Genomic DNA, 115343 nt, shown 5'->3' on the forward strand with positions numbered 1-115343 from the left:
GCGAAGCGCGTTATACATGCCCGCGGTGGTGGCAGGCCAATACAATGTAGTGGTTAAGGACTTGATAGAAAGGCTGAAGTTACGCGGAAAGACGGGCAAAGAGAGAGTCTGTGCAGCGATGCGCAAATTACTGCAACTGGCTTATGGCGTGGTGAAATCAGGAAAGACATTTAATGCGGAAATACCGCTTGCCGGATAACCGACAAGACGGTATCTCTCCCACAGGGAGAGGGGACCGATCGAGTTCGTTGATCGCTTGACGTAATACCTTACCTTTCTTGTTCTTACACCCTACTTTCCGAAGTCGCACAAGCTAATCAAGACCTCCGGACAGCTCCCTCTCCCTGTGGGAAAGCGGACCGATCGAGTTCGTTGATCGCTTGACGTAATACCTTACCGTTCTTGTTCTTACCCCCTACTTTCCGAAGTCGTACAAGCAAATCAAGACCTCCGGACAGCCCCCTCTCCCTGTGGGAAAGCGGACCGATCGAGTTCGTTGATCGCTTGACGTAATACCTTACCGTCCTTGTTCTTACACCCTTCTTTCCGAAGTCGTACAAGCAAATCAAGACCTCCGGACAGCTCCCTCTCCCTGTGGGAAAGAGGACCGATCGAGTTCGTTGATCGCTTGAGGTAATACCTTACCGTTTTTGTTCTTACCCCCTACTTTCCGAAGTCGTACAAGCTAATCAAGACCTCCGGACAGCTCCCTCTCCCTGTGGGAGAGGGTTGGGGTGAGGGAAAACATCGATCATCGAAACGCCAGAAAATTTATCCCACACTCGCCTCATTCGACGAAAAATTAGATATTATTCAATTTTTACCGCTTAAAATTGAACATCCACTAATTTTAACACCCCACCCCAAGACTATTTTTCAGCGTAACGCTAAATCGCTTGCATACACCTCAGCTTTTGACGCATTTTCATTATCAGAAGGCAGCAAAGCCGCACCGTTGACTTTACATGCAGGCGCGCTGTACATCACATCACCGCCATAAAATGTCGTTAGGAGAGTTTGTATGTGTTCTATTTTCGGTGTGCTCGATCTGAAGTCCGATCCGGTTGAACTGCGTAAAAGAGCGTTGGAACTGTCGCGCCTGATGCGCCATCGCGGCCCAGACTGGTCCGGCGTTTACGCCAGCGATAAAGCCATTCTGGTTCACGAGCGCCTGTCGATTGTTGACGTGAATAACGGTGCCCAACCGCTGTACAACGCTGCGCACACCCACGTATTGGCGGTTAACGGTGAAATTTATAACCATCAGGCCCTGCGTCAGCAGTTGGGTGAGCATTATCAATTCCAGACCGGCTCCGACTGCGAAGTGATCCTGGCGCTGTATCAGGAAAAAGGCCCGAACTTCCTGGACGATCTGCAAGGTATGTTCGCCTTTGCCCTATACGACACGGAAAAAGACGCTCACCTGATTGGCCGCGACCACCTCGGCATCATCCCGCTGTATATGGGGCACGATGAGCACGGCAACCTGTATGTCGCTTCTGAGATGAAGGCACTGGTGCCGGTCTGCCGCAGCATTAAAGAGTTCCCGGCGGGCAGCTACCTGTGGAGCCAGGACGGTGAAATCCGCGAATACTACCAGCGTGACTGGTTCGACTATGACAACGTCAAAGACAACGTCACCGATGCCAACGCCCTGCGCAACGCACTGGAAGAATCGGTCAAAAGCCACCTGATGTCGGACGTGCCTTACGGCGTGTTGCTCTCGGGCGGGCTGGATTCCTCGGTGATCTCTGCCATCACCAAAAAATATGCCGCACGCCGGGTAGAAGATGATGAGCGCAGTGAAGCCTGGTGGCCACAGCTGCACTCCTTCGCCGTCGGGCTGGAAGGTTCCCCGGATCTGCGTGCGGCTCAAGAGGTCGCTAACCACCTTGGCACCGTCCACCATGAAATCCACTTCACGGTGCAGGAAGGCCTGGATGCCATCCGCGATGTGATCTACCACATCGAAACTTACGATGTCACCACCATACGCGCCTCCACGCCGATGTATCTGATGTCACGCAAGATTAAAGCGATGGGCATCAAGATGGTGCTGTCTGGCGAAGGAGCGGATGAAGTGTTCGGCGGCTACCTGTACTTCCATAAGGCGCCAAATGCCAAAGAATTCCACGAGGAAACCGTGCGTAAACTGCTGGCGCTGCATATGTACGACTGTGCTCGTGCCAACAAAGCAATGTCTGCCTGGGGTGTAGAAGCCCGCGTACCGTTCCTGGATAAAAACTTCCTGGACGTGGCGATGCGTATCAACCCGCAGGATAAAATGTGCGGCAACGGCAAGATGGAGAAGCACATTATTCGCCAATGCTTCGAGTCTTATCTGCCCGCTAGCGTGGCCTGGCGCCAGAAAGAGCAGTTCTCCGACGGTGTCGGTTACAGCTGGATCGATACGCTAAAAGAAGTCGCTGCCAAGCAGATTAGCGATCAACAGCTTGAAACGGCACGTTTCCGCTTCCCGTACAACACGCCAAACAGCAAAGAAGGCTACCTGTACCGCGAGATTTTCGAAGAGCTGTTCCCGTTGCCGAGCGCAGCGGAATGTGTCCCTGGCGGCCCTTCCGTAGCCTGCTCGTCGGCAAAAGCCATTGAATGGGACGAATCCTTCAAAAAGATGGACGACCCATCAGGCCGTGCCGTAGGCGTACACCAGTCAGCCTATAAGTAAACCGTCACCGTTTTACCTTCGGCGGGCCTGATGGCCCGCTTTTTTGTGGATGTTTTCAACCGTTAACCCTCCGAACTGCCGTTTTTATCACCATACTGTTCACAACCCAGACAAACAACCCGCCCAGTCGCTTTTTCGGGAAAAAACTAGTTGACGCAAATCGGCCATATACGCATAATGCGCCCCGCAACGCCGATGAAGGTTGAGCGAAAAAGATGGCTACGTAGCTCAGTTGGTTAGAGCACATCACTCATAATGATGGGGTCACAGGTTCGAATCCCGTCGTAGCCACCAATCTTTTTTGCGGGAGTGGCGAAATTGGTAGACGCACTAGATTTAGGTTCTAGCGCCGCAAGGTGTGCGAGTTCAAGTCTCGCCTCCCGCACCATTTTCTTTCATCGTCGCGCATACAGCAGGTGGGGTATCGCCAAGCGGTAAGGCACTGGTTTTTGATACCAGCATTCCCTGGTTCGAATCCAGGTACCCCAGCCATCTTCCCAGATGGAGCGCTGTAAAAAAGTTAATTTGCTATTGGGGTATCGCCAAGCGGTAAGGCACTGGTTTTTGATACCAGCATTCCCTGGTTCGAATCCAGGTACCCCAGCCATCTTTTCAGGATGGGGCGCGGTAAAAAAAGTTAATTGTGTTATTGGGGTATCGCCAAGCGGTAAGGCACTGGTTTTTGATACCAGCATTCCCTGGTTCGAATCCAGGTACCCCAGCCATACAACATAGTTGACAAGCAACAAAAAGTAGTAAAAATGGCTACGTAGCTCAGCTGGTTAGAGCACATCACTCATAATGATGGGGTCACAGGTTCAAATCCCGTCGTAGCCACCATGCTATCTGCTTTACAATTGGGGTGTCGCCAAGCGGTAAGGCTCTGGTTTCTGATACCAGCATACCCAGGTTCGAATCCTGGCACCCCAGCCAAATTTAGAAAAGCTCGCTTCGGCGAGCTTTTTGCTTTTCTGAGTTTGGATAAAATGGGCGCAACATGCGGCGCCCCATGTCATCACAAACCTAATGCATACTTCAGCGCCCGCTCTTTCAGCTTGCCCGCCCTTTCCGCTACCATCAGTGCCAGATTGCGCGCCACGCCCAGCGGAGCCAGGTTATTGCTGAAGGCGGTATAGAACAGATCCATGCCGCTTTGCATCAGCAGGTTATCGGTGCGACGACGGCGCTGATAGCGCATCAGCACCTCTTCACTCGCCCAATCCTCTCCCTGCTCACGGGCGTCGCTCACGATCTCCAGTAATGCATCCACATCACGATAGCCAAGGTTCACCCCCTGCCCGGCCAGCGGATTGATGGTATGTGCAGCATCGCCAAGCAACACCAGCCCTGATTGCACATAGCGTTGTGCGTGGCGGCGCACCAGTGGGAAAGATCCGGCGGCATGAGCCTTCACCGTGCCCAAGCGGGATGGGAAAGCCACCGCTATCTCTTGTTCGAGCTGTGCCATAGGTAACGCCTGCAACTGGCGAATACGCTGCGGGCTGTCATACCACACCAGCGTTGCCCACTGGTCGTACAGCGGCAGGAACGCGCGTGGGCCAGAGGGGAGGAATTGCTGCCAGGTCACATCCTGCTGCGGTTGGTCGGTTTCCACGGTGATCAACATGCAAGACTGGCGATACTGCCAACCGCTGGTGCCAATCGCCGCCAACTTGCGTACCTGTGAGTGAGCACCGTCGGCACCCACCACCAAACGCGCCTGTAGGGTCTCTGACGAGCTTAACGTCACCTGCCATTGGTCATCAGCTCGATGCATCGCCTGCAGCCTGGTGGGGCAGTACAGCGTTAAATTCTCGCATTGTGACAACTGCTGCCATAGGGCGAGCTGCAATATACGGTTCTCGACCATAAAACCCAGCTCTGGCAGCCCAAGCGTTGCGGCATCAAATGCCACCCGTGAGGACTCCCATTCCCAGGTTTCCAGCCTGCGGTAGGGTGCCGATCTCATCTGCAACACCGCAGGCCAGGCATCAAGCTGCTTCAACAAGCCAACGGAGGTGCAGCCAATAGCGGAGATCCGCAGGTCCGGCGGGCTTTGGGGATCGAACGTATCGGGAGCCTCGTGCTCTAACAAAGCGACCGACAATCCGGCGCGAGCCAGCCCCAGCGCGGCGGCGGCTCCCACCATCCCACCGCCAACCACCACGGCATCAAAGCGTTTTTGATAAGTATTCATTTTGGCTATACTTTTGGTTAATTAGGCATCTTGGCTCAGTGTACCGGATTTTTAATCTGGCTTCAGGTCGCATGCTACTGCCACGTCGCTGGTCACCAGCGCGCCAAATGATTACAATACCCTTCCTGCATGGCGCGTAACGCAACTTTCTCTCCGCACTGAGTAATGGCAAGTCAATGACGAAAAAACTACATATCAAAACCTGGGGCTGCCAGATGAATGAGTACGACTCATCGAAAATGGCAGATTTGCTGGGAAGCACACACGGCTTCGAGTGGACTGAAAACGCTGAAGAAGCGGATGTGTTGCTGCTCAATACCTGCTCGATCCGCGAGAAGGCGCAGGAAAAGGTTTTCGCGTTGTTGGGCCGTTGGAAGCAACTGAAAAAGAACAACCCCGACCTGATTATTGGCGTCGGCGGTTGCGTTGCTTCGCAGGAAGGGGAACATCTGCGCCAGCGCGCGCCCTGCGTTGACATCGTTTTTGGCCCACAGACATTGCATCGCCTGCCGGAGATGATCAACCACGTGCGCGGTTCGCATAGCCCGATCGTGGACATCAGCTTCCCGGAAATCGAAAAGTTCGACCGCCTGCCGGAACCCCGTGCCGATGGGCCAACCGCCTTCGTCTCGATCATGGAAGGCTGCAACAAATACTGCACGTTCTGCGTGGTGCCTTACACCCGCGGTGAAGAAGTCAGCCGCCCAAGCGATGATGTCCTGTTTGAAGTCGCTCAGTTGGCCGCCCAGGGCGTACGTGAAGTGAACCTGCTGGGCCAGAACGTCAACGCCTATCGTGGCGCAACCTTTGATGGTGGCATCTGCTCATTTGCCGAACTGTTGCGCCTGGTGGCCTCCATCGACGGCATCGATCGCATCCGCTTTACCACCAGCCACCCGATTGAGTTCAGCGACGATATTATTGCGGTGTATGAAGATACGCCCGAGTTGGTCAGCTTCCTGCATCTGCCGGTACAAAGCGGTTCAGACCGCATTCTGACCATGATGAAACGCGCCCACACGGCGCTGGAATACAAAGCGATTATCCGCAAGCTGCGTCAGGCACGGCCCAATATCCAGTTCAGCTCTGATTTCATTATCGGTTTCCCAGGGGAAACCCAGGCCGACTTTGAACAGACCATGAACCTGATTGCCCAGGTGAACTTCGACACCAGCTTCAGCTTTATCTACTCTTCGCGCCCAGGCACTCCAGCGGCAGACATGGTTGACGACGTCAGCGAAGAAGAGAAAAAACAACGTCTGTATCTGCTGCAAGAACGGATCAACCAGCAGGTGATGCAGTTCAGCCGCCGTATGCTTGGCACCGTGCAGCGTATTCTGGTCGAGGGCACCTCACGCAAGAGCTTGATGGAACTCTCTGGCCGCACCGAATGCAACCGGACGGTCAACTTTGAGGGCACCCCAGATTTGATCGGCCAGTTCGTCGACGTCGAGATTACTGAAGTGTTAACCAATTCTCTGCGCGGTACCCTGGTCCGCACCGAACAGCAGATGGAACTGCGCGTGCACCAATCCCCTCAAGCGGTGATTGCACGTACCCGTAAGGAAGATGAGCTGGGCGTCGGTAGCTACCAACCCTGATCGCCCCGCCACCTTGGCATTTTCCTTTTTCTCTGCCGGGCAGTCATTGTCCGGTAATTTTGTTTTTTTATTTTGATTATGAGGCGACACAATAATGCAACTCCCACACTGCCCGAAGTGCAATTCCGAATACACCTACCAGGATAACGCCCTGTTCATCTGCCCTGAGTGCGCCCATGAGTGGAGCGACAGCGCGGCCGTTGAAGATGCCGATACCCTGATTGTCAAAGATGCCAACGGTAACCTGCTGGCCGATGGCGATGCGGTGACCGTGGTCAAGGATCTGAAGGTCAAAGGCAGCTCTTCCATGTTGAAGATCGGCACCAAGGTGAAGAACATCCGCCTGGTCGAAGGCGATCACAACATCGATTGCAAAATCGACGGCTTTGGCCCGATGAAGCTGAAATCCGAATTTGTGAAGAAGAGCTGATTTCCGCTGTTAACCTGCTGTTGGGCCAAACTATTTGGCCCAATTCTGCCCCCTCCCCCCTTGAATTCCCTTCGCTGCGCACAGATAGATCAGAGGTAAACTTGCGCCAGTGCGGTACACCATGAATAATTCAGGGTAGAGCTGTTCGGGGGTTGCCCTGAATGCCCGCGCTGAAATCGCGTTACGTGACATCAACCAGGCCCTGTTGAGCCTTGAGGAATCGTTTGAACGTCGCAACACAAGAAATCCTGTTGGAGCCCGCAGACAACCAACGCCTGTTGAGCCTGTGCGGCCCGTTTGATGACAACATCAAACAACTCGAACGTCGGCTGGGGATTGAAATCAACCGCCGTGACAACCGTTTCAAGCTGGTCGGTAAAAACCTGTGCGTGGTTGCCGCCGCCGATATTTTGCGCCATCTGTATGTGGATACCGCGCCGATCCGTGGCGTGACCCCAGATATCGATCCGGAACAGATCCACCTGGCCATCAAAGAGAGCCGGGTGCTGGAGCAGGTGGCAGACAGCGTGCCGGATTACGGCAAATCGGTCACCATCAAGACCAAGCGCGGCATGGTGAAGCCCCGCACGCCTAACCAGGCGCAATACATCGCCAATATTTTCGCCCATGACATCACCTTTGGCGTTGGCCCGGCGGGTACCGGTAAAACCTATCTGGCGGTTGCGGCTGCGGTAGATGCTCTGGAGCGCCAGGAAATCCGGCGTATCCTGCTGACCCGCCCGGCGGTTGAAGCGGGTGAGAAGCTGGGCTTCCTGCCGGGAGATCTGAGCCAGAAAGTCGACCCGTATCTGCGCCCGCTGTATGACGCCCTGTTTGAAATGCTGGGCTTTGAACGCGTGGAAAAGCTGATCGAGCGTAACGTGATAGAAGTTGCGCCGCTGGCCTACATGCGTGGCCGTACGCTGAATGATGCCTTTATCATTCTCGATGAAAGCCAGAACACCACCATCGAACAGATGAAGATGTTCCTGACGCGTATCGGTTTCAACTCGAAAGCGGTGATCACCGGCGACGTGACCCAGATCGACCTGCCACGCAATCAGAAATCCGGCCTGCGCCATGCGGTGGAAGTGCTGTCTGAGGTGGAAGAGATCAGCTTTAACTTCTTCCACAGCGAAGACGTGGTGCGCCATCCGGTAGTCGCCCGTGTGGTGGTCGCCTATGAAGCCTGGGAAGCCGCCGAACAAAAACGCAAAGATGCCATCGCCGAACAACGTAGACGTGAGGCACCGGTTGCCTCCGAACAGGAAACACCATGAGCCAGGTTATTCTGGATTTACAAATTGCCTGCGCCAGCAGTGAAGGATTACCGGATGAAGCCACCTTCCAGCGCTGGCTGGAAGGAGTATTGCCACAGTTTCAGGAAGAAGCCGAAGTCACCATCCGCTTAGTGGATGAGGCGGAAAGCAATGAGCTGAATCTGACTTATCGTGGTAAAGACAAGCCCACCAACGTGTTATCATTCCCGTTCGAGGCACCGCCGGAAATCGAACTGCCGCTGTTGGGTGATTTGATTATTTGCCGTCAAGTGGTTGAACAGGAAGCGGTTGAACAACAGAAAGCGCTGGAAGCACACTGGGCGCATATGGTTGTTCACGGTAGCCTTCATCTGCTAGGGTATGACCACATCGAAGACGATGAAGCCGAAGAAATGGAATCTTTGGAAACCGAGATAATGCAGGAGATGGGTTACCCAGACCCTTACCTCGCGGAAAAAGATCCCACCTGATGTTAGCTGAGCACCCCGCAGCCCCGATTGGGGCTGTCGCTAATTTTGATAACTCAATAGAGTGATATTAACTAAAACGCCATGAGCGACGACCATTCACAAAGCAATGACAGCCCCAGTCCCAAGAAGGGGTTCTTTACTCTTATCCTTAACCAGCTGTTCCACGGTGAACCTAAAAACCGTGGCGATCTGGTAGAGCTGATCCGTGATTCCGAGCAAAACGACCTGATCGATCCCGATACCCGTGACATGCTGGAAGGCGTGATGGATATCGCCGAGCAGCGCGTGCGCGACATCATGATCCCGCGCTCCCAGATGGTGACGCTCAAGCGTAACCAAACGCTGGAAGAGTGCCTGGACGTGATTATCGAATCCGCCCACTCGCGCTTCCCGGTGATCAGCGAAGATAAAGATCACATCGAAGGCATTCTGATGGCCAAGGACCTGCTGCCGTTTATGCGCGCAGACTCCGAGCCGTTCAGCATCGACAAGGTGCTGCGTACCGCCGTGGTGGTACCGGAAAGCAAGCGGGTTGACCGGATGCTGAAGGAGTTCCGCTCCCAGCGTTATCACATGGCGATTGTCATTGATGAATTCGGCGGTGTCTCTGGCCTGGTAACCATCGAAGATATTCTGGAGCTGATTGTCGGGGAGATTGAGGACGAATATGACGATGAGGAAGATCGTGACGTTCGCCAACTTAGCCGCCACATGTTCACCGTGCGGGCGCTGGCGCCGATCGAAGACTTCAACGACATCTTCGGCACCCATTTCAGCGACGATGAGGTGGACACCATCGGCGGCCTGGTGATGCAAGCCTTCGGCCACCTGCCAGCGCGCGGGGAAACCATTGAAATCGAAGGTTACCTATTTAAAGTTGCGATGGCCGACAGTCGACGTATCATCCAGGTTCATGTCAAAATTCCGGACGATGCCCCGCAACCGAAACTGGAAGAATAACTTACACATGGCTAAAGCCTCATTACTTGATCGCCAGTGGGTTCGCGCCCTACTGGCGCTTTTGACCGGTGCCTGTGGCACGCTGGCCTTCTCCCCTTACGATATCTGGCCTGCGGCCATTGTCTCGCTGTTCGGCCTGCTGGCCGTGACCCTCAACCGCACCACCAAACAATCCGCCCTGCTCGGTTTCTGCTGGGGTATGGGTCTGTTCGGTAGCGGCGTGAACTGGGTTTACGTCAGCATTGCCGATTTCGGCGGTATGCCGTTTGCCATCAATATTTTCCTGGTCGTGCTGCTGGCCGCCTATCTTTCGCTGTATACCGGGCTGTTCGCCGGTTTGCTGACGCGGATCTGGCCACGTACCACCTGGTGGCGGCTGGCCATTGCCGCGCCGGCCCTATGGCAACTGACCGAGTTCCTGCGCGGTTGGGTGCTGACCGGTTTCCCCTGGCTGCAATTTGGTTATACCCAGATCGACGGTCCGCTGAAAGGCATTGCGCCATTGCTCGGCGTGGATGCGATCACGCTGCTCTTGATGTCCCTCAGCGGCCTACTGGTATTTGCCCTCAATCAACGGCGCATCACCCCGGCGGTCATTGCTATCGCCATGCTGTTGCTGCCGTGGCCGCTGCGCCAGATCCACTGGTTTACGCCGCAGCCGGATAAAGCGGTGAACGTTGCCATGGTTCAGGGCAATATCGAGCAGTCGATGAAGTGGGATCCGAAGGCGTTGCTCAGCACGCTGCAAACCTATCTGGATGAGAGCCGTCCGTTGATGGGCAAAGCACCGATCATCATCTGGCCGGAGTCCGCCATTCCCGATGTGGAGAGCAATCAGAACGGTTTCCTGACCATGATGGACGATCTGATGCGCGCCAAGAACAGCAGCCTGATCACCGGCATTGTAGACGCTCGCGCCACCCCACAAGGCAATCAGTTCTTCAACAGCGTGATCGTGCTTGGGGAGGAAAAGCCTTACAGCTACCCGGCAGCCAATCGCTATGACAAACATCACCTGGTGCCCTTTGGTGAGTTTGTGCCGTTGGAAACGCTGCTGCGCCCGTTGGCTCCGTTCTTCGACCTGCCAATGTCTTCGTTCAGCCGTGGTGACTATGTGCAGCCCCAGCTCAGCGTGCGCGGTTACAACCTGACGGCTGCCATCTGCTATGAAATCGTGCTGGGCCAGCAGGTACGCGACAATTTCCGTCCGGATACCAACTTCCTGTTGACCGTGTCCAACGATGCCTGGTTCGGCCACTCCATCGGCCCATGGCAGCACTTCCAGATGGCGCGTATGCGTTCATTGGAACTGGGCAGGCCATTGCTGCGTAGCACCAATAACGGCATCACCGCCGCCGTTGGCCCAACCGGCGAAGTGTTGGCATCCATCCCACAGTTCACCCGTAAAGTGCTGGAAGTGAAGGTGACCCCAACCACCGGCGTCACGCCGTATGCCCGCTTTGGCTCTGCGCCAGTGTGGATCATCACCGTGCTGCTGGGCGCCATCGCGCTGCTCATTAGCTGGCGCCGCAGATAAGTTCTCTTTGGGCACGGTGCCTTACCGTGCCCGCTTCATTTCATGTTGCCCCTTCCCTTTTAATGTTTCTGGCATGCTCCTTGCTTTAATTACCCTGTAGAACGTTGCTGATTTACTTTAACTGACATCTTGACGCATCCGTGCACAACTCCAGCGCAAGACTCGCACCCAAGTGGTGCACCAGGGGTTTATTGCATTCATTTGGTGCGCGTGATGTCGCAAAAAATGAAACATCTTGGTTTCATCTTGTTCACAATCGGTTATTTTCTATCGTAAATCGGCATTAGGACTATCTTTATAGCTCAGCCGTATTAACTCGCCCTCCCTGAGTGCGGGCAATCACAACAGCATAGGAGTTGGACCATGCAAATGCGCAAATTGGCGTTATCGTTACTGCTGATCGGGATGGCGAGTAGCGTAGCCCATGCGGAAGAACTGACCGGTACGCTGAAGAAAATCAAAGATAACGGCGTGATTGTTGTTGGCCACCGTGAATCCTCAGTTCCGTTCTCCTACTACGATAATCAGCAGAAAGTTGTGGGTTACTCCCAGGACTATTCCAACCAAATCGTTGATGCCATCAAGAAGAAATTGAACGAGCCTAATCTGCAGGTGAAAATGCTGCCGATCACCTCGCAAAACCGTATTCCACTGTTGCAAAACGGCACCTTCGATTTTGAGTGTGGCTCCACCACCAACAACCTCGAGCGCCAGAAACAGGCGGCATTCTCTAATACCATTTTCGTCGTCGGTACCCGTCTGCTGGTCAAGAAAGGCTCCGACATCAAAGACTTTAAAGATCTGGCCGGTAAGGCCGTGGTCGTCACTTCAGGCACCACTTCCGAAGTGTTGCTCAACAAGCTGAACGACAAAGATCAGATGAAAATGCGCATCATCAGTGCCAAAGACCACGGTGATTCCTTCCGCACTCTGGAAAGTGGCCGTGCGGTGGCGTTTATGATGGATGATGCCCTGCTGGCAGGCGAACGCGCCAAGGCCAAACAGCCGGATCAGTGGGAAATCATTGCCACTCCGCAGTCTAAAGAAGCCTACGGCTGCATGATGCGTAAAGACGATCCACAGTTCAAAAAGCTGGTGGATGAAACTATCGCTCAAGCTCAAACCTCTGGCCAGGCTGCCAAATGGTTTGAGGTCTGGTTCAAACAGCCAATCCCACCAAAAAACCTCAACATGAACTTCGATCTGTCTGACGACATGAAGCAGTTGTTTAAAGAGCCGAACGACAAAGCACTGAACTAATCTAAAAAGATCAAGCCAGCCCAGCTGGCTGTTGTAGATGACCGTAACAGGACAGACAGGTATGCGGGGGGCCGTTCCCCTCCCGCATTCTTTCCTAAACACGACTCGGGGCACACCCAAAAGCCAGCATGACTGGCGTGCGCCACGACTGCACGGTCATCAAGTTGTAAGGTGTTCTGCACCTGTTAAACGGAGTTCGTTATGTCAATAGATTGGAACTGGGGTATCTTTCTGCAGCAGGCCCCGTTTGGGAATACCACCTACCTGGGCTGGATCTGGTCCGGCTTTCAGGTTACGGTCGCCCTCTCCGTCTGTGCATGGATTATTGCCTTCTTTGTCGGTTCACTGTTCGGTATTTTGCGTACCGTACCCAACCGTTTTCTCTCCTCACTAGGTACCTGTTACGTCGAACTGTTCCGTAACGTGCCGCTAATCGTGCAATTTTTTACCTGGTATCTGGTGATGCCGGAGCTGCTGCCAGCCGATATCGGCATGTGGTTCAAGAGCGAGCTCGATCCCAACGTACAATTCTTTGTTTCTTCCATGCTGTGCCTTGGGTTGTTTACCGCCGCACGCGTTTGTGAACAGGTACGTGCTGCAATCCAATCCCTGCCACGCGGCCAACAGGCGGCCGGGCTGGCAATGGGCCTGACGCTGCCACAAACCTATCGCTATGTGCTGCTGCCCAACGCCTATCGGGTGATCGTTCCGCCGATGACCTCGGAAATGCTCAACCTGGTAAAAAACTCCGCCATCGCCTCAACCATCGGGCTGGTGGATATGGCCGCTCAGGCCGGGAAGCTGCTGGATTACTCCGCACACGCCTATGAATCCTTTACTGCCATCACCCTCGCCTATGTCGCTATCAACGCCGTCATCATGCTGTTTATGCGTATTGTCGAGAAGAAAGTGCAGTTACCTGGCCATATGGGGAGTAAATAATGTACCAATTTGATTGGGGATCGATTGTCCCAAGCTTCCCGTATCTGCTGCAAGGGCTGGTCGTCACGCTGAAAATCACCGTGACGGCTATTGTGTTCGGTATCCTCTGGGGCACCGTTTTGGCGGTGATGCGCCTGTCGCCGATCAAGCCGATCAGCTGGTTTGCGGCGCTGTACGTCAACCTGTTCCGCTCCGTACCGCTGGTGATGGTGCTGCTATGGTTCTATCTGGTGGTTCCAAGCTTATTACAACAAGTTCTTGGGCTCTCACCGAAAACCGATATTCGCCTTATCTCGGCTATGGTAGCCTTTTCGCTGTTTGAAGCCGCCTACTACTCGGAAATTATCCGGGCAGGCATTGAAAGCGTCTCGCGCGGTCAGTCCTCTGCCTCGCTGGCGTTGGGCATGACCCAGTGGCAATCGATGCGGCTGGTGATCCTGCCGCAGGCGTTCCGCGCCATGGTGCCGCTGCTGCTGACCCAGGGGATCGTGTTGTTCCAGGATACCTCGCTGGTGTACGTACTTAGCCTGGCCGACTTCTTCCGCACCGCTTCAACCATTGGTGAGCGTGACGGTACGCAGGTGGAAATGATCCTGTTCGCCGGTTTGGTCTATTTTGTTATCAGTCTCGCCGCCTCGGCGCTGGTAAGCTATTTGAAGAAAAGGACGGTTTGATGATATCCCTGAAAAATGTTTCTAAGTGGTACGGTCACTTTCAGGTTCTGACCGACTGCACCACCGAAGTCAAAAAAGGCGAAGTGGTGGTGGTCTGCGGTCCTTCCGGTTCAGGCAAATCGACCCTGATTAAAACCGTCAACGGGCTCGAGCCGATCCAGAAAGGCGATATCGAGGTTAACGGTATTCAGGTCAACAACAAGAGCACCAACCTGGCGCAACTGCGCTCCAAAGTGGGGATGGTGTTCCAGCATTTTGAACTGTTCCCTCACCTGTCGATCATTGAAAACCTGACTCTGGCGCAGGTTAAAGTCCTCAAGCGCGACAAGGCTGCCTCACGCGATAAAGCCCTGAAACTGCTGGAGCGCGTGGGCCTGTCGGCACATGCCGAAAAGTTCCCTGGGCAGCTCTCTGGTGGCCAGCAGCAGCGCGTGGCGATTGCTCGTGCGCTGTGTATGGATCCGATCGCCATGCTGTTTGATGAACCCACCTCGGCGCTCGATCCGGAAATGATCAACGAAGTGCTGGACGTCATGGTCAAATTGGCACAGGAAGGGATGACCATGATGGTAGTGACCCACGAAATGGGCTTTGCCCGTAAGGTGGCCCATCGGGTGATCTTTATGGATGAAGGGAAGATTGTGGAAGACACCAATAAAGATGACTTCTTCAACAACCCACAGTCAGAGCGTGCCAAAGACTTCCTGGCCAAAATCCTGCATTGATGTGTCAGATGCGCCCTGGCCCCGGGGCGCATCAATAGTGCTTGTTTCTGCCATCATTTCCCCCGATCCTCAGAGTCCCCACCATGAACTGTAAGTTGCGGCTTGCAAGACTGTGGGTAAAACAATAACGCTGAAGGAGAAAGTGATGTCCCGCCCTATTATTATCGATTGTGATCCAGGTCTTGATGACGCTATTGCCCTTGCCATGGCACTACGCGCCCCTACGTTAGATGTTAAAGCCGTCACCACTTCCGCCGGTAACCAAACACCGCAAAAAACCCTGCATAACGCCCTTGGACTGCTGACGCTGATGCAACGGCAAGATGTTATGGTCGCAGGCGGTGCCGCCAAGCCCTTGATGCGCGATCTGGTCATTGCCGATTACGTGCACGGTGACACCGGTATGGGCAACACCCATCTGCCAGTACCGGATTTTCAGCCAGTAAAGCAAACTGCGGTCGAGTTGATTGCCGATCTGCTGCGTACCAGCCCAGAGCCGATTACGCTGGTGGTAACCGGCCCGATGACCAATATTGCCTTGCTGCTGTCACAGCACGCAGAGCTGAAAAGCAAGATTGAACGCATCGTGTTTATGGGCGGTGGGCTGAATGCAGGCAACACCACGCCGGTGGCCGAATTCAATATCTACGTCGATCCGGAAGCGGCCGAAATCGTGCTGCAATCCGGCGTGCCGCTGACCATGGCCGGGTTGAACGTCACCCATCAGGCATTGGTGTTACCGCAGGATATCGAACGCATCCGCAGCATTAATAACCCGGTGGCTGCAGCGGTAGCCAGCATGCTCGATTTTTACCTGCCGTTGTACCTCAGCCACCCGCGTGGCCTGCCTGGTGCTGCCATGCATGATCCTTGTACCATCGCCTGGCTGCTGGCCCCGGAGCTGTTTGAAAGCCGTGAGCTGTGGGTGGGTGTGGAGACCCAGGGTCAATACACCGTGGGCATGACGGTGGTGGATGAGTTTGGCCAAAACGGTAAACCGGCCAACGTCGAGGTGTTGACCCATATCAACCGCCAGGGCTTTATCGATCTGATGGTTGAGTGCGTTTCACGTTATTAAATTTCCCCTCACCCTAACCCTCTCCCACAGGGAGAGGGAACCGATCGAGCGGGCCTGAAAATACGGTGATGGACCTTGGATGAGAGGACTTATTGATTTTTCTGCGTAATTCCTTTACTCCCTACTTCCCGAAGCAGCACGAACCAAGCGCTCCAGACAGCTCCCTCGCCCTTTGGGAGAGGGTTGGGATGAGGGAACCGAATGTGCCACAACTCTACGACATTCTCTGCATCAGCCCCGTGACAGATCCCCCCAGCACCTGAACACAACTCCGAACCCGCTTTTTACCGCTACGCCGAAGCCTCTGATAGGTGGGGATTATGCAGGTTAGCCGACCGTTGAGCGCAAGGATGCACGATTGCGAGCCCCCATGGACGGGTTTACGGCGTGTCGGCGTTCTGCATAATCCCCAGCTGTAGCGCCATCACAATCAGCTAATTAGCCTTTTCCTACCGATATATCAAGGCTCAAACGGCCGGCGTTGGAACTGATCGTGGCCGCACTTCGGGCACAAAGGCAGCACTTCCGGGGTATAGAAAGCCAGATGGTGATGGCATTTCTCACACACCAGATTGCCCAGCCCGACCACCTCACCGCTGTGGTAGACGCCATGATGGCTGACATCTTTAAACACCTCACGCCACTCCAGCTGGGTTTTATCGGTGATATCCGCCAGTTCCTGCCACAGGCTTTCCTTAATTACGCGCATAAACACGCTGTCGGTGAATTCCTCCCGGCTCTCCTCATAACTGCGGGCGAACTCTTCCAGATCGCGGCGCACCGCCCGGGTCAACTGCTCCACTTCCGTACGGCTGAGTTCCTCCACCTCGTTCAAACGTTTCTCAGCGCTGGCGACCAATTGGTCAATGTCTCGCTCACCGTTCTTTAAACGTTCCGTCAGCGATGTCACCAACTCGCGGTAATACTGAGCAACCTTGTTCATAGCTTCTCCTCGATGAACTACTGCGACAGGACTTCTCCCCTCAAACTACTCGTTATTATTTTAGTCGTAAATCACTGATGTGGCTTGGCTAGGTGAGGTTTTGGCAGATTGTGAGTCACATCATGGCACAGATATTTTTTTAATACGTCGAGTCGGGCCGCTTGGTGTTGTTGCTGGCGGGTCTTATCAGCTATGCTATGCAGATCTATAGATACTCACAGAATGCTACGGATGTAGCTGTTACACACCTACAGGACCATCGGCCGCCATGCAAGAGCAATACCGCCCCGAAGAGATAGAATCGAACGTACAGCTTCACTGGCAAGAGAAGCAAACTTTCAAGGTTACCGAAGACGCCAGCAAGGAAAAGTATTACTGCCTATCCATGCTGCCATACCCTTCTGGTCGTCTGCACATGGGTCATGTTCGGAACTACACCATTGGCGACGTGATCTCCCGCTACCAGCGTATGCTGGGCAAAAACGTGCTGCAGCCAATTGGCTGGGATGCGTTTGGCCTGCCAGCCGAAGGCGCGGCGGTAAAAAACAAAACCGCACCGGCCCCTTGGACCTACGACAACATCGAATATATGAAGAACCAGCTGAAATTGCTGGGCTTCGGCTATGACTGGGACCGCGAGATCGCCACCTGCGATCCTGACTACTACCGTTGGGAACAGTGGTTCTTCACCAAACTGTACGAAAAAGGCATGGTCTACAAGAAGACCTCGGCGGTGAACTGGTGCCCACACGATCTGACCGTGCTGGCCAACGAACAGGTTATCGACGGCTGCTGCTGGCGCTGTGATACCAAGGTTGAGCGTAAAGAGATCCCACAGTGGTTTATTAAAATCACTGATTACGCCGATCAACTGCTCAACGATCTGGACACGCTGGAAAGCTGGCCAGAGCAGGTGAAAACCATGCAGCGCAACTGGATTGGCCGTTCCGAAGGGGTAGAAATCACCTTCGACGTTGCCGACAGCGCTGAGAAAGTCACCGTTTACACCACCCGCCCAGATACCTTTATGGGTGCGACCTATGTCGCCGTTGCCGCAGGTCACCCGCTGGCACAGCAGGGCGCGGTCAATAACCCGGCGCTGACAGACTTCATCGACGAATGCCGCAACACCAAGGTTGCCGAAGCCGAAATGGCCACCATGGAGAAGAAAGGCATGGCCACCGGTCTGTTTGCCATTCATCCGTTGAGCGGAGAGAAGCTGCCAATCTGGGTCGCCAACTTCGTTCTGATGGAATACGGCACCGGCGCGGTAATGGCCGTCCCTGGCCACGATCAGCGTGACTGGGAGTTCGCCACCAAATACGATCTGCAGATCAAACCGGTCATTTTGAACCTGGACGGCAGCAAGCCAGACGTCAGCGCCGAAGCGATGACCGAAAAAGGCACCCTGTTCAACTCCGGCGAATTCGACGGCCTGGATCACCTGGCAGGCTTTAACGCCATCGCCGACAAGCTGGTGGCCAAAGGCGTCGGCCAGCGCAAGGTGAACTACCGTCTGCGCGACTGGGGCGTTTCCCGTCAGCGCTACTGGGGTGCTCCAATCCCAATGGTCACCCTGGAAGATGGCACCGTCATGCCAACGCCAGAAGACCAACTGCCGGTGATCCTGCCGGAAGATGTGGTGATGGACGGCATCACCAGCCCGATCAAAGCCGATCCCGAGTGGGCAAAAACCACCGTTAACGGCCAGCCGGCGCTGCGTGAAACCGACACCTTCGACACCTTTATGGAGTCTTCCTGGTACTACGCTCGCTACACCTGCCCGCAGTACGATAAAGGCATGCTGGATCCGGCTGCAGCCAACTACTGGCTGCCGGTCGATCAATATGTTGGCGGGATCGAACACGCCATCATGCACCTGATGTATTTCCGCTTCTTCCACAAGCTGATGCGCGACGCTGGCCTGGTCGATTCAGACGAGCCTGCCAAACGCCTGCTGTGCCAGGGCATGGTGTTGGCCGATGCCTTCTACTACACCGGCACCAGCGGCGAACGCGTCTGGGTATCCCCGGTTGATGCCACCGTCGAACGTGACGAGAAAGGCCGCATTGTCAAAGCAACCGATCCTGAAGGCCGTGAACTGGTCTATGCTGGCATGAGCAAAATGTCGAAGTCGAAGAACAACGGCATCGACCCTCAGGTGATGGTAGAGAAATACGGCGCGGATACCGTGCGTCTGTTTATGATGTTTGCTTCTCCGGCAGAAATGACGCTGGAATGGCAAGAATCTGGCGTTGAAGGGGCAAACCGCTTCCTCAAGCGCGTCTGGAAACTGGCCTACGACCACGTTGAGCAAGGGGCGGTTCAGCCACTGAACGTCAGCGAGCTCAATGAAGATCAGAAAGCCCTGCGCCGCGACGTGCATAAAACCATCGCCAAAGTGACCGACGATATCGGCCGCCGCCAGACCTTCAACACCGCCATCGCCGCCGTGATGGAGCTGATGAACAAGCTGGGCCGTGCGCCGCAGGAAAGTGAACAGGATCGCGCGCTGCTGCAAGAGGCTTTGCTGGCCGTGGTACGTATGCTGTATCCGTTCACACCACACGTCTGTTTCACCCTTTGGCAGGCATTGAACGCCGAAGGCGACGTAGACACTGCGCCATGGCCGGTGGCTGACGAAGCTGCCATGGTGGAAGACTCCAAACTGGTGGTGGTACAGGTTAACGGCAAGGTACGGGCAAAAGTCACCGTGCCAGCCGATGCCACCGAAGAACAAGTGCGTGAGCGCGCCGCCCAGGAGCATCTGGTGGCCAAATATCTGGAAGGGGTCACGGTACGTAAAGTGATCTATGTTCCAGGCAAATTGCTTAACCTGGTTGTGGGTTAACACAAGGAGGCTTTGTGCGACTTCGTATTCTGACGTTGTTGCTGGGGTTGGCGGTGCTTGTCACCGCCGGCTGCGGTTTTCATCTGCGTGGCACCGCGCAGGTGCCCACAGAATTGCATACGCTGATCCTGGACAGCTACGATCCCTTTGGCCCACTGACCCGTGCCGTGCGCGAGCAATTGCGTCTAAGCGGGGCTACCGTGGTCAAATACGATCCGGCCCACAAGGAAGTCCCGTCACTGCGCATCGTCAATTCGACGCAAAGCCAGGATACGGTTTCGATCTTCCAGGATGGTAAAACCGCGGAGTATCAATTGGTGATGACGGTGCAGGCTCAGGTGCTGATCCCAGGCCATGACATTTACCCAATCAACGTCAAAGTGTTCCGTTCATTCTTTGATAACCCGTTGACTGCGTTGGCCAAAGACTCCGAGCAGGACATCATTATGCAGGAAATGCGTGAGCAGGCTGCCCAGCAAATTCTGCGTAAAATGCTGGCGGTGCACGCGGCGGTGCTGGAAACGCAAGAAAAAGCCGCCATCGCCGGTGAAAAAGCGGCCAGTACCGCAGCACAATGATCCGTCTTTATCCTGAACAACTTGCCGCGCAGCTCCGAGAGGGGCTGCGCGCTTGTTATTTATTGAGCGGAAACGAACCCTTGTTGCTGCAGGAAAGCCAGGATCTGATCCGTCAGGCCGCCCAACAGCAACAGTTCACCGAGCATTACAGCATTTCCCTGGATGTCCATACCGACTGGGATGCCATCTTCAGCATCTGCCAGGCTATGAGCCTGTTTGCCAGCCGGCAAACCCTGTTGCTGATTTTCCCCGAGAACGGCCCAACGGCCCCGATCGGTGAGCAACTGGTCAAGCTGGCCGCTTTGCTGCATGACGATATCCTGTTGGTACTGCGCGGCCCGCGCCTGACCAAAGCCCAGGAGAACAGCGCCTGGTTCAAGGCACTCAGCGCCAATGGCGTCATGGTCAGTTGCCAAACGCCGGAACAGGCACAGCTGCCGCGCTGGGTCGCCCAGCGAGCCAAATCCATGCAGCTGGATCTCGATGACGCAGCCAATCAACTACTGTGTTACTGCTATGAAGGCAACCTGCTGGCACTTTCGCAGGCGTTGGAACGGCTATCGCTGCTGCACCCCGATGGTAAACTGACGCTGCCCCGCGTAGAGCAGGCGGTTAACGATGCTGCCCACTTCAGCCCGTTCCATTGGCTGGATGCCCTGCTGGCAGGCAAGAGCAAACGTGCCTGGCATATCTTGCGGCAGCTCCAGCAAGAGGATGTCGAGCCGGTGATCTTGCTGCGTACCCTGCAACGGGAACTGCTGATGTTGCTGAACCTGCAACGTCGCATGGCGCACACCCCGCTACGTACGCTATTCGATCAACTCAAGGTCTGGCAAAACCGCCGCAGCCTGATCACTCAGGCTCTGCAACGTCTGTCAGGTCAACAATTGCGCCAGGCAGTGCATCTGTTGGCGCAAATTGAGCTCACCCTCAAGAAAGACTACGGCCAGTCGGTTTGGCCAGAGCTGGAAACCCTGTCGATGCTGCTTTGCGGCAAACCTCTGGCCACGAGTATCAGCGATGCCTACTAGCCCGCAACATCCACATACCCTGCACGCCTTTTTCGGTGGCACCTTTGACCCAATCCACTACGGCCATCTGCGCCCGGTGGCAGCCTTGGCTGAAGAAGTCGGCCTTGATAAGGTCACATTGTTGCCCAACCATGTGCCTCCCCATCGGCCACAGCCGGAAGCTAACGCGCAGCAGCGGCTAACCATGGTTGAGCTGGCGATTGCCGGTAACCCGTTGTTTACCGTGGACGATCGTGAATTGCACCGCACCACCGCGTCCTACACCATCGAGACTTTCGAAACGATTCGTAAAGAACGTGGCGCCGCAGCGCCTCTGGCGTTTATTATTGGCCAGGATTCGCTGCTGAGCCTACACAAATGGCATCGCTGGCAAGACCTGTTGCATTTCTGCCACCTGTTGGTGCTGGCGCGCCCGGGTTACAACCAGCAAATGGATACGCCAGAGCTGCAACGCTGGTTGGAACAGCACCAGATCGCCGATGCCACCCTGCTCAGCCGCCAGCCGCACGGGTTTATCTACCTGGCTGATACCCCTTTACTGGAGATATCCGCCACCGAGATACGCCAGCGCCGTCACCAAGGCATCAGCTGTGACGATTTACTGCCGCGCCCGGTGCAGCGTTATATCGAGTTACAGGGTTTATATCGATAGGCCGCATGCTATACTGCGCCGCTATTTTTCAGGTATCCGCTGAAAACCCCAAGGATCTTGGCTAGCTGGGCAAAACCAGCAGGCTTTCAGCGGCATCCTGCCGAAACCATCACGATTCAGGCCAGTGACTTTGGGCAGTTGCCCTCAGCTTCCTGATGAACAGAACAACCCGAGGGGGAACCTTTGCAAGGTAAAGCGCTCCAAGATTTCGTTATCGATAAAATTGATGACATGAAAGGTCAAGATATTGTCGCTCTGGATGTTCAGGGCAAATCCAGCATCACCGACTGCATGATCATCTGTACCGGCACCTCAAGCCGCCATGTGATGTCAATTGCCGAACACGTCGTGCAAGAAGCCCGCGATGCCGGTATGGAACTGTATGGTATGAAAGGCCAGGCCGTTTCCGACTGGGTAGTGGTCGATCTGGGCGAAGTGATTGTGCACGTGATGCAAGAAGAAAGTCGCCAATTGTACGAACTGGAAAAGCTCTGGGGTTAAGCGGTGAAACTGCAATTGGTTGCAGTCGGCACCAAAATGCCCGACTGGGTGCAGACCGGCTTTATGGATTACCTGCATCGCTTTCCAAAAGATATGCCGTTTGAGCTGACCGAGATCCCGGCGGGCAAACGCGGCAAGAATGCGGATATCAAACGCATTCTGGAAAAGGAAGGCGAGCAGATGCTGGCAGCGGTGGGCAAAGGTAACCGCATCGTTACATTGGATATCCCAGGCACTCCGTGGGAAACGCCCCAGTTGGCACAACAGCTCGAGCGCTGGAAACAGGATGGCCGCAACGTCAGCCTGTTGATTGGCGGCCCTGAGGGGCTGGCTCCGGCCTGTAAAGCCGCCGCTGAGCAAAGCTGGTCGCTTTCCCCGTTAACGTTACCGCATCCTTTAGTGCGTGTTTTGGTGGCAGAGAGCCTCTACCGCGCCTGGAGTATTACTACAAATCATCCTTACCACCGGGAGTAACCGGTGGTGACAGTAACAGAGTGAAAAAAAGCAGCGGGATGAAAATAGAACGTAACCCTTTTCGCGACTATACGGCCGAGTCCGCCCTGTTTGTACGCCGCGCCGTGGTGGCGTTTTTTATCATTCTGGTGCTGACAGGCATCCTGATTGCCAATCTGTATAATCTGCAAATCGTGCGTTTTGAAGATTACCGCACCCGCTCCAATGAAAACCGCATCAAGCTGCTGCCTATCGCCCCCAGCCGCGGCATTATTTACGATCGCAACGGCACACCGCTGGCGCTTAACCGCACCATTTACCAGTTGGAACTGATGCCGGAGAAGGTGGACGATCTGAAAGCCACGCTGGAGGCCTTGCGCCCGGTGGTCGATCTCACCGACGACGATATCGCCAACTTTGAAAAAGAGCGCAAGCGCTCGCGCCGTTTCGTCTCGATCCCGGTGAAAACCCCACTGACCGAAGTGCAGGTGGCCCGTTTTGCCGTCAATCAATTCCGCTTCCCCGGCGCGGAAGTCAAAGGCTATCAACGCCGCTATTATCCTTACGGGTCTGCCCTCACCCACGTGATCGGTTACGTGTCGAAAATTAACGACCGCGACCTCGAGCGCCTGGACAAAGACGGCCAGCTACGCAACTATGCCGCTACCCATGATATCGGCAAGCTGGGTATCGAACGCTATTATGAAGATGTCCTGCATGGCAAAACCGGCTATGAAGAGGTTGAAGTCAACAACCGTGGCCGGGTGATCCGCCAATTGCATGAGCAACCACCTTCCGCCGGTAAAGACGTTTATCTGACGCTTGATCTCAACCTGCAACGCTATATCGAGCAGTTGCTGGTGGGCAGCCGTGCCGCCGTGGTGGTCAGCGATCCGCGTACCGGGGGAATTCTGGCGATGGTTTCCAACCCTAGCTACGATCCGAACCTGTTTGTTGATGGCATCTCCAACAAGGATTACCAGGGGCTGCTCAACGATCCGAATCGCCCACTGATCAACCGCGCCACCCAAGGGGTGTACCCACCGGCCTCCACGGTTAAACCCTATATTGCCGTCTCCGCTCTCAGTGCCGGGGTGATCACCAAAAATACCGTCGTGTTCGATCCGGGCTGGTGGCAGTTGCCAGGCTCTGAAAAACGCTTCCGTGACTGGAAAAAATGGGGGCATGGCCGCCTCAACGTCACCAAAGCGCTGGAGGAGTCTGCGGACACCTACTTCTATCAGGTAGCGTACGATATGGGGATCGATCGCCTGTCGACCTGGCTGACCAAATTCGGCTACGGCGAATATACCGGTATCGATCTTTCCGAAGAGCGTTCCGGCCTGATGCCAACACGCGACTGGAAATTCAAACGTTACAAGAAACCGTGGTATCAGGGCGACACCATTCCGGTGGGCATCGGCCAAGGCTACTGGACCGCTACGCCGATCCAGATGTCCAAGGCGCTGAACACCCTGATTAACGACGGCAACGTCAAAGATCCGCATCTGTTGCAAAGCACCAAGATCAACGGCGTACTGGTGCCGTTCAAGCAAAAAGAGAGCAAACAGATCGGCGATATCCATTCAGGCTTCTGGGAAATAGCCAAAGACGGCATGTACGGCGTTGCCAACCGGCCTAACGGCACGGCACGCAAGTTCTTTGAAAAGACACCGTATAAAGCCGCGGCAAAATCGGGTACCGCGCAGGTATTCGGCTATGAAACCTATAACGCCCACAAACTCGCTGAGCACCTGCGGGACCATAAATTGATGACAGCCTTTGCCCCGTTTGATAACCCAACGGTTTCGGTGGCCATCATTCTGGAAAACGGCGGTTCAGGCCCGGCGGTAGGCACCATTACCCGTCAGATCCTCGACCACATCCTGTTGGGCGACAACAATACGCAATTACCGGATGCAGTACCGCTGCCGCCAGGTATAGAAGGTGATTAAGGTAGAACATGACTGAAAGCCAACAAAAGGGCTCTATCTGGACCAAAATCCATATCGACCCCACATTCCTGTTGTTTATTCTGGCCTTGCTGGTCTACAGCGCCTTCGTGATGTGGAGCGCCAGCGGCCAGGATATGGGCATGATGGAACGCAAGATCGGCCAGATCCTGATGGGGTTGATCGTGATGGGCGTGATGGCACAAATCCCGCCACGGGTTTATGAAAGCTGGGCACCCTACCTGTATATTTTCTGCGTAATCTTGCTGATCCTGGTGGACGCTTTTGGCCAAATCAGTAAAGGGGCACAGCGCTGGCTGGATCTGGGCTTTGTGCGCTTCCAGCCTTCGGAAATCGCCAAGATCGCCGTGCCGCTGATGGTCGCACGCTTTATGAATCGTGACGTGTGCCCACCTTCGCTGAAGAATACCGGCATCGCGCTGGTGCTGATCTTCATGCCCACCTTGCTGGTTGCCGCACAGCCCGATCTGGGCACCTCGATCCTGATCGCCGCCTCCGGCCTGTTTGTGCTGTTCCTGTCAGGAATGAGCTGGAAGCTGATCGCCGTGGCTGCCGTGGCGTTGGCCGCCTTTATCCCGGTGTTGTGGTTCTTCCTGATGCACGGCTATCAGCGTGACCGCGTGATGATGCTGCTCGATCCGGAAAGCGATCCGTTAGGGGCTGGCTACCATATTATTCAGTCAAAAATCGCCATCGGTTCTGGCGGCCTGTCGGGCAAGGGCTGGCTGCATGGTACCCAGTCCCAACTGGAATTCCTGCCGGAACGCCACACCGACTTTATCTTCGCGGTGCTGGCGGAAGAGCTTGGTCTGATCGGCGTACTGGTGCTGCTCGCGCTGTATCTGCTGGTGATTATCCGCGGGCTGATGATCGCCGCACGGGCACAGACCACCTTTGGCCGCGTGATGGTCGGTGGGCTGATGCTGATCCTGTTCGTCTATGTGTTTGTTAACATTGGTATGGTCAGTGGTATTTTACCGGTAGTTGGCGTACCTTTGCCTTTGGTCAGCTACGGGGGGTCGGCACTGATCGTACTCATGGCTGGGTTCGGCATCGTGATGTCGATCCACACGCATCGGAAAATGTTGTCTAAAAATCTATAAGAGGTGTGCAATGCGTAAGGAATGGCTTTGGGTCGGCGCGGTTGCTGCTGCGGTATTACTTTCCGCCTGTACCACGACGGAAGAAACACAGGCTCCGGTGCAACAAGCCTACAATGGGCCGGTGACCGAAATCGGCGGCGTGGAGCCTCACTATGAACCCTATAACCCTGGCGCTCTGCAGGATTATAAGGTTAATGGCGACACTTATCGTATCGTGCAAGATCCGCAGAACTTCTCGCAAACCGGCCTGGCGGCCTGGTACGGCGAAGAGGCCAATGGCAATACTACCGCTATTGGTGAGCAGTTCGATCCCAATGCGCTGACCGCTGCGCATCCTACCTTGCCTATCCCAAGCTATGTACGCGTCACCAACCTGGCCAATGGCCGTCAACTGGTGGTACGCGTGAACGATCGCGGCCCTTATACCTCAGGCCGGATTATCGATCTGTCCAAAGCTGCCGCCGATCGCCTCAACCTGTCCAACAATACCAAGGTGAAGGTCGACTTTATCAAGGTAGCTCCAGACGGCACATTGAGCGGCCCAGGCACCGTGGGTACCGTCGTCGCCAAACAGAGCTACGCCCTGCCTCCGCGCCCGGATCTGAGCTCTGGCGGCGGGATGGACACGCAGATGCAGCAATCGGCACCGGTTGCCGCCCCTGCCGCTCAAGCGATTGATAACGGCAACATGAACTACAACGACAGCAGCGCTACTCCTGCGGCCTCCACTGGCCGTAGCGGTGGTTTCCTTGGGGCGCCGCAGCCGTTAGCCCCTGGCGTATTGGAAGGGACAGAACCTCAGCCGGCCATCAGCGCGCCCACTGCGGCCCCAGTTGTGGCCACCGCAGCCGCAGCCAGTGCCAGCGGTAGCTATGTCGTACAGGTAGGTGCCCTGAGTAATGCCGAGCGTGCGCAAAGCTGGCAACAACAGCTGAGCCAGCAGTTCGGCGTTCCCGGTAAGGTCGCCGCCAATGGCGCCGTCTACCGCGTGCAGCTTGGCCCGTTCAGCAACCGTCAACAGGCGGTACAACTGCAGCAGCGCCTGGCCAATGAGGCACAACAACAGTCCTTTATCACTGCCGCACCCTAGTCGTGAAACTCGGTAGGCCGATGCCGCCGACAGCAGGGCATTGACTTATCTGAAACATTTTCTTTCAGGTAAATCTGTGTAAACCCCCTACTGTCGGCCGAATGGCTAATGCCTGCCGGGGCCCCGTCTGCTATAGTGTGACTCGTTTTTTAACTTAACTTTTACGGATGTTGTAGTCCCGATCATGAAACAGGTAACCTCTTTTCGCTTAATCAAAAGCCTCACGCTTGGCACCGCCATCGCGCTCAGCGCAGCGTCCGTTGCCCACGCAGACGACGTTAATATTAAAACCATGATCCCAGGTGTGCCGCAGATTGATGCCGAGGCTTACATCCTGATTGATTACAACTCCGGTAAAGTGTTGGCGGAATCGAACGCCGACGCACGCCGCGACCCTGCCAGCCTGACCAAAATGATGACCAGCTACGTCATCGGCCAGGCGCTGAAATCCGGCAAAATTGGCCAGGACGATTTGGTTACCGTGGGTCAGGACGCCTGGGCTACCGGCAACCCGGTGTTCAAAGGTTCCTCGCTGATGTTCCTCAAACCAGGCGACCGCGTGCCGGTTTCCAAGCTGACTCGTGGTATCAACCTGCAATCCGGTAACGATGCCTGTGTCGCCATGGCGGACTACGTCGCGGGTAGCCAGGACGCGTTCGTTAACCTGATGAATACCTACGTAAAACAGCTCGGCCTGCAAAATACCCACTTCCAAACCGTGCATGGCCTGGATGCGGAAGGCCAGTTCAGCTCGGCGCGTGATATGGCGTTGATCGGCCAGGCGCTGATCCGCGATGTGCCAGACGAATACGCTATCTATAAAGAAAAAGAGTTCACCTTCAACAATATCCGTCAGTTGAACCGTAACGGTCTGCTGTGGGATACCAGCCTGAACGTCGATGGGATTAAAACCGGCCACACCAACTCGGCGGGTTATAACCTGGTGGCATCAGCGACGGAAGGCCAGATGCGTCTGATCTCCGCCGTGCTGGGTGGCCGTACCTACAAAGGCCGTGAAACCGAAAGCAAAAAACTGCTGACCTGGGGCTTCCGCTTCTTTGAAACCGTCGCGCCGCTGAAAGCAGGTAAAGAGTTCGCTTCTGAACCCGTTTGGTTCGGCGATGCCGATCGCGTCGAACTGGGCGTAGATAAAGATGCCTACCTGACCATCCCACGTGGCCGGATGAAAGATTTGAAAGCCAGCTACGTACTGAATACCCCGGAAATTCATGCTCCGCTGGCCAAAAACCAGGTGGTTGGTACCATCAATTTCCAACTGGACGGCAAAACCATCGATCAGCGCCCACTGGTGGTGCTGAACGAAGTGAAAGAAGGTGGCTTCTTTGGCCGCATCGTGGATTATATCCGCCTGATGTTCCATCACTGGTTCGGCTAGCCCTTGAATCGGCTGAGTTCGGCCCCATATAACAATTAACACTAACTCCCGCCCCGGCGGGAGTTATAATTTAGAGATACGCCACAGCTGGAGCGCACCCGCATGCAAAAGACTAAACTGAACGAACTGCTCGAATTCCCTTGTACCTTTACCTACAAGGTAATGGGCCTGGCACACCCCGAGCTGGTAGACCAGGTGGTTGAAGTGGTGCAACGCCATGCTCCAGGGGATTACAACCCGCAGGTCAAACCGAGCAGCAAAGGTAACTACCACTCCGTTTCCATCACCATCACCGCCACCCATATCGATCAGGTGGAAACGTTGTATGAAGAGTTGGGCAATATTGAAATTGTCCGTATGGTGCTGTAATTACAGCATAACTCCCTGCCAGCCAACCTGGTTCAGCGCCACTGCTGTCCGGGTTGCCCTGGTTCGTCAGGGATAAATGCTGGTCGCGGACCAGAGCGCCCGGTATAATGTTTTTTACCACTTCTGTAACCTGACGATGCCCCGCTTGCAACACAATAAGATCATTCTCCGTCAGCTAGGGTTGCAGCCCTATGAGCCTGTATCCCAAGCCATGCACAGCTTCACCAATCACCGTGACGAGTCCACGCTAGATGAATTGTGGCTGGTGCAGCATCAAGCCGTGTTCACCCAAGGCCAGGCCGGTAAGGCAGAGCACCTGCTGATGCCAGGCGATATCCCGGTCATCCAAAGCGATCGCGGTGGCCAGGTCACCTATCATGGCCCTGGCCAGCAGGTGCTGTACGTGATGGTGGATCTGAAACGCAATAAAGTGGGAGTACGCCAACTCGTCACGGCCTTGGAAGAGACCGTTATTAATACCCTCGCCCATTTCAAGATCGAATCACGCGCGCGCCCGGATGCGCCCGGCGTATACGTGGGCGAACAAAAGATTTGTTCATTAGGTTTGCGGATCCGCAAAGGTAGCTCATTTCATGGCCTGGCCCTGAATGTCGCCATGGATCTCACCCCTTTCCAACGCATCAACCCCTGCGGTTATGCCGGAATGCAGATGACACAAGTCAGCGCGCTGGCACCAGGTGTCGGGATCGCCGATGTGCATCCCATTCTGGTACAGGAATTTGTTCATTTACTCGGCTACCAGACGGTCGAGCTTCGTAACTGGAACCTGCACGATTATGAGTAAACCGATTCAGATGGAACGCGGCGTTAAGTACCGCGATGCAGACAAAATGGCGTTGATCCCGGTAAAAACGGTTGTCACCGAACGCCAGGAGTTGTTACGCAAACCCGAGTGGATGAAGATCAAGCTGCCCGCCGACTCTACGCGCATTCAAGGCATCAAGGCCGCAATGCGTAAAAACGGCCTGCATTCGGTGTGCGAAGAGGCGTCATGCCCGAACCTGTCTGAGTGCTTTAACCACGGTACCGCTACCTTCATGATCCTGGGGGCCATCTGTACCCGCCGTTGTCCATTCTGCGACGTGGCCCACGGCCGCCCGGTGGCTCCCGATGCCAATGAGCCGGAAAAGCTGGGGCAAACCATTGCCGACATGGCATTGCGCTATGTGGTGATCACTTCGGTTGACCGTGACGATTTACGTGACGGTGGCGCTCAACATTTTGCCGACTGTATTACTGCCATCCGCGCCAAGAGCCCGAACATCAAGATCGAAACCCTGGTGCCAGACTTCCGTGGCCGTATGGATCGTGCGCTAGAAATCCTTACTGCCACGCCACCAGACGTGTTTAACCACAACCTGGAAAACGTGCCGCGTGTTTATCGCCAGGTACGCCCAGGGGCTAATTACGAGTGGTCATTGAAGTTGCTGGAGCGCTTTAAGGAAGCTCACCCCTCTATCCCGACCAAATCAGGCCTGATGGTGGGGTTGGGGGAAACCAATGCGGAAATCGTGGAAGTGATGCGCGATCTGCGTCGTCATGGTGTAACCATGCTGACGCTGGGGCAGTATCTGCAACCAAGCCGTCACCATCTGCCAGTGCAGCGCTATGTCAGCCCGGCGGAGTTTGACGAAATGAAAGAAGAAGCGATGGCAATGGGCTTTACCCATGCTGCCTGCGGCCCGTTTGTGCGCTCGTCCTATCATGCGGACTTGCAGGCCAAAGGGCTGGAAGTGAAGTAACCACGGTAATCTTTTGTTACGTTTCGTCAATGATTAACGCCAAAAAACGGATGTCCTTACGGGCATCCGTTTTTTTATGGCTCAACAGCAGAGGCGATTAAACGTCTTTCTTTTCGACGCTCTGCTGCGCCGTAGGCGTTTCAGCCGTATTCTGTGCAGGAGGGGTGTCTTCGCCCACCGCTTTTTTGAAGCCTTTCAGCGCCGCCCCCAGATCCGCGCCCAGAGTACGCAGTTTGCTGGTGCCGAACAGCAACACGATCAACACCGCAATTACCAACAGCTTGGTAATACTGATACCTTCCATATTCACCTTCTTTATTCATTTATGGCTGCAGGACGCAGCGCGGGAACAAACTTCGTCTATAGGTATTTAGCGACTTTCTTTCGACTATAACAACAACCAGTTGTAACAAGGTGAGATCTACCCGAGATGTTCTATGCTTAGATTATAGGGCATATTCTTAGCTATTCGCTTTTCCGGCTCCAGACCGGCTGCATAATTCATCACAGGGAAACATGGGATGCCTACAGCTACATCGGCTTTTAACACCCGGCGTGCAGGTCTTAACTTCGCCAGGCGCCTCTACCTGCCACGTATTGTCGGCCTGGGGATTGGTTTCTTGTGCGTACTTACGGCGCTCTATCCAGAGCACCAGCCGACTAGCGTGTGGATCTTGCTGGCCGTGAATGGCTTTATCTGGCCACATATCGCTTATCAATGGTCTATCCGCAGCGAAGCCCCTTACACTACCGAGATCCGCAACCTACTCATCGATGCGCTGTTAGGTGGGATGTGGGTCGCTATCATGGGTTTCAATGCGCTCCCTGCCGTGGTGATCCTGTCAATGATGGGGATGAACAATATCGCCTCCGGCGGGCCGTCTCTGTATTTCAAAGGGCTGATGGCGCAAATTATCGGGGCGCTGGTTACCAGTGCGATACTGGGTTTCACCTTTACACCACAATCCACTCCGCAGCAGGTTTATCTTTGTCTGCCGATGATCTTCATCTACCCAGTCTTCCTTGGCTACGTGACCTACCAAACCGCCAAGCGGCTGGCAGAAAAGCAACAGGAGTTATTGCGTATCAGCACACGTGATGGCTTGACCGGCGTATTTAACCGCCGCCATTGGGAACACCTGCTGCACAATGAGTTTGACAGCTGCCGACGCTATAATCATACGGCTACGCTGATCCTGATGGATATTGACCATTTCAAAGACATCAATGACACCTTTGGCCATGGGCTGGGGGATGAAGCGCTGATCGTTCTGGCGGAAGAGTTGGTGCTAGGGTTGCGGGCGGTGGATATCGTTGGCCGCTACGGCGGTGACGAGTTTGGCGCAGTGTTGCCAAATACCAGTGCCGAACAGGCCAGCCTGGCGCTCAACCGCATTCAGGAGAGCCTGAACGAGGTCGTCTTCCGTGAAGCCCCTGGGTTAAAATTGAATATCAGCGCCGGGATCGCCGATTACCAGCCCGAGATGCCCGGCTACCAGGAGTGGTTGAAGGCCGCCGATATCGCCCTGTATCGAGCAAAAAATAATGGCCGCAACAGGCAGGAGCGGGCCGAACATCAATGCCAACCCACTAGTTTATTAAGCTAATAACTTGATTGGTGGATAAGTTGATAACGTAATCAGGTTTTCGTCTGTTCCGCCGCCTAGCCCTCTCCCAAAGCAGAGGAGGACCGTATGTTCCTGCGCCGGGCTACAACACCGGACTGGCTCCCTGCCCTTTTTGGGGAGGGTTGGGGGGAACAGCGATTGCAGAATTGTTAGCAATACCCATCCAGCTAGCAAAACCACAGCGACAGGGTGTAAAATCTGCCGCGCGCGATTGCTTCGTGCCAACAAACGGAGATGACATTCCTCCATAACCGCCTTTCACAGGCTGATGATGTCTACGTAACCTCTCAGAGAGGTGCGTAGGCGCTTGCCTGAACCTTTCTGAGCATCTTCCATCTTTAGAATAGGGTTTATCACCATGTGGAGTTCTTTACTGGCTGTGTTTATTGGCGGTGGTTTGGGTAGCGTATTGCGCTGGGCTGTAAGCCTTAAGCTCAACCCTCTACATCCGCATATTCCATTGGGCACTTTGACCGTAAACCTGGTGGGGGGGTTTATCATCGGGCTGGCTCTGGCGCTGTTTATCCGCATGACGCACATTGATCCGGTTTGGAAACTGCTGATCACTACCGGCTTTTGCGGCGGGCTGACCACCTTCTCTACCTTTTCACTCGAAGTGGTTTATCTGTTGCAGGACGGGCGCGTTGTCTGGGCTATCGCCAATATGCTGCTCAACCTGGCGGGTTCGCTGACGATGACGTTGTTAGCCTTTGTGCTGGTTAGAACGTTGTACGGCCATTAAAGTCTCGGGGCTTAATGTTTTCTTAATCTGCTATCGGGATAATCCTCGCTCAGTATCTTGGGCTGAGTGAGGAATTGAATGTTTAACCTGCCAAAAACCACTACCGAATGGATTGTCACCCTGACGTGCGTGCTGATCGTCCTGGCCTTCATCAAGGTTTACCTGTTCCCTTAACCACTCCCGGCCTGAAAAAAAAGCATAAAAAACCCGCTCATGGAGCGGGTTTTAACAATTTTGGCTACTGTAGCTTAGATAGCGATAACGTTAGCAGCAGATGGCCCTTTGGCACCGTTCGTGATTTCAAATTCTACACGCTGGCCTTCAGCAAGAGTTTTGAAACCATTGCTAGCGATGGCAGAGAAGTGAACGAAAACGTCCTTGCTACCATCTTCTGGAGTAATGAAACCGAAACCTTTAGATTCATTAAACCACTTAACGCTACCTTTAATCTTAGACATCAAACTTACCTTTAACGTGAATGTAAGACACAAAATGTGTGTCCAGTACAGTACAGCAATTAGACGGGATTTTGTCCACAACACAGATCACATAAAATCGATAAAAAGTGAAAAAGTCGGTTATTTGCCATGTAAATTGATGTCTGCGGTTACCAGTGATGCCCAAGGCAGCCCAATCCGCCAAAAAACCGTTGAGTAACCGATTAACCCTCTCCATGTCCCATTATTGCCCCTCAACCCACCGCTTTTAAGCTTTCGTCATGCTGATGGAACTCCGCCCCCTGTCACTGCACAGCATTACGCGTTATCATTAGCGCTGTTACGAACGACCTGATGAGAATGACCATGAACGGCAAGATAACGACTTTTTTTGAAGACAAAGGCTTCGGTTTTATCACCGACGAGAACGGGGAAAATCGTTATTTTCACGTGATTAAAGTGCAAAACCCAGAGCTGATTAAGAAAAACGCGCTGGTAACCTTTGAGCCAACCAACAATACCAAAGGGCCATCGGCCTATGCGGTAAAGGTACAGGCACCAAGCAAGTACATCACCATCGCCAACGAGAGAATCAAAATCTCCAGCATCAAGTCCTTCGATACCTTCACCAAAGAAGTACCGGTCAAGGTGGAGGTCGATAAAGAGAACACCGTGTTGTCCGTTGGGTTACTGATGAACCGAATCCGTCCGCAAGTAGCCGAAGCGCCACAAACCGCCACGGAAACGCTGCGTATGCTGTCAGTTACCACCTTCCAGAACGCGACTCACGTCTTCTCTGAGCATGAAATCGATATCGATGAAACCGTGCAGGCGTTGAAGACTCTATAGCTCCTGAAAACATTCAAAGCTATTTGATGGCACCTGTGTTAGCGTGGGTTTTCACCTGACACAGGTACGCAACATGTCTGAATCCACCAGCGTTAAAGGTTACAATAACCGCACCACTCAAATTGCCTGCCCGAAGTGTGCTTATGTTACCGAACAGCAATGTTCAAAACTGCGTAAACTCAGCACCCTGATTTGCCCAAACTGCGGCACGCAATTCACGCCAAAGCAGGGCTAAAATGCTATTTGAATATGACATGGTTGAGGCTGCTGCCGCTGACCATGTTAAACGATTCGACGCAGTTGCGGCCTTGAGACTTGGCGCGATAAAGCGCAATATCCGCCATATTCATCAGCTGTTCCAGTGACTTATTCTCATTCATTGCCAAACTCGCCACGCCCACACTAATTGTGATCCGCAATGGCGCCTTGCCATTGGGGTTTAATTCGGCGCTTTCTATCCGCCGGCGCAAATGTTCCCCCAGGGCCACCGCCTGCGTCCCCAGCGCCCGCGGCAGCATAATGGCAAACTCTTCGCCTCCCAGACGGCCAAATAACTGGTCATGGCGTAGCTCACGCCGCAAAATATGGGCGAATGCCGCCAGAACGTGGTCACCAATGGCATGGCCATGGGTATCATTGATCAGTTTGAAGTGATCGATATCGATTAACAACAGCGACACCGCCTCCTTCGTACGCTGCTTCTGTTCCAGCAACTCCCTGCCTTTGCGTGTTAAAGCACTACGCGCCAGTGTACCGGTAAGGAAGTCGTGGTTCGCACTGTGCTCCAGCCGGCGCAGCAGTTTACGGCTAACGGCAATCGAGCTGGATAAAATCAGCGGCCCCATCACCAACATGGCAATCCCCAAACGTGCTGACATCAGGCTATCCATGACCGCCCCTCGCGCTCCTGGCGTTTGATACAGCATCAGATTGGCAGAAATGCTGACAATCTCCGTCACGCCGGTGAGAAACGTCAGCAAGGTGACGGTAAATAAATGATAACGCACGGCGCACCATAGCAGTGCAGGGATGGGGAACGCTATCGCGCCCGGTCCACCGATATACACGCTAAGCACCAACGAGAGCAACAACGCCAGCAAAGGCAGACTGGAACGCCATTGCCAGCCAAACTGCAGGCTCAGCAATTGCTTCAAGCGTGGTGCAGCCAACAAGACCGGCAGGATTAACAGGTTGGTAGAGAACTGTTCGCTAAACCAGGACATCCAGGCAATGATCAGCGTATTGTTGTATTGACTGTCAGTGCGCAACACCGACAGCGTTGCCGACAGCGCGGCCCCAAGCAGACAGGCGGTAAACATATATAAAATTGCCTGGGGCTTGCCCATACGCCGTTGAGACTTGGGCAGCATCGACATCACGGCATAGCCGGTGGCAATCAGCGCCATATTGCAGGCATTTAGCCAAAGTGCCAGTGGCCAGTTTTCGCCGGTGCTCAAATCGGCGGCGATCATGCCAAGGTAGGTTCCAACCCATCCCAACATCGTCGCATAGCCAGGTTTACGCAGCATCAAGCCAAGCAAAATGGCATTCACTGGCCAAAACAGGGAGAGCGATCCTAACGGGCGAGTAAAAATGCCAAACAAGGAAAGCAGGTAGGCCAGTAAAAATACATTGACCAGCAGAACCGTGGCCGGCAAACGCTGTTTTGCCTGTATTTCTACGCTCATGAAACAACCTGCGAGGCAATAATAACAACACTGACTATAAGCATGCTTTCTTTCCCCAAAAAAGTTACAACGAACCACAACGCCCATTAAAATGGTCAATTAAATCAATCAAAAACCTTATCTTGTCTTATTAGCTTAATTCGCCGCTGAAAATTTAAAACCCTGTTCGCCAGACTCATCCCTTTAACGAAAGTAGTTGTTAACAGCTTAGTCTAAATTGTTAATGCTACCGAAATAGCAAACTATGAGAAATTATAAGGGTATTAAATTAAGACTCTTCTTACTTACGGGTTATTTTCCTGCAACGCTAGCAGAAGCGCAATGAAAAAAGCCTGTAAAGAGCTGCGGGTTGGTTGGAGGTCGACAACTAAATTGACAGTGACAGCGCGGGCCCACAGGCCAGCGTGGGCCGTGATGGTAAAGCAACCTTAAGCAAATCTTAGGTGTAAAAAAGCCCGGCTAGGAACCGGGCATAACGTGACGAAATGCAGTGTTAACCCAAGCGGGCTAATAACCGGCCTATCATACCCCTCAATTGTGCAGAAAAAGTGGATCACACCAATCTTCCCCCCCCCCTCTTTAACCGTCAAGTCGCCACGGGGTCTAACCGCTGCCAGACGGGCTAACGCATTGAACGCGACCGACGCGCAAAAAAATCCCGCACAAGGCGGGATAAAATCAAAGGGATGGTAATACACTACAGGACTAACACAACATCATCGGGCTGGAATAACATTACCAGCGCGAGTGTATAGAAATGTCATGCCTGGGTAAGGATGATGTGCCAGATGTAACGCCTGATAGAAGCCACTGACAAACCTGCGATTTTCCCTCTGTTAGGACATTATTTGTAACCAATGGCAACAGGTATTTTTGTGGCGTGTGTAGTTGCCGTTAGCCGCTTGCCTAGTGGATTGCTGGCGTTGCACTACAAATCCCTTCACCGCGCCATAGTGCCAAGGTTTATTAATGAGCGATTCCTGTCGTAATAAAAACCAATTTGTAACAACACCATTTTTCTGCAAGAGCTATCTCATGTCTTATTTTGCAGGTTAGTGCTATATTTTTTAAGCACAAACCAACCCTACTTCATGATGAGAAGTATATGAAAAAAAATCGTTTTGGCGTTGCTGCGGCCGTATTGGCTGCGGGTATGTTGTTAGCGGGATGTTCCTCTAAGGTCGCAGAGACTACGCAGTATTCCGGGTTCCTGCAGGACTATAGCAAACTGCAGAAAACTGAAAGCGCCAGTGGGCATCAGGTTTTGCGCTGGATCGCCCCAGGCTTTAAAGAGTCAAACTATCGTGGCATCTATATTGCACCGTTAGTGTTCTATCCACAGGCCAAACCGAATGCGCGTGTAAGCCAGCAAACGCTGGATCAGATCAGAGAGTACGCCAGCACCTCACTAAGAAATGCCGTTGCACAGCGTACAACCCTGTTGCCTAACCCATCGGGCTCACGCGTACTGGTCGCTAAAGTCGCCATTACTGCGGTAACCGCTGAAAACGAAGGAGTGCAATTCTATGAAGTTGTTCCTGTTGCCGCCGTTATTGCCACCACCATGGCTGCCAGCGGGCACAGAACGCAAGACACCGCGTTATTCATGGAAATCAAGCTGATCGATCAAGATACCGGTAAAACGGTATTGGCTGTAGTCCGTAAAGGCTTGGGTAAAACGGTCAGCAATCAGAATGCCCCAATCACCTTGGCCGACGTGAAGAAAGCCATCGATGATATGGTGACGGATGTTGTGAACTTCCCGAAACAATAAGTTGTGCAGCAAAAGATGGGGAAATGGTTTTCCCCATCTTTACCCCTCTCCCAATTTCTCCGTTTAATATGTGAGTGCCATCACATCACCACCCTGCCGATAAACAAGCTGGGACAAATGTCCCGACCAATATTCTAATATCAGAGCCAGCTTCCAGTTTTACCCCCTTTTTGAGGTTGCCGTCGGACCGGCGTCCTGTCCTTACCTGCCGAGGAACTTTATAGTTAACGCTATGCAGAACGACAAAAAAAACAGTGAATGGTTGAGCGTTGTCGAGTTGGTTACCGGTGATGCCATACTTTACGATCTGCTGAAATATTGCCCGTTGGCTATTTTACGCCGCTGGCAGTTGCAGCAAGTCAGGCCTGGCACGCTGATATGTCAACAGCATGAAATTTGTCATGAATTTCATCTGATAGCGCAGGGGAATGTGGACGTATTTATTCATGCCGACGATGGGCGTAAATATTTACAGGCGCGCTACCATGCCGGAGATATGCTGGGTGAGCTCGAGATCTTTGAGCAACGGCCGTATATCTGCTCGGTAGAAGCGACCAGTGAGGTGACATTATTGACGCTTTCACGCACCGATTTTTGCCACTGGCTGACGGTCGACAATTACTTCAACCAGAAAATCATTCAGTCGTTCAGCAGCCAGTACTATCAGCTATCGAAAAAGGCGGGTGAAGACAGTCTCTATTCATTGCACCAGCGCGTCTGTCATGCGCTGTGGCAAAGCTACCAACACCAGGGAGCCAAAAATGAAGGAGAAATTACCATTAACAAACAACAGCTCAGCGAACAGTTTGCCGTGGCCCCACGCAGTATCAACCGCATCCTGTTTGAACTGCGCGAGCAGCAAATTATTACGGTCAACGGTGAACGGATTGCGGTAATCGACCCAGTCCGGTTACACCAGCAGGCCGGGTTTTAATTTTTGGCCGCAGCGCCAACCAGGATAGCCCTATGACTCAACTACAACCGCATATCCGGCTTAGCCGGCAGATGACACACGCCCATTACGCGCTGTTACCGGGCGATCCGCAACGCGTCGAACACGTTGCTCGCTTTCTGGATCAGGTGGAGGATTTTGGCCAAAATCGCGAATACCGGGCGCTGCGCGGTTGGTTTCGTGGTATGGAAGTGCTGGTGATATCCACCGGCATGGGGGGGCCCTCTACCGCTATAGCTGCCGAAGAGCTACATCAGATCGGTGTAGACTGCCTGGTGCGCATTGGCAGCTGCGGCGCAATGCAAACCGCAATGAAGCTGGGAGATCTGGTGATCGCCAGTGCTGCAGTGCGCGATGAAGGCACCGGCAACGCCTATATTCCCGCTGCCTACCCGGCCAGTGCCGACTGCGGCCTGGTTTATCTGCTACGCCAGCAGGCACAAAAGCTGGGCTACAGAACGCACTGTGGCTATGTGCGTAGCCATGACAGTTTCTACACCGACCGCGAACAGGAGATCACCGATTTTTGGTCGGCCAAAGGTATTCTCGCCGCCGATATGGAAACCGCCCCGCTGATGGTCGTTGGCGCACTGCGTAATATGCGCATTGCCTCTATTTTGAACGTGGTGGTGGAACACCTGGGCTGCCTGGAACAGAGCATCAACGACTATCAACAGCAGGAGCATTCCTGCCAACGTGGCGAGGAACGCGAAATCGTGCTCGCGCTCGAAACGCTGTATCAGGATCATCTTGAGAGGACGCAATAATGGATTTTTTCAGCATCAATAACGTCATGGTCAATATTCCCCTGGGTGAAGGTGGCTATGCGCTGTCATGGATCGAAGCCATAGGTACGGTGTTTGGCCTGCTGTGTATCTGGTTTGCCAGCAAAGAGAAGATTATCAACTACCTGTTTGGTTTGATTAACGTCACGCTGTTTGCCGCTATCTTCTTCCAGATCCAACTGTACGCCAGCCTGCTGTTACAGGTATTTTTCTTCGTCGCCAACCTGTACGGCTGGTATGCCTGGAGCCGTCAGAACGAAAATAATGAAGCCGCACTGAAAATTCGCTGGTTGCCACGGCAAAAGGCCCTCACGCTGCTGGTGGTTTGCGTAGTAGCCATCGGCCTGATGTCGCTGTTTATCGATCCGGTTTTCGCCGTACTGACGCGCGTTGCCATCGGCATTATGCAGGGAATGGGGCTTTCAGTGGTAATGCCAGAACTGCAGCCAGACGCCTTCCCACTGTGGGATTCCACCATGCTGGTACTGTCGATCGCCGCCATGGTGCTGATGACGCGCAAATACGTCGAGAACTGGCTGCTGTGGGTACTGATTGACGTGATCAGCGTAGTGATTTACGCCATCCAGGGGGTTTATGCCATGTCGTTGGAGTATATTTTACTGACGGTGATTGCGCTGATGGGGTCGTTCGCCTGGATCAACAGTGCGCGCCAAAATGGCTCAAAACCGTTGGAACAAGAGACAGCACTCAAGGCAATGCCTTGAAAATGGCGGGTATCCCCCCCATGTAACCTGTGTTGTCTGCCATTTCGGTAGGTCTAGCGAAAGGAAATGAATATGTTAGAGAATTATTTTGGCTCTGGGATCGCTCCAACTGAAGAGCAAAAACGCAGATTACTGGCGGTGCAGGCAGCACTGGAACTGTTGAAGGCAACGCTGTCTGACACCAACGACGGCAACGGTGTCGAATACCAGCTGAAGACGGCAGAAAAACACGTCAGCTCTCTGGCAGATGCCATTCAGGCAGCCGTAGAGAAAAAGTAACGTCCTTGCCTTGCCAACCCCTGCGCAATCCACGTTGTGCGGGGGTTTTTATTGGCTGCTCTCCTCAAAAAAACGGCTTACCTCCCCTCACTGTCTTTATCCGTAATTTATATTTGTGCCAGCACTCACATATTTAACCAGGGAATTTTTGATTCCCATTCACAACACATCCCCTCTTCCTATAGTGTGAAAATCAATCACCAAGAGGGCGAAAACTAAAAAAAATAAAACTTGGATTTGCTTACCAGCATTAAATCATGTGCGGCGTAGGTTGCTCATTGGCACGCTATTTTCTGTTTATTATTAAATAAATTAAATTCATTACCTCAAGCACAAGTCGTTAGAGAGATTAATGCACCCAGCTCAACTCATTATGTTTTTAAGTGAGTCGCTTTAGTTCGCCTCTTATTTATAAAAATTAAAAAATGACTTACCTTACACAGGATCATAATAATGAAAACAATACCTCTGGCATTACTCCTTCCTGCCCTGCTAGCCACCAGCGCCGCCGAGGCGGTGACGGTCTATAACAGTAAAGGAACACAACTCGATATTTATGGTCGTATCGAGGCACAAACCGGCAATGAATGGACAGATGAACATACCAATGCCACCAATCTGACCGGCCGTATTGGCTTTGAAGCCAAGCAAAAACTCGATGAGCAATTCGGCCTGTTTGGCAAGTTGGAATGGCAAGTTAACACTCAGAAGAACGATACCAAGGTCGCCGAAGATAACTGGGATATTCGTTATGGCTATATCGGGATTGACGGTAGGGATCTGGGGAAATTGATGGTTGGGCGTACGCGCAACCCGATGTATCAGTGGATGGGCATTACCGATCGTTACATGAACTACACGGCTAACGTTTACTCCAACTGGGTCAGCTCGCGTATCGACTCCTCCTATCAATGGAACCGTCAGGACGGCACATTACAATATGAATATACGTATGGTGGACTGGACGTTCGCACCGCCTACGTGATGGGTAACGGTGCAAGCGACAGCACCGTTGACGATGGGTATATGGCCAGCCTCGGCTACGCTTTTGAATTCCCGGTGATGGGTACGCCACTAAAAATCAAACCGGTGATTGCCTGGCAGAAAATGACCAAAGACCCCAAAAATACCAGCCTAAGCGGCAACTACACCGATTACACCCAAAAAGGGATTGGCATACGACTCAGCTACGACAAGGCTTATCTTGGTATCAACGTTGGCCGACAAACCTACGAGCAAACCGGCAAGCCAGACAAAGATTATGATGCCTTCGACTCGCTAGCCGAATACTGGTTTACCAGCAAAGTCGCGCTACGTGGCGGCTACTCGCAGTTGATCGAGTCTGAAAATGATTACGCCCACCGCAAACAGTGGATCTCTGAACTGGAATATCGCCTGAAAAAAGATGTACATCTTTCTGCCACCTACATTTACGACGATCGGCAAAGCTACGATTCGGCAGAAAACCTGTGGGTACTAGGGTTACGTTACGAATTTTAATCACTGCGCAAGGATGGAAAACATGAACAATTTTCTCAGTTTATTCGCCGTGTTAGCGTTGAGCGCCGGCGTAAGCCACGCAGCCGCGCTGCCAAAAGAGAGCGGTAGTTTCGATTTCACCGTGCCACAAACAGGCAAGAAGATGGAAGTCTTCAGCTACCAGCCGCCCGGTGCTAATGCCAACACTCCTGTGGTGTTTGTCCTGACCGGGCTGAATCGTAACGCCGATGAGTACCGCGACTCATGGGTAGAAAATGCCAAGAAAAACAAACTCATCGTCATCGCTCCGCTGTTCTCCGAAGCCGATTATCCCGGTAACGACGGCTATAACCTGGGGAATATCGAGAATGCCAAAACCCACCAGGTGAACCCTAAAGGGGAGTGGGCTTTCACGGTCATTGACGATCTGTTTGCCGATATGCAAAAACAGGGGATCACCAAACAACAAGACTATTATTTATTTGGTAACAGTGCTGGCTGCCAGTTTGTGCATCGGATGCTGACCTTTGTCCCTGAGGCCAATGTCAAAGCCGCCATTTGTGCGGCAGCTGGATGGTGGACCATGCCAGATGTGGAAAACCCCTGGCCCTATGGCCTGGACAATGCGCCGGTGAAAGTGACGCAAAAACAGCTGGCCGACTACTTTGCCAAACCCGTGCTGATCACCGTCGGTGAAAAAGATAACGATCCATATCACCCTTTGCTGCGCCGCTCTTATGAAGCCATGGCACAGGGGGATAGCCGGTTAACCCGTGCACAAAGCTATTTCCTGACGGCACAGCAAAAAGCCAAACGCTATAAGGTCGACTTCAACTGGCGCTTTACGACCTTACCCGACGTAGGGCATAGCGGCTCGAAGATGTCTGCCTATGGCGCAGAGCAATTTGCCTGGTTTGAACAGCATGGCGAGTTCAAGGTACAACCGTAACTTGAGGAGAACGCGCTACTGCCAAAGCAAGCGGTAGCGCGGGTCAGAAGGGAATGAGAGATGACACACACTTCTGACAAGGGAATTTTTGATTCCCCTTTTTTCTCCCTTGGGTTTTGTTATTAATGAAGGAAGAAATGGCGTAGGGGGGAAAACTGACATGAACAGAGCGGAATTCACTCAACGTATTGCTGGCATTGATAATCTGACCGAAACGGATCGGCGTATCATCGACTATTTTGACAAACACTTTGAGTCCATCCCCTACAGCAAAGTGATTGATGTTTGCCATGAGATCAACATCGCCAAGTCAACCTTGGGGCGATTTATGATGAAGCTCGGCTTCACCGGTTTTCGTGACTTCAAAGAGTCCACCATCGAGCCTGAGCAGCGCAGAAACATCTCCCCCATAGAACGTTTCGACAACAGCAAAAACAGAAAAAACGGCATCGAATTCATTGAAAAACACTGCGGTGAGATCACCGATAATATCAGCAATACGTTGAAAAACATCAATCGCCAGCATTTGGAGAAAACCATCGCGTTGATTTGCGATCCGGAAAAAAGGCTGTATGTGATTGGCAGCGCAACGGCACATGCCTTGGCCGAGTATTTTTACCTGCTTGGCCGCTATATCAAAAAAGACATTGTGCTGCTGGATGCCAATATTGCCAATTTACCGCATAAATTAATCGACTCAAGAAAAGGCGATGTGCTATTGGCGATTTCTTATTATCGTTTTTCCAGTGTGACGACAAGGTTGATAAAATGGTTTTATCAACATCGTGGCGATACCATCGTCATCACCGATAATGCCGTCAATCCGTTCAGCCACTTCGCCACGGCGATGTTGCTGATGGAGAGCCAGCATAGCGGGCTGTTCAGCAGCCGCAGCGCTGGCTTCGTATTAATCGAGGCGCTGGTTAATTATATGGGCGAAGTGAAAAACAACGAATTAAACGAGAACTTCAACGTCATGGAGTCGTTATTCGAGGCATTTAACGTTTTCAATAAATAACACCAACACCAGGCAGTATGAATATACATCAACCATCTTTATAGCCCTGTTGTTTTAGGGCTAAGCATTGACTTACCAGAATGCCATGTAGCAATCCATCTCTGGCGTTTATTTAATGAAAAGAGGCTTTATCATGAGCAGTGAAAACAGCGCAATCCCTGTTTGCCCTGAGCAGCAAATTCTACGTACCTCACAGGGGAATTTATCTTTCCGCGCCGGCGGTGAGGGCGAAACCCTGATCTTTTTACACGGTATTCTGGGCAGCTCAAAAGCCTGGCCATTCCAGTTTGCCGCCTTTTCTCCCCACTACCGCGTCATGGCCTGGGATGCACCGGGTTATGCCGACTCCGCACTGGTTCCGGCCGAGATCGACGCTTTTGTGCTGATGCTGCATGAGTGGGTGCAACACTGCGGGGCAGAGAAAGTCTCCCTCGTCGGGCATTCAATGGGCGGCACCGTTGCCAGCCGCTACGCCGCCCGCTACCCAGAGCGGGTAAAAAATCTGGTGTTGTCCTGCACCCATCCCGGCTATGGCGCGCCAGAGTCGGCCCCAAGCTCGGAAAAGCTGGAAAAAAGGCTGAAAGAGCTCGCCGAAATTGGCCGCGAAGCCTACGGCAAAAACCGCGCACGTGATCTACTGCCGTTCCCAGATGTGCCCGCTACGGTGCTGGACTATGCGGCAGAAATTGCGGCAGGCACCAACCTGGAAGGCCTGAGGCGTGCGACTCGCATGTTGCAGCTGGCCGACAACCGCCCGCTACTGCCCCAGCTCAATATGCCAACGCTGATCCTTACCGGTGAAAAAGACGCCGTGGTGCAGCCGCAACTGAAAGCCGATCTGCTCGCGCTGGTGCCCTATTCCCAACATATCGAGATGCCCGGTATGGGCCATGCGCCTTATTTCCAGGCTCCGGATTATTACAACACGCTATTGCATGAGTTTTTTGCCAAACACTCATAAGGGGACATGATGACTGGATTTATCATCGGGATGATCGTTACCGTATTGGCGGCCTGGTTTATTATCAAAAACTACCAGCCGCAAACCGTGTTACTGCTGGCGGGGCTGAGCCTGCTGCTGATCACGGCGGTGTTCTTTCCCGATCAATCGATATTGTATGGCAAGGCCAAATCCATCGGCTGGGTTGGCGGGGATATTTTCGCCTTCGTGAAAGAGTCTTTGACCACCCAGGTAGCGGGCATCGGTTTGATCATTATGGCGGCGGGCGGTTTTGCCGACTATATGGATCACATCAAAGCGTCGAACTCGATGGTGAATCTGTGCATCAAACCCTTGCAGATGATCAAGGCTCCTTACCTGATCCTGGCTATCGGCTACGTATTATCCCAGTTGCTGCACGTGGCGATTTCCAGCGCGGCCGGTCTGGCGATGCTGCTTTTGGTCACCTTCTTCCCGGTGTTGGTGCGGCTTGGTGTCAGTAAAGCCGCCGCCGCCTCGATGATTGGCATGTCGGCATTTATGGATCTCGGCCCGGCGGTGGGCACCGCCAACCTGGCAGCCAAACATGCCGGTATGGAAACCGCAGTCTACTTTGCCCACTACCAACTGCCCGTCGCCACCGGCGTGATGCTGGCGGTCGCGGTACTGATCTTCTTCACCGCACGCTACTTTGACGCCAAAGACGGGCATATCGTCACCCAACAGCAGGTGGAACAGCCAACCAGCGAAGATACAGTCAAGGTACCGGCATTCTACGCTTTCCTGCCGGTGTTCCCGGTGATACTGGTCATCGTTTTCAGCCCGCTGGTGATTAGCAGCATCAAGATTGACGTGGTGACAGCGATGATTATCGGCACCCTGTTGGCATTTTTCTGCGAATTGCTGGTACGGAGGGATTTCAAAACCGCCTGCAAGGGCATCCAAGTGTTCTTCAAAGGCATGGGTACCATGTTTACCAGCATCGTTTCCCTGTTAGTGTGTGCCGACGTTTTCGCCCAGGGCTTGCAGATCATCGGGGCCGTTGACTTCATTATCCACACCGTCCAGGCCGCGGGCTTTGGCTTTGGCAATATGACGATAGTGATGGCCCTGCTGGTCTGCGTGACCGCGGCGCTGACCGGCTCCGGCGTGGCTGCGTTCTTCTCCTTCTCCGGGCTGGCTCCTGGTATTGCCGCCAAGTTTGGCGAAAGCGCCGTCAGCATGATCCTGCCAATGCAACTGATGGCCGGGATGGGAAGATCGATTTCCCCGGTGGCCGGGGTGATCATTGCCGTCAGCAAGGCCGGTGAATGCTCACCATTTATGATTGTCCGCCGTACGCTGATCCCTGCTGCGGGTGGGATGGTCACCATGCTGGTGCTAAACGGGATCTTGAATTAACGCCCTGTTAAAACTCGGGCAGGGAAATCTCTGCCCTATCATCAGACCCACGCCAATAGTCCATGATTTAACCAAACCCCCGTTCTTTTCTGAAATGTGCTACCGCCTCTATATCGCCTGGTAATCCCACTGTACACTGCCTGAAAATCGCCCTTAATCCGGGTAGGGATGCCGTTTTATTAACAAGGAGTGTTGATATCATGTTCTCAAAGATCATGTTTATTCTATTTGCCGCCGCCGTGGTATTGGTGCTGATTAACTGGGAACGCCTGTGGGACTATATCCGCCCAATGGTGTAACCCGCGTCAAGTGCAGGCCAGCCAACCGGCCTGTCTAGCCCCATGTTCGCCTCTGCCAATCCCAGCGTATTAATCCCCTCACAGTCTCAGCCTCTGCCGCTCCTGACCATTGCCTCTGTGGCAAAGCCTTCCTGTAACGAAATTTCGTGAATGACCTCGCAAAGTGATTAATAAAACGACGGGTGGACTTGCAGTTGTCAACGGGCAGTGATAGAAAAATACTACTTTACGAAATATCGTGAAGAAGGAAAGTACATTACAGAACCGTTGACCAAGGACACCTCATGTCAGAACTTAAATTTGCCACCCGTTTGAACTCCTTTGCCTCAGGAGCCAATCTTTACTGGCCAGAACTAAAAGGCAAACCCTCTGTATCGCAAATGATTGAGCGTGCCGGAACGGTCAAGGGATTGACCCACCTGGATTTAAACTACCCTCAGCACATCAATGAGGATGTTAAAACCATGAGCCAAAAGATCGAAGCGGCTGGCCTGGCGGTGAATGGCATGCAAATGCGCTGGGATGCGCCAGAATTCAAGATTGGGGCGTTCACCAATCCGGACCCAAAAATCCGCCGTCAAGCGATCGAACTGACCAAACGTGGTATAGACGCAGGCCGTGAGTTTGGCGCCAGCTTAATGACGCTGTGGATGGGCCAGGATGGTTTTGATTATTGCTTCCAGGCGGATTACAAAAAAATCTGGGAAGACGCCGTCTCAGCGGTACGTGAAGTGGCCGAATATGCTCCAGATGTCGATATCAGTATCGAATACAAGCCTAATGAGCCACGGGCCTACAGCATTTTTCCCAACGTCACCACCTGCCTGCTGGCGGTTGAAGAAGCTGGCTGCGCGAATCTGGGTATCACGCTCGACTTCGCCCACGTGCTGTTTGCCAACGAGATCCCTGCCTTTGCTGCCGCCATGGTCGCCCGCCGCTCTCGCCTGATGGGTCTTGATTTGAACGATGGTTGGGGCAAACGCGACGATGGCCTGATGGTGGCTTCAGTCAACCCACGGGCGACGCTGGAATTCCTCTGGCAGATGCAGCGTGACGGCTACACAGGGGCTTACTATTTCGACACCTTCCCAGACGCCAGCGGTCTGGATCCGGTGCGTGAAGCCGAAACCAATATAGCAACGGTGATCCGCCTGCTGAAACTGTGCAAACAGCTCGACAATAACCCTGAATTGATGAGCGCCATCAGTAAGCAAGACGCCGTTGCCTCTCAGCAAATTATTAACGACATCATGCTGGCAAAATAGAACCAGCAACCGGGCGCCCTACGGGTGCCTCTAATAATAACTCACAGCACCAAGGATAGAAGAAGATGAAAAAGCACTTACTTTCTGTACTCGCCTCTACCCTGTTTTGCACCAGTGTTTATGCTGCCGATCTGCCACCGTTACAGTCTGATACCGAACCCGATCGTACCGATTGGACCGAACTTAGTGCCAAATATGGCCCCATGCCGGCGGTTGACAGCAAGCTGAAAATCGGCGGCGTATCCAAAACGCTCACCAACGAATATTGGCGTTCCCTAGGGGAGGGCTACCAAACCACGGCCAAAAAATACGGCTTTATGGTGGCCTACCAGGCCGCAGCCAATGAAGACGATCAGCTAGGCCAACTCTCGATCGCAGAAACGCTGATTTCCCAAGGCTTTAATGGCCTGCTGGTTTCTCCGCAAACGGACGCCAACCTGCAACCCGCCTATGAAGTGGCGAAAAGCAAGGGCATCCCGGTAGTCAACGTCAACGACGCCGTCATGCCCAGTGCCGCCCATTACGTCGGTAACGTACAGAAAGATAACGGTGTCCGAGTCGCCAACTGGTTTATCCAGCATCATCCGGAAGGTGGCAAAGTCGCGGTGATCGAAGGTCAGGCTGGCGTTTATGCCGCCACACAGCGTACCAAGGGGTTCAAGGAAACCATCGGTGCCAACGGCAAATTCACCGTAGTCGCCAGCGTACCAGCCAACTGGAGCCGGGAAAATGCCTATAACGCCGCTACCACCATCTTGCAGCAGCATCCGGATATGGTTGGTTTCTACGCCAACAACGACGGCATGGCACTCGGAGTGGTAGAGGCGGTACGTGCACAAGGTAAAACCAACCAGGTCGCGGTGTTTGGTACCGATGGGATTTCCGATGCCTACGCTTCCATCAAACGCGGTGAGTTGACCGGCACGGTGGACAGCTTCCCGGTACTGACTGGTGAAGTGGCGATGGAAGTGATGTTGCGCCTAATCGACGGGCAGAAAATTTCACGCGTAGTCTCCACCCCACAGGCCTTGATCACCAAAGAAAACGCGGATGCTTTCTCCACCAAAGACAACGAGAAACTGCGCCAACTGCTGGTACAGCAATAAGCCAGGCGACGGAGGGTTTATGGAACAGTTTTGTTTAACGATGCGTGGCATCAATAAAACCTACGGCAGCGCGGCTGCGGTTCAAGACGTAGATTTTTCGGTCAGGCACGGGGAGGTCCATGCCTTAATCGGGGAAAACGGCGCAGGGAAATCGACGCTGCTGAATATTCTCTCTGGCGTACGGGCAGCTGACTCTGGTGAAATCCAGGTTGAAGGCCAAACGATCCTGATGAAGAACCCGCTTTCCGCACGCCAGGCGGGGATCGCCATGATCCACCAGGAACTGCAGCATGTTCCTGAACTCTCCGTAGCGCAGAATATGTTTCTTGGCAGGCCGATGACCCAGTGCCAGGGCCTGTTCGTTGATAAGAAAGCACAGTACGCAAGGGCAAAGGCGATCCTGAGACGACTCGACCCCACCATTGACCCGAACGAACCGATCAAGAATTTGAAAGTCTCTCAGCAGCAGATCGTCGAAATTGCCCGGGCATTACTGGATGAGGCCAAAATCATTGCGATGGATGAGCCGACGTCCAGCCTGACGCCAAGAGAATTTGATCGGTTGGCAGAGTTGATCGCCGATCTTAAATCGATGAACGTCGCGCTGATTTATGTCTCGCATAAGATGAACGAGATTTTTAAAGTCTGCGATCGCGCCACAATTTTACGCGATGGTAAACAGGTCGGCGTGGTCAATATCTGCGATGAAACGGAAGAAACCATCGTCACCAAAATGGTCGGACGCAAGATTGAGAAAGTGCAGCATCACTCTTATGTCACCGACAAAGAAATTCTGCGTGTAGAAGACCTTGGACGTGACAAAGCCGTACTATCAGCCAGTTTCAGCGTACAGGCAGGCGAAGTGCTGGGGATTGCGGGCCTGGTCGGCGCTGGCCGCACCGAGCTATTGAAGCTGATCGCCGGTATCGACGCCAAAACCAGCGGCCAGGTTTTAGTTGAAGGCTCGCCGGTGAAAAAGCTAAATGTCAGCTCGGCAATCAAGGCTGGCATCGGCTTGGTGCCAGAAGATCGCAAAAAAGAGGGCATTATTAAGGAGCGAGCAGTAAAAATGAATATGGCGCTGCCCTCAATGAGCAACTTCACCCGCTATGGCTGGTTAAGAAAAGCAAAATTAGATCGCTTGGCCCTCGAAGTGATGACCGACTTAAATCTGCGCCCGCTGAATATTGAAAAACCCATCGGCACCTTAAGTGGCGGTAATCAGCAAAAGGTCATTATTGGCCGGTGGGTCGCGGCAGATAATAAAGTGTTTTTATTTGATGAGCCCACACGTGGGATTGATATCGGCGCCAAATCAGAAATTTATAATTTAATAGAAAAACTGGCCAAGCAAGGAAAGGCTATTGTGGTGGTCTCCTCCGAAATGCCAGAAATTATCCGTATCTCCGATCGAGTGCTGGTGATGCGCGAAGGGAAAATTACCCGGGAACTCAAAGGCGACGATATTACAGAAGAAAATATCGCTCGTTATGCGATTAACGATCTGAATTAAAACCGGCTTCTGTATCTTACATTTTTATTAAGGTAATCATTATGATGACTCAGGGTAAGGCTCAGCCTAAAGTGCCGTCCTCGGCGCTATTCAAGTTTAATCTGCGTGATGCGGGCACACTGATTGGTTTACTGATCATTGTGGTCACCTTCTCGCTGCTGTCACCGGGATTTTTAACGGTGCCTAACCTGCTGAATATTTTACAGCAATCGTCGATCAACGGCATTATTGCCCTGGGCATGACGCTGGTGATTATCTCCGGCGGTATCGATCTCTCGGTAGGGCCAACGGCGGCGTTATCCGCCGTGCTGGGTGCTACGCTGATGGTCGCTGGTGTACCCGTGCCGCTGGCGATAATGGCGACCTTGGGAGTGGGCGCACTGTGTGGGGTTTTCAGCGGCACGCTGGTGGCCTACGCTGGATTGCAGCCTTTCATTGTCACCCTGGGCGGCCTCTCGCTGTTCCGGGCCATGGCGCTGATCTTTACCAACGGCAACCCTATCTTCGGGATCCCGATGGAGTTTCGTGATTTCATCAACAGCGAAATTTTCGGTGTGCCAAGCCCGATCGTGATTGTGGTTACCATCGCCATCACCCTGTGGGTAGTGATGAATAAAACCCCGCTGGGAGAATATATTCTGGCGGTTGGCGGTAACGAAGAGGCTGCCCGCGTAGCTGGTGTGCCGGTAAAAAGAACCAAAGTGACGGTGTTTGTGATTTCCGGCGTATTGGCCTCGCTGGCTTCACTGATCCTGATTGGCCGTCTGGGCGCTGCTGAACCAACGATGGGCAACCTGTGGGAATTGGATGCTATCGCGGCTGCCGCTATAGGCGGGGCATCCTTGATGGGAGGCAAAGGCAGTGTGATCGGCACGCTGATCGGCGCCATCATTCTGGGTTCGTTACGTAACGGATTGACGCTGCTAAATATTCAGGCGTTTTATCAATTGCTTGCCACAGGGCTTATTATTATCATAGCCATGTTGATTGACCGAGCGACAAGAGGCAAGTAATGAAGCAGGATCCGCGAGCAATTGGCGCTCAAATTCGCATGAGATTGCCACAACTGACACCACTGGAAAGAAAAGTGGTGGACTCAATCACCTCGAAAACTGATTTATCCGAGCAAACCTCATTAAAAGAGATTGCGCTGGAAAATAAAGTTTCTGAGGGGATGGTAGTTAAACTGGCAAAAAAACTCAACTTCTCTGGCTTCAGGGAGTTCAGAAGCAGTTTGATTTACTATAACTATTCTGAAGTAGCAAGTTTGCATGCAGAAATTGAGCCTGATGATTCGTCGGAGCAATTACTGGAAAAGGTATTCAAAACGTCCATTCAGGCAATAGAAGAAACCATTTCTATTCTGGACGTTTCTGAGTTTAACCGCGCCGCAGATATTCTGTTCAAGGCTCGGCACATCGATCTCTATGCCGTCGGTGGTTCGGCCACCATTGCCCGCGATCTGGCGCATAAGCTGCTAAAGATCGGGATTAAATCGACGGTCTACGATGATGCCCACACCATGCTGATGTCCGCTGCGATCTTATCGGATGATGATGCCGTGGTGGCAATCAGCCATTCCGGCGCTACCCGTGCAGTCAACGATCCCATTAAGCTGGCCGCGCGCAACGGTGCCAAGGTGATTGCCATCAGTAATTATGCCGAGTCGCCCATTGCGCGTAATGCGCATGTGGTTCTCAATTCAACCTCACAGGGTTCGCATTTGCTTGGGGAAAACGCAGCGGCACGCATTGCTCAACTTAATATCCTTGACGCACTGTTTGTGGCGATTGCGAAAAAAGATTTGAAGCAGGCTGAAAAGAATCTGATGAAAACCCAGCAGGCGGTCCGTGATTTAAGAGAATACTAACATGAGTAAAATCGTAGTCGCTGGCAGTCTTCATTACGACATTATGCTGCAGGCGCCCCATCGACCAGAAAAAGGCGAAACGGTGATCGGTAGCAGTTACGCCTATAAATTTGGTGGCAAAGGGGGCAATCAAGCGGTTTCGGCAGCCAAGGCGGGGGCGCAGGTCAGCTTCGTTGGCGCGGTAGGCGCTGACGATCCGGGTAGGTTCCTGCTCGCGGTGCTAAAGGAAAACCAGGTTGATACCCGCCACGTCGAGATAACATCGGCAGCGCCTTCCGGTATGAGCGTCGCTATCATGGATGCCGAAGGCGATTATGGTGCCGTGGTGGTCTCGAATGCCAACAACCTGATCCCCCCTCAACAGTTGGATAAGGATAGCCTCTGGCAAGATACCGGCATGCTGTTACTACAAAATGAAGTGCCCGAAACGATTAACCTGGCGGCCGCCAAACAGGCCAAAAATCACGGTGCGTTGGTCTGCCTGAACGCTGCTCCGGCCCGGGAACTCAGCGCACAGCTCCAGGCTTGCATCGACCTGCTGGTAGTCAATGCGGTAGAAGCACGCGATCTTAGTGGCATTACGGTCAACGACTTGCACCAGGCCTGTATGGCTGCCGAGGCATTGAGCACTAGTTTTAAGGCCGTGGTGGTCACTGCGGGTGAACATGGCGTCGCCTTCTGTGAGGCGGGTAGCAGCAGCCAATCTCTTCCGGCGCTGAAAGTCGAGTTGATCAGCACTCACGGTGCTGGTGACTGTTTTATGGGCATGTTGTGCGCCTCGTTGTTACAAGGGCAAACATTACCGCAGGCAGTGGCTAGAGCGAACCAGGCTGCCGCCGAACACGTTTCCCACCCCACCCGCTGAATTTGGCGCCCCCTCTCTTGCACGGTAAGGGGGCTATCAACTCACCGCGCCTTATTAATGGTGCAGTTCCATTGCTGGTTCACCACGCTCTGATTAGCGACAATCTGTAACGACAGTGCAGCATCCTGAGTATGAGTGATGCTGTATTCAAGTACCACATCGTCCAGATTACTGGCGGTCCGCTCAACCTTGAACAAAGCCGAACCTTGCTCGATGTTCAGCAAGCTGGCCAGTTTGGCATCGCAGATCACCGGTAAATAACGTTCCGTTGCCTTGGTTGGAGAATAACCGAACGTTTCCCGTAGCTGTTCATACAGCGGGCTGCCTCCGTCTACATGGCTCAGATCGTTATACACCCGGCCATTCAAGTGGGTGATCGAATGGCCCACCACTTTCTTCCCCTGCATGAACAACCGCTCAAGACGCATCAGTTGGTGGCCTAAATCCAGATGCATCCGCTCAGCCACTTCTTGATCGGCCATGGTAGATAACAGGGAAAGGATCTCGACTTCCACCGGCATAGCCGAATTAAAGCTCAGCAGGACATCTGGAAGATCGGTGTAGTGTTTATGCAACGCATCACGATTGATGAAGGTCCCTTTGCCCTGCTCCCGATGCACCATGCCAATACTGGCCAGCGAATCGATCGCTTGCTTGATGGTACCGCGAGCGACCTTAAACTCATCGGCAAGCAGTAATTCGCCAGGGAGTTTATCGTCATAGGTAAAAGTGATGATCCGTTGCAGGATAATGCCTTTTATCCTGAGATACAGTGGCAGTCCATCCGACTCAAACATACTGATGCTCCGCTCAGAGGTAGTGTATTTGGCTCCTGTAAGCGTCAAGTATATCCTGATTTATCTGCTGATTGCCGTCTATGTTTGCGCTTGCCAGGATCGGCGGCGTGCGCTGTTTTTGCTGCATCAGTTCACAGATCCGCAGTACCAGACTGTTAGCAATAGTCGCCCCCATAATGGTCGAGAGCGGTGCTGCTTTCTGGGCCAATCCCGGCAGGCTGACGGCGGCATCGCCATACTCGCATTGGTTATCAATGGTGATATCAGCGATATCCACCAACAGCTTGCCGCTGGAGTGCCGGGATATCACCCGAGCAGCGGTGGCCAGACTGGTGATGGCGATCACCTTAGCGCCAGCCGCCCGAGCGGCCAGCGCGACATCGATGGTTATGGCATTGCGGCCAGAAACCGAGTGGATCAGCAACGTATCCCCCGCTTGCAGCGGCGATTGCTCGATCAACACCCGCCCCAGGCCCTCAACGTTTTCCACCGCGCTGGTCAGAGTTAATGGCCGAACATTGAGCATCAGTGCAGGGGTAAATAGAGGATTAACGATAGCCAAGCCACCGGCCCGGTAGCTCATCTCCTCAGCCAGGATACCCGCGTGGCTGGCGCCGAAAACGAACAGGTCCCTCTCGGCCAGCACCGTGTCTACCATCATCTGCGCCGCACGGTTGATCGTGTCGGGTTGCGATTCCAACTGGGCCAACTTCTGCCGGATTTGTTCATAATATTGGGTCAACGCTTTGCTCATAGCCTTCCCTCTCAACATCAGAATGTTAGCAGCCTGGTCAATGCCGCGATCAGCGGTGCCAGCACAAACATATCGCTGTCGCCGGCCCACAGAGCGGTGTCGGGAATGGTGCCGCTGATGAAATAACTGACACAGAAATATTGTCCCCAGGCCACGACGGTCGAGGTAATAAATCCGGCCAACAGCGCCCCTTTATAGCCGCCGGTGATATTGCCAAACACTCCTGCCGTACCCGCATGGAAGAAAATCACGATCATGCTGGGGATAAACACGTAACCGGTATAGCGGCCGATCAGAGTGAGCCACAACAACGAGCCAATAAAGGCCCCGACGAAGCCTAACACCACCGCATTGGGGGCAAAGTTGAACAGGATGGGGCAATCAAGCGCAGGTTTGGCTCCGGGCACCAGGCGTGAACCGATGCCGTTAAACGCTGGCACCATTTCACCGATGAACATCCGCACGCCGAGCAACACCACTGCAATGCCACCGGTAAACATCAGTGACTGTTTCAGCGCATAGATGTAGAAACTCAGGTCGCCAGACTGCGCCAGGATTTCAGCCGCTTTCGGCGTGCCTTTGATTTGCAGAATAAAGGTCCCGATAAAGAACAGCAGCGACATAGTCAATGCGGTCACCACGTTAGAATCCCGCAAAAAGCCGAGTTTTTTCGGTACCTTGATATCTTCAGAGCTGATTTTATTAGCCGCGAAAATCTGACCAAACAACGCCCCCAGCAAAGCGACGGAGGCGGAGGTGTGCCCCAATGCCACGTTGTCATTGCCGGTGATCTTGCGCACCCAAGGTTGCACCAGAGCGGGTTGCAACGTCCAGTAAAGCCCCATGATCACCGTCAGCATTAACGTCAGTTGCAGGCCGGAAATGGCAGGATTGCTGTTGACCATCACCCCGGCAAAAATCATCGTGGTCCAGAACATCATGTGGCCAGTCAGATAGATATATTTAAAGCGAGTCAGCCGAGCCAGCAGCAGGTTAAGCGCAAACCCACCAGCGATAGCGATAGTCACGCTGCTACCATAGCGTTCGGAGAAATGTACCTGGCCGATAATGTTCGTCAGATTCATCGAGCTCAGGCCAAACACTTCCGTCCAGATAGGCTGGAAAATCAACAGGGCCGAGACGATAATCCCCGCCCCTGCCCCGATAATCAGAAATCCTAAAATGCCTTTCAAGGTGCCAGAGACAATATCCGCCAGCGGCTTGCCTTGTAGCACCAGGCCCAGCAACACAATCAGGCCGATTAAAATAGACGCTTCCCCAAAAATATTGACCGTGATCCAGCGCAACACCCCCAGAAATTCGCTCATGGCTATTCCCCCTGCTTAATAATGCCGGCCTGTTCCAGCGCCAGGGCAATCTCTTTGCTGTCGATATAGTTATTGACGACCGCTACCGGGCAAGAGAGATGTTGCAGGTTATCCACCAGCTCGGCATTGGTGATCACCAGATCGGCACTGGCCGAAGCCGCCGAAGAGACATCCATATGTTCCACCGAAGCCTGGATCCCATACTGTTTTAGCACGGCTTCCACGTTCATTTTTAATATCAGGCTCGATCCCATGCCTAAACCGCATACCGTCAGAATTTTCATTAGTATTCGCTCCGAGTTGAACCTTCAAAATCGCTACCCTGGGAATTTCAAATGACAACCAAACCGCGAGCAAAGTTACCCCGCGCCGGCTATCAGTTGATAAAGCTGCTCAGGGTCACGGGAATTCATTAGGGTATGCAGGTTATTTTCGTCTGACAGCAGAGTGACAATATGCTGGATTAGCTGAATATGCCGCTCGCTGCTGGTCGCTGATAGCCCCAGTAAAACCTGTACCGGATCGTTTTCTGTGTGACCAAACGCTACCGGCTCACGCAGCCGTACCAAACTCAACTGCGCCTTAATCGCCCCTTGCTCTGGGCGGGCATGTGGCATGGCCAATCCAGGGGCAATCACAAAATAGGGGCCAAACTCCCGGTAGCTGGCCACCATCGCCTCAACATATTCCTGGCTGCAAGCACCAGACAGGCAAAGTGCCTGACCCGCCGCCTGAATGGCATCTGCGGCAGTACTGGCCGGGTTATCAATGAGTATTGCCTGGCGAACGATCATCAGTGCCTCCTGCAGCTAAAAGTTGACGAATGGAAGCCAGAGTTGTCTGCAAGGAGTGCTGCACCAGTGCCTGCCCTTTCTCCTCACTGGCGCAGCCAGGATCGCCGAGTACCGCATAGTCGGAAAACTCCGTCCAGTGCACCGGCTGATAGCGGAAATTCTCTGGGAATTCTGGGTAATGCGAACGTGCCAGCGTCATCTCGACGTGTTCGGGGGCCAATGCCAGCATCAGTGAGGTTTCAATCTCGTCCGCATGCATATAGCCGGGATAGGCAATGGCAGAGGTTCTTAACCGCTGGGCGCAGCTGTCCATCCCAGCCCAGCTATAGCTTAGCAACGTGATGCCCTCCTCCTTCAACTGCCTGGCGGCGGCTTTGATGGCATCAAAATTGCCGTAGTGTGCATTGATTACCGCAGTGGTGGTAATCGCGTAACCGGCCATATTGCGTGCCAGCGAGAGCAACAATTGCGTCAGCAGATCGTTACCAATATCGATCGCTCCTGCGTGCCCACGCAGTGACCATACCTGGCTGTAGGACACCACAGGCAGGCTTAGCGCTGCCTCCCCCAATTGTTCATCCAGCAAGGCGCAAAATCGCTCGGCCAATAAATTATCGGTATCCAACGGCAGGTGGTCGCCATGAGGCTCCACCGCGCCCAGCGGCAGCAAGGCAATCTGCGCTTTCGCCAAAGCCTGCCTGGCCTGTTGCTCATTCAACTCATGCAGTTTCATGAAGCCTCCTTAGCCAAAAGCAAAGTAGCGTGCTGGGTTTTCCACAAAGAAATCGTGCAGCAGGGCTTCGCCATCAAACCCTGCCTCTTGGGCCTCTTCGATAAATCTTGGCCGCCAGTCGGCCAGAATAAACTTCAACCCCAAGCCGCCTTTACCGTAATGGGCACTCATGGATTTACGGGCGAAATCACCGCCGATGAGAATTTGTTTCTGATAGCCACGTTGGCACAGCGCCAAAATGGCCTGGGTACGGATATGTTCTGGGTAATATTTTATCCGGCTCATACCGTCAAAAGAGAGAAATGCCCCGGTGTTGGCAATCTGACGGTGGAGCCACGGATCGGGGTTACGATCCATATGAGCAAAACACAGGCGGGACAAATCCAGCCCCAACGCTTTAAATATCTGTGCCTGTTCCAACCCCATGGTGCCCATTTCCGTGTGGCTATGCATCGGGGCGCCAGTACGTTGCTGTGCCCTTACGATAACTTCCATGGTTTTCCGTTCCAGCGGGGAGATGGTGTTATAGCCGGTGCCGCATTTCACCACGCCAGCGCGATAATCGCTGCCTTCGATACCTTCAGTGACTTCACGGCTGACGTGTTCTACCAATTCATCAATCGAAGCCCCTTCGACCCACTCAGCAAAGCTTTGCCTCAATCCAGGCCGCTTGCTGCTCCACAGAAACCCTTTGTTAAACCCGGCGGTGGCAATGATATGCAATCGCTGCCGCTTGGCCATCTCGGCTACGGCAACCACCTGGCGGCCATAATCGGGAGCCGTGGCGTCATAAATTGCATTGCCTCCAGCCTGACGGAAATCCGCCAGTTCGCGTTCTGAAGCCTGTGGATCATCCAGTAACAGATCGTCATCCCCACGCTCTGCCCAATAGGGAGGAATACAGTAAATATGATCGTGGCTGTAAGTGACGCCGAGCTGGTTGGCGGCAATGTCACCATTTAACGTGCGGATGGATCCCATGAGAACGGCTCCCTGGAACGGAAAAGAAGGTAGCTTCAACATAGGTTAAGATTAGTTGACCAGTCAAGTGATCAAGTTCGCAAATTGACCAATCTGTTTTGCACTCGTCGCTGATAAATGACAATGGCCACGCCAAAGCGCAGCCATTGATGGGGAGAGTGGTGTCTGACCTATCTGTCAATTTCACCACGGCTTAACAAAGAACTGCAGGCCAGCCTGACTGGCCTGCAGAGGATTAACGAGAACGCAGATCCAGCGCCACGTCGACGATCATATCTTCCTGGCCGCCCACCATACGGCGCTTACCCAGCTCAACCAGAATATCTACTGCGTTGATACCGTATTTCGCCGCGGCCACTTCACAGTGGCGCAGGAAACTGGAGTAAACCCCGGCATAGCCCAGCGCCAACGTTTCACGATCGACGCGAACGGGCCGATCCTGCAACGGGCGCACCAGATCGTCAGCCGCATCCATCAAGGCATACAGATCCGTGCCATGGTTCCAGCCAAGCTTATCCGCCGCCGCAATAAACACCTCAAGCGGCGCGTTACCGGCTCCTGCCCCCATCCCTGCCAAGCTGGCATCCACACGATCGCACCCTTCTTCTACCGCCACCATCGAGTTGGCAACCCCAAGACTGAGGTTATGGTGCGCATGCATACCGGTTTGCGTTTCTGGTTTCAACACCGCTTTCAAGGCTCGGAAACGGGCTCGGATATCGTTCATATTCATCGCGCCGCCAGAATCCACCACGTAGATGCAGGTTGCCCCGTAACTTTCCATCAGCTTGGCCTGGCTGGCCAGATTTTCCGGCGTCGTCATATGGCTCATCATCAGGAAACCCACGGTATCCATACCCAGCTCACGGGCATAGGCGATATGCTGTTTGGAGACATCGGCTTCGGTACAGTGAGTGGCGACTCGCACCACCCGTGCCCCAGCGTTATAGGCATCCTTCAGATCGTGAATAGTGCCAATACCCGGCAGCAGTAAGGTGGCGATTTTAGCGTGGGTGGTCACATCCGCCGCCGCCTCAATCCATTCCAGATCGGTATGTGCGCCAAAGCCGTAGTTGAAGCTGGAGCCCTGTAGACCATCACCATGTGCCACTTCTATCGAATCTACCTTCGCCGCATCCAGCGCCCTGGCAATGTCCTGCACATTTTGCAGCGTATATTGGTGACGAATAGCGTGCATCCCGTCGCGCAGGGTGACATCCGAGATAGAGATTTTTTTGTCGCTCATAGCCGTTCTCCAGCAACATACGCCATGGCCTGAGCCATACGCTCGGCGGTCGCCAGCGCAGCGGAAGTCATGATATCAAGGTTGCCTGCATAGGCAGGTAGGTAGTGTGCCGCGCCTTCAACTTCCAGAAACACCGAGGTTTTCAGGCCAGAAAAACGACCAATCCCCGGTAAATTAAGCGGTGCATCGGCAGGAATAACATCAAACTGCACTTTCTGCTTCAGGCGATAGCCTGGCACGTAGGCCTGCACGGCCGCCGCCATTTCGTTGATTGAAGCCTCAACCTTGGCTTGATCGACTGATTCACTCAGCACATAGACGGTATCACGCATCATTAAGGACGGTTCCGCCGGGTTCAAAACGATAATCGCTTTGCCCCTCTCAGCCCCGCCGACCACCTCGATCGCCTTGCTGGTTGTTTCGGTAAACTCATCGATATTAGCGCGAGTTCCCGGCCCGGCAGACTTACTGGCAATGGATGCGATAATTTCGGCGTAATGAACTCTGGCCACCCGTGCTACCGCTGCCACCATAGGGATGGTCGCCTGGCCGCCGCAGGTCACCATATTGACGTTGACCTGGCTGAGGTTTTCCTCCAGGTTCACTACCGGCACGCAATAAGGGCCAATCGCCGCAGGTGTCAGATCGATCAGCCGGATCCCCGGTTTGGCCGCCCGCAGGATGGCATCATTTTTAACGTGTGCGCTCGCACTGGTGGCATCAAAGACAAAATCAATGTCGGCGAATTCCGGCATCTGAATCAGTCCGTTAACGCCGGTATGACAGGTTGCAACCCCCATCCGGCGAGCACGAGCCAACCCGTCCGATTCAGGATCGATCCCCACCATCGCCCCCATCTCCAGATGCTGGGCGTTACGCAGGATTTTAATCATCAAATCGGTACCGATATTGCCGGAACCGACGATCGCCACTTTTCTCTTGCTCATCATTGGCTATCCTCATAGAAGTGGGTCGAAACCGTGCCGACGCCTTCAATTGTTGCCATAAAACTGTCACCTGCTTGCACCGGCACCATCGGGCCCAGAGCTCCGGTCAGCACTACATCACCAGCTCGTAACGGCGTGCCGAGGCTGGCCATTTTGCGTACCAACCAGACGGCAGCATTGATCGGATGCCCAAGACATTCACTGCCACGCCCGCTAGACACCACCTCGTTATTGCGCGTCATGCTCATACCGCAATGTTGCAGGTCCACCTCATCGATCCGACGCACCGGGCCACCCAGCACATACACACCACAGGAAGCGTTATCCGCCACGGTATCAACAAACGCGATCGACCAGTCTTTGATACGGCTGCCCACCACTTCAAGCGCTGGCAATACCCACTCCACTGCGCTACATAACTCATCGAACGTGGTATCGGCATGCGGTAAATCACGATCCAGCACCAACGCAATCTCCGCTTCGATACGCGGCTGCATCACCCGCGAAAATGGAATGCCCTGGTTGGTGCCGTAGCACATGTCGGCAAACAGGGTGCCGAAGTCCGGCTGGTCAACTCCCAGCTGTTGCTGAACCTTGGGATGGGTAAGTCCTACTTTGCGCCCTACCACTCGGCGGCCCGCAGCCTGCCAATGCTGCACGTTCAATTGCTGGATGGCGTAGGCCGCCTCGCCGTTGTCGAGGCCGAGACGTTCGCGCAAGGGCCCAATCACCTTGCCGCTAGCCTCGGACTGCCGTAACGCCTCGGCCAATTGCTCCAGATTGTAATCACTCATCATTCGCTCCCTGATTAATGCTTGAGGAAATCCACAACCATGCGGTTAAAGGTGTCGGCATGTTCCCATTGCGCCCAATGCCCACAGTTGCTGAACACATGCAGCTGTGACCCGGCAATGCCTGCGAGCAGACGCAGCCCGGTATCCATCGGCACAAAGCGATCGTTGCGCCCCCAGACGATCAGCGTTTGGGCTTTGATTTCGCCCAGGCGCGGGCTGAAATCCGGGAACTGCTTCGGATTAACGGACAGGCTCTTGACGAAGTTTTCCAGGTGGTCACGGTGCGCCAGAATATTATCGAGGCGGGTTTTGAACAGCGCTTCGGTCAGATCGCTGGGGTCGTAAACAAAAATGTTCATCATTTTGCGCAAGTTCTCGATGTTTGGCTCGCGATAAAGCCCCTGCAACAGCTTGATCCCTTCCGTTGGCATCGGCACAAAGGGGCTAGCACCACCTGTACCGCCCCCCATCAACACCAGTTTGCCAACGCGCTCCGGCCAGGTCAGGGTAAACGCCACGGCGCTGTGGCCGCCCATCGAGTTCCCCAGCAGATGTACCTGCTGCAGATCCAGCGCGTCCACCAGCCCTTTCAAAATGCGCGCATTGAGGTCCGAACGGGAACCGTTACTGACGATTGAATCGCTCTTGCTCCAGCCTGGGAAATCCAGCAGGATCACGCGATAACCTGCTGATACCAAAGGTTCAATATTACGGCTGAAGTTCGCCCAACCGCTGGCTCCGGGGCCGGAACCGTGCAGCATAACCACGGTTTGCGCACCGTTGCCACAGTCGTTGTAATGGATACGCAGGCTGGCTTCACCCTCTTGGATCTGCACGAAGCGGCTGGTATTTTCTTCAGTAAGGTCAAAAGATTGCGATGTCATGATGTTGTTCCTTTATCGTTATTATTTTCGCGGTGCGGCGCTGATTGAGCCGAATCCGGTGATCCACTCAGGAAGCTCGCGGTAATAGCGCCCCTCGGTCTGATAAGGACCAAATGCCGATAGCGCAGCAAAGGCGGCCATCCAGGCTTTAACCTCATGGGTCGAACGGCCAGCGATCGCCGACAGTTCGTCATTGCCCAGCCCGTCCAGTTCCGCCAACTGCCCACCGGAAAGAACGTCCATAAACTGGTTGTCCCAGACCGGGTTGAGAGGATGTAAGGTGCTCTGATCCCGCACAAAAGCACAGGCGGCAGTGATAACGCGGTGCTGGCGTAATTGGCGCTCGTCTGCCGGTAATTGGCGGCCACTGCCCAACAGACGGTCACGCATATGAGCATCGGCCCCGGCCAACTGAGGTACCGGTGGCTGGTGCGAAAGCCCACCGGAGCCCAGGATCAACACCCGTTTATCGAGGCCACGGGCAAAACGTCCGATAGCTTCCCCCAGCAGGCGCGTACGCTTGAAGCCAGGCAAGGGTGGCGCGACCCCATTGATAAATACCGGCAGCACCGGGCAGTTTGACAGGCCACCGAGCAAATACTCCAGCGGCTGGGCAAAACCATGATCCACCTGCATGCAATAGGAAACCGCAACATCAACCCCTGCATCCAACACAGATTGAGCGCAGGCTTCGGCCAGTTCCGCAGGCACCGGCAGTTCGCCAGCGGCACTGCTGAAGTCTCCAATCGCCGTAGCGGCCATACCAATGCAGAACGGCGGCATGATGTCGTAGAAAAAACCGTTGTAATGATCTGGCGCGAACAGGATCACCAGTTCAGGATCAAATGCCTGGATCCGCTGGCGTGCATCGGCAATGGTTTTTTCCACTTCGGCCAGCACCGCTGGGGCCGGATCAACGTAACCCACCAGCGGGGAATGAGAGAGACAATGGAGATAAGCGTTCATATCAAGCCACCTTGTTTTTAGTCATTAGCGTGTTTAGCGCGGAACGGCTATTCCAGACGGTTCAGGTTCCGGGCGTAAAAGCCCCCCCTCACCTGCTCGCGACACCAGATCAACTCCCTCTCCTGCGTAAGAGAGTGGGGTGAGGAGGGGAAACCGGTTAGCCTTCGCGGGGCTACATCAAGCTCTTTAGTGCCACAAGTGGGTCGGTCAACAGCGTTTCATCAACCGGGTTCCCTTGCTGGATCAACCTGCGCAGATGGCGCATTTCCCGGCCTTGGTTCAGCGTGATGGCCCCCACCAGCCGACCCTCTTGCAACGCAAACCAGATGGCGTTGTGCGCCTCAACGCTGCCGCGCACTAACCAATGTTCACTCTGCATGGCCCCGATAAACTGAATATTGCTGTCGAACTGATCGGTCCAGAACCACACCGGCACCGTGGCCGGTAACGGCTGATCCAACATGGCACAGGCCGCCACCAGTGCCTGCTGGTTGGCGTTATCCCAGGTTTCCAGGCGGACAAGTTGATCCCCCTGACGGCGTAAGGTGACATCTCCAGCCGCATAAATATTGGCAACCGAAGTACGGCAATGGTCGTCGACAATAATGCCGTTGGCGGTGGCTAATCCGGCCTGGGTTGCCAGGCGATCGTTGGCTTCAATGCCAATGCCATAAATCACCGCGTCACCCATCAGCCGTTCGCCGTCCTGCAACGTCAGCACCACGTTTTCCTGTTCCAGGGCGGCGTGCTCAATCTGGGCATTAAGGCAAAGACGCACCTGATGTTGTTGATGCAGGCCCGTCAGATAATCCCGCACCGGCGGTGGAGCATTTCGCCCCATCACCATCGCGGCCTGCTCAATCACCGTCACCTCACAGCCACTCTGCTTCGCACTGGCTGCCAGCTCGAGGCCAATGGTGCCAGCACCGACAATCAGGATCCGTTGGTTGGCAGTCAGTACACCACGTAGCCGCCTGGCATCTGCCGCTGTGCGCAAGGTATGCGATTTATCACCCAACGCATCCAGAGATGTAAGCCGTCGTGCCTTGGCCCCGGTCGCCAACAGCAACCGGTCCCACTCCAATTCTTCACCATCAGCCAACAGCACCGTGTGTTGTAAGGTATCGATCCCGACAACCCGCGTATTGCGGCGCAGGACAATGGCATTCTCCTCATAGAAAGAAGCAGGCAGAATGTCTTGCAACTGCGCAGTGGGCGACAACAACATAGCTTTCGACAAAGGGGGACGTTCGTACGGCATTTCCGGCTCTTCGCCGATCAAGGTAATGCCACCGGTAAACCGCTGTGCACGTAGGGCTGCGGCCGCCATAGCCCCGGCCTGACCGCCGCCGATAATCACTATCTGTTTCATGTTGGCTCCTATAACTGCAATCCGCCCGCCACGTGGCGAATACCCCGAATGGCCAGGCCCGCATCGGCATTGATCATCACGCCGCTCAGCGTCCGGTTGTTACGGCGCGAGGCCAGCATCACGTAAGGGCCGGTAAAATCTTCCGGCACAGGGGAGAATTGCAACGGCAGAATGGCGGCAATCTTTTCCGGCGTCAGCGATTGCATAATCGAGGTGTCCTGCTGCCCAAGCGCCTGTGGACCACGCAAGTCACTGGCCATGCCACAAGGCCCAACGCCATTGACCCGCACCTTGGGGGCCAGTTCATAAGCCAACTGACGGATCAACCCTACGTCAGCATGCTTGCTGGCGGTATACAGCGGGCCACCACCACCGGGATACCAGGCCGCATTGGAAAGCGTGAAGATCATACTGCCGCAAGAGTGGATCAATGCCGGAGCGCTGGCTTTGGCACCCAACAGATAGCCCTTGACGTTAACGGCAAACAGCTCGTTAAAGCCGGACTCTAACTGCTCCGCCGGTGTCGCCAGCAACGAGGCATTATGATCCCAGATACCGGCATTGCCGATAAAACAGTCCAGACGCCCAAAGCGGGACAGCGCCATTGCTACCGCACGCTGATTATCGGCAAAGCAAGTCACGTCCCCCTGCACGGCCACAACCTGCTCACCAAACTGCTGCTGTAATCGGCTGACCTTTTCCTCTGAACGCTCCAGGGTCACTACCCTGGCGCCCTCCTCAATAAAGCGCGCCACCAAAGCCAGCCCTAACCCTGAGCCGCCACCGGTTATCAGCACTACATCATCTTTGAGATCGGACATCAGGCTCCCTCCGGTAAATCGATGAACACGGCCCCCTCTGACACGGTGACCAGATAGGTTTGCAGCGGCTCCGTGGCGGGCATGCATAGCGCTTTACCGGTTTTCAGGCAAAAGTTGGCCGAATGCAGTGGACATTCCACGGTCGCGTCATCGTCGATATAGCCCTCGGACATCGAGGCATTGCCATGGCTGCAACGATCGTTGATCGCGTAATATTCACCGCCTACATGAAACAGCGCGATCGTCGGCTCAGTATCGAGCCGGAGAGCTTCCCCCTCCGGCAACGCCCCAACAGAACAAGCATGGATTCGTTTCATCAGAACAGGATGCTCATGTTGTGGGAGGTAATAACCACCTGGTCGAGAATAATTTCACGCCCGCACAGCCCCCACCCCTCTTCGGTTGAACGGCGGCGCAGCAGATCGGTACGGGTGCCAACGTAGAAGGTTTCGTCGCGCTCTTTTTGCGACCGGTAAAGCAGGTAGTTAACCCTTACGGAGAACACATCGGCCTGCGCCGTTTCGCTGATAATGCAGTTGCTGACCATATGGCGAGTACGGGACGGAGGCTCTTCAGCCCAGGCCATTCCGGTTTCCAGGCGAGCGATCCGGCGTTCCAGCTGTGATTTGGTGTCGTTGAAAATCCAGGTGGTCGGCGGTTGCACCCCTTTACGCCGATCGCGGGTCTGGGCATTAACCATAGTGCGCATGGTGTAGCTCAAATCGTCGTCAAGCAGTTCCAACCAGGCGCGGAACGCCCAGTCATCCAACAGGGCGGCTTCGTGGTAGAGAAACTGGGTAATCTGATGCTGGAGTTCCATAGAGATCGGATGGCTCATTTCATCACCTCCTGCTGGTAGGCTGCGGTTTTCTCTTGGACTTCCTGCCAGGTTTCGCTGCTCAGCAAATCCGCCCAACGTTGGTACATGCCGCGCGCGGCGGTTTCGGAAAAGATGTAGTTGGTAATGCCGGGAATACCGTCTTCACGGCGTTTTTCCTGATTCAGCCCCATCTCCAGGCACAATGGATTGTTGCGGGCCTGGTGGCCTTTGAGCAGTTTCTGGATCTCAGCCCAGTTTTCCGAATCATCCTGCTCAAGGAAACCGGCAGGGCCAAAGGCTCGGGTAGCGCTGTTTTCAAACGCCGCTTTGGTTTCCGGCGAGGCGGCCTTGTCGGCAATGCAGAATGCCCAGACTTCTACCTGGTCCGGCCCGCGTGGATGCCAGACGCGCAGGGTGGCGGTGCCATTGAGCCAGGAGAGGGTGGGGAAAATATTGTTATGCCCGGCCAGACGCAGGGCACGGATTTTGCCCAAACGCTGCTCGGCTTCGGGGTAGCTTTCCCGGTAGTAGCGCGAGACTTCGCCATCAACCCACACGTTGGCGTCCGGTTTTTCGGTAAAGAAGAAGCCACAGCCGTGGCCGTCCTGGCCGAATTGCACCGCGTCTTTGGCGGTTTCCCATACCGGGCGCGGGGTTTGATCATTACCCAGTTTTTTATCGCTGCCGTCCTGCATGCCGCCCAAGACCTGTACCGCCGAGACATGGCTGAACAGGGCATGATACTGATCGCTGGCGAACTGCTCGGCCGGGAACTTCCAGTTGCAGTTAATGACCCACTTCTGCACACCACCGACAATTTCGGTGCCGCCTTCCCGCCGATCCAGCAAACCATCCAGATACCAGGCCATATCCCCCAGATATTCTTTGAGTGGCGGAGCACTGGTATCCCAGTTGCCAAATATCAGGCCTTTATAGCTTTCGACACCGGGCACTTCCTTCAGCCCCCAATGCGATTTGCACAGCCCTTGCGGGTAGGCACGTGGCTCTAACGGCACCTCGACCAATTCACCATCGATGCCATAAGACCAGCCGTGGTAAGGACAGGTAAAAGCGCGGGTATTGCCGCTGTCCGCGTAGCTGACACGCATTGCACGGTGGCGGCACTGGTTGAGAAACGCCTTGAGGGAGCCATCTTTCTGACGGATAACGACTACCGCGTCTTCCCCCATGTAGGTGTTAAAGAAATCGCCGGGTTTGGGGATCTGACTTTCATGGGCCAGAAACAGCCAGCAGCGGCCAAATATACGCTCCAGCTCTAATTGATAAATGTCCGGATCGGTATAGATCCGTGGCAGAACTTGCCCATTCCGGGTGTCGATCAGGCTATAAACATCTAATTTTGCGTTGGTGGTCATATTATTTGATCCTCATCCAAGAGATGTATTGACCTTCGTAGGGGTTACGCAAAGGATGTTGCTTTCCAGTTACTATTTTGTGAAATAGTAAAAAACGACCGTACCAGACATTTTTTCTATGATGGGAGAAAAAGGCATGGAGCTAAGACACTTACGTTATTTTGTCGCGGTAGCCGAAGAACTCAATTTCACCCGGGCCGCCGAGAGGCTACATACGTCGCAGCCTTCATTGAGCAGCCAGATAAAAGATCTTGAGGGTTGTGTGGGCGCGCCATTATTAATCAGAAATAATCGCCAGGTTTCGCTAACCCGCGCCGGAGAAGTATTTTTACATCAGGCGATCAATATTCTTGAATTGTCAGAGCAGGCAAAACAGTTGGCGCGCAAGGCCATGGAACAACAGGTTCGGCTGATCATTGGCTTTGTGCCCTGTGCGGAAGTGAACATCCTGCCTGACGTTCTGCCCCAGTTACGCCTGCGGCTACCGGCGTCCAGTATCGAACTGGTGAGTATCATTACCACTCAGCAAGAAGATAAGTTATTGAAAGGAGAGATTGACGTTGGTTTTATGCGCCGCCCGATTATCAGTAATCAACTGAACTACCGGGTGGTTTATCGTGAGCCCTTGGTGGTGGTGATGCCCATTGATCATCCGCTGAGTAAAGAATCGCAGCTAGAGCCGCAACATCTTGATGGCGAGAATTTTATCAGCACCGATCCGGCCCACTCCGGCGCGTTGCACCAGATGGTGACTGCCTACCTCGCCGAATCCCACAGCAAGCCCAAGATCGTGCAGGCAGCAACCAACATTCTGGTCACCATGAATCTGGTAGGAATGGGGCTGGGCCTGTCTATTGTGCCGCGCTATGTCAGCCATTTTCAGTCATCGAACGTGGTCTTCCGCCCGCTACCGGCCAGTGCACCACAGATTGAATTATTGATGGCATGGCACAGAGAGAACAGCAGCCCAGCGCTGGCACAAATGATTGACCTGGTGGAAGAACAACCTGAGGTTTAGCTGTATCGAGCCTGCTTCTCCTTGAAGTGGCCACCTCGGTTTTAGTGATTTTTGCCCCCCCTCCACAAGGTCACATAGTGACTTATGGCAAAGAATACAGAGCTCGCCATTATGAAAATGGGTACCACACAGTGGTTCCTCATCTAGCATTCGTTATCTCAGCTCATGTTTAGTGGCTGATTTTCGCCAAATCGTCTGCCGAGAGGCCGGTCAATTTCATCACCTGGGCGCGATCGAAGCCATCAGCCAGCATGGAACTCGCAATTTTCAGGACCGCCTCCCGACCTTTCTCAATACCTATCTCGATACCTATCTCAATACCTTGTTGTTTGAGATATTCTGCAATAGTCATCAATTCCTCCTCGTGCTGTGGTGCACGCCTCGCCAACTCGTGGATCAATACACCCGGTTCAGTCGTGCTCCCCACCTGCAACATATAGTTAATCAACGATATGAGTTGCTCTTTGTTAGTGTATCCGGCCAGCAATAATGTGACCAGTTGTTCCTTGAGTTCAGCCAGATCACGTAGGCGCACGTGCTTTTGCAACAGTTCAAGAATGGCCATACGGCGATGTTGCATGATGTCATCGTCTGGAATGATGGTGACATCAACCAAAGGAAAATGGCCTGCATAGAGCTGCCTGGCCAGCTCGGGTTCACTGAATTCCTCTAGCCAACTCATGGTATAGGGATAAGGCGTCACCTGACCGTGATAAAAGAGCATTGGGATAACCAGCGGAAGCTGGTCATGACCCGCTTCCAGATGGCGATGCATCGCGGCAATGGCATAGCGTACGAGTCGAAATGCCATGTGCTTATCGGGTGAGCTTTGATGCTCAAGCAAAACGTACACATAACCGTCCCCCTGCTCCGTGTGCAACGAATAGAGTACGTCGGAGTAGTAAGCACGCAGGCCACTCTCGATAAAACTACCAGATTCTAGTTTTAGCGTATTCAGATCGCAAAATTGCAGCAAGGCAGGCGGCAAGTGCAATTCCAGAAAATCTCGGGCCGTATCTGGGTGAGTCAGAAACTGTTTAAATACCGCATCGTGCAGTGTAGGAGTGGTTTTTTTCATGTTGGTCATCCTGGACTTAACATAAAAAACCTACCACAGGCATTCGCCCACTCACATTATGACAGTATTTATATGGAATCTGACTCGCATGCGGGCGCCCCTACGATGCCTCTTTGCGCACTACGTTGACCCGCCAGATACCAAAGCACACCAGCACCAGCGCCACGGCATAACGCCATTCCGTGATGCTTTCCTGTAAGAAAATGGCCGATAATACCGCACCGGAAACCGGGATCAGGAAGTTGAACGGCGCAATCATGCCCACGCGGTTATATTTCAGCAGCAGGCTCCAGAGCGCAAAAGCAACCGATGACAGCAGCGCCAGGTAGCCCAGGATCGTCACCGATGCCCAGCCGTGGAACTCTAACCGGCCCCCTGCCAGATATCCCCCAACCGTCAGCATCACACCGCCGATGGCCAGTTGCCAGCCGGTCATGATCGTCGGATCGACGGTCTGCGAAATGCGCTTGCCATACAGCGTAGCGGCCGAAAGGATAAACGCGGCGATCACCACAAAACCGTCCCCCAGCCAGCTAAAGCTGAAGTCCATCAGTTGACTGTTGAAGTTCACCACCATCACCCCGGCAAAACCCACCACGCAGCCGACGATTTTATTCATGCTAAGACGATCGTTTTTATAAATGAAATGCGCCAGCAACACGCTAAAGAAGGTGCCGGTCGCATTCATGATCGATCCTTTTACCCCAGTGGTGTAGGCCAGACCGATATAGAAGAAGACGTATTGCAGTGCCGTTTGCGTGCTCCCTAACACCACCAACTGTGAATACTGGCGTCGTGACAAACGGCCGATGGGCTTACCCTGCAAGATGGCAAACAGCAGTAATAAGGCCCCTGCAATCACAAAGCGGTAACCGGCAAAGACGATCTTGCCGGGGAGATCGTCGGTGGCGATCTGGAAAATGTCATAGCCGTTTTTAATCGCCGGGTAGGCACTGCCCCACAGCAAACAGCAGAAAGCCGCACACAGCCAAACGAACTTCGGCTGGGTAAACAACGACAGGTTAGTCTTCACGCCCCTTTCCTTTCAAAAAATTAAAATCCCGTTTCATAATTACGTATTATCCGTAAAAACAAAAAAATAGCCCGTTGTTTAATCAATAATCTGGCTGAGCCATTCTCTGTCACAACGCGTTATGATAGGGGCAAGAAAAGCAAAACTCAGGAGAGCATGGCGTGTCTACCGCAACCTTTAGTCGTTTAACCTCCCTTCTTGACCAGCAGCAGGCGCGCTATCGCGTGGTTGAGCATCCCACGGCAGGAAAATCCGAAGAAGTCGCCAAGATACGCGGCACCCAGTTGGGGCAAGGGGCGAAAGCGTTGGTGTGCCACGTCAAGGGCAACGGCATCAAGCAGCACGTGCTGGCCATCCTGCCCGCCGACCAACAGGCCGATCTCGGCGCGTTGGCGCAGGGTGTTGGCGGTACTCGCGCCTCACTGGCCAGCCCGGTTGAAGTCGACCAACTGACCGACTGCGTCTTTGGCGCGATCCCGCCGTTCAGCTTCCACCCGGATTTGCTGCTGGTCGCCGACCCGCTGCTGTTTGAACGCTTTGACGAGTTGGCCTTTAATGCTGGCACGCTGGAGCGTTCGCTGATCCTCAACGCTGGAGATTATCAGAGGATTGCTCAGCCTAGATTGGTGAATTTCATTCGCATGGAGTGAGCTCCGGCCCCTCACCCCAACCCCCTCCCTCAGGAGAGGGAGCTGCTACGGCGTTATCGTTATGTGCAGAGTTTAACTTTAATATATTGATATATAGGATAAATAAATTAGCCAACAGGTGGCACGCACGGTCCCCTCAGGAGAGGGAGCTGCTACGGCGTTGTCATTATGTGCAGAGTTTAACTTTAATATATTGATATATAGGATAAATAAATTAGCCAACAGGTGGCACGTACGGTCCCCTCTCCCTTTGGGAGAGGGTTAGGGTGAGGGGAAATCGCTCAATTTTATTGATTCTGTAACAGCAGCTTGGCCATATTGATAGCCTCAATCAGCTGTGGCCGGTTAACCCGTGGTGACTGGCTGTCCAACAGGCGTTGCCATAAGCTTATCGCCTTGGCATATTCCGTATGCATAAAGGCATCGGCAGCCAGCAACATCAGCGCCGAGACCTCATCCTTATCCAACGCCAAAGCCTTTGCTATATTGCTCTCCACCTGCGGGGTAATACGCTGGCCTGCCTGGTAATAAAGCACCGTTGCCAACGCCGAGTAAAGTTCGGCATTCGCCCCGCGTAGAGCCAATGCCCGCTGATAGGCCGCCTGCGCATCGGCAAAATTATCGTTAAACAGATAATATTCCCCCAGCTGTGCCCACAACACGCTGTCCTGCGGTGACTGGTCGATCTGTTGCTGTAACTGCTGAAACTCGCTTTCGGCCTGCTGATGAGGCGTGAGCGGTAGGACGGGCAAGCTGCGCTTATGCTGTTCGGCCAACACGGTAACCGGACGGCCGCTGGCCACATACCAACCCGCGGAAAGGCCGAGCACCAGCACGATAAACAGCAGAGGGAAAGAACGCGATTTCATTCCGCTTTCCTCCGCCGCCATAACACCAGCCCAATCGCCCCTAACATCAGCGGTGGCAGCCCCCAGAGTAACAACGTCGAGGGCTCAAAAGCCGGTTGGTAGCGGACAAAGTTACCGTAGCGTGCCGTCATAAAACTCATGATTTCCGCCTGCGTTTTGCCTTGTTCGGTCATGGCAAACACCTCATGGCGCATGGCGACCGCCGCAGGGGCATTGGACTCCAGCAGGCTCTGATTCTGGCATTGCGGGCAACGGATCTGGCCTGCCACCGTCAGCGCCCGCTCCTGCATTTCCGGCGAGGTGAATGCCCAGGTATCGACGATCTGGGCCACCAGTGGCAACGTGATGCTCCCCCACAACAACAGAGCAGTTAACCAGCGCATGCTTGCCTCCTTTGCCAACCGGCGGCCAACACGCCAATCATCATCAACGCCCCACCCCACCAGATCCAACGGATGCCGGTCTGCACATAAAAGCGCATGGCATAACGCTGCTCGCCACTTTTTTCGCCCATAACCACGTACCAGTCATGGAAAGCGTTCCAGTCGATGCCTGGCTCAAACATCTGTTGGCGGCGTGCGGTGTAAAACCGCCTTTCAGGCGTTAACTGGGCCACGGGTTTGCCTTGCTGGGTAACCTCAATCACCGCCTGTTCACTGGTGAAATTAGCCTGAGCCTGTAGATCTACCGAACGCAGCGTAAATTGGTATCCCGCCAGGCTGACCGTCTCGCCCACGGTGACGTTCAGGCTGATTTCATGGCGTTGCAGCGCCGAACTGGCAATGCCTAATGCCGTCAGCAGCACTCCTGCGTGAGCGATCCACTGGGCATAACGCCGCCGCCTGAATCCGCCGTAACACATCAATACCAGCCCCAGCAGCCCAAACGGCAGCAGCACCAGATTGAAATAAGGCGCGCCAACCGAGATCTGCCCCCACCCCATTATCCGATAGAGCATCGGGTACAAAGTCCCCACCAGCACGATCAGTGCGGCGGAACTGAGAAGCAACAACGCGCCGAGCAATGCAGGTTTCACCGGGGACATAACGGCTTTCCCCCGGTTGGCACGTAATGCATAAATCAAAAACGATGAACCACTAAGGAACGCAAACAGGATAAACAGCGGCAATGCACGCTGCTCATCCAACGCAAAGGCGTGCACTGAAACCAGGATGCCAGAACGCACAATCAGGGTGCCCAGCAGGCTGAGAACAAAGGTGCCTAACGTCAGCAATAGCGACCAATGCCGCAATCCTCCGGTACGCTGGCCGACTGCCAAACTGTGTAACAAAGCAGTCGCGGTCAGCCAAGGGAGCAGTGAAGCATTCTCCACCGGATCCCAGAACCACCAACCGCCCCAGCCCAACTCGCTGTAAGCCCACCAGGACCCCAAAATAATCCCGGCAGTGAGGAAACACCAGGCCGGTTTGGCCCAGCGCAGGCACTGCCCGGCAATCTCGGCGCTAAACTCCCCTTGCAGCAAAGCAGCAAGCATCAGAGCACTACAGGTGGCAAACCCTGCATAGCCCAAATAGAGCAGCGGAGGGTGCAGGATCAGGCCGATATGTTGCAGCATCGGGTTCAGATCGCGCCCTTGAACCGCGGCGGGAAAGAGCCGAACGAAAGGATCGGAGAAGAACAGGATGAAAAGCAGAAAACAGCCGACGATCAACGCCAGAATGGCCAGCGTGAGCGGCTGTAGTGAGCGCATCGATTTAGGGCTGAACAAGGCAAAGCAGGCAGACCAACCGGCCAGGCACAGCAGCCAGAGCAGCATCGAGCCTTCGTGCCCACCCCACAGCGCCCCAGCCTTCATCAGCGGTGGCAACTGGCTGTGACCATGCTGTGCTACGTACATGACCGAGAAGTCATTTTGCAAAAACAGCTGTAGCAGAATGGCGAAAGACAGTGCGATTAACACAAAAATGCTCAGGCTCCAGCCACGCACTGGCAACAGCCCACCCCAACGGCGATCCATCAACGTCAACAGCGTAATGCCAGCCAGCAGCAGCGACGCCGTACAGGCCAGCAATAACGCAATAAATCCCAGCTCGGGTAACCACAACACATCTACCGCCTTATTCTCTTCTATCTGTCCTGCTCTACCCTATGGATTTAAAGTCGGCCGCTCATGCGCATCCCTGCGCTCGCGGCATTCGTACATCCTTGTACAGCACTGCTAGGCGACAAGCTTGTTCATCCCCAGGAGCTTACTTTTAGTAAGTGACCGGGGTGGGTAAGTGCAGGTAACAACGCTGCGGCTTGAAAGACGACGGGTAAGCACTCAGGCAACCGTCATCTGCCCGGCATACAGAATAAAATAACGCAGCAACAGCACGCCACACAGGCTAGCGCCGCTGATCAACAGGATATGGAAATGCGCTTTCCCCCAGCCCAGAGCTTTCAGCAGCAATGGCATAATCAGCCCGCAACCAACAACGCCCAACCAGAACCACCAGGACCAGAACCCACCGCCAAGCGCGGCCGACAAGGCACGGAGTTTGCCGTCATCCCCCAGCCACAGGCCGATGAAGAACGCCGCCAGCAGGAAGATCTCCAGCCACACCACCGGCGTCTCCAGGCGATGCAGGAAATGCACTTCCCGGCTGTGCAGATGACCTTTAGGTCCGAAGGCCGCCACCAGCAGTGCCACCGCGATCCCGGACGAAACGCCAGAGAACAGGAACAGCACCGGTAACAGCGGGTTATTCAGCATCGGGTACGACTTCAGCGCCGAAAGCAGGAAGCCGGTATAAGCCCCCAACAGCACCGCCAACACCAGCATCACCGTTTCTATTAGCCGCAACAGCGGCAGCAAGCGCTGCAGCAGGAGTGGGATCACCGCCAACTTTGGCAACCAACGCTGTTGCAGCGCCGCCACCTCGTCACGGAAGATCAGCGCCAGCCAGACCACCAGCACCACCATATAGACCTGGAACAGCATCACCCCCATCGACATCACCGAGGTGACGCTATAGTGGAACATCAGTTTCCAGAAGGTCCACGGACGGGTCAGGTGGAAGATCAGGATCACCAGCCCAAGCATGACCGAGGTTGGGGCGATAAACAGCGTGGTTAACATCACTCGGCTGTTTGAGGCCCCCTCCTCTGGATGATAACGGCGCAACAGGATAGCCAGGGTGACCAAACCGGCAGAGATGCCGATCAGGAACAGGTAAATCGCAATGGGCCAGTCCCAGACCAGAGAGTCAAAATGAAAGGCAGAAGTCATTGACTTGTCTCCCCATATTTAAACGGCACGCGATACATTTTTGGCCGTGTCCCCAAGGCTATCTTGTAGCGATAAGTGGTCTTTTGCTGCAACAGACGCGAAATATCACTGTGTGGATCGTCGAGATTACCAAAGGTTAATGCCTTGGTAGGGCACGACAATACACAGGCTGGCTGCTTGCCCTGCCGCAGGTTGGTCTTGCGGCAAAAATCGCATTTATCCGCCGTTTTGCTCACCGGATGAATAAAGCGTACCCGGTAAGGGCACGCAGCGATGCAGTATTGGCAACCGACACAGAGATCCGGGTTCACGTCGACAATGCCGCTGGCGGCATCGATAAACGAGGCTCCGGTTGGGCAGACATGCACACAGGGAGCATCATCGCAATGCTGGCACGAATGGCGGAAAAACCGGTATTTCACGTCCGGAAATTGGCCTATCGGTTCGCTACGGACGATCTCCAGGCGTGAAACGCCCACCGGCACCTGATTGACTTCGCGGCAGGCATCGATACAGGCGGTACAGCCGATGCAACGCGACTCATCGTGGATCATGCCGTAACGGATGCCATTGACGTTCATGGTGCGCGCCAGCAGCTTTTCCGCCAGGGTCGAGCCAGCCGCCAACACGCCAATGCCTACGATAAAACGGCGCCGTGAGCAGCTCATGGCTGCCCCTTATCCAGCCTTACGGACGCTGGATTAAACGCGGGATCATCCTGTTGTTGACGGTGGCAGTCCACGCAGAGCTTGATCCGCCCCTTATCGTTCAGCCCCTGTACCTTATCTTGCTGCGGGTGCAAGGTATGGCAGCTGGCGCAGCTCACCTTGGCCAAATGCACATCATGCGGCCAGAAGGCTTTTTGCAATGTCTCTGGCAAATGGCAGGACAGGCAAACGCTGTTTTGCTGTTCCACGCCGAACATCGGCTCGTTGAAACGCATCACATCCTTCACGCCCTCACGGTGATGCAGCGAAGGTAAACCGTGACAGTTGGTGCAGGTCAGTGGCAATTTGTTATTCGGGTTAATGGCTCCCGCATGTTTACCGTGCATCGCATTTTGTTGCGGCTTGTGGCAGCGCAGGCAGGCCTCATCCGGATTACGTTGCAAGGTGACTTCCGCCGATTTCTGTTGAACAGCGGGGCTGTCGGTCTGGGCCGATACCGGTAATACTGTCAGCCAAAGGCTACAGGCAAGCACCCCGGTAGTTAATAACGAACGCAGTACGCTCATATTGACTCCATTTGTTTACGCCCCGCACACGGGGCGGAGGGGTTATTTGCCTAACAGCCCGGTTTTACGTGCCTGTTCTTCCCACTGCGGTACCACCGTCTTGAGGAATTCCTGCTTTTCGGCGTTCAGCTGCGGCATGTCCATACCCAGCGCCAACTGAGCCTTTTCCTTGGTGGAAATGTCTGGCAGTGGGATTTCAGTGGTGATGCCCTTGGTCGCTAGCAGACGGATCAACTGAGTCCGAGCCTGTGCTGCCTGATCGAGCGCGGTGCCCAAAATGCGCAATGCAACTTCTGGCGCATGCATTTGAATACCGTGGGAAGCGATGGCAAAGTCCCAACGCCACTGTGCATGACGGATATGGGTCAGGATCGGTTTCATCTCTGCTTCGGTAGCTCCGGCATCCCAGGCTGCTTTCGCCTCAAAGTGCGCGTGGACCAGTTGGTCTTCTACCTTCAGCTTGATCTCGTTGATATCCTGCTTACGTTTTTCCACCACCGCCTGCATGCTGGCTTTATCCTGGGTGTGGCAGTTCTTACAGGTTTGTTCGTAGTTATCGAACGGGTTGCCAATTTTGTGATCGGTGTAGATCTTGCCTTGGGCGTTTTGCACTTTCGGCATATGGCAGTCGATACAGGTGACGTTGTTCTTGCCATGAATACCCGCGCTCCAGGTTTCGTATTCTGGATGTTGGGCTTTTAGCATTGGCGTCTTGGACAGCGGGTTGGTCCAGTCGGAAAATTCGATGTTGTCGTAATACACTTCCATGTCATCGACCGTGGTGCCCTTGTCCCAAGGGAATTTCACCGCTTTGTCTTTACCATCAAAGTAATACTCAACGTGGCACTGCCCACACACCATCGATTGCTGGTCGAAGCGGCCTGCCTGATCAAACGGCTTGCCGATCGTCTGCATAGCGCGAGCCGCATAAGGGCGGGAAAGTTGCAGCGCAGGTTTACCGGCGGCAAAATCAGCGGAAGCGGTATTGTGGCAGTCCGCACAGCCGAGGTTATTGACGATTTCCGGCCCGCCACGCGCCCATTTACCATGGAAATAACTCGCTTCGCCCTGTTCGGCGATCACCCTGGCAACGTCCGGGCTTTTGCAGCTCCAGCAGGCCATTGGCAACGGACCATCTTCTGCCGTTTTCGGGGCGCCGGTACGCAAGGATTCACGGATATCCGTGATGGCATAGGCATGTCCACGCGGCTTGTTGTAATCCTTGGCAAACGGGTATCCGGCCCAAAGAATGACCAGACGCGGGTCGCCAGCCAAAGCGTCTACCCGATCGGACTGCTCGGAAGTCGCCTGCCAGGACTTATATTGGTCAGGGTGAGGTGCAGAGAAGGTTTCATTCTTGGCTTCAACCTTCTGCGGCGTGGCGGCAGGTGTCGCATCTGCCTGTGCCGAGAAAGAGAGAAAAACCGCGTACATCCCTGCCAGAAATAGCATCAATAACTTGCTTACCTTATTCATAAGCATCCCATCCATTTTGCCTGCTTGAGAGCAGTGCTTTTATTAGTCGTTAAGTTCTTGTTAGAACAGATTTTCGCCATTACACCGTGCGTAGGGATACCATAGACCCCACAAAAAATGTTGTCTTTGGTCAAGTTCCGGCAGGTTGTTCAGTTGTTGATTGAATTTTGCGAGGCAGCGCAAACTCGAACTAACTCTAATTAGTTATTGAAAGATAACGAGTTGGATGGGGGAAACAAAATGATGACACATACTCGATGTTCCACTCTCCCCCAAAAATGAGAGGGACTAGTTCAGAGCGGTCGTCAGATACTGAAGGTAATCTGCGGAATGTCTACCTCGGCCATTGCGTGTAAAAAAACTGCATTTTTTAATTGACTGACCGTCAGTCAATTAATACCGTAGCGCTACTCCATACGCAAAAGAGGGATTTATTATGGTACGTACAGTGAAAACGCCAGAGGTGCGCCGGGCTGAAATTTTGCAGGCGGCAAGCGAGCTGTTTCAGGAAATCGGGTATGAGTCGACCTCTGTTGATTCCATCGTCCGCAGCGCTGGCATCGCCAAAGGGACGTTTTATTACTACTTCAAATCCAAGGATGAGGTACTGGCGGCGCTGGCACAGCAGCTGTGTGCCGAGATGGTTGCCCGCTCACAAATCATTGCCGACGATCCGCAACTGGGGGCGATTGAAAAGTTCTGCGCCATCATCGCCGCACAGAATCAAACCGTAGAAGCCGGGCAGGCTTTGGTTGAGGACTTACACCGCCCGGAGAACCGCGCATTACATGAGCGCAGCAATATTGGAACGGTATTGGCCTTTGGGCCGATCCTGGCAACAGTGGTGGAGCAAGGAAACCAGGAAGGCGTTTTTCAAGTTGATGATCCGCTATCGACGGTGCAGTTCATTCTCGCCGGTTCGCTGTTCCTGTTCGGCCACCAGATGTTTAGCTGGACGCCCGAAGAGCAAGCCGCGCGTATGCAGGCCATGCTGTTGCTGATTGAGCGCGCCTTCGGTGCCACTGCCGGGTCTTTTGCCGCCGTTTTAGGAGCCAGCATCCAAGGGGAAGATTAAAATGGCCCCGGCACAATCTACTATTCCCTGCAACGCTAATGGCGGCGTTGCTTGTTTCCATAGAACAGGAGCCTATTAAAAAGTAAGTCATAACATTTCATTAGCGTATCGATAAAAACCTGAACTTTAGTGATCGGCTCATTAGTAGCTGATGGCTACCTTTTGACCTAACCCTGGGATATTTATCATGATGGATTATTCTTTTTTATCTACTCGCACGTCATTTTTAATGGTTAAACCGTTCTCGCTGACAGCCATATTACTAACGGGCAATGCCTATGCTGGCGATTGGTCGGTAGGTGCTGGTGTACTGGCAGAACAGTTACCCTATCGCGACTATGATGCACAATATATACCGCTACCGATTTTGACTTATCAAGGAGAGCAGTTTTTTATTAACGGCCAAGGGATCGGGATTAATCTACTGAGTTCTGAGAAGCACAATCTGCATTTGGCGGTTGACTACTCTCCGCTAAGCTTTAAGCCTGCGGATAGCGACGATCCGGCGATGAAGAAACTGGATAAGCGGCGAGCGACCGCCATGGCGGGCATCGGGTATCAGTATCATGCCGATTGGGGGAGCATCAACGCTGATATTGCAACCGACGTGCTGGGCTATAGCGACGGCGTAATTGCCGATGTCGGCTATCAGTACCGCTTCCAGTTTGGCAAATTACAACTGGTTCCCGGTTTCGGTATGCGCTGGCAAAACCGCGCCTTCAATAATTACTATTATGGTATCAGCGAACGGGAATCGCAACGCAGCGGGATGCAACAATACCAGGCGAAAAGCGGCGTCACATCTTACATTTCTCTCGCCAGCTATTATGCCATTAATAACGACTGGCAGCTGTTCCTGATGGGATTTAATGAACAGATGAGCGACACGGTGAAAGATAGCCCGATGACCGATCGTGATTATAGTATCAATGCAGTGGCTGGCGTTTTATATAGCTTCTGATCGGCCCACTATTTTATTTGATAAACCAGCGATGGATCCCAATAATCATTTATGGGAAGGGACTGTTTTGCCATAACCCACTGCACCTTAATTTGTGACTAGCCAGCGTTTAAGGTGCAGTTTACTTTCTGCCAGGGTAAGGGGATTTTAGGCACCAAGATCCCCGAGTCACTCCCGATAAAGCAAATCCCCATAAATCCCGGTCAGCACCCCACCCGGAGCGAACTGCTTTTTGATCCACTGGGTGACCTGCCCGGTTGCCGCATGCTGTGTCGCCAGCAACATGCTGGAATCCTGCCGTGGGTTATGAATGGCGCGGGTTGCCAACAGCCCCTCTGCTACCGGTTCACGCGCCATATATTCCGGTAAGAAACCAATCCCCTCCCCTAAAATCTGGCATTGGCACTTGGTGTTAAAATCCGGCACCAGGATCGCTTCCTGCCCGTGCAGCAACCATCCCACCTTCTTGTTGATGGTATGCGCGGTGTCTTCCACCATGATGTTGGGATAAAGCCGCAGCTGGCTCTCTGAGATCGGCTCTGGCATAAACGCCAATGGATGATCGGGCGCAATGGCGAACACCCAACGGATGGCGCCAATTTCGGTGTAATCAATGCCACCGCCGTCCAGCAACGTATCCGGTGCGCCAATAGCGATATTGGCCTGGTTGTTGATGATGGAATCCCAGACGCCGTTGTATACCTCGGTGGTCACCGTAATGTGGCAGGTGGGGAATTGCTTCTTCAGCACCTGTAACAGCCGGGCGGTATGCCTTGGGGTGTAGAGCAACTGATTGATACAGATGCGCACCCGCGCCTCGATACCCTGAGAGATGGTATCAATACCGCGCTTGATGGCATGGAAGTCGTTAAGCAGATCGGTCGCTTTACGGTAGAAGTAAAAACCGGACTCGGTGAGTTCGATGCTGCGCGTGCTGCGGTTAAACAGTACGACGTCCAGCCCGGTTTCCATCCTTTTGATGGTATAGCTGATGGCCGAGGTCGTCAGATCCAGTTCCTTGGCCGCCTTGCTGAAGCTGCCAAAACGCGCCGTGGTGGTAAATGCCAACAGATTTTCTTCGGTAAAAATAGAATTCATGACCCCTCCTCCCCCCTGGACGCATTGTTGAATGTATTTGTAAATCCTATGACACGCAACCAGTATTGAACAAAATTTAACACTGCGATTACAACTGATTTGAAGACAATCACACTTCTGATTATTAGTTTAGAGCCTGATGTGGCGGGAGGTGAAAGCCCATTCCCCGCAGGGACGTTTGCCGTGGCAAAAGGCGCAAAACATAAGAGAAAGATTGCGCCGCCGCACAGTTTGTCTTTATTGTTGAATTATTTTCAATAATTACACCCTTTGCGATGAATGATTCTTAAGCGGATGTTTTTATCCAGCATCTATTGCTATTCTCAGTAGCAATGAAAGCATCCAAAGCCCACTGGAAAAATAGGGAGCCAGAATATGTCTGATAAGGCGCTAATCACAGAATTTCTTTTTGCAGCGGAACAAGGCGACAGCGACGCGCTGAAAAATTGCCTGAGTAAAGGGGCAGATATCAATGCCACCAACCGCCAAGGCCGCACCGCAATTACGCTTGCCAGCTTGAATAAACATTACGACTGCGTGGAATTATTAATCGCTGCCGGTGCAGACATTGATAAGCAGGATCAGACCTGTTTTAACCCCTTCCTGCTGAGCTGCCTGAATAACGACTTAACGCTACTACGTCTGGTATTGCCAGCAAACCCGGATTTGGACCGTTTAACACGCTTTGGCGGCGTGGGTATTACCCCAGCCAGCGAAAAAGGTCACGTCGATATTGTACGTGAATTGTTAACGCGTACCGAAATTAACGTCAACCACACCAATTTTGTCGGTTGGACGCCGCTGCTGGAAGCCATTGTGTTAAATGATGGCGGCGCGAAACAGCAAGAGATTGTCAAATTACTGCTCGATCACGGTGCCAATCCTCATATGACCGATAAATATGGTAAATCGCCCCTGACGCTGGCCCGTGAAAAAGGCTATCACGAAATTGCTGAACTGCTGGTTTCCGCCGGCGCTTAACAGAGGAGAGATGCCATCGCACAGCCGCAACGGCAGTGCATTACAGCGTTATCGGCGGAGGTGGCGTTCCCCCGCCAGAGGCTAAGTGGGCAGGTCGAACAGGTTTTTTCACGCGCGGTAAACCTGTTCGTTCCCGAGCAGAACATGCTCTACACGTTATTAAGCGACGAGTACGATAACGCCCCCAATAGTTGCCGCATAGCGCTCAGGCACTGTGACCAGATATTTAGCCCAGGAGATCGCGTCGAGTTTTCTCAGGGCAGCATTGAAATAGGTCAGCATAGTTGGATTGATTTATCTCACTGCCAGACATGGCAGCAGCCTGACCTGTATTTAACCGAAGCAAGCAGAGCATCAATTGCTTGGCACCAATGGGGGGCTTGCATTAATCAACAGGCTTCATCCGGTAATTCGCTGTTTAATTACCGTGGCGAGAATATATTTTATCGGGAAATGGCCAGATTATTACAACTTCATCGTGATGCGTTATTTCTAGCGATACGGCGCAATGAAGATCCCGACGAGGCCTTACATTCTCTCATTGGTTTGGGAATTGGCCTGACGCCTTCCGGTGATGATTATCTGGTTGGGCTTTACTCTATATTATTGCTACCCGGTCATCCGGCGCGAAAATATCGCGAGGTTTTTCTGGCAGTGCTGGAGAAAGCACAACATAAAACCACGCTGCTAAGCGCTATTACCTTAGAAACGGCAATCAATCAGCGTTACCGACAGGTGATTAGTCACCTGTTAGAAAAATTAGTACACGACGATCGTCACCTTATTATCGATACCATTAACAAGATTAAACAGATCGGTTCAAGTTCGGGTTGCGACATGCTGTATGGCATGGCCGATGCCTGCCTCTTGACCTCATATTTTGGAGAAAAATATGCCCATCAGGATCGTGGTAAAAAACAACACCTGGTTTGACTCTGTTTCGCTGATGTCTATTTCCACCAAAGCGAACAAACTTGAAGGCGTTGAACAAGCGTTTGTGGCCATGGCCACGGAGATGAACAAAGGGGTACTGGAGAACCTGGGCTTGTTAACCCCAGAACTGGAAGCCGCCAAAAATGGCGATCTGATGATCGTGATTAAGGGTGCCAGCGATGAAGCTAATGAGGCGACTCTGCAAGCGATCGAAGCCTTGTTCACCCACAAAGATAAAGGTGGCCGTCACGAAGCGCGTTACGCCACCCTCGCCAGTGCGAAAACTCATATCCCGGAGAGCAACCTCGCGGTGATCTCGGTAAACGGGTTGTACGCGGCACGTGAAGCCCGTCAAGCGCTGGAAAACGACCTCAACGTGATGCTGTTCTCCGATAACGTCTCCATCGAAGATGAATTGGCGTTGAAACAGTTGGCGCATGAAAAAGGCCTGCTGATGATGGGGCCAGACTGCGGCACCGCCATCATTAATGGCACAGCGCTGTGTTTTGGTAACGCGGTTCGCCGTGGCAACATCGGTATTATCGGCGCATCCGGCACCGGTAGCCAGGAGTTGAGCGTACGTATCCATGAGTTCGGCGGTGGTATTTCGCAACTGATTGGCACCGGCGGGCGCGATCTGAGCGAAAAAATTGGCGGCCGGATGATGCTGGACGCGCTGGAAATGTTAGAGAACGACAACGGTACAGAGGTGATTGTACTGGTCTCCAAACCCCCTGCCCCTGCCGTGGCACACACCGTGCTCGAACGCGCCCGTGCCTGCCGTAAACCCGTGGTGGTTTGCTTCCTTGGGCGCAATGAGCCACCAGCCGATGAACCAGGGTTACAGTTTGCACGTGCAACCAAGCAGGCAGCGTTAAAGGCCGTGTTGCTTACCGGCATCAAAGAAGAGTCGCTCGACCTGCATCCACTGAACTGGCCGCTGATTGAAGAAGTGCGTGCCAAGCTGACGCCGCAGCAAAAATACATTCGTGGTCTGTTCTGTGGCGGCACTTTGTGCGACGAAGCGATGTTTGCCGCACTGGAAAAATACGACGACGTTTACAGCAATATTCAGCCCGACCCGGCCATGCGCCTGCAAGACCTCAACCGCAGCGTGGCACACACCTTCCTCGACTTTGGCGATGACGACTTCACCAATGGCAAACCGCACCCGATGATCGACCCGACCAACCGCATCCAACGTCTGTTGCAGGAAGCGCGCGATCCCGAAGTTGGCGTGATCGTGATGGACTTCGTGCTTGGCTTTGGCTCTCACGAAGATCCGGTGGGCGTAATGATCGAGGCGATCAAAGAGGCCAAGGCCATTGCGTCCAGCGAGAGCCGACCGTTGGAGATCCTCGGCTATGTGCTGGGCACCGATCTCGATACGCCGTCGCTACAGCAGCAGTGCCAGATGCTCACCGATGCGGGAGTGATCTGGGCTAGCAGCAGCACCAATACCGGATTGCTGGCGCGTGAATTTGTTTGTAAAGGAGGGAAAGCCTGATGAGCCACACGTTATTCAACCAACCGCTGAACGTCATTAACGTCGGTATCGCCATGTTCAGTGATGATCTCAAAAAACAGCATGTGCCGGTAACCCAGCTCGATTGGACTCCACCGGGCCAGGGCAATATGGCGGTGGTTGAGGCACTCGATCAGATTGCCTCCCCCGCGCTTGCCGAGAAAGTGGCTGCCGCGAACAAACTGGCGCTGGAGCGCATTATTCAGTCGCATCCGGTGCTGGTAGGTTATGACCAGGCGATCAACGTCGTCCCTGGTATGACGCGCAACACCATTTTACATGCTGGCCCACCGATCACCTGGCAGAAAATGTGCGGTGGGATGAAAGGCGCGGTCACCGGTGCGCTGGTGTTTGAAGGACTGGCAGCCAACCTCGACGAGGCAGCAGAATTGGCAGCATCCGGCGAAATCATCTTCTCGCCGTGCCACGAGCATGATTGCGTGGGTTCGATGGCAGGCGTGACGTCCGCGTCAATGTTCATGCATATCGTCGAGAACAAAACCTACGGCAACCGCGCATATACCAATATGAGCGAGCAGATGGCGAAGATCCTGCGCATGGGGGCCAATGACCAAAGCGTGATTGACCGACTCAACTGGATGCGCGATGTGCAAGGCCCGATGCTGCGAGATGCCATGAAGCTGGCCGGTGAGATCGACCTGCGGCTGATGCTGGCGCAAGCGCTGCATATGGGCGACGAGTGCCACAACCGCAACAATGCGGGCACTTCACTGCTGATCCAGGCGCTGACGCCGTGGATTATCCAGGCGGGCTACCCGGTTGAGCAGCAGCGCGAGGTCTTCGACTTTGTCGCCAGCAGCGATTACTTCTCCGGCCCAACCTGGATGGCGATGTGTAAAGCGGCAATGGATGCGGCGCACGGTATTGAGTACAGCACCGTGGTCACCACCATGGCGCGTAACGGCGTTGAGTTTGGTCTGCGCATCAGCGGGCTACCGGGCCAGTGGTTTACCGGCCCAGCGCAGCAGGTTATCGGCCCGATGTTTGCAGGCTATAAACCGGAAGACTCAGGGCTGGATATCGGTGACAGCGCCATCACCGAAACCTACGGCATTGGTGGTTTTGCCATGGCAACCGCTCCGGCCATCGTTGCACTGGTCGGGGGCACGGTGGATGAAGCGATCGATTTCTCACGCCAGATGCGTGAAATCACCTTGGGCGAAAACCCCAACGTCACTATTCCCCTGCTGTCGTTTATGGGGATCCCAACGGCGATCGATATTACCAAGGTCGGCAGCAGCGGCATCCTGCCGGTGATCAATACCGCCATTGCCCATAAGGATGCCGGGATCGGCATGATCGGTGCCGGGATTGTGCACCCGCCGTTCGCCTGTTTTGAGAAAGCAATACTGAGGTATCGCGACCACTACTGCCAATAACAATATACCCGTCGTCTTTCAAGCTGCAGCGTTGTTACCTGCACTATCTCACCCCAGTCACTTACAAAAACGTAAGCTCCTGGGGATGAGATAGTTTGTCGCCTAGCTGCAACTTGAAATTCATAGGGTAACCGGGGCTAACCCAGCGTTAGCCCCACCTGACACCAGAGAGTTGTTCACCTGCAGGACCAATGGCGATCCCGTTGATCGTCGAGAGTTGTTAAACGACCTGTGAAGGATTTTCCATGAACAAAATGAAATTAGAGTGGAAACGCGGTGACTGGGCAGCCTACTTCGGGCTGATGACCAATAACCTGACCAACCTGCTCACCATGATGGGGTTACTCATCTTTGTGGTGGGTATTCCCAAAGAGATTGTCTACGGGCGCATAGCCCCGGCCTTTGGCCTGGCCGTGATGATGGCCAGCATCTGTTACACCTGGTTCGGCCTGCAAATGGCTCGCCAGACCGGGCGGAGCGATGTGACCGCGCTGCCTTCTGGCCCGAGTGCGCCGTCTATTTTTACCGTGACCTTCCTGGTGCTGATGCCGGTTTATCAGTCGACCGGCGATGCGGACTTTGCCATTTCGATCGGCCTGGTGTGGTGCTTTGTTGAAGCACTGATCCTGGTGGGTGGCTCTTTCCTCGGCGAAACCATCCGCAAGATGATCCCGCGCACCGTGCTGCTCTCCTGCCTTTCCGGCCTGGGGCTGTTGCTACTGGCGATGAACCCGATGTTGCAGGCGTTCGAAGCGCCGACCGTTTCGTTCATCGTGCTGCTGCTGATCTTTATCAACTGGTTTGGCAAAAAGCCAATATTCGCCCGCATTCCGACCGGTTTGCTGCTGCTGATCGCCGGTACTGCGCTGGCGTGGATCTCCGGCCTGCAAAGCCCAGATGCGATTAAAGCCTCAATGTCTTCCTTTGGCTTTAACCCGCCAGGATTCCATGTCGACAGCTTCATGCAGGGCCTGCCACACGCGCTGCCGTATCTGGCCTCTGCCGTCCCGCTGGGGCTGGCGAACTACATCTTTGACCTAGAGAACATCGAGAGTGCGCACGCCGCCGGGGATGAATACAACACCCGCAAAGTGATGATGGCCAACGGCCTCTCCTCCATGTTCGGCTGCCTGCTGGGCAACCCGTTCCCGGTGACCGTGTATGTTGGCCACGCCGGTTGGAAAGCCATGGGGGCCAGCATTGGTTACACCTTGGCGTCCGGCGTGACGATGTTCCTGGTTCCGCTGTTCGGGCTGGGTGCCTTTATGTTGGCGGTGATCCCGATGACGGCGATCGTGCCTATCCTGGTGTTTATCGGCGTGGTCACCGCCAACCAGGTGGTGAGGGAAACGCCGAAAATCGAGGTCCCGGTGATCTTCATCTGCCTGTTCCCGTGGATCGCCAACTGGGGATTAACCATGGTTAACAGCGTGCTGGGGGCGGCGGGCACCTCGGGAGCCAAGCTGGGCGCTGAGTTGCTGCATAGCAAAGGCGTGTATTACCAGGGGCTGGTGCATTTGGGTAGCGGTGCGCCACTGGCCAGTATGCTGTGGGGCTGTGTCGCGATTTTCGCCATCATCAACAAACCGCTGCGTGGTGCGGTGGCGGCGGCAACTGGTGCTCTGCTGGCCCTGTTCGGCGTGATCCATGCGCCAGCCGTGGGCTTTGCCGAGGGAAGCTCATTGCTGTTCACGCTGGCTTACCTGATGATGTCGGCCATGTTTGTGGTGAAGCATTTTCTCGATAGCCGTGAAACGGTTCCAGCTCCAGTGCAAGAGCCAACCAAAACCGCCTGACCTCTCATCCCTACCCTCTCCCACAGGGAGAGGGAGTTGCCCCGAGTGCGCAACCAGCCCGGACAGTAGGGAGTAATAAAAGCAAGGTATTACACGGAAAAATCAACGAACTCGATCGGTTCCCTCTCCCTGTGGGAGAGGGTTAGGGTGAGGGGCATTTATAGGTTCCCGCCCCTATTTAAACGGCCTTTTTAATCGGAAGACCCAGATGAAAGAACTCGTCGTCGTCGCCATTGGTGGCAACAGCATTATCAAAGACAACGCCAGCCAGACCGTGGAACATCAGGCCGAGGCGGTGAAAAAGGTCGCAGACTCGGTGCTGGAAATGCTGGCATCGGATTACCACATCGTACTCACCCACGGCAACGGTCCGCAGGTGGGGCTGGAATTACGCCGTGCAGAAGTGGCCCACGAACATGAAGGACTGCCGCTAACCCCGCTGGCCAACTGCGTGGCGGATACCCAGGGCGGTATCGGCTATCTCATTCAGCAGGCACTCAACAACCGTCTGGCACAGCATGGCGGGCAGAAAGCGGTAACCGTCATCACGCAGGTTGAGGTGGATAAACAGGATCCCGCCTTCACCACCCCCACCAAACCGATTGGCGCTTTCTTTAGCGAACAACAGCGCGATGCGTTATTGCAGCAATACCCCTCCTGGCGTTTTGTAGAAGACTCCGGGCGCGGCTATCGCCGGGTGGTCGCCTCACCGGACCCCATCAGGATCGTCGAAGCCGACGCAATCAAGGCACTCACGCAACAAGGGTTTGTGGTGATTGGAGCGGGTGGCGGCGGCATCCCTGTCGCACGTAATCCACAAGGGGATTACCAAAGCGTCGATGCAGTAATCGATAAAGATCTGTCCACTGCCCTGCTCGCCAGGGAAATCCGCGCCGACGTACTGGTGATCACCACTGGCGTGGAGAAAGTGTGCATTCACTTTGGCAAGCCGAACCAACAAGCGTTAGGCCAGGTGAGCGTGGCCGAAATGACCCGCTATATGGCAGAGGGCCACTTCCCGGCAGGCAGCATGTTGCCGAAGATCGTCGCCAGCCTGGCGTTCTTACGCGACGGCGGCAAACGCGTCGTCATCACCTCGCCGGATTGCCTCCCCGCCGCACTGCGCGGTGAAACGGGCACCCATATCGTTAACCTCTGAGAGGCAACAACAGATGAATGAGAACAAAAGCCGCCGTGAGTTTTTGAGCCATAGTGGCAAAGTGGCTGCGGCCTGCGCACTATTGGGGGCAACCTCCTCCGTCGGTTATGCTGCTAACCCGGCAACCGCGAACTGTGAGGCAGATCGGCGCATGAAAATTACTGACAAGCACTATTATCTGGATAACGTGCTGCTAGAGGCGGGTTTTGAGTTTGACGGAGCAACCCCGGTCAGCACTCGCACCGAACTGAAAACGCTGGAGATCAATCAGGGCAAGATCGTTGCCTTGCGCGATAACCGCCAGCATGCGGACAGTACGCTGCCGGTTTACGACGCTGGCGGCAAACTGATGCTGCCCGCCATGCGAGATATGCACATCCATCTGGACAAAACCTTTTACGGCGGCCCATGGCGTTCGCTGAATCGCCCGGCGGGCACCACCATCAAGGATATGATCAGGCTGGAGCAGAAGCTGCTGCCGGAACTGCAACCTTACACCCAAGAGCGGGCCGAAAAGCTGATCGATTTAATTCAGTCCTATGGTTCCACCACCGCCCGCAGCCATTGCAACGTTGAGCCAACCTCGGGGCTGAAAAACCTGGAGAATCTGCAAGAAGTGCTGGCACGCCGCAAATCTGGCTTTGACTGCGAGATTGTCGCGTTCCCACAGCACGGCCTGTTGTATTCGAAATCAGAGCCGCTGATGCGTGAGGCAATGCAGGCAGGAGCGCACTATGTCGGTGGTCTGGATCCGACCAACGTCGATGGCGCAATGGAAAAGTCGCTCGATAGCATGTTCCAGATCGCGCTGGATTATAACAAAGGGGTGGACATCCACCTGCACGAAACCAGCCCGGCAGGCATTGCGGCGGTGAACTACATGGTAGCAACCGTCGAGAAAACGCCACAGTTAAAGGGCAAGCTGACCATTAGCCATGCCTTTGCGCTGGCAATGATGAATGAACAGCAGGTGGATGAGATTGCTACCCGTATGGCAGCACAGCAGATTACCATTGCCACCACGGTCCCTATCGGCACTATGCACATGCCGCTCAGCCAGCTGCGTGAGAAAGGCGTGTTTTTGATGACCGGCACCGACAGCGTGATCGACCACTGGTCGCCGTATGGCTTGGGCGACATGCTGGAGAAAGCCAACCTTTACGCTCAGCTTTACGTACGCCCGAATGAGGGAACTCTGTCACGTTCGTTGGCGCTCGCCACCGGTGATGTCTTGCCGCTGAATGACAAAGGGGAACGCGTATGGCCGAAAGCCCAGGACGATGCCAGTTTCGTGCTGGTTGATGCCTCCTGCTCCGCCGAAGCGGTAGCACGCATTTCCCCAAGAACCGCCACGTTCCATAAGGGCGAGATGGTTTGGGGCCACGTTGGGCAAGGTAGTAAGGCCTGATAGATGTGGTGACACCAGGGGTGCAGCACGCTGCGCCCATTTACATCATCATTGGCTTAACCCGTACATGCATTAACAATCCACCAGCAGAACAGACCGAGCAATGCCAAAAATACCAATAAGGTGATTAACACCCGTCTTCGCGTACGCCCTTTGGTAAAAGAATAAATGAAGTTCACAATTTCGTAGATGGCTTCCAATATCCCAAAAATAATTCTGAATACCATCCCAACCAAATCGCTGATAATGTCAAACATTCCCTGTTCCTTGCTATCCATATTAGGGCATACCGTACCAGCTAGGCACATGATAAGCCACTGACCTGCGCTGGCAGGCCAACGGATTGCCCACTCTTACCAGCGCATTGTGCGCTTACACGGGTCATAGTCCGCATCCCCGTGTAAACTTATCGCTCTTCACTCAGGCAAATCGTTTAAAAACCGTGGATCGGTGGGAAATAATGCCTTTGCTTCCTGATGTAAACGCCGGTAGGTGGCGGTATCCTGTCGATATTGCGCGATAACTAACCATGAGGCATAAACATTTTTATCGATCCGCTGAGCAAGATAGCCCTGTGCCCATTGGGCATAGTTTTCAAGCAAGCGGGGATCGCGGGTCTGGTTATACATTAGCAACGCATGGGTCTGTTGATCGTAATGCCAACGTTCGGTATTCACCCAGGGGTCAAACGCCATCGCACGGCGAGCGGGTTGAATATCCGCAAAGTGATTACGTTCAAAGGCGGTTAAAGACAAATTGGCATATAGCCCAATACTGGCCACTATGCAGATGGCGGCTGAAGCCATAGGCACTACAGTTCTTAAAAATGAGTGAGTTACTGAGGATAGCTTGGTGCGCTCTGTGGCCTTCTCCGTTTGGCAATCCCACTGTGCCAGCAGCAGTAAAAAAATGGCCCAATGTGCGCTAGACAGCATAAACGGGTATTCCGTTTGGCTGTGTAACAGCAAAGGGAGCAGCACGATGGCCAACGCCAGGCTTTCGCCTTTTTTTCGCCAGGATAGCCGGAGCAACCTGATACCGGCACACAGTAAGACTATCATGCCAGCCAAGGCAACCATGCCCCCTTCAACCCACCACAGCAAGATTTCATTATGCGGATGGCGCACCACGCCAAGACCCAATGTGGATAATCCGGCAGCCAAGCGATAGTGCTGAAAGCTATATTCGAATCCACCGTAACCCCAACCCAGCCAAGGCTTTTCGGCAATCATATTTATGCTGTCCTGCAACATGATCAACCGGGCCTGGTTTGATGTGGTGTGTTCAACCGTTTCAACTCCTCCATTTATTTGAAAAATGAATGCGATAGTGATACCCAAAAGCATTAGGCCTGTTGCGATACCCGTGAGCTTTTTTGCCTGCCGCCATCCCAACCAGAGCAACAATATCCCGCTGATAACGCCGCCAAGCCAACCTATCCGTGACTGTAACCACATCAACAATGCGGGAAACAGCACCAGCACCAACCCCAAGGCATAACGTCTGTATCGTTCTGCTTTTGGCTGGGTTAAGGAAAAATCAGGTAACAACAACAGCATTAATGCCAGTGCCAATCCGCTGGCTATAAAGCTGGCCAGAACATTCACCTGTTGGAAGACCCCATAAGGCCGGCCGTCTTTCATTGGGTAGTCAAACCAGGCTGGTACGGCTCCCGGTAAGGCCAATTGCCACAGAGCAATCAGCGCCTGGAATACCGCGGCCAGCAGAATGACGTAAAATAGCCAATGCCGGGCAAAGTGCGGTGGGCGATATTGCAACCATGATACGTAAAAAACCCAACCGCCAGCCAACCCAAGCCAACGTGCCAGCCCAGCACTCTGCCAATGTGGCGAGGTATATAATAGGGGAATTGCCAGGATCACCACGGCCAGCAGCAGCCAACGGGCAGTTACGCTAAGCGAGATGGGAGAGTTGGCCGATAGTGTCAACCAGAGGGTGGCAGTGACGGCAGCCATCACCGCCCAAGTCAGGATATTATGCGGCAGTTTCAGGCCACTTCCGCCCATATTGGGCAAGGCAAGCGGACTAAGAAATATCAACCAAATCAGTAACAGCCCTAGAGGCAATAAGGATAGTCCCACCGGGCTAGCCAATGGTAAAGGACTTTGTGGATGATGCATTTTTCACCTGATGAAATAAGCTTTAGTGTTGAGAGCGACGGTATTACTCTTTTATTCTTATCACTCTTCAAATTACGGGGGGGATAATAAATTTCACATCAATTATAGTCATTGATGTATTAGAGGCTACAACATCGTGACAAACCAATCAATTTAATGATTGATAATTAACAGCAAAATACATTTAATTTTTTATAATAAAAAATTAAATGTTAAGTGAACAGCAGAGATCGCAAACTCAATGGTAATACTGCTGAGTTCCCAGAGGGATGAATGCATGCCAATTCGATGTCAATTTATTGATTTTTTTTGCAAAAAAACACTCACCCCTTGGTGTTTGGCCCGGTAAGCCGGGCCATCATGCGATAAGAGGATTAATTCAACTTACAATTAACTTAAATCAACATCCTTGCTGCCAAACAGCCAGGTCAGAATAAATCCGGCGGTATAAGAGATCAAAATTCCGGCGACATACACCAGCATGCCAGCGAAAATCCCCTTGGCTGAAGTCATTAATGGAATCGACACCAGACCCGAAGGGCCAAACACCGTATTCAGCCCCACCGGCAACCCCATCCAGGCAACCAGACCGATAAAGAAGCCGCCGACCGCGCCCCCCAGGCAGGCGGTAACGAAGGGCTTCAAACGCGGTAAGGTGACACCGTAAATCAGCGGCTCACCAATCCCCAGCAGGCCGGGGAAAATGGCACCTTTAATCTGGGTACGCAGCAAAGAGCCTTTAGGTGACCGAGCAAACAGCGCCAGTGACGCTCCCACCTGCCCTGCACCGGCCATCGCCAGAATAGGGAACAGCGAGTTAAAGCCCTGTGCATCCATCAAGGCAAAGTAAACCGGCACAAAGCCCTGATGAATGCCAAACACTACGGCGATCAGGAACAACCCGGCCAGAATGGCGGTGCCGAACGGGTTGCCGTTCAGGTGCATAAACAGCCATGACATGCCCTTAAACAACTCACCGCCCACCGGCATAATCACCACAAAGGTAATGGCGCCAGTGATCAGCAGGGTAATTGACGAAGTCAGGATCATATCCAGATTATCGGGGATCACCCGGCGCACCTGCCTTTCGATCCATGCGCCCAAGATACAGGCCAGTAGAACCCCAATAATGTTACCGCGTGGGTCGATCGCCAGCCCAAAAAAGTCGCTCATCCCTGCGTAATAGCCTGTAGTTCCTTCAGGGACATAGCGTAAAACAAACAGTGAAGCGATGATCGCACCGTTAACCCCGGTGCCACCAAAGGCCTTCTGAGTATTAAAGCCGATCAGGATACTGAGGAAGGTAAACAAACCGATGCTGAACACTTTCATGTAAGCGATCAGCCCTTTGAGCCATGCGGCCGGTGCTACGCCCTCCACGATCAGCGTTTGCTGCATCAGGGTAGCAATCCCCAACAACAGCCCTGCGGCAATAAAACCTGGGATCAACGGCGTAAAAATCGTGGCAAACTTAGTCAGGAAATTATGTACCGCGCTATTTTGCTTGGCTTTCATCTGCTGCTTGTTTTCACTTGCCAGGGCCTGCAAGTCAGCTTGCTCCGCATTCCCCCGTTCCTGCTGCGGCTGCGCCGTTAACAACGCATTCATCATCTCGCTGGCAGTTTGAGCTTTGCCAGGGCCGAGGATAACCTGCAGTTGATCGTCGCCGTTAACTACCCCCATCACGCCAGGGATCTTCTTCAACTCATCGAGCCGTATCTGCTGACGATCTTTTAACGTCAGACGCAGCCTGGTCATGCAGTTACCGCAGATAATGATATTTTTACTGCCGCCGACCAGAAGTAAAATTTGCTCTATCATAGGAACGGTTATTTTCGCCATGGTTATGCCTGTATCCCTTGCAGTGCTTGACGGATAAATCCTTTGTTTTTACTCAAAACCGCGCTGGCCTCAGGGGCAGACAAGCCGCCGAGGATCATCACAATCGCGGTTTTGCAGTGACGCTGACATTGATTAAGTGCCTCTTCCGCCTCCTCTGGGCTGCACTCGGTGGCTTCAACCACGATATTGACCTGGCGCTGTATCAGCTTGGCGTTGGTGGCCTCTACGTCGACCATCAGGTTGCTGTAAATCTTGCCGCTGCGGATCATCGCGCCGGTGGTGATCATATTCAGGATTAACTTCTGCGCCGTTCCCGCTTTCATGCGCGACGACCCCGTCACCACTTCTGGGCCGACTACCGGTTCAATAGCGATATCGGCTGCCTGGCTCATTGCGCTATTCGGATTGCATGAGATGGCCACAGCAGTCGCCCCAACGCTACGGGCATACGCCATTGCCCCCAGTACATAAGGGGTGCGGCCACTCGCTGCGATGCCAACCAGCACATCACGCGCGTTGAAACCGAGATTACGCAGATCCTGTTCGCCCATTTGCGGATTATCTTCGGCATTTTCCACCGCCTGCAAAATCGCGGCATGCCCCCCGGCAATCAGACCAACGACCTGTTCACGCGGCGTGCCGTATGTTGGTGGGCACTCACTGGCATCCAGGATCCCCAACCGGCCAGAAGTGCCTGCGCCGCAATAAATCAATCGACCACCACAGGCAAACGCCTCTACTACCAGATCCACTACCCTGGCGATTTCTGGCAAGGTGGCAGCTACCGCCAGCGGCACTTTTTGGTCTTCGCTGTTGATTACTGCGAGCATGTCCAGAGTAGGTAGCGTGTCAATTTGCGAACTGGCCGGGTTGCGGCTTTCCGTCACCATCTGGCTTAAATTTATCTTCATAGGGGCTTCCAATGGGTTAAGATTTTCGACAATGTTAAGGAATTATTTATTCGGCAAATGTGATAATCGTCACGGTAAATCTATTCTCACCGACGAGTAAATCAGGAATAAGACGGAAAAATAACCGCCATTTAAACTTTAATTTTCAACAATTTCAAATAAATAAGTCAAAGGAATGAAAAGCCCCCTAACTGGAATAATCTATTACACACAGTGGAGATATTGTTGATGTCAGTCCTGAACGAAATCACCTGGTTGTTGCCAAGCCTGGCCGAAAACCAGCAAAAGATCGCTAAATATATCCTTGATAACCCGGAAGCCGTCCTGAGTATGTCTTCTTCCCAGTTTGCTGAAGATGCGGGGGTCAGCCAGTCAGCCATCGTCAAGTTTAGCCAGAAAATCGGCATGAAAGGCTTCCCTGCCCTGAAAATTGCCATCAGTGAGGAGCTGGGTAGAAATAACCTGTTCAAGTCCTATCCGCACAAGGCCTTGCATAACGCCATCTCGTCGGAAGATTCATTGATGGTGGTGGCACAAAAACTGGCCCATGAGAAAAATGCCGCGATCGTCGAGACGACAAAAAGGATCAATTTCGCCATTTTCCAACAGGTGGTCGATGCCATCGATAACGCGCAACGCGTACAGATCGTAGGCATTTGGGGCTCTGGCCTCACCGCCAAAGATCTGAGCTACAAATTACAGAAGATCGGTATCCTGAGCCTGGTGGAAGCCGACCTTCACGTCCAGATTGCCACCGCGCAGGCGCTAACCGCCAAAGACGTTCAAATCGTTATTTCTTTCAGTGGCCGCAGGAAAGATATGCATATCGCCGCCTCGATGGCCAAAGCACAGGGAGCGACGGTGGTCGCCATAACCGGCAGCAAGGACAATCCTTTAGCCAAAATAGCCGATTATGTATTGGAAAGTGTCTCTGATGAAAACGAGTGGCGTAGCTCTTCGATTTCGTCCAGAACCGCACAAAATACCCTGACGGATTTGATTTTCCTGGCGTTAATGCAACGACGCAAAGAGATTGCCAAACCTCTGGTGCTGAATGCGAGCATGACCATTAATAACCTGGACGACTGACCCCCAGAAAAAACCGAATACCATTAAAACAATGACAAGAATTATCTTAACTTTTTATGACGGGATTAAAATAATTACCGCAAGATATTCTTGCCCTTAAAGGGTTATTCTTTGCTCGCCCCCTTTACCAATCAAGCTGCGCGATACAATGCTGGTATAAAAAACCGGCATTATTCCTTTCCGCGCCACAAACACGAATCGTTCAACTGTGATAATTATCACTTTATTACCTGGTTTGGAATGTACAATCGCCGGAAATTGATACCTCGGAGTCATCCCATGAAAAAAATAATACCGGCCATCTTTTTATTTAGCGCCGGAAGCTATGCTGCCGCTATTCCAGAAGCCCAACTAAAAGAGATGTGGCTTTCCCCCAAAGGTGCAACTGAAAAACTCATTGCCGACATGAGTTTGGCAGAAAAACTCGGACAAATGTTGATGATTGACATTCGTTCCTGGGATGAAAATAGCAGCGAAAGCAAAACCCCTTTTACCGAGATGAATACCCACGTCAGTAAAATGATGACGGACTATCATTTGGGTTCAGTGATCCTGTTCCGTGAAAACCTGATTAACACTCCACAAACGGTTGAGTTGATTAATAATTTCCAGCACGCACGGACTAATTTACCACTGTTTATCAGTACCGATCAGGAAGGCGGCTATGTTACTCGTCTGCGTGTGGGCACCGAGATGCCGGGTAATATGGCGCTAGGCGCTACCGGTGTGGCCGATTTAGCCAAACAAGCCGGGAATATTCATGGTTATGAGTTAACCAGCCTTGGGTTTAACTTTAACTTTGGGCCGGTAGTGGATGTGAATAACAACCAGAATAATCCAGTCATCGGCGTTCGCTCTTATTCCGACGATCCGATTCTGGTTGGGAAATTAGCTCGCAGCTATATCGAGGGTATTCACCAATATCCGGTACTCACCTCTCTGAAGCACTTCCCTGGGCACGGCAACGTCGCCTCGGATACCCATTTTGCCCTCCCCAGCGTCAACACGGATAAGGCTTCATGGCAACAGACCGAACTGAAACCCTTTGTCGACTTAATGCCCGATACCGATGCCATCATGACCGCCCATGTGGTGGTGCCAGCGCTTGATAGCACCATCCTGACCAACATCAAGGGAGAGAAAATCGGTACCCCGGCCACCTTATCCAAAGCGATCCTGACCGATACCCTGCGTAATCAACTCAAGTTTGACGGGCTGATCCTGACGGATGCCATGGACATGGGGGCCATTACCGGCAATTTTGATCGTCATTGGTCCATCAAGCAGGCTATTTTAGCCGGTAATGATATCGTCTTGATGCCAATAGGGATTAAAGACAGCGCCAGCATTGAACAACTCGGCGAACTGTATGCTTATTTGCAGGCAGAAGCGGAGAAAGATCCGGTGCTGAAGCAACGCATTGAAGATTCTGCGCAGCGGGTGATTTATACCAAGCTCAATAAGCGCATCTCCCCTGCGCCTCATGATGCTGCCACGGCTGAAAGGATTGTCGCCTCCAAGGCGCACAAGGATCTGGAAAACGCCATTTCGGAGCAGGCCATTACGCTGATCAAAAATGAGCAGGTTCTGCCTTATGCGCTGAAACCACAAAACAACATCATGGTCTTTTCGGACGAAGGCCCACGCAATGAGTTAATCAACAAGCATCTGGGCCAGATTGCCAATGAGTTGAAAGTGGGATTAAACGTAAAGGATCAGGTGGTTAAGCTGGATCAGGATACATTAACGACAGAAGAAATTGAGCAGCAACTGCAAGGTCAGCAATTGGTTATCCTGGCCACCTACAACCTGAAGCTCAACCCAGTCAATGCCCAGCGCATCATCGACGTCGCCAATAAGCAAAACATTCCTCTGGTAGTTATTGCTACGCGCAACCCATATGACATTGCCTATTTATCTGACGTAAAGGCCAATATTGCGATTTATGGCATCACCGGTTTTGATGTGACCAATAACGTCCGCAACAGCCTGGAAACCAACATTCGCAGTGGTTTAAGAACGCTGTTCAAGGGGCCTACAGGGGATAGCCTTGCAACGCCTCACGGTAAATTGCCGGTTGATATTAAAACACCAGATAATAATAACGTGCTCTACCCACGCGGTTACGGATTAACGGCATTATAATATCTCTGAAGGTAAAACATGAAGATCTTAACAGGGCTAGTGATTTTCAGTGCTATTCTCATGGCACAACCGGTATTGGCTGATGAGTCTGAGACAGATTATGATCAGGAGATCATCAAACTCAATAAACGCATTCAGCAAATAGAAAAAGAAAAGAAAGAAGCACAGGATAAACTTAAACAACAAACCTGGCGCTTCGATACCTATATTGGCACCGAGCAGGAGATAGACAGTGACGACCGCTGGAAATATATCCGTGGCAGCGTAGCAACCTCGCCTTATGTCGGTGCCTTTATTTACCAGAATGATTCATTGTGGCTGTATGATGTCCAATTTTTGAAAACCTATCTGGACAATACGCCAGAATATGACCGCACTCGTTGGCAGGCAGGCGTCACCAGAACGTTTCCCTTCACTTTGGGAGGAAAAACTGGCAACACCAAATTACGCCTCGGTTATCGTAACGACAACTGGCATTATCCTTCCATCAGCAACCCAGCGCTGGCAGCACCGGAATACAAAGGGGATATCCGCAAGGGTGAGGAGCGGCACGAGATCTGGATCCGTCCGCAAGCCTATTACAAATACTCTGATAGCCTGAGTTTTAATGCCAGCCTCTCTTTCCGCCTGATTGACCGCAAGTTGGATTATGCGCGGGCCAAAGGGGATTATGGGGTTTACAAGCGCGATTGGAGCCAGATCAATGAGCACTTTGCGGGAGCAAACCTGACGTTTAACCAGAAAAATTCCCTCTGGCTGAACTATCTGTACATTGATGAGCAACTGGTCAATACGCTGTATAACAAGGAACATTTCCTGTGGGCGATTTACCGTTACAAGTTCGACAGTGGCGTGATGTTAATGCCTTATACCCGCCTGGCACTGACTAAAGGGACGCAAAGCTTCCGCGACTCCAGAAACCAGGAAACAGTTTATAAAGAGAAAGACCGTAGCCGTTACGGCTTCCAGGCAATCTATCCGTTTAACAAACAAACGTCGCTGTTTGTCGACAGTTATTACCGCCCGGAACAAACCTGGATGAACGGTGATAAAACCAGCAACAACTTCTGGTTCTGGGCACTGGAACTGCGGCATAACTTCTGACGGGCAATTGATCCCATTAACAGAGAGAAATAAGGAATGAGGCATCTGCTACTGACAGTGTTATTCCTGTGCTCGTCGTTCATCAGCGCTGGCTATGCCAGCGCTGTACCAGCCATAGTGCTAGGCGTCGATCAGGAACAAACCTATGGGCCACTGCTGAAAAACCAGCGCGTCGGCCTGATGGTGAACCAAAGCTCAATCAATAAACAGGGCCGGCACACCATCGACAAATTGCTCGCCGAGCAGGAAAAATATCAATTTACCGTGACCACCCTGTTCTCGGTAGAACATGGCATTCGCGGTAATGCCGATGCCGGGCTGGGCGACGATAATCATCTCGATAAACATAGCGGCCTGCCGATCGTGTCTTTGTATGGCCGGGATGAGGATGGGCGGTCTCGAGCCCATCCCACCGAGGCACAGTTAGCCAATGTCGATATCGTTATTTACGATCTGCAGGATGTGGGCGTTCGCTTCTTTACCTACACCATTTCCCTGCACCATATGCTGGAAAGCCTGCAAAAATACCATAAAAAAATGATGGTATTCGACCGGCCTAACCCGCTCGGCAGCCATGTGTATGGCCCTATTCTCGAGGAGGCAAACATCTCGGGGATTGGTATGCATCCGATACCGATGGTGCACGGGCTCACCTCGGGGGAGTTTGCCCGCATGATCACCGGCGAGGGTTGGCTGACAAATTTCAACGATACCAACTGGCAGGCCTTTGGCATCAAAGACTATCAGTTCCCCGCTAAAGACCTGATGGTGATCGGCATGGCTAACTATACCCATGACACCCCTTATTCACTGCCAGTACGGCCATCACCGAACCTGCGCAGCGATCTGGCCATCCAGCTCTACCCTTCTTTGGGCCTGTTTGAAGCCACCAGCGTCAATATGGGCAGAGGTTCAGACCATCCATTTGAACAACTGGGTTTTCCTAAGCGCCAGTTTTACGTCAATACCTGCTATCAGGTGGATATCAACCAGCAGAAAACCGGCTGGCCACAGGCCGGAAAGGAAGTGTGCGGGGAGATTTTGACCGCTACCGACATCGGCCAGGTTAAGCCAACGATACGTTATCTGGTCGACTGGTGGTTCAAGTTCAAGACTGCGGGCTATGAGATGGTGATCCCTGCAGCAAAAGAAGCGCAGTACCTGGATTATCAGGAGGAATTCTTCTTGATACGCCCCCAGTGGCTGGCCAAGCTCACCGGCACCAGCAAGCTGGTTACGTTGCTGAATGACGCAAGCGAAAGAAAGCTGTCTGTTGATGAAACGGTTAAATTCATCGAGGCCCAGTGGCAACCTGGGGTAGATAGCTATTTGCAACTGCGCGAGAAATATAAGCTTTACCCTTAACGAGGCTGCGATGGCGCAAGGGGCGCCACATGTTGCGCCCCCTACAAATTCAGTCATTGCCACGTTGTCATTAACCCTTCCCTTTTCCTATGACTTTGACTTTTGGTGGCGGTAGTCTTTGCCACCTCTTTTTTTGTGAGCCAGTTATGGGGCGCAGCATGCCGCTGAGATGAGGTTTCTATAGCCCCCTCTCATGTTCTACTCTCCTTAACCCAGCTCAGCGCCAGAACGGACGGCTGTAGTCTCGCTTGATATCATCCCGGCGTAGACCGATATCCTTTAGCTGATCGCCATTCAGTCTTGCCAGCGTATTGGCTGCTTTGCGCCTCTCATTCCAACGCTTTGCCCATCTGTATGCTTTTAGCCATAAACGGACAACAATATTACGGCGTTTATTTCCTGTTTCCTCAGCTGACAAGCAGCCGCCATCAATTTGATTTTCAATAACATTACTCATAATCAGCTCCCCGTCAGTCGATGAGCCTTTAGCATGATGCTTCGGTGAAAAACATTACAGATGCAAAAGCTGGCTATTATTTGCATACAGATATGTGCTAAACAGTCTGAATGGTAAAAATCAGCGCCATCTGTACTGGTCCCTTCTCTTTATCAGGTGATATCCATGACTCGCTACCAACAATTGGCCAATATCCTTAGCCAACGCATCAAAGAAGGGCTGTATGTGCCCGGAGAGCGGCTGCCTTCCGTTCGGGTGCTGAGTGACGAACACGGGGTCAGTATCAGCACCGTACAGCAGGCGTATCGGCAACTTGAAGAATGCCTGCTGATCGAGGCGCGGCCGAAATCGGGATACTTCGTGCGTTGTAGCTCAAATCTGCCTGCTCTCCCCGCGCTATGCAGCCATGCACAAAGGCCGGTCGAGATATCTCAGTGGGAAAATACGCTGGAGTTTTTAAAGGCTAGCGCTCAAGACAATGTGCTACATCTGGGCGTCGGCACGCCGGACCTGTCTGGCCCAGGCCTGAAAATACTCAACCGTATGCTCGCCCGTATCAGCCTGCATCAAAGCGAGGAAGTGCTGGATTACGACAGTATTTACGGCACTCTGGCGTTACGTGAACAGATTGCCCGCCTGATGCTGGACAGCGGCAACCATCAATCGGCAGACAATATCATTATTACCTCTGGCTGCCATGGCGCACTGGCGATTGCCTTAGGGGCCGTTTGCCAGCCTGGCGACATTGTGGCGGTGGATTCCCCCAGCTTTCATGGTGCAATGCAGACGCTGAAAGGGATGGGGATGAAGGTGATTGAAATCCCCACCGATCCGGTGGTGGGTATCAGCCTGGAGGCGTTGGAAATGGCGCTGGATCAGTGGCCGATCAAAGCCATCCAGTTGACACCGACCTGCAATAACCCGTTGGGTTACAACATGCCGAATGAGCGCAAGAAAGCGCTGTTGACGTTGGCTCAACGCTATGACGTGGCGATTATTGAAGACGATGTGTATGGTGCTCTCGCTTATCAATACCCACGCCCGCCGACCATTGCCTCCTTTGATGAGGATGGCCGCGTCTTGCTGTGTAGTTCCTTCTCTAAAACCGTTGCTCCCGGTCTGCGGGTTGGCTGGATTGCACCAGGCCGTTACTTAGAAAAAGCATTACATATGAAGTACATTTCCGCCGGGCGGGTTCCCACTTTGCCGCAGTTGGCTATGGCTGAATTCATTAAACAAGGGCATTACCTGCAACATTTACGCCGCATGCGCCGCCAATATCAACGTAATCGCGACATTATGACGGGTTGGATCATGAAGTATTTCCCGCCGAATACCTGCCTGAGCAGGCCGCAAGGGAGCTTTATGTTATGGGTGGAGCTGCCTTATGGGTTCGATAGCCTGCGCCTGAACCGCTGTTTGCTGCCGCAGGGCATACAGATTGCCGTCGGATTTATCAGTTCTGCGGCAGGAAAATACCGCAATTGCCTCCGGCTCAGCTACAGCAAGCCCATGACCCGCGAAATTGAACAGGCGATCCAAAAGGTGGGCAAGACGATTTATGAATTGCTGGAGGTGGAACAAGCCTCGCCGGAGATTCAGGTTCTCAGCCCCTAGGCTCTTTTTGACAGGAACAACTCCGTTCTGACCCAGTTTGTAACTAAGGTCAAATAACGGACACGGCCCCTTCTCAACGACTACACTTGTAAAATTGGTTTGATCGCGTGTGATCTCTTGATGCTACGTTGCTTACCAACAACGTTCTCCCTAAGATCCCACTAACGGACTTTGTATGAAGATTGAAATTCTTAAACAGGCAGTTATGGATTCACGAGACGGCATCACCATCTCTGACAATGTCATAGACGACAATCCTTTGATTTTTGTCAATCCGGCTTTTGAGAGAATGACCGGCTACTCCTTCGAAGAAATCACCAACATCAACTGCCGATACCTACAAAATAACGATCGGGAACAGCCAGAGCTGGAGATTGTGCGCAACGCCGTTAAAAAAGGCGAGTACTGCCTTGTAACCTTGCGAAACTACCGCAAGGATGGAACCATGTTTTGGAACGAGTTAAGCATATCGCCAATTCATGATGAGAGTGGGACTGTAACCAATTTTATCGGGATCCAAAAAGACGTAACACCAAGAATGATAATCCAGCAACAGCTTCGTGATGAGCATCGGTCCCTCGAGGAAATGAAAATACACTTCGAGCAACTCTCCATAAAGGATGGACTCACCGGGATTTATAATCGTCGCTTTTTTGATACGCAGTTCGACATTCAATGCAAAATTGCCATCCGTAATGGCGACTCATTGACGCTCGCCATGATCGATGTCGATCACTTCAAATCATTCAATGATATTTATGGACATCAGGCAGGCGATGAAGCGCTAATACGTGTCGCGGATTGCTTGAGTAAGTCCTTCAAGCGGGGTTCTGATTTTGTAGCCAGGTATGGCGGCGAAGAATTTGTCATTCTTTCCAATGGCATGACGAAAGGCCAGGCAACGCTGTACGTGCAGACGCTATGCCAACTGGTGCGAGATTTGAGAATACCGCACTCCGCATCCAGCACAGGATACTTGACTATAAGCGTCGGTTTTTCAGTTCATACATTTGGCCAACTGCCCTCGCCTAACGTACTACTGACACATGCCGATAAAGCTCTCTACGTAGCTAAAGCCCGGGGCAAAGATCAGTTTTTCAGTCTTTAGGTTCTGTACGAAAATCTGAGGGACATGGGGATGAACTGGAGATCTCCTGGCATATTGCAAACGCAACCGGGGTTTTACGTTCACTTTCAGCCAAGGTAGAAGGCTCCTGTCGTATCAGGGGCTTTGCTGGGGGGCCTGAGAGACAGACCGGGAACAGTGATATGGTCTTGGGATACAGACCCTATTACTGGGGATCACTCAGCCTACAGGTAGAGAGAACAAACATTAAAAACGGCAATTTGCGTTTCCATTTTGCGTTCTACCTCCACTCGATTGATTTTTCAGCGAAAAAAAGGTACTTTCTTACCTGAATTTCAGCGTGGACGGTCCTTTATTATGCCTATTATTCAGTCTGTTGAACGTGCCTTACAGATCCTCGACCTGTTTAACGAACAGGCGACGGAGTTGAAGATCACTGACATCAGTAAACAGATGGGGCTGAGCAAAAGTACGCTCCACTCGCTGCTCAAAACGCTACAGCTGCACGGCTACATCGATCAGAACCTCGAAAACAGCAAATATCGCCTCGGCATGAAGCTCGTGGAGCGCGGCCATTTTGTGGTGAGTTCCATGGATATTCGCCAGAAGGCGAAGGGCTGGTTGACGGATCTGTCGCAGCGCACCGGGCAGACCACCCATCTGGGCATTCTCGACGGACGCGAAGGCGTCTACATAGAGAAGATCGAAGGTAAGCTGGCGGCGATTGCCTATTCCCGTATTGGCCGTCGTCTACCCATCCATGCCACTGCCATCGGCAAAGTGTTGATCGCCTGGCTCAACGACGCCGATCTCAATGCGCTGCTCGAAGGCTATCAGTACACCTCATTCACTCCTGCGACGATAACCTCACATGAGGCGCTGCTGGCCGCGCTGGCGCAAACACGTGCGCAGGGTTACGCCCTGGACAGCGAAGAGAACGAACAGGGCGTGCGATGCGTATCGGTCCCTGTTTGGAATCATGAATCCCGCGTGATTGCGGCTCTAAGTCTGTCGACCTTAACCTCGCGGGTGGACGATGACGAATTCGCCCGCTTCCGGGGGATGCTGGAAGAGGCCGGGCGGCAGCTTTCAAGAACGCTGGGCTACCCGGCCTGAGGGCTTATGCCGTGGCAGGCGTATAGCTAAAGTAATCAAAGTCTGCATAGCAGCCGTCACCGCTGATGTCTTCGCAGTGCAGCCCGACAAACGCCCCCGTAAAGAATCCGCGGCCGCCGATATAATCATCCGACAGTTTCCACGCCTCATAGGTGACGTGCACAGTCTGCCACTGCTCGCCATCAAACGAATAGCTATAGCGATACACTAAATTCTCGACGTCAACGCGCAACCACACACTCTGCGCGTCTTCCGGCACGGGGATCGGTTGCTCATGAAGCGGCCACGACGGAACGTTGTGATCGAGCTGAATCACCTTCAGCGTTCTTCCCCGCCCTTCCTCGAAATCGACAAAGCAATAGCTCCAGTTTTTGCTGTTGTAGTAGCAGGTTAAACCCGCGCTCTGCTGGAAGTGTCGTGGGGCGAACTCCATGCGTGTCTCGGCGCGAAAGGCACTGTGCTGCCAGCGCCGCGCCACGGTGGACTGGGTAAAGGTCGAGTTGAGGGAATCATTGCCGAACAGGCGCAAAAAGCCCGAACGTGCACTCAGCGATCCCAGGGAGTCGTCGAACGGAATGCGCAGCGTTTGCAACTCCGGGTTGAGCGTTGATGCCTCAAAATCATCGCGCCAGTTTGCCGTTAGTACGGTTTGGCTCTCTGACATCTGTGGCCCAGGCACGTTAACCTGCGCATGTTTGCCGCCTTCAACGTACGGCCAGCCGTCGCGCCAGATGATGCGCGCGATCCCCGTTTCACGCCCCAGCGGGCAGTATCCACGCCCGCCAGAGGCCAGCAGCGGTACCCCTGGCAAACGCTGTGGTCTACTGGTGAGATACGCCATATACCACTCGCCGGTGTGCGTTTCCAGCAGCGAGCCATGTCCGCTCTTTTGCAGCGGATTTTCTGGCAGATGCCAGCTGGTCATCATCGTCACGTCCGGGTGCAACTCGTACGGGCCGTCGAGATTTTTTGATCGCAGCACTACGACCGCATGCTCATAGCTGGTGCCGCCCTCCGCCACTACCAGGTAATACCAGCCCTCTTTACGATAAAGATGCGCGCCTTCCGTGTAACACAGTGGCGTACCGGTAAACAGAGTTTTGCGTTCGGGTGATAACCGCTGCGTCTGCGGGAAATACTCCTGCATCACAATGGTGTTGTGCGGATTGCTGTGGTGGCGCGGCCCCCACGGACGGTAAATGTAGTATTTGCGGCCATCGTCATCATGGAACATTGACGGGTCAAACCCGCCGTTGCCCATCGGGATCGGCTCGCTCCACGGCCCTTCGATGGAGGGTGCAGTGACCAGGAAATTCTTGCCATTCTTCCACGGTGAATCGACGATTTTCACGTCCGTATAGAGCAGCCAGAACTGCTCGTCGGCGTAGCTCAGACAGGGTGCCCAAATGCCGCCGGAATCAGGATTGCCTTTCATATCCAGCATCGACACGCGATCCAGCGGCGTGCTGACCAGCGACCAATTTTTCAAATCACGGGAGTGATAAATCCGCACGCCGGGAAACCACTCAAAGGTGGACGTGGCGATGTAGTAATCCTCGCCCTGACGGCACAGAGACGGGTCCGGGTTGAATCCGCTCAGGATCGGGTTAGTGATGGTGTACATATTGCCTCCTTCTTAATGGGATACGGCCGTCGCCGCAGCGGGAAGAGCCTCGCCCTGCGCCGCACGGTGTTTAAGCAGTTGCTTGCTGATGGCCTGGACGCGGTCATCGCTGAGTTTGTAGAGCGAGAGCATGATGAACATGCCGACGTAGAGCACCACCGGCACCACGCAGAACAGGGTTTTGATAGTGGTCAGCACTGCAATGGGCTGTACGCTGCTGCTGGCGGAGTAGTTCACATACGCGAGGATCCAGCCGACTACCGCACCGCCAATCGCCAGGCCGATTTTCAGGCTGAACAGGTAGGTGGAGAACACCAGCCCGTCCAAACGGCGGCCGCTGCGGCTCTCTTCGTAATCCACGACGTCGGACGCCATCAGCCATTGCAGCGGCGTGGTGGTATTAAAGACAAACAGGAACAGGATGTTGAGCGCGAAAATCAGCGCGATGTATTCGACCGGCGTGATGAAAATCAGCAGACTGATTAGGGAGTACACGACAATAATCCATTTAAAGGCTTTCACGCGGTCGAAACGGCCTAACAACCGGGACGAACAGAGCGAGCCAAACATGGTGGCGATACTGCCGTAGAGTAAGAACTGCGTCGCCATCTCCGGGTGATCCATCACGTATTTCACAAAATAGAGCGTTGCCCCACCGCGCACCACGTTAGAACAGGTCGCCATCATTTTGAATGCGCACATGATCCGCCACTGGCTATTGCCCCACAGCAGTTTCAGATCTTTCGACACCGACGAGCCCGGCTGCACCTCAAAGGTGTAGCGCTCTTTGGTGGTAAAGAAGCAAACGTACAGCAGCACCACACCGCTTAACCCCAACACGATCATCGCGCCAAAGTAACCCAGTTGTTCATTCCCTTTGCCGATGATCCCCACCAGCGGCAGCGCAATCCCGCTGATCGCCAGCGATCCGGCGGCAGCAAGGAAAAAGCGCCACGACTGAAGCTCATGACGCTCTTTCGGATCGGCAGTGATGACGCCAGGCATGGCGCAGTATGGGACATTGACGAAGGTGTATACCAGCGTCAGTAAAATGTAGGTCACACAGGCGTAGATGATTTTACCGTTGGCGGAAAAGTCCGGCGTATAGAACGTCAGCATGCAGACCACACCAAACGGGATCGCCCCCCACAACAGGAATGGGCGGAACTGGCCGTGGCGCGTACGGGTGCGGTCCACCAGCAATCCCATCAGCGGATCGGTCACGGCATCGAGTATGCGCGACACTAAAAACAGTGTCCCCATAATGCCAGCAGATAAGCCAAACACATCGGTATAAAAATAGGCCAGCAGGAACATGGTGGCCTGCCAGACAAAGCCGCAGGCGGTATCACCCAGCCCGTAGCCAATTTTATCTTTCATGGTTAATTGCATTATTACCCCCAAGTGGAAATGTGCAAACGTCAGGGACCTGTTCCAGGCAAGATCAATACCTGGTACATCGTCAGGAATACACCCTCTTTTCGTGTGCTGACATGACTATTTCGTGTTAATAGAGTGTAAGTAAACGATCGATTAACCAGCAATGGTCATATCTGATTTATGAATTATGATATTTTGCTTTTGTGATAATCGTCGTTATATTATTGAAAACTGAAAATAATTTTATACTTTTAATTTTAATAAGTTATAAAATCAGACCATTTTTAAAAACAGCTATATTACAGGCACGATAAAACTGCCCACGAAATATTATCGCAGGCAGAATTTTTTATTTTACTATTCACATTCCGAGTGCTTTTTTACCGGCGTTAATAACCTCGATAATTTTATCGGTATCATAAATGCAGCCTTTCCAGGTACCGCCGCTAATCGACTGCAAAGCGGCCCACAGTCGCGTATCGTCCGGTAAGAAATCATGCGCGTGTAATTCCGGATGCGGTGTTCTGCGTACCAGTTCTGCCGCCCCTTCTTCCGACGTCAGCGGATGTTGTGCTGTGCCGATGAAATTCACCCGGCCAGTTAAAGAAAGCCTGTCCACCTCGATCTCAATAATGTCGTTATCGCGCAGCTTACCAATCGGCCCGCCAGCCAGCGCTTCGGGGGCCACGTGACCAAAACACGCGCCTGTCGACACGCCAGAGAAACGCGCGTCGGTGATCAGCGAAACTGTTTTACCCCAGGAGACATGCTTTAACGCCGAGGTCAGTTGGTAAGTCTCTTCCATCCCGGTGCCGGACGGGCCTCCGCCGATGACGACCATGATATCACCGCGATCGATCTCGCCGTTTTTGATGGCCGTGATCGCCCGCGCTTCGGAAACAAACACTCGCGCCCGGCCCGTATGACGATAAACGCCGTCTGCGCCCACCACCGACGGATCGATGGCCGTCGCCTTGATCACCGATCCTTCCGGCGCGATATTCCCCACCGGGAAAGCGACCGTTGAGGTCAGCCCGCGGGCTTTGGCGCGTTCCGGTGGGAGGATGACATCATCAGGATCGACACTGTCCTGCTCGCGCAAACACTGACGGAAACGTTCGCGGCGCTCGGACGCCTGCCACCAGTCGAGGTTTTCCCCTACCGTCTGGCCCGTCACCGTCATGGCATCCAGATGCAACAGGCCGAGATCGCGCAGGTGGAGCATCACTTCCGGCACGCCGCCCGCGAGGAACGCGCGCACCGTTGGGTGATAGTCAGGCCCATTCGGTAGCACGCTCACCAAGCGCGGAACTTTGCGGTTGATACGCGTCCAGTGGTCGACATCCGGGATCGTGCATCCCGCTGCATGGGCGATAGCAGGAATGTGCAGCAGCAAATTGGTCGAGCCACCAAACGCGGCGTGGATCACCATCGCGTTTTCAATCGCTTTATCGGTGAGGATATCGCGCGTGGTGATCCCGCGATCGTCCAACTGAGCCACCGCGCGAGCCGACTGGCGGGAAATCTCTAGCCACACATCCTGCCCAGACGGGGCTAGTGCCGAGTGCGGCAACGCCAGCCCGAGCGCTTCGGCCACCACCTGAGAGGTTCCAGCGGTGCCTAAAAACTGACAGCCGCCTCCCGGCGACGCGCAGGCGCGACAGCCCAGTTCAGCAGCTTCCTGTAACGAGAGTTCATGGTTGGCGTAGCGCGCGCCGATGGTCTGCACCTTTCCGGCATCTTCGCCAAACGTTGGCGGCAGCGTCGCACCGCCCGGCACCAGAATGGTCGGCAGATGGTGCATGGAGGCCAGCGCAATCATGGTCGCGGGCAGACCTTTGTCGCAGGTAGCAACACCAATCACCGCGCGGCGCGTGGGCAGTGAACGAATAAGACGACGGAAGACGATAGCGGCGTCGTTGCGATACGGTAGAGAATCGAACATCCCGTGCGTGCCCTGCGAGCGCCCGTCACAAGGATCGCTGACAAACGCCGCAAACGGAATGCCGCCGTTACGGGTGATCTCTTTTGCCGCCGCCTGCATTTGCAGGCCGATTTCCCAGTGCCCAGTATGATATCCGAGCGCTACCGGGCGACCATCGCCCGCGCGGATCCCACCCTGAGTGCCAATAATAAGCACCTCTTTGCCGGTGAGTTTATTGGCGTCCCAGCCCATTCCGGCGTTCTGCGTCATACCAAACAGATTGCCACTCGGGGACTCCATCAGCATTTGCGGCGTCAGCGGCAGCGCGCCCTGCGGTCCGGCCGCATGGGTCGTGACCGAATAAAAGGCATCGTCCTGCGGGGTGAAAATAGTCTCTATTGCCATCTTATTCTTCCGATTCAGCAGAGTTTCAACTGTTGCAGCAGGGCTTTCAGCTGCGTCTTGCGCGACTCATCCAGCGGGCTCGCAGGCGGCAGTACATAGGTCGACACCGGTCGTCCGCACAGCGAAATCGCCTCTTTAATCACGTTCACAAATGGCGTATCGAGCTGATACATCTGCGGAATTTGCAGCATTGTCTGGTGATATTTGGCGGCCTGAGCCAAGTTGCCGTCGCGGAATGCCTGCAGCAGTTTGACGGAGATCTGCGGCGCGAAGTTACCGCTCGCCGAGATCGCCCCGTCGCCGCCCAGCAGCAGCGTGTTGAACAGGTGATCGTCGTAACCGCACAGCACCGTAAAGTGGGGATGCGCCGCTTTCACGATCAGGATCATGCTGCGCAGATGGGCCACGGAGTCGATGGTATCTTTGATACCCACGATGTTGCCGCGCGAATCGGCCAGCGTTTTGACCAGCGCGGGCGTTAAGTCCTGACCGGTTAGCGCCGGGAAGTTATAGAGGATCACTGGGAGCGTTACGCTGTCCGCCACCTGCTGGTAATAGCGGATCAGGTTCTCTTCAGATACTTTCCAGTAATAAGGGTTAATCACCACAATGCCATCCGCACCCACGCGCTGCGCGTGCTGACTCAGTTCGATGGTTTCCCGTGCGTTAGTGCCGCCGGTACCAATCAGAACCGGCACCCGGCGATCCACATGATCAATGGCAAATTCGGCGATCGCTTTACGCTCTTCGGCGCTGAGCTGGGAGAACTCGCCTCCGCTGCCTAAAAAGAACAGTCCGTCGACACCGGCGTTAATCATGTCGTCAATGAGCGCGGCGGTACCCTGTTTATCTAACTGGCCATCGGCGTTAAAAATGGTGGAGACAGGCGGAATAATCCCCGAGAACTGCGCAGTAAGCTGCATGAGATCTCCTTGTTGACCTATTTTGTTCTACATTATAGAACTGTGTTCATTAATTTAGTTCTCATACTATGCCGCGATGCGCGGAGAGGTAAACCGGGAAAAATCAGCAAGGGGCAATTTTTTAGCCTGGATCACGAAACGATGAAACGAGGTACAAAAGTTGTAGCCCGGAAGCGAGCGCCACCGGGCGAGGGAAATTAACCGACCCGCATTTTCACAACCACTTTACGCACCTTCGCGGAGGTCCTCACAGCGCACAGCGGCTTACGGATGATTCATCCTATTGCAAAATAACCCGCGTCGCCTGGTTTGCCAGGCTCAGCCACGCGAACTTTTGCAGATGTAGTCATACAGGCGCTGGGTGTCCGCCAGTGAACAGAGCCGCGTTCCAAGATTAAGCGTGGCTGCACTGCCCGCTGCGACGCCGAACCGAACCATATCCACCAGGTCTGCCCCGTTCGCCAATTTCAGCACCATCGCGCCTACCATGCTGTCACCGGCCCCGACGGTGCTAAGTTTCTTCACCGGTGGCGGGACTATCTGTATACAGGTGTCACTATCAACGGCGAGAGCTCCTTGAGGGCCGAGTGATACAACAACCCGCTCAGCTCCCCCCTGTTGTACCAACTCCTTAGCGGCAGCTCGCACATCATCAGGGTGCTCCAATGACCGCCCGATAAGTGCAGACAGCTCATTCTGATTCGGTTTTACCAAAGCCAGCCCCCCTACATCCAGGCAGGCCTGTAAAGCATCCCCAGAACTGTCGACAATACAGTGCAATCCTATAGCTTGCGCCTGCTTAATCAGGTCGGTTAATTTTGCCAGCGTGGTGCCCGGTGGCAAGCTGCCACTAATCACCAGAATCGAACCATGAGGGATCTTCTGCACCTGCAACAAAATCTGGTCAAACTCGGCATCATTAACCCTTGCCCCTGGCATAACAAAGCGAAACTGTTCACCGCTATTATCCACATGGACATGCAGGTTCTGCCGTGTCCAGTCCTGAGCTTTCAGGGTTTCTGTAACAATGCCTTCCCGATCAAGCAACTCTTTTAAATGCTCGCCCGTTGGCCCGCCAATTGGAAAGATCGCACTGGCTTGCCCACCAAGATAAACTACGGCACGGGCAACATTGATGCCACCCCCACCAGGTTCAAAAATGGGGGTGGTGCAGCGTAGTTTCCCTTCAGGGTAGATCCTGGGAGTTGTCGTCGCGCTATCGAGAGATGGAGAAAGTGTTAAAGTAAAAATCTGAGTCATGATGGTCAAATCCTCTTATTTTGATTTTACTTTGTTGATTTGGTTGAGGAAGAAAAGGGAAAACGGTGGTCATGTACCGAGACTGGGAGCATTTACCCGAGCCAGAATATATCCGTACACCACAAGTATATACCTAAAGAACTGAAGGATAAGGTTAAGCAACGTGCAGCACTCAATGGCCGCTCGCTCAATGCGGAACTGGTGCAGATTGTTCAGGATGCCATGTCCAGGCCTTCACCTGTTATTGGCTACCGTAGCGACACGGAAAAGTTAGCCGCTCAGCAAGCCGAAACCGTCAAGAAGATGGTTTTCGAAACGCTCGTGCAGATGTATGCTGATAAAGAATAATCAGTTAGGATTCTGGGATGAAAAAGATCATCATTGCCATGTTGGCCTTAGCCTCACTACCCGCTAGCGCCGAGTGCTGGGTTGTGTCGAACTTAAAAGGCTCAACATTCATGAAGGATGATGCCTACAAACGAACGGATGACGGCTTTAGCGGCTCGTTCATGATAACAATTGATGAGAAAAACTCATCCGTTGTGACAAACGGCACGGACGCTGGAGGGATAAAATATATTCCTATATCCCAAAACACGCTTATTGGATTGTCTCAGTCTGATTCTGGTGAGGCGATTGAGACGTGGTCTATCAACAATGATGGAAAGGTAATGATGACAAAAGTCCTAACCGGATGGGGAAGGTTTGACTCCTCCAAAGCATTCGTTGGTGATGTAACAGGCAAATGCTAAACGCTACGGTCGGGGGCTATGTATATAAAATTTTAGCGTTGTCTTTGTTACTGGCACCATGCGTTTCTAATGCTCAGTGCTGGGTGGTCTCCAACCTGAAAGGCCAGTCTCAATTCAGTCCTGAGTACAAACTTCAACAAGATGAGGCCGCGGGGACATACCATATTTCTATAAATGGGAATACAGCAAGCCTTACTTCAGTTGGTGATGTATATGAATCAGGACTTACGTACTCACCTGTGTCATCAACTTCTATGGTTGGAGAATCTCACGGTAAAAGTAACTCCTTCATCGAGACATGGGTGATTACACCTGATGGGAAAGTGCTCTACACTAAAACTCGGGCTAGTTCTTCACATTGGAGCCAATTGTCATCTTTCATCGGCGATGTTATTGGGAAGTGTTAGCCGTCCTCAACTCATTATTAGTGCTTTTTATGGGTAAATTAATTTTGTGCCTTATAGTAATTGTTGTAACTGGCTGCGCCCAATCCACTCAGGTAAACCGTGGCGATGGGACAAAACAATTCCTTATAGAATGTGGAGCAGGGACTTCATGGAACGTTTGCTACGAAGAGGCTAATAATGTTTGTCCTTCTGGGTATGTTGACGTTTCTAAATCCTCTGGGTTCAATCGCAAACACCGCAGCTTTAGCCACGCTCAACGCCGATGAACCTGATGAGGAAGCGATTGATTACCGTCAGGCAGAGTAAATACCTGAACAACCTGATTGAACAAGATCATCGAAACATCAAACGTCGGAGCCTACCCATGCTGGGATCAAACCGTTTCGGCGTGCACAGATGCTCCTGGCTGGCATCGAATTGATCCACATGATACATAAAGGGCAATATCAACATCCGCAAAGTGAGGGATTGTCACCTGCGGAACAATTTTATCTGTTGGCTGCCTAAATAACCGGCAGCACCACTTTTTCTAACTTCTCTACGCTAATGCAACATAGCCTAAATAAGGCTCCTTCCCCTTTTATTCATGCCATAACCACCTTTGCATCTACAGGCGCGAGTTTTGCCTACTAAGATAAATCCTGAACCGGATGACCTATTATCTAATTATCATTACATAAATCTAAATATATTGATTTAAAAGCATTAAACTTCATTAATGCACCATTGCTTAAAATATTATACCAAAGATTACCCAATGCACAGTATTATCTATAACGAACACAAAGGGATGTGACTGGTTACTAGCTAAACACAAAGTATAGGTTCTCTTTTGGGTTTACACATAAATATCGCATATGTACTACTAGCCAATTGAAAATTAGGGTAACAAAATGAATTTTAATAAAACAATCATCGCAACAGTATTGGCATTCGGTGTCATCTCTACAGCTAATGCTGCTGACCAGGGTCATGGTACCGTGACTTTTAACGGCACCATCATTGATGCACCTTGTTCTATCACTAACGATGATGCCAAGCAGGTTGTGGAACTGGGCCAGATCTCTGCCGCTCAATTAGCAGATGGCGGTACTTCAATTCCTAAAAACTTCTCAATTAAATTGCAAAGTTGCACCCTCGCAGCAATG

Annotated in this window: 108 protein-coding genes, 7 tRNA genes, 2 pseudogenes and 1 riboswitch (1 of these 118 running past the window's edge); of the genes and pseudogenes, 75 read left to right on the forward strand and 42 right to left on the reverse strand. The window is 53.3% G+C overall.

What is annotated here, in order from left to right:
- The 9 genes and pseudogenes from JHD74_RS26580 to JHD74_RS06815 form a co-directional block, all read left to right on the forward strand.
- A pseudogene (locus tag JHD74_RS26580) lies at positions 1-199 on the forward strand (IS110 family transposase); the annotation flags it as partial.
- A gap of 822 nt (positions 200-1021) precedes the next feature.
- Positions 1022-2686 carry an asparagine synthase B gene (gene asnB, locus JHD74_RS06780; protein ID WP_199062183.1) on the forward strand — a complete coding sequence of 555 codons (1665 nt, stop codon included), beginning with the start codon at positions 1022-1024 and terminating at the stop codon, positions 2684-2686.
- 217 nt (positions 2687-2903) lie between these two features.
- A tRNA-Met gene (locus JHD74_RS06785) sits at positions 2904-2980 on the forward strand.
- A 9-nt stretch (positions 2981-2989) separates the two neighbouring features.
- Positions 2990-3074: transfer RNA gene (locus JHD74_RS06790), tRNA-Leu, on the forward strand.
- Positions 3075-3103: 29 nt separating this feature from the next.
- Positions 3104-3178: transfer RNA gene (locus tag JHD74_RS06795), tRNA-Gln, on the forward strand.
- Between the two features lie 40 nt (positions 3179-3218).
- Positions 3219-3293 (forward strand) — tRNA-Gln (locus JHD74_RS06800).
- Between the two features lie 43 nt (positions 3294-3336).
- A tRNA-Gln gene (locus JHD74_RS06805) sits at positions 3337-3411 on the forward strand.
- Positions 3412-3449: 38 nt separating this feature from the next.
- Positions 3450-3526: transfer RNA gene (locus tag JHD74_RS06810), tRNA-Met, on the forward strand.
- 18 nt (positions 3527-3544) lie between these two features.
- Positions 3545-3619: transfer RNA gene (locus tag JHD74_RS06815), tRNA-Gln, on the forward strand.
- 82 nt (positions 3620-3701) lie between these two features.
- Here the strand turns inward: JHD74_RS06815 and ubiF are convergent.
- Positions 3702-4883 (reverse strand): 3-demethoxyubiquinol 3-hydroxylase, encoded by a 1182-nt coding sequence (gene ubiF, locus JHD74_RS06820; protein ID WP_074027925.1) that lies wholly within the window; start codon positions 4881-4883, stop codon positions 3702-3704.
- Between the two features lie 176 nt (positions 4884-5059).
- Between ubiF and miaB the strand changes: the two genes are divergently transcribed.
- The 11 genes from miaB to rihA all read left to right on the forward strand — a co-directional run bounded on the left by miaB (position 5060) and on the right by rihA (position 15840).
- The gene (gene miaB, locus JHD74_RS06825) at positions 5060-6484 is read left to right on the forward strand and encodes a tRNA (N6-isopentenyl adenosine(37)-C2)-methylthiotransferase MiaB (RefSeq protein ID WP_024531232.1); all 1425 of its coding nucleotides are present in this window, start codon (positions 5060-5062) and stop codon (positions 6482-6484) included.
- Between the two features lie 94 nt (positions 6485-6578).
- A complete protein-coding gene (locus JHD74_RS06830; protein ID WP_021179990.1) occupies positions 6579-6914 on the forward strand; it encodes a zinc ribbon domain-containing protein YjdM in 336 nt (111 codons plus the stop codon).
- A gap of 224 nt (positions 6915-7138) precedes the next feature.
- On the forward strand, positions 7139-8194 hold the full coding sequence (locus tag JHD74_RS06835) for a PhoH family protein (protein WP_024483192.1): 1056 nt from the start codon (positions 7139-7141) through the stop codon (positions 8192-8194).
- On the forward strand, positions 8191-8664 hold the full coding sequence (gene ybeY, locus JHD74_RS06840; RefSeq protein ID WP_025123434.1) for an rRNA maturation RNase YbeY: 474 nt from the start codon (positions 8191-8193) through the stop codon (positions 8662-8664). The genes JHD74_RS06835 and ybeY overlap by 4 nt, the downstream gene beginning before the upstream one ends.
- An 81-nt stretch (positions 8665-8745) precedes the next feature.
- Positions 8746-9624, forward strand: coding sequence for a CNNM family magnesium/cobalt transport protein CorC (gene corC / locus JHD74_RS06845; RefSeq protein ID WP_024483194.1), 879 nt, complete (start codon positions 8746-8748; stop codon positions 9622-9624).
- Positions 9625-9631: 7 nt separating this feature from the next.
- Complete coding sequence (lnt, locus tag JHD74_RS06850) at positions 9632-11161, forward strand: apolipoprotein N-acyltransferase (protein WP_199062185.1); 1530 nt, start codon at positions 9632-9634, stop codon at positions 11159-11161.
- Between the two features lie 363 nt (positions 11162-11524).
- Positions 11525-12421, forward strand: coding sequence for an amino acid ABC transporter substrate-binding protein (locus tag JHD74_RS06855; protein ID WP_024531235.1), 897 nt, complete (start codon positions 11525-11527; stop codon positions 12419-12421).
- A 201-nt stretch (positions 12422-12622) separates the two neighbouring features.
- Positions 12623-13363: an amino acid ABC transporter permease gene (locus JHD74_RS06860; RefSeq protein WP_021179996.1), complete on the forward strand. Its 741-nt coding sequence runs from the start codon at positions 12623-12625 to the stop codon at positions 13361-13363.
- The gene (gene gltK, locus JHD74_RS06865) at positions 13363-14037 is read left to right on the forward strand and encodes a glutamate/aspartate ABC transporter permease GltK (protein ID WP_021805327.1); all 675 of its coding nucleotides are present in this window, start codon (positions 13363-13365) and stop codon (positions 14035-14037) included. Before JHD74_RS06860 ends, gltK begins: the two co-directional genes overlap by 1 nt.
- Positions 14037-14762: an amino acid ABC transporter ATP-binding protein gene (locus JHD74_RS06870; protein WP_021179998.1), complete on the forward strand. Its 726-nt coding sequence runs from the start codon at positions 14037-14039 to the stop codon at positions 14760-14762. The genes gltK and JHD74_RS06870 overlap by 1 nt, the downstream gene beginning before the upstream one ends.
- Positions 14763-14907: 145 nt before the next feature.
- A complete protein-coding gene (gene rihA / locus JHD74_RS06875) occupies positions 14908-15840 on the forward strand; it encodes a pyrimidine-specific ribonucleoside hydrolase RihA (RefSeq protein ID WP_199062187.1) in 933 nt (310 codons plus the stop codon).
- 460 nt (positions 15841-16300) lie between these two features.
- Here rihA and JHD74_RS06880 read toward each other — a convergent pair whose 3' ends face one another.
- Positions 16301-16783: a zinc ribbon-containing protein gene (locus JHD74_RS06880; protein WP_024531309.1), complete on the reverse strand. Its 483-nt coding sequence runs from the start codon at positions 16781-16783 to the stop codon at positions 16301-16303.
- A gap of 268 nt (positions 16784-17051) precedes the next feature.
- Here JHD74_RS06880 and leuS point away from each other — a divergent pair, with 268 nt between their 5' ends.
- The 13 genes from leuS (at position 17052) to lipA (ending at position 30543) form a co-directional block, all read left to right on the forward strand.
- Entirely contained in the window at positions 17052-19634 is a 2583-nt protein-coding gene (gene leuS, locus JHD74_RS06885) for a leucine--tRNA ligase (protein ID WP_065686404.1), read from the forward strand.
- Positions 19635-19648: 14 nt separating this feature from the next.
- Positions 19649-20212 carry an LPS assembly lipoprotein LptE gene (gene lptE, locus JHD74_RS06890; protein ID WP_024531307.1) on the forward strand — a complete coding sequence of 188 codons (564 nt, stop codon included), beginning with the start codon at positions 19649-19651 and terminating at the stop codon, positions 20210-20212.
- Entirely contained in the window at positions 20209-21243 is a 1035-nt protein-coding gene (gene holA / locus JHD74_RS06895) for a DNA polymerase III subunit delta (RefSeq protein WP_199062189.1), read from the forward strand. The genes lptE and holA overlap by 4 nt, the downstream gene beginning before the upstream one ends.
- The gene (gene nadD / locus JHD74_RS06900) at positions 21233-21895 is read left to right on the forward strand and encodes a nicotinate-nucleotide adenylyltransferase (protein WP_024531305.1); all 663 of its coding nucleotides are present in this window, start codon (positions 21233-21235) and stop codon (positions 21893-21895) included. Before holA ends, nadD begins: the two co-directional genes overlap by 11 nt.
- Before the next feature lie 183 nt (positions 21896-22078).
- Positions 22079-22396 carry a ribosome silencing factor gene (gene rsfS, locus JHD74_RS06905; RefSeq protein WP_021180005.1) on the forward strand — a complete coding sequence of 106 codons (318 nt, stop codon included), beginning with the start codon at positions 22079-22081 and terminating at the stop codon, positions 22394-22396.
- A 3-nt stretch (positions 22397-22399) separates the two neighbouring features.
- On the forward strand, positions 22400-22870 hold the full coding sequence (rlmH, locus tag JHD74_RS06910) for a 23S rRNA (pseudouridine(1915)-N(3))-methyltransferase RlmH (protein WP_004949595.1): 471 nt from the start codon (positions 22400-22402) through the stop codon (positions 22868-22870).
- 38 nt (positions 22871-22908) lie between these two features.
- The gene (mrdA, locus tag JHD74_RS06915) at positions 22909-24804 is read left to right on the forward strand and encodes a peptidoglycan DD-transpeptidase MrdA (RefSeq protein ID WP_024531304.1); all 1896 of its coding nucleotides are present in this window, start codon (positions 22909-22911) and stop codon (positions 24802-24804) included.
- Positions 24805-24812: 8 nt separating this feature from the next.
- Positions 24813-25925, forward strand: coding sequence for a peptidoglycan glycosyltransferase MrdB (gene mrdB / locus JHD74_RS06920; RefSeq protein ID WP_024531303.1), 1113 nt, complete (start codon positions 24813-24815; stop codon positions 25923-25925).
- A gap of 10 nt (positions 25926-25935) precedes the next feature.
- Positions 25936-27015, forward strand: a complete 1080-nt coding sequence (rlpA, locus tag JHD74_RS06925; RefSeq protein WP_199062191.1) for an endolytic peptidoglycan transglycosylase RlpA — start codon at positions 25936-25938, stop codon at positions 27013-27015.
- A 184-nt stretch (positions 27016-27199) separates the two neighbouring features.
- Positions 27200-28411 (forward strand): D-alanyl-D-alanine carboxypeptidase DacA, encoded by a 1212-nt coding sequence (gene dacA / locus JHD74_RS06930; protein WP_021180009.1) that lies wholly within the window; start codon positions 27200-27202, stop codon positions 28409-28411.
- Positions 28412-28513: 102 nt separating this feature from the next.
- Positions 28514-28780 (forward strand): DUF493 family protein YbeD, encoded by a 267-nt coding sequence (gene ybeD, locus JHD74_RS06935; RefSeq protein WP_021180010.1) that lies wholly within the window; start codon positions 28514-28516, stop codon positions 28778-28780.
- A 136-nt stretch (positions 28781-28916) separates the two neighbouring features.
- Positions 28917-29585: a lipoyl(octanoyl) transferase LipB gene (lipB, locus tag JHD74_RS06940; RefSeq protein WP_024483206.1), complete on the forward strand. Its 669-nt coding sequence runs from the start codon at positions 28917-28919 to the stop codon at positions 29583-29585.
- Positions 29578-30543: a lipoyl synthase gene (gene lipA / locus JHD74_RS06945; protein ID WP_074027919.1), complete on the forward strand. Its 966-nt coding sequence runs from the start codon at positions 29578-29580 to the stop codon at positions 30541-30543. The genes lipB and lipA overlap by 8 nt, the downstream gene beginning before the upstream one ends.
- Before the next feature lie 97 nt (positions 30544-30640).
- On the opposite strand, the gene tatA is transcribed toward lipA, so the two are convergent.
- Complete coding sequence (tatA, locus tag JHD74_RS06950; RefSeq protein ID WP_024530804.1) at positions 30641-30847, reverse strand: Sec-independent protein translocase subunit TatA; 207 nt, start codon at positions 30845-30847, stop codon at positions 30641-30643.
- A 217-nt stretch (positions 30848-31064) separates the two neighbouring features.
- On the opposite strand from tatA, the gene adrA reads away from it, so the two are divergent.
- Positions 31065-32150 (forward strand): diguanylate cyclase AdrA, encoded by a 1086-nt coding sequence (gene adrA / locus JHD74_RS06955; RefSeq protein ID WP_199062196.1) that lies wholly within the window; start codon positions 31065-31067, stop codon positions 32148-32150.
- 242 nt (positions 32151-32392) lie between these two features.
- A riboswitch (Fluoride riboswitch) is annotated at positions 32393-32456 on the forward strand.
- Positions 32457-32529: 73 nt separating this feature from the next.
- Entirely contained in the window at positions 32530-32913 is a 384-nt protein-coding gene (gene crcB / locus JHD74_RS06960; protein WP_074027917.1) for a fluoride efflux transporter CrcB, read from the forward strand.
- Between the two features lie 248 nt (positions 32914-33161).
- Here the strand turns inward: crcB and cspE are convergent, their stop codons facing one another.
- Positions 33162-33371 (reverse strand): transcription antiterminator/RNA stability regulator CspE, encoded by a 210-nt coding sequence (cspE, locus tag JHD74_RS06965; RefSeq protein ID WP_002210315.1) that lies wholly within the window; start codon positions 33369-33371, stop codon positions 33162-33164.
- Positions 33372-33716: 345 nt separating this feature from the next.
- Here cspE and JHD74_RS06970 point away from each other — a divergent pair, with 345 nt between their 5' ends.
- Together JHD74_RS06970 and JHD74_RS06975 are read left to right on the forward strand one after the other, a co-directional pair.
- Complete coding sequence (locus JHD74_RS06970) at positions 33717-34199, forward strand: cold-shock protein (protein ID WP_024484952.1); 483 nt, start codon at positions 33717-33719, stop codon at positions 34197-34199.
- 73 nt (positions 34200-34272) lie between these two features.
- Positions 34273-34434 carry a YnfU family zinc-binding protein gene (locus tag JHD74_RS06975; protein WP_178380872.1) on the forward strand — a complete coding sequence of 54 codons (162 nt, stop codon included), beginning with the start codon at positions 34273-34275 and terminating at the stop codon, positions 34432-34434.
- A gap of 4 nt (positions 34435-34438) precedes the next feature.
- Here the strand turns inward: JHD74_RS06975 and JHD74_RS06980 are convergent, their stop codons facing one another.
- The gene (locus tag JHD74_RS06980; RefSeq protein WP_074027915.1) at positions 34439-35887 is read right to left on the reverse strand and encodes a GGDEF domain-containing protein; all 1449 of its coding nucleotides are present in this window, start codon (positions 35885-35887) and stop codon (positions 34439-34441) included.
- Positions 35888-36992: 1105 nt separating this feature from the next.
- On the opposite strand from JHD74_RS06980, the gene JHD74_RS06985 reads away from it, so the two are divergent.
- The 16 genes from JHD74_RS06985 (at position 36993) to JHD74_RS07060 (ending at position 53107) form a co-directional block, all read left to right on the forward strand.
- Positions 36993-37661 (forward strand): DUF3313 domain-containing protein, encoded by a 669-nt coding sequence (locus tag JHD74_RS06985; protein WP_074027914.1) that lies wholly within the window; start codon positions 36993-36995, stop codon positions 37659-37661.
- Positions 37662-37893: 232 nt separating this feature from the next.
- Positions 37894-38595, forward strand: coding sequence for a Crp/Fnr family transcriptional regulator (locus tag JHD74_RS06990; RefSeq protein ID WP_199062197.1), 702 nt, complete (start codon positions 37894-37896; stop codon positions 38593-38595).
- A gap of 32 nt (positions 38596-38627) precedes the next feature.
- Positions 38628-39380 carry a nucleoside phosphorylase gene (locus JHD74_RS06995; RefSeq protein WP_199062198.1) on the forward strand — a complete coding sequence of 251 codons (753 nt, stop codon included), beginning with the start codon at positions 38628-38630 and terminating at the stop codon, positions 39378-39380.
- Positions 39380-40123, forward strand: coding sequence for a nicotinamide riboside transporter PnuC (gene pnuC / locus JHD74_RS07000; protein WP_024530797.1), 744 nt, complete (start codon positions 39380-39382; stop codon positions 40121-40123). The genes JHD74_RS06995 and pnuC overlap by 1 nt, the downstream gene beginning before the upstream one ends.
- A gap of 72 nt (positions 40124-40195) precedes the next feature.
- On the forward strand, positions 40196-40402 hold the full coding sequence (locus tag JHD74_RS07005; protein ID WP_021180021.1) for a hypothetical protein: 207 nt from the start codon (positions 40196-40198) through the stop codon (positions 40400-40402).
- 453 nt (positions 40403-40855) lie between these two features.
- The gene (locus JHD74_RS07010; protein WP_199062200.1) at positions 40856-41902 is read left to right on the forward strand and encodes a porin; all 1047 of its coding nucleotides are present in this window, start codon (positions 40856-40858) and stop codon (positions 41900-41902) included.
- 22 nt (positions 41903-41924) lie between these two features.
- Positions 41925-42830, forward strand: coding sequence for a hypothetical protein (locus tag JHD74_RS07015; RefSeq protein WP_074027910.1), 906 nt, complete (start codon positions 41925-41927; stop codon positions 42828-42830).
- 160 nt (positions 42831-42990) lie between these two features.
- Positions 42991-43848: a MurR/RpiR family transcriptional regulator gene (locus JHD74_RS07020; protein ID WP_199062202.1), complete on the forward strand. Its 858-nt coding sequence runs from the start codon at positions 42991-42993 to the stop codon at positions 43846-43848.
- 133 nt (positions 43849-43981) lie between these two features.
- Positions 43982-44809, forward strand: coding sequence for an alpha/beta fold hydrolase (locus JHD74_RS07025; RefSeq protein ID WP_199062204.1), 828 nt, complete (start codon positions 43982-43984; stop codon positions 44807-44809).
- Positions 44810-44818: 9 nt separating this feature from the next.
- Positions 44819-46189 carry a C4-dicarboxylate transporter DcuC gene (gene dcuC / locus JHD74_RS07030; protein WP_024530792.1) on the forward strand — a complete coding sequence of 457 codons (1371 nt, stop codon included), beginning with the start codon at positions 44819-44821 and terminating at the stop codon, positions 46187-46189.
- Between the two features lie 583 nt (positions 46190-46772).
- Positions 46773-47753 (forward strand): TIM barrel protein, encoded by a 981-nt coding sequence (locus JHD74_RS07035; RefSeq protein WP_065686384.1) that lies wholly within the window; start codon positions 46773-46775, stop codon positions 47751-47753.
- A gap of 65 nt (positions 47754-47818) precedes the next feature.
- Positions 47819-48859 carry a substrate-binding domain-containing protein gene (locus JHD74_RS07040; protein ID WP_024484941.1) on the forward strand — a complete coding sequence of 347 codons (1041 nt, stop codon included), beginning with the start codon at positions 47819-47821 and terminating at the stop codon, positions 48857-48859.
- Between the two features lie 19 nt (positions 48860-48878).
- Positions 48879-50372 carry a sugar ABC transporter ATP-binding protein gene (locus JHD74_RS07045; protein ID WP_065686383.1) on the forward strand — a complete coding sequence of 498 codons (1494 nt, stop codon included), beginning with the start codon at positions 48879-48881 and terminating at the stop codon, positions 50370-50372.
- Positions 50373-50413: 41 nt separating this feature from the next.
- Positions 50414-51385: an ABC transporter permease gene (locus tag JHD74_RS07050; RefSeq protein WP_199062205.1), complete on the forward strand. Its 972-nt coding sequence runs from the start codon at positions 50414-50416 to the stop codon at positions 51383-51385.
- Positions 51385-52242, forward strand: coding sequence for a MurR/RpiR family transcriptional regulator (locus tag JHD74_RS07055; RefSeq protein WP_024484938.1), 858 nt, complete (start codon positions 51385-51387; stop codon positions 52240-52242). Before JHD74_RS07050 ends, JHD74_RS07055 begins: the two co-directional genes overlap by 1 nt.
- A gap of 1 nt (position 52243) precedes the next feature.
- Complete coding sequence (locus tag JHD74_RS07060; RefSeq protein ID WP_199062206.1) at positions 52244-53107, forward strand: ribokinase; 864 nt, start codon at positions 52244-52246, stop codon at positions 53105-53107.
- 41 nt (positions 53108-53148) lie between these two features.
- Here the strand turns inward: JHD74_RS07060 and JHD74_RS07065 are convergent, their stop codons facing one another.
- From JHD74_RS07065 to hcaE, 17 genes are all read right to left on the reverse strand, one after another.
- The gene (locus JHD74_RS07065; protein ID WP_199062207.1) at positions 53149-53904 is read right to left on the reverse strand and encodes a GntR family transcriptional regulator; all 756 of its coding nucleotides are present in this window, start codon (positions 53902-53904) and stop codon (positions 53149-53151) included.
- A 13-nt stretch (positions 53905-53917) separates the two neighbouring features.
- Positions 53918-54658: a sugar isomerase domain-containing protein gene (locus tag JHD74_RS07070; protein ID WP_024530790.1), complete on the reverse strand. Its 741-nt coding sequence runs from the start codon at positions 54656-54658 to the stop codon at positions 53918-53920.
- Positions 54659-54675: 17 nt separating this feature from the next.
- A complete protein-coding gene (locus JHD74_RS07075) occupies positions 54676-55986 on the reverse strand; it encodes a PTS ascorbate transporter subunit IIC (protein WP_024530789.1) in 1311 nt (436 codons plus the stop codon).
- A 2-nt stretch (positions 55987-55988) separates the two neighbouring features.
- Entirely contained in the window at positions 55989-56270 is a 282-nt protein-coding gene (locus JHD74_RS07080) for a PTS sugar transporter subunit IIB (RefSeq protein WP_199062208.1), read from the reverse strand.
- 75 nt (positions 56271-56345) lie between these two features.
- Entirely contained in the window at positions 56346-56780 is a 435-nt protein-coding gene (locus JHD74_RS07085) for a PTS sugar transporter subunit IIA (protein WP_074027903.1), read from the reverse strand.
- Positions 56752-57513, reverse strand: coding sequence for a creatininase family protein (locus tag JHD74_RS07090; protein ID WP_074027902.1), 762 nt, complete (start codon positions 57511-57513; stop codon positions 56752-56754). Before JHD74_RS07090 ends, JHD74_RS07085 begins: the two co-directional genes overlap by 29 nt.
- Before the next feature lie 9 nt (positions 57514-57522).
- On the reverse strand, positions 57523-58494 hold the full coding sequence (locus JHD74_RS07095; protein ID WP_024530785.1) for a phosphotriesterase: 972 nt from the start codon (positions 58492-58494) through the stop codon (positions 57523-57525).
- 235 nt (positions 58495-58729) lie between these two features.
- A complete protein-coding gene (mhpE, locus tag JHD74_RS07100) occupies positions 58730-59740 on the reverse strand; it encodes a 4-hydroxy-2-oxovalerate aldolase (RefSeq protein ID WP_024530784.1) in 1011 nt (336 codons plus the stop codon).
- A complete protein-coding gene (locus JHD74_RS07105; RefSeq protein WP_024530783.1) occupies positions 59737-60687 on the reverse strand; it encodes an acetaldehyde dehydrogenase (acetylating) in 951 nt (316 codons plus the stop codon). Before JHD74_RS07105 ends, mhpE begins: the two co-directional genes overlap by 4 nt.
- The gene (gene mhpD / locus JHD74_RS07110; protein WP_199062210.1) at positions 60687-61481 is read right to left on the reverse strand and encodes a 2-keto-4-pentenoate hydratase; all 795 of its coding nucleotides are present in this window, start codon (positions 61479-61481) and stop codon (positions 60687-60689) included. The genes JHD74_RS07105 and mhpD overlap by 1 nt, the downstream gene beginning before the upstream one ends.
- A 14-nt stretch (positions 61482-61495) precedes the next feature.
- Positions 61496-62365, reverse strand: coding sequence for an alpha/beta fold hydrolase (locus JHD74_RS07115; RefSeq protein WP_199062212.1), 870 nt, complete (start codon positions 62363-62365; stop codon positions 61496-61498).
- A 21-nt stretch (positions 62366-62386) separates the two neighbouring features.
- Positions 62387-63331 (reverse strand): 3-carboxyethylcatechol 2,3-dioxygenase, encoded by a 945-nt coding sequence (gene mhpB, locus JHD74_RS07120; protein WP_199062214.1) that lies wholly within the window; start codon positions 63329-63331, stop codon positions 62387-62389.
- Between the two features lie 172 nt (positions 63332-63503).
- Positions 63504-64703 (reverse strand): 3-phenylpropionate/cinnamic acid dioxygenase ferredoxin--NAD(+) reductase subunit, encoded by a 1200-nt coding sequence (gene hcaD, locus JHD74_RS07125; RefSeq protein ID WP_199062216.1) that lies wholly within the window; start codon positions 64701-64703, stop codon positions 63504-63506.
- 8 nt (positions 64704-64711) lie between these two features.
- Positions 64712-65524: a 3-phenylpropionate-dihydrodiol/cinnamic acid-dihydrodiol dehydrogenase gene (hcaB, locus tag JHD74_RS07130; RefSeq protein ID WP_199062218.1), complete on the reverse strand. Its 813-nt coding sequence runs from the start codon at positions 65522-65524 to the stop codon at positions 64712-64714.
- Positions 65524-65841: a 3-phenylpropionate/cinnamic acid dioxygenase ferredoxin subunit gene (hcaC, locus tag JHD74_RS07135; protein ID WP_065686368.1), complete on the reverse strand. Its 318-nt coding sequence runs from the start codon at positions 65839-65841 to the stop codon at positions 65524-65526. Before hcaC ends, hcaB begins: the two co-directional genes overlap by 1 nt.
- Entirely contained in the window at positions 65841-66362 is a 522-nt protein-coding gene (hcaF, locus tag JHD74_RS07140; protein WP_024530776.1) for a 3-phenylpropionate/cinnamic acid dioxygenase subunit beta, read from the reverse strand. Before hcaF ends, hcaC begins: the two co-directional genes overlap by 1 nt.
- Entirely contained in the window at positions 66359-67720 is a 1362-nt protein-coding gene (hcaE, locus tag JHD74_RS07145) for a 3-phenylpropionate/cinnamic acid dioxygenase subunit alpha (protein ID WP_199062219.1), read from the reverse strand. The genes hcaF and hcaE overlap by 4 nt, the downstream gene beginning before the upstream one ends.
- A 136-nt stretch (positions 67721-67856) precedes the next feature.
- On the opposite strand from hcaE, the gene hcaR reads away from it, so the two are divergent.
- Positions 67857-68738 (forward strand): DNA-binding transcriptional regulator HcaR, encoded by an 882-nt coding sequence (gene hcaR, locus JHD74_RS07150; RefSeq protein ID WP_199062221.1) that lies wholly within the window; start codon positions 67857-67859, stop codon positions 68736-68738.
- Between the two features lie 169 nt (positions 68739-68907).
- On the opposite strand, the gene JHD74_RS07155 is transcribed toward hcaR, so the two are convergent.
- A complete protein-coding gene (locus JHD74_RS07155; protein WP_304621702.1) occupies positions 68908-69816 on the reverse strand; it encodes an Rpn family recombination-promoting nuclease/putative transposase in 909 nt (302 codons plus the stop codon).
- 100 nt (positions 69817-69916) lie between these two features.
- Positions 69917-70849, reverse strand: a complete 933-nt coding sequence (locus tag JHD74_RS07160) for a DMT family transporter (RefSeq protein ID WP_074027893.1) — start codon at positions 70847-70849, stop codon at positions 69917-69919.
- A gap of 161 nt (positions 70850-71010) precedes the next feature.
- On the opposite strand from JHD74_RS07160, the gene JHD74_RS07165 reads away from it, so the two are divergent.
- Complete coding sequence (locus JHD74_RS07165; RefSeq protein WP_024530323.1) at positions 71011-71499, forward strand: YbaK/prolyl-tRNA synthetase associated domain-containing protein; 489 nt, start codon at positions 71011-71013, stop codon at positions 71497-71499.
- A gap of 287 nt (positions 71500-71786) precedes the next feature.
- Here the strand turns inward: JHD74_RS07165 and JHD74_RS07170 are convergent, their stop codons facing one another.
- The 7 genes from JHD74_RS07170 to nrfA form a co-directional block, all read right to left on the reverse strand.
- Positions 71787-72368 carry a heme lyase NrfEFG subunit NrfG gene (locus tag JHD74_RS07170; protein ID WP_199062225.1) on the reverse strand — a complete coding sequence of 194 codons (582 nt, stop codon included), beginning with the start codon at positions 72366-72368 and terminating at the stop codon, positions 71787-71789.
- Entirely contained in the window at positions 72365-72751 is a 387-nt protein-coding gene (locus tag JHD74_RS07175; protein ID WP_199062227.1) for a cytochrome c-type biogenesis protein CcmH, read from the reverse strand. Before JHD74_RS07175 ends, JHD74_RS07170 begins: the two co-directional genes overlap by 4 nt.
- On the reverse strand, positions 72739-74436 hold the full coding sequence (locus JHD74_RS07180; protein ID WP_199062229.1) for a heme lyase CcmF/NrfE family subunit: 1698 nt from the start codon (positions 74434-74436) through the stop codon (positions 72739-72741). The genes JHD74_RS07175 and JHD74_RS07180 overlap by 13 nt, the downstream gene beginning before the upstream one ends.
- A gap of 216 nt (positions 74437-74652) precedes the next feature.
- Positions 74653-75600: a cytochrome c nitrite reductase subunit NrfD gene (gene nrfD, locus JHD74_RS07185; protein ID WP_024530327.1), complete on the reverse strand. Its 948-nt coding sequence runs from the start codon at positions 75598-75600 to the stop codon at positions 74653-74655.
- Positions 75597-76268 carry a cytochrome c nitrite reductase Fe-S protein gene (gene nrfC / locus JHD74_RS07190; RefSeq protein WP_021180036.1) on the reverse strand — a complete coding sequence of 224 codons (672 nt, stop codon included), beginning with the start codon at positions 76266-76268 and terminating at the stop codon, positions 75597-75599. Before nrfC ends, nrfD begins: the two co-directional genes overlap by 4 nt.
- Positions 76265-76834 (reverse strand): cytochrome c nitrite reductase pentaheme subunit, encoded by a 570-nt coding sequence (gene nrfB / locus JHD74_RS07195; protein WP_199062231.1) that lies wholly within the window; start codon positions 76832-76834, stop codon positions 76265-76267. Before nrfB ends, nrfC begins: the two co-directional genes overlap by 4 nt.
- Positions 76835-76876: 42 nt before the next feature.
- On the reverse strand, positions 76877-78268 hold the full coding sequence (gene nrfA, locus JHD74_RS07200; protein WP_255519164.1) for an ammonia-forming nitrite reductase cytochrome c552 subunit: 1392 nt from the start codon (positions 78266-78268) through the stop codon (positions 76877-76879).
- Between the two features lie 478 nt (positions 78269-78746).
- Between nrfA and JHD74_RS07205 the strand changes: the two genes are divergently transcribed.
- Positions 78747-79385 (forward strand): TetR/AcrR family transcriptional regulator, encoded by a 639-nt coding sequence (locus tag JHD74_RS07205; protein ID WP_199062235.1) that lies wholly within the window; start codon positions 78747-78749, stop codon positions 79383-79385.
- 187 nt (positions 79386-79572) lie between these two features.
- On the forward strand, positions 79573-80346 hold the full coding sequence (locus tag JHD74_RS07210; RefSeq protein WP_199062237.1) for a MipA/OmpV family protein: 774 nt from the start codon (positions 79573-79575) through the stop codon (positions 80344-80346).
- Between the two features lie 168 nt (positions 80347-80514).
- Here the strand turns inward: JHD74_RS07210 and JHD74_RS07215 are convergent, their stop codons facing one another.
- Positions 80515-81444 (reverse strand): LysR substrate-binding domain-containing protein, encoded by a 930-nt coding sequence (locus JHD74_RS07215; RefSeq protein ID WP_021180041.1) that lies wholly within the window; start codon positions 81442-81444, stop codon positions 80515-80517.
- Positions 81445-81819: 375 nt separating this feature from the next.
- Here JHD74_RS07215 and JHD74_RS07220 point away from each other — a divergent pair, with 375 nt between their 5' ends.
- The 7 genes from JHD74_RS07220 (at position 81820) to JHD74_RS07250 (ending at position 90646) form a co-directional block, all read left to right on the forward strand.
- Positions 81820-82425, forward strand: coding sequence for an ankyrin repeat domain-containing protein (locus tag JHD74_RS07220; RefSeq protein WP_199062239.1), 606 nt, complete (start codon positions 81820-81822; stop codon positions 82423-82425).
- A 144-nt stretch (positions 82426-82569) separates the two neighbouring features.
- Positions 82570-83358, forward strand: a complete 789-nt coding sequence (locus JHD74_RS07225) for a DUF2877 domain-containing protein (RefSeq protein WP_199062241.1) — start codon at positions 82570-82572, stop codon at positions 83356-83358.
- A complete protein-coding gene (gene fdrA, locus JHD74_RS07230) occupies positions 83318-84865 on the forward strand; it encodes an acyl-CoA synthetase FdrA (protein ID WP_024530333.1) in 1548 nt (515 codons plus the stop codon). The genes JHD74_RS07225 and fdrA overlap by 41 nt, the downstream gene beginning before the upstream one ends.
- The gene (locus JHD74_RS07235) at positions 84865-86283 is read left to right on the forward strand and encodes a DUF1116 domain-containing protein (protein ID WP_024530334.1); all 1419 of its coding nucleotides are present in this window, start codon (positions 84865-84867) and stop codon (positions 86281-86283) included. The genes fdrA and JHD74_RS07235 overlap by 1 nt, the downstream gene beginning before the upstream one ends.
- 245 nt (positions 86284-86528) lie before the next feature.
- A complete protein-coding gene (locus tag JHD74_RS07240; protein ID WP_024530335.1) occupies positions 86529-88079 on the forward strand; it encodes a xanthine permease in 1551 nt (516 codons plus the stop codon).
- A gap of 208 nt (positions 88080-88287) precedes the next feature.
- Entirely contained in the window at positions 88288-89238 is a 951-nt protein-coding gene (locus JHD74_RS07245; RefSeq protein WP_199062243.1) for a carbamate kinase family protein, read from the forward strand.
- A 13-nt stretch (positions 89239-89251) separates the two neighbouring features.
- Positions 89252-90646 carry an amidohydrolase family protein gene (locus JHD74_RS07250; protein WP_024530337.1) on the forward strand — a complete coding sequence of 465 codons (1395 nt, stop codon included), beginning with the start codon at positions 89252-89254 and terminating at the stop codon, positions 90644-90646.
- A 56-nt stretch (positions 90647-90702) separates the two neighbouring features.
- Here JHD74_RS07250 and JHD74_RS07255 read toward each other — a convergent pair whose 3' ends face one another.
- The 4 genes from JHD74_RS07255 to murQ all read right to left on the reverse strand — a co-directional run bounded on the left by JHD74_RS07255 (position 90703) and on the right by murQ (position 95540).
- Positions 90703-90903 (reverse strand): hypothetical protein, encoded by a 201-nt coding sequence (locus JHD74_RS07255; RefSeq protein ID WP_074027884.1) that lies wholly within the window; start codon positions 90901-90903, stop codon positions 90703-90705.
- Between the two features lie 159 nt (positions 90904-91062).
- Entirely contained in the window at positions 91063-92787 is a 1725-nt protein-coding gene (locus tag JHD74_RS07260) for a PglL family O-oligosaccharyltransferase (RefSeq protein ID WP_199062245.1), read from the reverse strand.
- Positions 92788-93177: 390 nt separating this feature from the next.
- Positions 93178-94629, reverse strand: a complete 1452-nt coding sequence (gene murP, locus JHD74_RS07265; RefSeq protein ID WP_074027883.1) for a PTS N-acetylmuramic acid transporter subunit IIBC — start codon at positions 94627-94629, stop codon at positions 93178-93180.
- A gap of 2 nt (positions 94630-94631) precedes the next feature.
- Positions 94632-95540 (reverse strand): N-acetylmuramic acid 6-phosphate etherase, encoded by a 909-nt coding sequence (gene murQ / locus JHD74_RS07270; RefSeq protein ID WP_199062247.1) that lies wholly within the window; start codon positions 95538-95540, stop codon positions 94632-94634.
- Between the two features lie 228 nt (positions 95541-95768).
- Between murQ and JHD74_RS07275 the strand changes: the two genes are divergently transcribed.
- From JHD74_RS07275 to JHD74_RS07290, 4 genes are all read left to right on the forward strand, one after another.
- Positions 95769-96629, forward strand: a complete 861-nt coding sequence (locus tag JHD74_RS07275) for an SIS domain-containing protein (RefSeq protein WP_024530342.1) — start codon at positions 95769-95771, stop codon at positions 96627-96629.
- A 279-nt stretch (positions 96630-96908) separates the two neighbouring features.
- Complete coding sequence (locus tag JHD74_RS07280; protein ID WP_199062249.1) at positions 96909-98774, forward strand: glycoside hydrolase family 3 protein; 1866 nt, start codon at positions 96909-96911, stop codon at positions 98772-98774.
- Positions 98775-98792: 18 nt separating this feature from the next.
- On the forward strand, positions 98793-99878 hold the full coding sequence (locus JHD74_RS07285; RefSeq protein WP_024530344.1) for a hypothetical protein: 1086 nt from the start codon (positions 98793-98795) through the stop codon (positions 99876-99878).
- A 36-nt stretch (positions 99879-99914) separates the two neighbouring features.
- Positions 99915-101243 carry an exo-beta-N-acetylmuramidase NamZ domain-containing protein gene (locus tag JHD74_RS07290; RefSeq protein ID WP_199062250.1) on the forward strand — a complete coding sequence of 443 codons (1329 nt, stop codon included), beginning with the start codon at positions 99915-99917 and terminating at the stop codon, positions 101241-101243.
- A 217-nt stretch (positions 101244-101460) separates the two neighbouring features.
- Here JHD74_RS07290 and JHD74_RS07295 read toward each other — a convergent pair whose 3' ends face one another.
- Positions 101461-101700 (reverse strand): DUF1127 domain-containing protein, encoded by a 240-nt coding sequence (locus tag JHD74_RS07295; RefSeq protein ID WP_186528525.1) that lies wholly within the window; start codon positions 101698-101700, stop codon positions 101461-101463.
- Between the two features lie 165 nt (positions 101701-101865).
- On the opposite strand from JHD74_RS07295, the gene JHD74_RS07300 reads away from it, so the two are divergent.
- The 3 genes from JHD74_RS07300 to JHD74_RS07310 all read left to right on the forward strand — a co-directional run bounded on the left by JHD74_RS07300 (position 101866) and on the right by JHD74_RS07310 (position 105520).
- Positions 101866-103317 carry a PLP-dependent aminotransferase family protein gene (locus tag JHD74_RS07300; protein WP_199062252.1) on the forward strand — a complete coding sequence of 484 codons (1452 nt, stop codon included), beginning with the start codon at positions 101866-101868 and terminating at the stop codon, positions 103315-103317.
- A gap of 175 nt (positions 103318-103492) precedes the next feature.
- A complete protein-coding gene (locus JHD74_RS07305) occupies positions 103493-104425 on the forward strand; it encodes a GGDEF domain-containing protein (RefSeq protein ID WP_024530353.1) in 933 nt (310 codons plus the stop codon).
- 336 nt (positions 104426-104761) lie between these two features.
- Positions 104762-105520 carry an IclR family transcriptional regulator gene (locus JHD74_RS07310; RefSeq protein WP_199062255.1) on the forward strand — a complete coding sequence of 253 codons (759 nt, stop codon included), beginning with the start codon at positions 104762-104764 and terminating at the stop codon, positions 105518-105520.
- Positions 105521-105524: 4 nt separating this feature from the next.
- Here JHD74_RS07310 and JHD74_RS07315 read toward each other — a convergent pair whose 3' ends face one another.
- The 5 genes from JHD74_RS07315 to pfkB all read right to left on the reverse strand — a co-directional run bounded on the left by JHD74_RS07315 (position 105525) and on the right by pfkB (position 113036).
- Positions 105525-107144, reverse strand: coding sequence for a glycoside hydrolase family 43 protein (locus JHD74_RS07315; protein ID WP_199062257.1), 1620 nt, complete (start codon positions 107142-107144; stop codon positions 105525-105527).
- A gap of 12 nt (positions 107145-107156) precedes the next feature.
- Positions 107157-108539, reverse strand: a complete 1383-nt coding sequence (locus tag JHD74_RS07320; RefSeq protein ID WP_143182174.1) for a glycoside-pentoside-hexuronide (GPH):cation symporter — start codon at positions 108537-108539, stop codon at positions 107157-107159.
- Positions 108540-108885: 346 nt separating this feature from the next.
- Positions 108886-110853, reverse strand: coding sequence for a YjhG/YagF family D-xylonate dehydratase (locus JHD74_RS07325; protein WP_199062259.1), 1968 nt, complete (start codon positions 110851-110853; stop codon positions 108886-108888).
- A gap of 14 nt (positions 110854-110867) precedes the next feature.
- The gene (locus tag JHD74_RS07330) at positions 110868-111776 is read right to left on the reverse strand and encodes a dihydrodipicolinate synthase family protein (protein WP_199062261.1); all 909 of its coding nucleotides are present in this window, start codon (positions 111774-111776) and stop codon (positions 110868-110870) included.
- Between the two features lie 318 nt (positions 111777-112094).
- Positions 112095-113036 (reverse strand): 6-phosphofructokinase II, encoded by a 942-nt coding sequence (pfkB, locus tag JHD74_RS07335; RefSeq protein ID WP_161738663.1) that lies wholly within the window; start codon positions 113034-113036, stop codon positions 112095-112097.
- Between the two features lie 108 nt (positions 113037-113144).
- Between pfkB and JHD74_RS07340 the strand changes: the two genes are divergently transcribed.
- From JHD74_RS07340 to JHD74_RS07355, 4 genes and pseudogenes are all read left to right on the forward strand, one after another.
- Positions 113145-113384: an Arc family DNA-binding protein gene (locus tag JHD74_RS07340; protein WP_199062269.1), complete on the forward strand. Its 240-nt coding sequence runs from the start codon at positions 113145-113147 to the stop codon at positions 113382-113384.
- A gap of 17 nt (positions 113385-113401) precedes the next feature.
- Positions 113402-113788 carry a hypothetical protein gene (locus JHD74_RS07345; protein WP_074027871.1) on the forward strand — a complete coding sequence of 129 codons (387 nt, stop codon included), beginning with the start codon at positions 113402-113404 and terminating at the stop codon, positions 113786-113788.
- 635 nt (positions 113789-114423) lie between these two features.
- Positions 114424-114702, forward strand: a pseudogene (locus JHD74_RS07350) (DDE-type integrase/transposase/recombinase); the annotation flags it as partial.
- A gap of 386 nt (positions 114703-115088) precedes the next feature.
- Positions 115089-115343: the 5' end (the start) of a fimbrial protein gene (locus JHD74_RS07355; protein ID WP_074027870.1), read on the forward strand. The gene runs 264 nt beyond the window's last position; 255 of the gene's 519 nt are visible here — the first part of the coding sequence; it begins with the start codon at positions 115089-115091; its stop codon lies beyond the right edge, outside the window.

The sequence above is a fragment of the Serratia sp. ASV30 genome (assembly GCF_016428815.1).
Classification (GTDB): Bacteria; Pseudomonadota; Gammaproteobacteria; order Enterobacterales; family Enterobacteriaceae; genus Chania; species Chania fonticola_C.

Coding starts and splice junctions, on each gene's coding strand:
- JHD74_RS07305 (WP_024530353.1), top strand. CDS start 103,493: ATGAAGATTGAAATTCTTAAACAGGCAGTTATGGATTCACGAGACGGC.
- JHD74_RS07290 (WP_199062250.1), top strand. CDS start 99,915: ATGAGGCATCTGCTACTGACAGTGTTATTCCTGTGCTCGTCGTTCATC.
- JHD74_RS07260 (WP_199062245.1), bottom strand. CDS start 92,787: ATGCATCATCCACAAAGTCCTTTACCATTGGCTAGCCCGGTGGGACTA.
- JHD74_RS07345 (WP_074027871.1), top strand. CDS start 113,402: ATGAAAAAGATCATCATTGCCATGTTGGCCTTAGCCTCACTACCCGCT.
- JHD74_RS07045 (WP_065686383.1), top strand. CDS start 48,879: ATGGAACAGTTTTGTTTAACGATGCGTGGCATCAATAAAACCTACGGC.
- leuS (WP_065686404.1), top strand. CDS start 17,052: ATGCAAGAGCAATACCGCCCCGAAGAGATAGAATCGAACGTACAGCTT.
- JHD74_RS07300 (WP_199062252.1), top strand. CDS start 101,866: ATGACTCGCTACCAACAATTGGCCAATATCCTTAGCCAACGCATCAAA.
- nrfB (WP_199062231.1), bottom strand. CDS start 76,834: ATGAGCGTACTGCGTTCGTTATTAACTACCGGGGTGCTTGCCTGTAGC.
- JHD74_RS07330 (WP_199062261.1), bottom strand. CDS start 111,776: ATGCAGCTTACTGCGCAGTTCTCGGGGATTATTCCGCCTGTCTCCACC.
- JHD74_RS07240 (WP_024530335.1), top strand. CDS start 86,529: ATGAACAAAATGAAATTAGAGTGGAAACGCGGTGACTGGGCAGCCTAC.
- JHD74_RS07050 (WP_199062205.1), top strand. CDS start 50,414: ATGATGACTCAGGGTAAGGCTCAGCCTAAAGTGCCGTCCTCGGCGCTA.
- JHD74_RS06870 (WP_021179998.1), top strand. CDS start 14,037: ATGATATCCCTGAAAAATGTTTCTAAGTGGTACGGTCACTTTCAGGTT.
- JHD74_RS07055 (WP_024484938.1), top strand. CDS start 51,385: ATGAAGCAGGATCCGCGAGCAATTGGCGCTCAAATTCGCATGAGATTG.
- mrdB (WP_024531303.1), top strand. CDS start 24,813: ATGACTGAAAGCCAACAAAAGGGCTCTATCTGGACCAAAATCCATATC.
- JHD74_RS07280 (WP_199062249.1), top strand. CDS start 96,909: ATGAAAAAAATAATACCGGCCATCTTTTTATTTAGCGCCGGAAGCTAT.
- lipB (WP_024483206.1), top strand. CDS start 28,917: ATGCCCCGCTTGCAACACAATAAGATCATTCTCCGTCAGCTAGGGTTG.
- JHD74_RS06970 (WP_024484952.1), top strand. CDS start 33,717: ATGAACGGCAAGATAACGACTTTTTTTGAAGACAAAGGCTTCGGTTTT.
- murQ (WP_199062247.1), bottom strand. CDS start 95,540: ATGAAGATAAATTTAAGCCAGATGGTGACGGAAAGCCGCAACCCGGCC.
- corC (WP_024483194.1), top strand. CDS start 8,746: ATGAGCGACGACCATTCACAAAGCAATGACAGCCCCAGTCCCAAGAAG.
- adrA (WP_199062196.1), top strand. CDS start 31,065: ATGCCTACAGCTACATCGGCTTTTAACACCCGGCGTGCAGGTCTTAAC.
- nadD (WP_024531305.1), top strand. CDS start 21,233: ATGCCTACTAGCCCGCAACATCCACATACCCTGCACGCCTTTTTCGGT.
- JHD74_RS06990 (WP_199062197.1), top strand. CDS start 37,894: ATGCAGAACGACAAAAAAAACAGTGAATGGTTGAGCGTTGTCGAGTTG.
- JHD74_RS07065 (WP_199062207.1), bottom strand. CDS start 53,904: ATGTTTGAGTCGGATGGACTGCCACTGTATCTCAGGATAAAAGGCATT.
- mhpE (WP_024530784.1), bottom strand. CDS start 59,740: ATGAGCGACAAAAAAATCTCTATCTCGGATGTCACCCTGCGCGACGGG.
- JHD74_RS07285 (WP_024530344.1), top strand. CDS start 98,793: ATGAAGATCTTAACAGGGCTAGTGATTTTCAGTGCTATTCTCATGGCA.
- JHD74_RS07215 (WP_021180041.1), bottom strand. CDS start 81,444: ATGAATTCTATTTTTACCGAAGAAAATCTGTTGGCATTTACCACCACG.
- nrfA (WP_255519164.1), bottom strand. CDS start 78,268: ATGTACGCGGTTTTTCTCTCTTTCTCGGCACAGGCAGATGCGACACCT.
- JHD74_RS07025 (WP_199062204.1), top strand. CDS start 43,982: ATGAGCAGTGAAAACAGCGCAATCCCTGTTTGCCCTGAGCAGCAAATT.
- JHD74_RS06975 (WP_178380872.1), top strand. CDS start 34,273: ATGTCTGAATCCACCAGCGTTAAAGGTTACAATAACCGCACCACTCAA.
- hcaB (WP_199062218.1), bottom strand. CDS start 65,524: ATGTCCGATCTCAAAGATGATGTAGTGCTGATAACCGGTGGCGGCTCA.
- ubiF (WP_074027925.1), bottom strand. CDS start 4,883: ATGAATACTTATCAAAAACGCTTTGATGCCGTGGTGGTTGGCGGTGGG.
- JHD74_RS06995 (WP_199062198.1), top strand. CDS start 38,628: ATGACTCAACTACAACCGCATATCCGGCTTAGCCGGCAGATGACACAC.
- JHD74_RS06980 (WP_074027915.1), bottom strand. CDS start 35,887: ATGAGCGTAGAAATACAGGCAAAACAGCGTTTGCCGGCCACGGTTCTG.
- gltK (WP_021805327.1), top strand. CDS start 13,363: ATGTACCAATTTGATTGGGGATCGATTGTCCCAAGCTTCCCGTATCTG.
- fdrA (WP_024530333.1), top strand. CDS start 83,318: ATGCCCATCAGGATCGTGGTAAAAAACAACACCTGGTTTGACTCTGTT.
- hcaF (WP_024530776.1), bottom strand. CDS start 66,362: ATGAGCCATCCGATCTCTATGGAACTCCAGCATCAGATTACCCAGTTT.
- mhpD (WP_199062210.1), bottom strand. CDS start 61,481: ATGAGTGATTACAATCTGGAGCAATTGGCCGAGGCGTTACGGCAGTCC.
- JHD74_RS07225 (WP_199062241.1), top strand. CDS start 82,570: ATGCTCTACACGTTATTAAGCGACGAGTACGATAACGCCCCCAATAGT.
- JHD74_RS07205 (WP_199062235.1), top strand. CDS start 78,747: ATGGTACGTACAGTGAAAACGCCAGAGGTGCGCCGGGCTGAAATTTTG.
- JHD74_RS07210 (WP_199062237.1), top strand. CDS start 79,573: ATGATGGATTATTCTTTTTTATCTACTCGCACGTCATTTTTAATGGTT.
- rihA (WP_199062187.1), top strand. CDS start 14,908: ATGTCCCGCCCTATTATTATCGATTGTGATCCAGGTCTTGATGACGCT.
- dcuC (WP_024530792.1), top strand. CDS start 44,819: ATGACTGGATTTATCATCGGGATGATCGTTACCGTATTGGCGGCCTGG.
- pfkB (WP_161738663.1), bottom strand. CDS start 113,036: ATGACTCAGATTTTTACTTTAACACTTTCTCCATCTCTCGATAGCGCG.
- JHD74_RS07060 (WP_199062206.1), top strand. CDS start 52,244: ATGAGTAAAATCGTAGTCGCTGGCAGTCTTCATTACGACATTATGCTG.
- pnuC (WP_024530797.1), top strand. CDS start 39,380: ATGGATTTTTTCAGCATCAATAACGTCATGGTCAATATTCCCCTGGGT.
- JHD74_RS07235 (WP_024530334.1), top strand. CDS start 84,865: ATGAGCCACACGTTATTCAACCAACCGCTGAACGTCATTAACGTCGGT.
- hcaR (WP_199062221.1), top strand. CDS start 67,857: ATGGAGCTAAGACACTTACGTTATTTTGTCGCGGTAGCCGAAGAACTC.
- JHD74_RS07015 (WP_074027910.1), top strand. CDS start 41,925: ATGAACAATTTTCTCAGTTTATTCGCCGTGTTAGCGTTGAGCGCCGGC.
- JHD74_RS07010 (WP_199062200.1), top strand. CDS start 40,856: ATGAAAACAATACCTCTGGCATTACTCCTTCCTGCCCTGCTAGCCACC.
- JHD74_RS07070 (WP_024530790.1), bottom strand. CDS start 54,658: ATGAGCAAAGCGTTGACCCAATATTATGAACAAATCCGGCAGAAGTTG.
- JHD74_RS07005 (WP_021180021.1), top strand. CDS start 40,196: ATGTTAGAGAATTATTTTGGCTCTGGGATCGCTCCAACTGAAGAGCAA.
- JHD74_RS07095 (WP_024530785.1), bottom strand. CDS start 58,494: ATGGGATCCATCCGCACGTTAAATGGTGACATTGCCGCCAACCAGCTC.
- JHD74_RS07035 (WP_065686384.1), top strand. CDS start 46,773: ATGTCAGAACTTAAATTTGCCACCCGTTTGAACTCCTTTGCCTCAGGA.
- miaB (WP_024531232.1), top strand. CDS start 5,060: ATGACGAAAAAACTACATATCAAAACCTGGGGCTGCCAGATGAATGAG.
- JHD74_RS06860 (WP_021179996.1), top strand. CDS start 12,623: ATGTCAATAGATTGGAACTGGGGTATCTTTCTGCAGCAGGCCCCGTTT.
- ybeD (WP_021180010.1), top strand. CDS start 28,514: ATGCAAAAGACTAAACTGAACGAACTGCTCGAATTCCCTTGTACCTTT.
- hcaC (WP_065686368.1), bottom strand. CDS start 65,841: ATGAAACGAATCCATGCTTGTTCTGTTGGGGCGTTGCCGGAGGGGGAA.
- lnt (WP_199062185.1), top strand. CDS start 9,632: ATGGCTAAAGCCTCATTACTTGATCGCCAGTGGGTTCGCGCCCTACTG.
- JHD74_RS07040 (WP_024484941.1), top strand. CDS start 47,819: ATGAAAAAGCACTTACTTTCTGTACTCGCCTCTACCCTGTTTTGCACC.
- nrfC (WP_021180036.1), bottom strand. CDS start 76,268: ATGAGCTGCTCACGGCGCCGTTTTATCGTAGGCATTGGCGTGTTGGCG.
- JHD74_RS07090 (WP_074027902.1), bottom strand. CDS start 57,513: ATGAAACTGCATGAGTTGAATGAGCAACAGGCCAGGCAGGCTTTGGCG.
- JHD74_RS07310 (WP_199062255.1), top strand. CDS start 104,762: ATGCCTATTATTCAGTCTGTTGAACGTGCCTTACAGATCCTCGACCTG.
- JHD74_RS07105 (WP_024530783.1), bottom strand. CDS start 60,687: ATGAGCAAGAGAAAAGTGGCGATCGTCGGTTCCGGCAATATCGGTACC.
- JHD74_RS07075 (WP_024530789.1), bottom strand. CDS start 55,986: ATGAGCGAATTTCTGGGGGTGTTGCGCTGGATCACGGTCAATATTTTT.
- mrdA (WP_024531304.1), top strand. CDS start 22,909: ATGAAAATAGAACGTAACCCTTTTCGCGACTATACGGCCGAGTCCGCC.
- cspE (WP_002210315.1), bottom strand. CDS start 33,371: ATGTCTAAGATTAAAGGTAGCGTTAAGTGGTTTAATGAATCTAAAGGT.
- mhpB (WP_199062214.1), bottom strand. CDS start 63,331: ATGAACGCTTATCTCCATTGTCTCTCTCATTCCCCGCTGGTGGGTTAC.
- hcaE (WP_199062219.1), bottom strand. CDS start 67,720: ATGACCACCAACGCAAAATTAGATGTTTATAGCCTGATCGACACCCGG.
- JHD74_RS07170 (WP_199062225.1), bottom strand. CDS start 72,368: ATGAAATCGCGTTCTTTCCCTCTGCTGTTTATCGTGCTGGTGCTCGGC.
- JHD74_RS07115 (WP_199062212.1), bottom strand. CDS start 62,365: ATGACATCGCAATCTTTTGACCTTACTGAAGAAAATACCAGCCGCTTC.
- JHD74_RS07085 (WP_074027903.1), bottom strand. CDS start 56,780: ATGATCGTTCGCCAGGCAATACTCATTGATAACCCGGCCAGTACTGCC.
- JHD74_RS06985 (WP_074027914.1), top strand. CDS start 36,993: ATGAAAAAAAATCGTTTTGGCGTTGCTGCGGCCGTATTGGCTGCGGGT.
- JHD74_RS07220 (WP_199062239.1), top strand. CDS start 81,820: ATGTCTGATAAGGCGCTAATCACAGAATTTCTTTTTGCAGCGGAACAA.
- tatA (WP_024530804.1), bottom strand. CDS start 30,847: ATGGAAGGTATCAGTATTACCAAGCTGTTGGTAATTGCGGTGTTGATC.
- JHD74_RS07295 (WP_186528525.1), bottom strand. CDS start 101,700: ATGAGTAATGTTATTGAAAATCAAATTGATGGCGGCTGCTTGTCAGCT.
- rlpA (WP_199062191.1), top strand. CDS start 25,936: ATGCGTAAGGAATGGCTTTGGGTCGGCGCGGTTGCTGCTGCGGTATTA.
- hcaD (WP_199062216.1), bottom strand. CDS start 64,703: ATGAAACAGATAGTGATTATCGGCGGCGGTCAGGCCGGGGCTATGGCG.
- JHD74_RS06855 (WP_024531235.1), top strand. CDS start 11,525: ATGCAAATGCGCAAATTGGCGTTATCGTTACTGCTGATCGGGATGGCG.
- lipA (WP_074027919.1), top strand. CDS start 29,578: ATGAGTAAACCGATTCAGATGGAACGCGGCGTTAAGTACCGCGATGCA.
- JHD74_RS07315 (WP_199062257.1), bottom strand. CDS start 107,144: ATGTACACCATCACTAACCCGATCCTGAGCGGATTCAACCCGGACCCG.
- JHD74_RS07020 (WP_199062202.1), top strand. CDS start 42,991: ATGAACAGAGCGGAATTCACTCAACGTATTGCTGGCATTGATAATCTG.
- JHD74_RS07325 (WP_199062259.1), bottom strand. CDS start 110,853: ATGGCAATAGAGACTATTTTCACCCCGCAGGACGATGCCTTTTATTCG.
- JHD74_RS07175 (WP_199062227.1), bottom strand. CDS start 72,751: ATGCGCTGGTTAACTGCTCTGTTGTTGTGGGGGAGCATCACGTTGCCA.
- holA (WP_199062189.1), top strand. CDS start 20,209: ATGATCCGTCTTTATCCTGAACAACTTGCCGCGCAGCTCCGAGAGGGG.
- JHD74_RS06880 (WP_024531309.1), bottom strand. CDS start 16,783: ATGAACAAGGTTGCTCAGTATTACCGCGAGTTGGTGACATCGCTGACG.
- JHD74_RS07155 (WP_304621702.1), bottom strand. CDS start 69,816: ATGAAAAAAACCACTCCTACACTGCACGATGCGGTATTTAAACAGTTT.
- JHD74_RS07080 (WP_199062208.1), bottom strand. CDS start 56,270: ATGAAAATTCTGACGGTATGCGGTTTAGGCATGGGATCGAGCCTGATA.
- JHD74_RS07250 (WP_024530337.1), top strand. CDS start 89,252: ATGAATGAGAACAAAAGCCGCCGTGAGTTTTTGAGCCATAGTGGCAAA.
- JHD74_RS06830 (WP_021179990.1), top strand. CDS start 6,579: ATGCAACTCCCACACTGCCCGAAGTGCAATTCCGAATACACCTACCAG.
- murP (WP_074027883.1), bottom strand. CDS start 94,629: ATGGCGAAAATAACCGTTCCTATGATAGAGCAAATTTTACTTCTGGTC.
- dacA (WP_021180009.1), top strand. CDS start 27,200: ATGAAACAGGTAACCTCTTTTCGCTTAATCAAAAGCCTCACGCTTGGC.
- asnB (WP_199062183.1), top strand. CDS start 1,022: ATGTGTTCTATTTTCGGTGTGCTCGATCTGAAGTCCGATCCGGTTGAA.
- JHD74_RS07275 (WP_024530342.1), top strand. CDS start 95,769: ATGTCAGTCCTGAACGAAATCACCTGGTTGTTGCCAAGCCTGGCCGAA.
- JHD74_RS07245 (WP_199062243.1), top strand. CDS start 88,288: ATGAAAGAACTCGTCGTCGTCGCCATTGGTGGCAACAGCATTATCAAA.
- ybeY (WP_025123434.1), top strand. CDS start 8,191: ATGAGCCAGGTTATTCTGGATTTACAAATTGCCTGCGCCAGCAGTGAA.
- nrfD (WP_024530327.1), bottom strand. CDS start 75,600: ATGACTTCTGCCTTTCATTTTGACTCTCTGGTCTGGGACTGGCCCATT.
- crcB (WP_074027917.1), top strand. CDS start 32,530: ATGTGGAGTTCTTTACTGGCTGTGTTTATTGGCGGTGGTTTGGGTAGC.
- JHD74_RS07255 (WP_074027884.1), bottom strand. CDS start 90,903: ATGTTTGACATTATCAGCGATTTGGTTGGGATGGTATTCAGAATTATT.